The organism is Streptomyces sp. NPDC050161, from assembly GCF_044460025.1.
Taxonomy (GTDB): Bacteria; Actinomycetota; Actinomycetes; order Streptomycetales; family Streptomycetaceae; genus Streptomyces.
On the sequence record NZ_JBITJM010000017.1, the window covers coordinates 55882 to 168487 of the forward strand.

General features: G+C 71.0%; 120 protein-coding genes, 4 pseudogenes and 1 CRISPR repeat array (2 of these 125 running past the window's edge). Of the genes and pseudogenes, 58 read left to right on the forward strand and 66 right to left on the reverse strand.

What is annotated here, in order from left to right; genetic code table 11:
- The 3 genes from ACIBK8_RS25345 to ACIBK8_RS25355 all read left to right on the forward strand — a co-directional run.
- Window positions 1–970: the 3' portion of a nucleobase:cation symporter-2 family protein gene (locus tag ACIBK8_RS25345; RefSeq protein WP_399044152.1), read on the forward strand. Its footprint begins 428 nt before the window's first position; the window shows 970 of its 1398 coding nt (coding positions 429–1398); its start codon lies off the left edge, out of view; its stop codon occupies window positions 968–970.
- Window positions 971–1016: 46 nt separating this feature from the next.
- A complete protein-coding gene (locus ACIBK8_RS25350) occupies window positions 1017–2417 on the forward strand; it encodes an 8-oxoguanine deaminase (RefSeq protein WP_399044153.1) in 1401 nt (466 codons plus the stop codon).
- Between the two features lie 335 nt (window positions 2418–2752).
- Window positions 2753–4210 carry a nucleobase:cation symporter-2 family protein gene (locus tag ACIBK8_RS25355; protein WP_399044154.1) on the forward strand — a complete coding sequence of 486 codons (1458 nt, stop codon included), beginning with the start codon at window positions 2753–2755 and terminating at the stop codon, window positions 4208–4210.
- Window positions 4211–4282: 72 nt separating this feature from the next.
- On the opposite strand, the gene ACIBK8_RS25360 is transcribed toward ACIBK8_RS25355, so the two are convergent.
- The 5 genes from ACIBK8_RS25360 to ACIBK8_RS25380 form a co-directional block, all read right to left on the reverse strand.
- Window positions 4283–5164, reverse strand: a complete 882-nt coding sequence (locus tag ACIBK8_RS25360) for a chitosanase (RefSeq protein WP_399044155.1) — start codon at window positions 5162–5164, stop codon at window positions 4283–4285.
- Window positions 5165–5721: 557 nt separating this feature from the next.
- Window positions 5722–5985, reverse strand: coding sequence for an SCO5918 family protein (locus ACIBK8_RS25365; protein ID WP_399044156.1), 264 nt, complete (start codon window positions 5983–5985; stop codon window positions 5722–5724).
- A gap of 213 nt (window positions 5986–6198) precedes the next feature.
- Window positions 6199–7842: a malate synthase A gene (aceB, locus tag ACIBK8_RS25370; protein WP_399044157.1), complete on the reverse strand. Its 1644-nt coding sequence runs from the start codon at window positions 7840–7842 to the stop codon at window positions 6199–6201.
- A gap of 280 nt (window positions 7843–8122) precedes the next feature.
- Window positions 8123–8701, reverse strand: coding sequence for an NTP transferase domain-containing protein (locus tag ACIBK8_RS25375; RefSeq protein ID WP_399044269.1), 579 nt, complete (start codon window positions 8699–8701; stop codon window positions 8123–8125).
- A gap of 109 nt (window positions 8702–8810) precedes the next feature.
- Window positions 8811–9071: a hypothetical protein gene (locus tag ACIBK8_RS25380; RefSeq protein WP_399044158.1), complete on the reverse strand. Its 261-nt coding sequence runs from the start codon at window positions 9069–9071 to the stop codon at window positions 8811–8813.
- Window positions 9072–9430: 359 nt separating this feature from the next.
- Here ACIBK8_RS25380 and ACIBK8_RS25385 point away from each other — a divergent pair, with 359 nt between their 5' ends.
- Together ACIBK8_RS25385 and ACIBK8_RS25390 are read left to right on the forward strand one after the other, a co-directional pair.
- Window positions 9431–9748, forward strand: coding sequence for a DUF5955 family protein (locus ACIBK8_RS25385; RefSeq protein ID WP_399044159.1), 318 nt, complete (start codon window positions 9431–9433; stop codon window positions 9746–9748).
- Window positions 9749–9845: 97 nt separating this feature from the next.
- Window positions 9846–10358, forward strand: a complete 513-nt coding sequence (locus ACIBK8_RS25390; RefSeq protein ID WP_399044160.1) for a DinB family protein — start codon at window positions 9846–9848, stop codon at window positions 10356–10358.
- 63 nt (window positions 10359–10421) lie between these two features.
- On the opposite strand, the gene ACIBK8_RS25395 is transcribed toward ACIBK8_RS25390, so the two are convergent.
- Complete coding sequence (locus ACIBK8_RS25395) at window positions 10422–11225, reverse strand: IclR family transcriptional regulator (protein WP_399044161.1); 804 nt, start codon at window positions 11223–11225, stop codon at window positions 10422–10424.
- A 266-nt stretch (window positions 11226–11491) separates the two neighbouring features.
- Between ACIBK8_RS25395 and ACIBK8_RS25400 the strand changes: the two genes are divergently transcribed.
- The 3 genes from ACIBK8_RS25400 (at window position 11492) to allB (ending at window position 15361) form a co-directional block, all read left to right on the forward strand.
- The gene (locus ACIBK8_RS25400) at window positions 11492–12313 is read left to right on the forward strand and encodes an aspartate/glutamate racemase family protein (protein ID WP_399044162.1); all 822 of its coding nucleotides are present in this window, start codon (window positions 11492–11494) and stop codon (window positions 12311–12313) included.
- On the forward strand, window positions 12310–13857 hold the full coding sequence (locus ACIBK8_RS25405) for an NCS1 family nucleobase:cation symporter-1 (RefSeq protein ID WP_399044163.1): 1548 nt from the start codon (window positions 12310–12312) through the stop codon (window positions 13855–13857). Before ACIBK8_RS25400 ends, ACIBK8_RS25405 begins: the two co-directional genes overlap by 4 nt.
- Window positions 13858–14026: 169 nt before the next feature.
- A complete protein-coding gene (gene allB / locus ACIBK8_RS25410; RefSeq protein ID WP_399044164.1) occupies window positions 14027–15361 on the forward strand; it encodes an allantoinase AllB in 1335 nt (444 codons plus the stop codon).
- Here allB and ACIBK8_RS25415 read toward each other — a convergent pair.
- The 3 genes from ACIBK8_RS25415 to ACIBK8_RS25425 form a co-directional block, all read right to left on the reverse strand.
- Window positions 15348–16052 carry a transcriptional regulator gene (locus tag ACIBK8_RS25415; RefSeq protein ID WP_399044165.1) on the reverse strand — a complete coding sequence of 235 codons (705 nt, stop codon included), beginning with the start codon at window positions 16050–16052 and terminating at the stop codon, window positions 15348–15350. The two genes, allB and ACIBK8_RS25415, sit on opposite strands and share 14 nt — an antisense overlap.
- 208 nt (window positions 16053–16260) lie before the next feature.
- Window positions 16261–16473, reverse strand: a complete 213-nt coding sequence (locus ACIBK8_RS25420) for a DUF6126 family protein (RefSeq protein ID WP_399044166.1) — start codon at window positions 16471–16473, stop codon at window positions 16261–16263.
- 59 nt (window positions 16474–16532) lie between these two features.
- Complete coding sequence (locus ACIBK8_RS25425; RefSeq protein ID WP_399044167.1) at window positions 16533–17159, reverse strand: helix-turn-helix domain-containing protein; 627 nt, start codon at window positions 17157–17159, stop codon at window positions 16533–16535.
- A 218-nt stretch (window positions 17160–17377) separates the two neighbouring features.
- On the opposite strand from ACIBK8_RS25425, the gene ACIBK8_RS25430 reads away from it, so the two are divergent.
- The 10 genes and pseudogenes from ACIBK8_RS25430 to ACIBK8_RS25475 all read left to right on the forward strand — a co-directional run.
- The gene (locus ACIBK8_RS25430; protein ID WP_399044168.1) at window positions 17378–17824 is read left to right on the forward strand and encodes a ribonuclease domain-containing protein; all 447 of its coding nucleotides are present in this window, start codon (window positions 17378–17380) and stop codon (window positions 17822–17824) included.
- A gap of 458 nt (window positions 17825–18282) precedes the next feature.
- Window positions 18283–18951 carry a bifunctional 4-hydroxy-2-oxoglutarate aldolase/2-dehydro-3-deoxy-phosphogluconate aldolase gene (locus ACIBK8_RS25435; RefSeq protein WP_399044169.1) on the forward strand — a complete coding sequence of 223 codons (669 nt, stop codon included), beginning with the start codon at window positions 18283–18285 and terminating at the stop codon, window positions 18949–18951.
- A 316-nt stretch (window positions 18952–19267) separates the two neighbouring features.
- The gene (locus tag ACIBK8_RS25440) at window positions 19268–20131 is read left to right on the forward strand and encodes a transporter substrate-binding domain-containing protein (RefSeq protein WP_399044170.1); all 864 of its coding nucleotides are present in this window, start codon (window positions 19268–19270) and stop codon (window positions 20129–20131) included.
- A 148-nt stretch (window positions 20132–20279) separates the two neighbouring features.
- Window positions 20280–21053 (forward strand): GntR family transcriptional regulator, encoded by a 774-nt coding sequence (locus ACIBK8_RS25445; protein WP_399044171.1) that lies wholly within the window; start codon window positions 20280–20282, stop codon window positions 21051–21053.
- Between the two features lie 416 nt (window positions 21054–21469).
- Window positions 21470–22453 carry a sugar ABC transporter substrate-binding protein gene (locus tag ACIBK8_RS25450; protein WP_399044172.1) on the forward strand — a complete coding sequence of 328 codons (984 nt, stop codon included), beginning with the start codon at window positions 21470–21472 and terminating at the stop codon, window positions 22451–22453.
- Window positions 22450–23517, forward strand: a complete 1068-nt coding sequence (locus tag ACIBK8_RS25455; protein WP_399044173.1) for an ABC transporter permease — start codon at window positions 22450–22452, stop codon at window positions 23515–23517. The genes ACIBK8_RS25450 and ACIBK8_RS25455 overlap by 4 nt, the downstream gene beginning before the upstream one ends.
- A complete protein-coding gene (locus ACIBK8_RS25460; protein WP_393682044.1) occupies window positions 23514–24323 on the forward strand; it encodes an ATP-binding cassette domain-containing protein in 810 nt (269 codons plus the stop codon). Before ACIBK8_RS25455 ends, ACIBK8_RS25460 begins: the two co-directional genes overlap by 4 nt.
- A 191-nt stretch (window positions 24324–24514) precedes the next feature.
- Window positions 24515–25636, forward strand: a complete 1122-nt coding sequence (locus ACIBK8_RS25465) for an ROK family glucokinase (protein WP_399044174.1) — start codon at window positions 24515–24517, stop codon at window positions 25634–25636.
- Window positions 25633–26199, forward strand: a complete 567-nt coding sequence (locus tag ACIBK8_RS25470; protein ID WP_399044175.1) for a hypothetical protein — start codon at window positions 25633–25635, stop codon at window positions 26197–26199. Before ACIBK8_RS25465 ends, ACIBK8_RS25470 begins: the two co-directional genes overlap by 4 nt.
- A 64-nt stretch (window positions 26200–26263) precedes the next feature.
- A pseudogene (locus tag ACIBK8_RS25475) lies at window positions 26264–26353 on the forward strand (3-oxoadipate enol-lactone hydrolase); the annotation flags it as partial.
- Between the two features lie 171 nt (window positions 26354–26524).
- Here the strand turns inward: ACIBK8_RS25475 and ACIBK8_RS25480 are convergent.
- A complete protein-coding gene (locus tag ACIBK8_RS25480; protein WP_399044270.1) occupies window positions 26525–26746 on the reverse strand; it encodes a helix-turn-helix transcriptional regulator in 222 nt (73 codons plus the stop codon).
- 914 nt (window positions 26747–27660) lie between these two features.
- Here ACIBK8_RS25480 and ACIBK8_RS25485 point away from each other — a divergent pair.
- The 9 genes from ACIBK8_RS25485 (at window position 27661) to ACIBK8_RS25525 (ending at window position 40317) form a co-directional block, all read left to right on the forward strand.
- Entirely contained in the window at window positions 27661–29967 is a 2307-nt protein-coding gene (locus tag ACIBK8_RS25485; protein ID WP_399044176.1) for a CRISPR-associated endonuclease Cas3'', read from the forward strand.
- A 298-nt stretch (window positions 29968–30265) separates the two neighbouring features.
- Complete coding sequence (locus ACIBK8_RS25490; protein WP_399044177.1) at window positions 30266–30403, forward strand: hypothetical protein; 138 nt, start codon at window positions 30266–30268, stop codon at window positions 30401–30403.
- Window positions 30404–30588: 185 nt separating this feature from the next.
- Window positions 30589–31284 (forward strand): type I-C CRISPR-associated protein Cas5c, encoded by a 696-nt coding sequence (cas5c, locus tag ACIBK8_RS25495; protein WP_399044178.1) that lies wholly within the window; start codon window positions 30589–30591, stop codon window positions 31282–31284.
- A 7-nt stretch (window positions 31285–31291) separates the two neighbouring features.
- The gene (cas8c, locus tag ACIBK8_RS25500) at window positions 31292–33097 is read left to right on the forward strand and encodes a type I-C CRISPR-associated protein Cas8c/Csd1 (protein ID WP_399044179.1); all 1806 of its coding nucleotides are present in this window, start codon (window positions 31292–31294) and stop codon (window positions 33095–33097) included.
- 79 nt (window positions 33098–33176) lie between these two features.
- Window positions 33177–34049 carry a type I-C CRISPR-associated protein Cas7/Csd2 gene (cas7c, locus tag ACIBK8_RS25505; protein WP_399044180.1) on the forward strand — a complete coding sequence of 291 codons (873 nt, stop codon included), beginning with the start codon at window positions 33177–33179 and terminating at the stop codon, window positions 34047–34049.
- Window positions 34046–34711, forward strand: a complete 666-nt coding sequence (cas4, locus tag ACIBK8_RS25510; RefSeq protein ID WP_399044181.1) for a CRISPR-associated protein Cas4 — start codon at window positions 34046–34048, stop codon at window positions 34709–34711. The genes cas7c and cas4 overlap by 4 nt, the downstream gene beginning before the upstream one ends.
- Window positions 34708–35742 (forward strand): type I-C CRISPR-associated endonuclease Cas1c, encoded by a 1035-nt coding sequence (gene cas1c / locus ACIBK8_RS25515; RefSeq protein WP_399044182.1) that lies wholly within the window; start codon window positions 34708–34710, stop codon window positions 35740–35742. Before cas4 ends, cas1c begins: the two co-directional genes overlap by 4 nt.
- Window positions 35742–36032 carry a CRISPR-associated endonuclease Cas2 gene (gene cas2, locus ACIBK8_RS25520; protein WP_399044183.1) on the forward strand — a complete coding sequence of 97 codons (291 nt, stop codon included), beginning with the start codon at window positions 35742–35744 and terminating at the stop codon, window positions 36030–36032. The genes cas1c and cas2 overlap by 1 nt, the downstream gene beginning before the upstream one ends.
- 142 nt (window positions 36033–36174) lie before the next feature.
- Window positions 36175–39062: direct repeats of the CRISPR family, unit length 37 nt; unit sequence GTGGCGGTCGCCCTTCGGGACGACCGAGGATCGCAAC.
- 361 nt (window positions 39063–39423) lie between these two features.
- The gene (locus ACIBK8_RS25525; RefSeq protein WP_399044184.1) at window positions 39424–40317 is read left to right on the forward strand and encodes a transporter; all 894 of its coding nucleotides are present in this window, start codon (window positions 39424–39426) and stop codon (window positions 40315–40317) included.
- Between the two features lie 427 nt (window positions 40318–40744).
- Here the strand turns inward: ACIBK8_RS25525 and ACIBK8_RS25530 are convergent, their stop codons facing one another.
- Window positions 40745–41179, reverse strand: a complete 435-nt coding sequence (locus tag ACIBK8_RS25530; RefSeq protein WP_399044185.1) for a hypothetical protein — start codon at window positions 41177–41179, stop codon at window positions 40745–40747.
- A 59-nt stretch (window positions 41180–41238) separates the two neighbouring features.
- Window positions 41239–41646 carry a hypothetical protein gene (locus tag ACIBK8_RS25535; protein WP_399044186.1) on the reverse strand — a complete coding sequence of 136 codons (408 nt, stop codon included), beginning with the start codon at window positions 41644–41646 and terminating at the stop codon, window positions 41239–41241.
- A 244-nt stretch (window positions 41647–41890) separates the two neighbouring features.
- On the opposite strand from ACIBK8_RS25535, the gene ACIBK8_RS25540 reads away from it, so the two are divergent.
- The 3 genes from ACIBK8_RS25540 to ACIBK8_RS25550 all read left to right on the forward strand — a co-directional run bounded on the left by ACIBK8_RS25540 (window position 41891) and on the right by ACIBK8_RS25550 (window position 43999).
- Complete coding sequence (locus tag ACIBK8_RS25540; RefSeq protein WP_399044187.1) at window positions 41891–42208, forward strand: hypothetical protein; 318 nt, start codon at window positions 41891–41893, stop codon at window positions 42206–42208.
- Window positions 42209–42405: 197 nt separating this feature from the next.
- Window positions 42406–43224, forward strand: coding sequence for a hypothetical protein (locus tag ACIBK8_RS25545; RefSeq protein ID WP_399044188.1), 819 nt, complete (start codon window positions 42406–42408; stop codon window positions 43222–43224).
- A gap of 193 nt (window positions 43225–43417) precedes the next feature.
- Entirely contained in the window at window positions 43418–43999 is a 582-nt protein-coding gene (locus ACIBK8_RS25550) for a hypothetical protein (protein ID WP_399044189.1), read from the forward strand.
- Window positions 44000–44516: 517 nt separating this feature from the next.
- Here the strand turns inward: ACIBK8_RS25550 and ACIBK8_RS25555 are convergent.
- Window positions 44517–45740, reverse strand: coding sequence for a M20 family metallopeptidase (locus ACIBK8_RS25555; protein WP_399044190.1), 1224 nt, complete (start codon window positions 45738–45740; stop codon window positions 44517–44519).
- 367 nt (window positions 45741–46107) lie between these two features.
- Here ACIBK8_RS25555 and ACIBK8_RS25560 point away from each other — a divergent pair, with 367 nt between their 5' ends.
- Window positions 46108–47013: a hypothetical protein gene (locus ACIBK8_RS25560; protein ID WP_399044191.1), complete on the forward strand. Its 906-nt coding sequence runs from the start codon at window positions 46108–46110 to the stop codon at window positions 47011–47013.
- Between the two features lie 627 nt (window positions 47014–47640).
- Here ACIBK8_RS25560 and ACIBK8_RS25565 read toward each other — a convergent pair.
- The 44 genes and pseudogenes from ACIBK8_RS25565 to ACIBK8_RS25780 form a co-directional block, all read right to left on the reverse strand.
- Window positions 47641–48354, reverse strand: a complete 714-nt coding sequence (locus tag ACIBK8_RS25565) for a hypothetical protein (protein ID WP_399044192.1) — start codon at window positions 48352–48354, stop codon at window positions 47641–47643.
- Between the two features lie 117 nt (window positions 48355–48471).
- Window positions 48472–49845: a DUF317 domain-containing protein gene (locus tag ACIBK8_RS25570; protein ID WP_399044193.1), complete on the reverse strand. Its 1374-nt coding sequence runs from the start codon at window positions 49843–49845 to the stop codon at window positions 48472–48474.
- Window positions 49846–49847: 2 nt separating this feature from the next.
- The gene (locus ACIBK8_RS25575; RefSeq protein ID WP_399044194.1) at window positions 49848–50117 is read right to left on the reverse strand and encodes a hypothetical protein; all 270 of its coding nucleotides are present in this window, start codon (window positions 50115–50117) and stop codon (window positions 49848–49850) included.
- Between the two features lie 54 nt (window positions 50118–50171).
- Entirely contained in the window at window positions 50172–51254 is a 1083-nt protein-coding gene (locus ACIBK8_RS25580; protein WP_399044271.1) for a DnaB-like helicase N-terminal domain-containing protein, read from the reverse strand.
- 41 nt (window positions 51255–51295) lie between these two features.
- The gene (locus tag ACIBK8_RS25585) at window positions 51296–52447 is read right to left on the reverse strand and encodes a DNA cytosine methyltransferase (RefSeq protein WP_399044195.1); all 1152 of its coding nucleotides are present in this window, start codon (window positions 52445–52447) and stop codon (window positions 51296–51298) included.
- Window positions 52444–53268, reverse strand: coding sequence for a hypothetical protein (locus tag ACIBK8_RS25590; RefSeq protein WP_399044272.1), 825 nt, complete (start codon window positions 53266–53268; stop codon window positions 52444–52446). The genes ACIBK8_RS25585 and ACIBK8_RS25590 overlap by 4 nt, the downstream gene beginning before the upstream one ends.
- A gap of 672 nt (window positions 53269–53940) precedes the next feature.
- Window positions 53941–54540: a hypothetical protein gene (locus ACIBK8_RS25595; protein ID WP_399044196.1), complete on the reverse strand. Its 600-nt coding sequence runs from the start codon at window positions 54538–54540 to the stop codon at window positions 53941–53943.
- Window positions 54541–54554: 14 nt separating this feature from the next.
- Window positions 54555–55313, reverse strand: a complete 759-nt coding sequence (locus ACIBK8_RS25600; protein ID WP_399044197.1) for a hypothetical protein — start codon at window positions 55311–55313, stop codon at window positions 54555–54557.
- Complete coding sequence (locus ACIBK8_RS25605) at window positions 55310–55789, reverse strand: hypothetical protein (RefSeq protein ID WP_399044198.1); 480 nt, start codon at window positions 55787–55789, stop codon at window positions 55310–55312. Before ACIBK8_RS25605 ends, ACIBK8_RS25600 begins: the two co-directional genes overlap by 4 nt.
- Before the next feature lie 34 nt (window positions 55790–55823).
- A complete protein-coding gene (gene trpA, locus ACIBK8_RS25610) occupies window positions 55824–56636 on the reverse strand; it encodes a tryptophan synthase subunit alpha (RefSeq protein ID WP_399044199.1) in 813 nt (270 codons plus the stop codon).
- Window positions 56637–56687: 51 nt separating this feature from the next.
- On the reverse strand, window positions 56688–57626 hold the full coding sequence (locus ACIBK8_RS25615) for a hypothetical protein (protein WP_399044200.1): 939 nt from the start codon (window positions 57624–57626) through the stop codon (window positions 56688–56690).
- A gap of 112 nt (window positions 57627–57738) precedes the next feature.
- The gene (locus ACIBK8_RS25620; protein WP_399044201.1) at window positions 57739–58530 is read right to left on the reverse strand and encodes a hypothetical protein; all 792 of its coding nucleotides are present in this window, start codon (window positions 58528–58530) and stop codon (window positions 57739–57741) included.
- Window positions 58531–58847: 317 nt separating this feature from the next.
- Entirely contained in the window at window positions 58848–60638 is a 1791-nt protein-coding gene (locus ACIBK8_RS25625) for a type IV secretory system conjugative DNA transfer family protein (protein ID WP_399044202.1), read from the reverse strand.
- Between the two features lie 140 nt (window positions 60639–60778).
- On the reverse strand, window positions 60779–61570 hold the full coding sequence (locus tag ACIBK8_RS25630) for a DUF317 domain-containing protein (RefSeq protein ID WP_399044203.1): 792 nt from the start codon (window positions 61568–61570) through the stop codon (window positions 60779–60781).
- Between the two features lie 44 nt (window positions 61571–61614).
- Window positions 61615–62406 carry a DUF317 domain-containing protein gene (locus ACIBK8_RS25635; protein ID WP_399044204.1) on the reverse strand — a complete coding sequence of 264 codons (792 nt, stop codon included), beginning with the start codon at window positions 62404–62406 and terminating at the stop codon, window positions 61615–61617.
- Between the two features lie 240 nt (window positions 62407–62646).
- Window positions 62647–63033 carry a hypothetical protein gene (locus ACIBK8_RS25640; RefSeq protein ID WP_399044205.1) on the reverse strand — a complete coding sequence of 129 codons (387 nt, stop codon included), beginning with the start codon at window positions 63031–63033 and terminating at the stop codon, window positions 62647–62649.
- 46 nt (window positions 63034–63079) lie between these two features.
- Window positions 63080–63745 carry a hypothetical protein gene (locus ACIBK8_RS25645; RefSeq protein ID WP_399044206.1) on the reverse strand — a complete coding sequence of 222 codons (666 nt, stop codon included), beginning with the start codon at window positions 63743–63745 and terminating at the stop codon, window positions 63080–63082.
- A 197-nt stretch (window positions 63746–63942) separates the two neighbouring features.
- Window positions 63943–64263, reverse strand: a pseudogene (locus tag ACIBK8_RS25650) (DUF317 domain-containing protein); the annotation flags it as partial.
- A complete protein-coding gene (locus tag ACIBK8_RS25655; RefSeq protein ID WP_399044207.1) occupies window positions 64260–64835 on the reverse strand; it encodes a hypothetical protein in 576 nt (191 codons plus the stop codon). The pseudogene ACIBK8_RS25650 and the gene ACIBK8_RS25655, both read right to left, overlap by 4 nt.
- Window positions 64836–64853: 18 nt before the next feature.
- A complete protein-coding gene (locus tag ACIBK8_RS25660; protein ID WP_399044208.1) occupies window positions 64854–65684 on the reverse strand; it encodes a DUF317 domain-containing protein in 831 nt (276 codons plus the stop codon).
- Window positions 65685–65764: 80 nt separating this feature from the next.
- The gene (locus ACIBK8_RS25665; RefSeq protein ID WP_399044209.1) at window positions 65765–66595 is read right to left on the reverse strand and encodes a DUF317 domain-containing protein; all 831 of its coding nucleotides are present in this window, start codon (window positions 66593–66595) and stop codon (window positions 65765–65767) included.
- 122 nt (window positions 66596–66717) lie between these two features.
- Window positions 66718–67521, reverse strand: coding sequence for a DUF317 domain-containing protein (locus ACIBK8_RS25670; RefSeq protein ID WP_399044210.1), 804 nt, complete (start codon window positions 67519–67521; stop codon window positions 66718–66720).
- Window positions 67518–68318, reverse strand: coding sequence for a DUF317 domain-containing protein (locus ACIBK8_RS25675; RefSeq protein WP_399044211.1), 801 nt, complete (start codon window positions 68316–68318; stop codon window positions 67518–67520). Before ACIBK8_RS25675 ends, ACIBK8_RS25670 begins: the two co-directional genes overlap by 4 nt.
- Window positions 68315–68704 carry a hypothetical protein gene (locus tag ACIBK8_RS25680; RefSeq protein ID WP_399044212.1) on the reverse strand — a complete coding sequence of 130 codons (390 nt, stop codon included), beginning with the start codon at window positions 68702–68704 and terminating at the stop codon, window positions 68315–68317. Before ACIBK8_RS25680 ends, ACIBK8_RS25675 begins: the two co-directional genes overlap by 4 nt.
- Window positions 68705–68979: 275 nt before the next feature.
- A complete protein-coding gene (locus tag ACIBK8_RS25685; protein WP_399044213.1) occupies window positions 68980–69411 on the reverse strand; it encodes a hypothetical protein in 432 nt (143 codons plus the stop codon).
- A 24-nt stretch (window positions 69412–69435) separates the two neighbouring features.
- The gene (locus tag ACIBK8_RS25690; protein ID WP_399044214.1) at window positions 69436–70098 is read right to left on the reverse strand and encodes a hypothetical protein; all 663 of its coding nucleotides are present in this window, start codon (window positions 70096–70098) and stop codon (window positions 69436–69438) included.
- A complete protein-coding gene (locus tag ACIBK8_RS25695; RefSeq protein WP_399044215.1) occupies window positions 70095–70844 on the reverse strand; it encodes a hypothetical protein in 750 nt (249 codons plus the stop codon). The genes ACIBK8_RS25690 and ACIBK8_RS25695 overlap by 4 nt, the downstream gene beginning before the upstream one ends.
- A 25-nt stretch (window positions 70845–70869) precedes the next feature.
- Entirely contained in the window at window positions 70870–71565 is a 696-nt protein-coding gene (locus ACIBK8_RS25700; protein ID WP_399044216.1) for a hypothetical protein, read from the reverse strand.
- A 22-nt stretch (window positions 71566–71587) separates the two neighbouring features.
- Window positions 71588–72442 (reverse strand): relaxase/mobilization nuclease, encoded by an 855-nt coding sequence (locus ACIBK8_RS25705; protein WP_399044217.1) that lies wholly within the window; start codon window positions 72440–72442, stop codon window positions 71588–71590.
- An 8-nt stretch (window positions 72443–72450) separates the two neighbouring features.
- Window positions 72451–72597 (reverse strand): hypothetical protein, encoded by a 147-nt coding sequence (locus ACIBK8_RS25710; protein ID WP_399044218.1) that lies wholly within the window; start codon window positions 72595–72597, stop codon window positions 72451–72453.
- Window positions 72594–73013 (reverse strand): hypothetical protein, encoded by a 420-nt coding sequence (locus tag ACIBK8_RS25715; protein WP_399044219.1) that lies wholly within the window; start codon window positions 73011–73013, stop codon window positions 72594–72596. Before ACIBK8_RS25715 ends, ACIBK8_RS25710 begins: the two co-directional genes overlap by 4 nt.
- A 105-nt stretch (window positions 73014–73118) precedes the next feature.
- Window positions 73119–73619 carry a hypothetical protein gene (locus ACIBK8_RS25720; RefSeq protein ID WP_399044220.1) on the reverse strand — a complete coding sequence of 167 codons (501 nt, stop codon included), beginning with the start codon at window positions 73617–73619 and terminating at the stop codon, window positions 73119–73121.
- A 147-nt stretch (window positions 73620–73766) separates the two neighbouring features.
- Window positions 73767–74339 carry a hypothetical protein gene (locus tag ACIBK8_RS25725; protein ID WP_399044221.1) on the reverse strand — a complete coding sequence of 191 codons (573 nt, stop codon included), beginning with the start codon at window positions 74337–74339 and terminating at the stop codon, window positions 73767–73769.
- Between the two features lie 179 nt (window positions 74340–74518).
- Window positions 74519–75541, reverse strand: a complete 1023-nt coding sequence (locus ACIBK8_RS25730) for a hypothetical protein (protein ID WP_399044222.1) — start codon at window positions 75539–75541, stop codon at window positions 74519–74521.
- 52 nt (window positions 75542–75593) lie between these two features.
- Window positions 75594–76781, reverse strand: a complete 1188-nt coding sequence (locus ACIBK8_RS25735; protein ID WP_399044223.1) for a hypothetical protein — start codon at window positions 76779–76781, stop codon at window positions 75594–75596.
- Window positions 76781–77242 carry a hypothetical protein gene (locus tag ACIBK8_RS25740; RefSeq protein ID WP_399044224.1) on the reverse strand — a complete coding sequence of 154 codons (462 nt, stop codon included), beginning with the start codon at window positions 77240–77242 and terminating at the stop codon, window positions 76781–76783. The genes ACIBK8_RS25735 and ACIBK8_RS25740 overlap by 1 nt, the downstream gene beginning before the upstream one ends.
- A 30-nt stretch (window positions 77243–77272) precedes the next feature.
- Window positions 77273–78388, reverse strand: a complete 1116-nt coding sequence (locus tag ACIBK8_RS25745) for a hypothetical protein (RefSeq protein WP_399044225.1) — start codon at window positions 78386–78388, stop codon at window positions 77273–77275.
- A complete protein-coding gene (locus ACIBK8_RS25750) occupies window positions 78381–79121 on the reverse strand; it encodes a glycosyltransferase family 2 protein (protein WP_399044273.1) in 741 nt (246 codons plus the stop codon). Before ACIBK8_RS25750 ends, ACIBK8_RS25745 begins: the two co-directional genes overlap by 8 nt.
- Before the next feature lie 41 nt (window positions 79122–79162).
- The gene (locus ACIBK8_RS25755) at window positions 79163–79639 is read right to left on the reverse strand and encodes a hypothetical protein (protein ID WP_399044226.1); all 477 of its coding nucleotides are present in this window, start codon (window positions 79637–79639) and stop codon (window positions 79163–79165) included.
- A gap of 115 nt (window positions 79640–79754) precedes the next feature.
- Window positions 79755–80300 carry a hypothetical protein gene (locus ACIBK8_RS25760; protein ID WP_399044227.1) on the reverse strand — a complete coding sequence of 182 codons (546 nt, stop codon included), beginning with the start codon at window positions 80298–80300 and terminating at the stop codon, window positions 79755–79757.
- 150 nt (window positions 80301–80450) lie between these two features.
- Window positions 80451–80951, reverse strand: coding sequence for a hypothetical protein (locus tag ACIBK8_RS25765; protein WP_399044228.1), 501 nt, complete (start codon window positions 80949–80951; stop codon window positions 80451–80453).
- 280 nt (window positions 80952–81231) lie between these two features.
- Window positions 81232–81801 (reverse strand): hypothetical protein, encoded by a 570-nt coding sequence (locus tag ACIBK8_RS25770; RefSeq protein ID WP_399044229.1) that lies wholly within the window; start codon window positions 81799–81801, stop codon window positions 81232–81234.
- Window positions 81798–82334: a hypothetical protein gene (locus tag ACIBK8_RS25775; protein WP_399044230.1), complete on the reverse strand. Its 537-nt coding sequence runs from the start codon at window positions 82332–82334 to the stop codon at window positions 81798–81800. The genes ACIBK8_RS25770 and ACIBK8_RS25775 overlap by 4 nt, the downstream gene beginning before the upstream one ends.
- Before the next feature lie 192 nt (window positions 82335–82526).
- A complete protein-coding gene (locus ACIBK8_RS25780; RefSeq protein WP_399044231.1) occupies window positions 82527–83225 on the reverse strand; it encodes a DUF317 domain-containing protein in 699 nt (232 codons plus the stop codon).
- 302 nt (window positions 83226–83527) lie between these two features.
- Here ACIBK8_RS25780 and ACIBK8_RS25785 point away from each other — a divergent pair, with 302 nt between their 5' ends.
- Complete coding sequence (locus ACIBK8_RS25785; protein ID WP_399044232.1) at window positions 83528–84250, forward strand: SpoIIE family protein phosphatase; 723 nt, start codon at window positions 83528–83530, stop codon at window positions 84248–84250.
- Between the two features lie 224 nt (window positions 84251–84474).
- Here ACIBK8_RS25785 and ACIBK8_RS25790 read toward each other — a convergent pair whose 3' ends face one another.
- The 7 genes from ACIBK8_RS25790 to ACIBK8_RS25820 all read right to left on the reverse strand — a co-directional run bounded on the left by ACIBK8_RS25790 (window position 84475) and on the right by ACIBK8_RS25820 (window position 91747).
- On the reverse strand, window positions 84475–85989 hold the full coding sequence (locus ACIBK8_RS25790; RefSeq protein ID WP_399044233.1) for a VirB4 family type IV secretion system protein: 1515 nt from the start codon (window positions 85987–85989) through the stop codon (window positions 84475–84477).
- 28 nt (window positions 85990–86017) lie between these two features.
- Window positions 86018–86464, reverse strand: coding sequence for a DUF6238 family protein (locus ACIBK8_RS25795; protein WP_399044234.1), 447 nt, complete (start codon window positions 86462–86464; stop codon window positions 86018–86020).
- A 114-nt stretch (window positions 86465–86578) separates the two neighbouring features.
- Window positions 86579–88042 (reverse strand): SCO6880 family protein, encoded by a 1464-nt coding sequence (locus ACIBK8_RS25800; protein ID WP_399044235.1) that lies wholly within the window; start codon window positions 88040–88042, stop codon window positions 86579–86581.
- A gap of 84 nt (window positions 88043–88126) precedes the next feature.
- Window positions 88127–89485 (reverse strand): ATP-binding protein, encoded by a 1359-nt coding sequence (locus tag ACIBK8_RS25805; RefSeq protein ID WP_399044236.1) that lies wholly within the window; start codon window positions 89483–89485, stop codon window positions 88127–88129.
- A gap of 36 nt (window positions 89486–89521) precedes the next feature.
- Window positions 89522–90202 carry a hypothetical protein gene (locus ACIBK8_RS25810; RefSeq protein WP_399044237.1) on the reverse strand — a complete coding sequence of 227 codons (681 nt, stop codon included), beginning with the start codon at window positions 90200–90202 and terminating at the stop codon, window positions 89522–89524.
- Window positions 90203–90520, reverse strand: a complete 318-nt coding sequence (locus ACIBK8_RS25815) for a DUF6112 family protein (protein ID WP_399044274.1) — start codon at window positions 90518–90520, stop codon at window positions 90203–90205.
- Window positions 90521–90622: 102 nt separating this feature from the next.
- Window positions 90623–91747, reverse strand: coding sequence for a C40 family peptidase (locus ACIBK8_RS25820; RefSeq protein WP_399044238.1), 1125 nt, complete (start codon window positions 91745–91747; stop codon window positions 90623–90625).
- Window positions 91748–92241: 494 nt separating this feature from the next.
- On the opposite strand from ACIBK8_RS25820, the gene ACIBK8_RS25825 reads away from it, so the two are divergent.
- The 21 genes and pseudogenes from ACIBK8_RS25825 to ACIBK8_RS25925 all read left to right on the forward strand — a co-directional run bounded on the left by ACIBK8_RS25825 (window position 92242) and on the right by ACIBK8_RS25925 (window position 108394).
- Entirely contained in the window at window positions 92242–92997 is a 756-nt protein-coding gene (locus ACIBK8_RS25825; protein ID WP_399044239.1) for a DNA-methyltransferase, read from the forward strand.
- A 151-nt stretch (window positions 92998–93148) separates the two neighbouring features.
- Window positions 93149–93796, forward strand: a complete 648-nt coding sequence (locus tag ACIBK8_RS25830) for a DUF4913 domain-containing protein (protein WP_399044240.1) — start codon at window positions 93149–93151, stop codon at window positions 93794–93796.
- Complete coding sequence (locus ACIBK8_RS25835; RefSeq protein WP_399044241.1) at window positions 93796–94275, forward strand: hypothetical protein; 480 nt, start codon at window positions 93796–93798, stop codon at window positions 94273–94275. Before ACIBK8_RS25830 ends, ACIBK8_RS25835 begins: the two co-directional genes overlap by 1 nt.
- Complete coding sequence (locus tag ACIBK8_RS25840; protein WP_399044242.1) at window positions 94275–94883, forward strand: DUF3631 domain-containing protein; 609 nt, start codon at window positions 94275–94277, stop codon at window positions 94881–94883. The genes ACIBK8_RS25835 and ACIBK8_RS25840 overlap by 1 nt, the downstream gene beginning before the upstream one ends.
- Window positions 94884–94889: 6 nt before the next feature.
- Window positions 94890–95579: a hypothetical protein gene (locus tag ACIBK8_RS25845; RefSeq protein ID WP_399044243.1), complete on the forward strand. Its 690-nt coding sequence runs from the start codon at window positions 94890–94892 to the stop codon at window positions 95577–95579.
- 155 nt (window positions 95580–95734) lie between these two features.
- Window positions 95735–96328: a hypothetical protein gene (locus ACIBK8_RS25850; RefSeq protein WP_399044244.1), complete on the forward strand. Its 594-nt coding sequence runs from the start codon at window positions 95735–95737 to the stop codon at window positions 96326–96328.
- 246 nt (window positions 96329–96574) lie between these two features.
- On the forward strand, window positions 96575–96910 hold the full coding sequence (locus ACIBK8_RS25855; RefSeq protein ID WP_399044245.1) for an SH3 domain-containing protein: 336 nt from the start codon (window positions 96575–96577) through the stop codon (window positions 96908–96910).
- Between the two features lie 107 nt (window positions 96911–97017).
- Window positions 97018–97470, forward strand: coding sequence for a hypothetical protein (locus tag ACIBK8_RS25860; protein ID WP_399044275.1), 453 nt, complete (start codon window positions 97018–97020; stop codon window positions 97468–97470).
- A complete protein-coding gene (locus tag ACIBK8_RS25865) occupies window positions 97467–97910 on the forward strand; it encodes a hypothetical protein (protein WP_399044246.1) in 444 nt (147 codons plus the stop codon). The genes ACIBK8_RS25860 and ACIBK8_RS25865 overlap by 4 nt, the downstream gene beginning before the upstream one ends.
- A gap of 10 nt (window positions 97911–97920) precedes the next feature.
- A complete protein-coding gene (locus ACIBK8_RS25870; protein WP_399044247.1) occupies window positions 97921–98337 on the forward strand; it encodes a hypothetical protein in 417 nt (138 codons plus the stop codon).
- Between the two features lie 27 nt (window positions 98338–98364).
- Complete coding sequence (locus ACIBK8_RS25875; protein ID WP_399044248.1) at window positions 98365–99246, forward strand: winged helix-turn-helix transcriptional regulator; 882 nt, start codon at window positions 98365–98367, stop codon at window positions 99244–99246.
- Entirely contained in the window at window positions 99243–99845 is a 603-nt protein-coding gene (locus tag ACIBK8_RS25880) for a regulator (protein ID WP_399044249.1), read from the forward strand. The genes ACIBK8_RS25875 and ACIBK8_RS25880 overlap by 4 nt, the downstream gene beginning before the upstream one ends.
- The gene (locus tag ACIBK8_RS25885; protein ID WP_399044250.1) at window positions 99842–100297 is read left to right on the forward strand and encodes a hypothetical protein; all 456 of its coding nucleotides are present in this window, start codon (window positions 99842–99844) and stop codon (window positions 100295–100297) included. The genes ACIBK8_RS25880 and ACIBK8_RS25885 overlap by 4 nt, the downstream gene beginning before the upstream one ends.
- A gap of 27 nt (window positions 100298–100324) precedes the next feature.
- The gene (locus ACIBK8_RS25890) at window positions 100325–101578 is read left to right on the forward strand and encodes an MFS transporter (protein WP_399044251.1); all 1254 of its coding nucleotides are present in this window, start codon (window positions 100325–100327) and stop codon (window positions 101576–101578) included.
- Window positions 101579–101600: 22 nt separating this feature from the next.
- A complete protein-coding gene (locus ACIBK8_RS25895; RefSeq protein WP_399044252.1) occupies window positions 101601–102440 on the forward strand; it encodes a DUF317 domain-containing protein in 840 nt (279 codons plus the stop codon).
- Between the two features lie 30 nt (window positions 102441–102470).
- Window positions 102471–103694, forward strand: a complete 1224-nt coding sequence (locus ACIBK8_RS25900; protein WP_399044253.1) for an ATP-grasp domain-containing protein — start codon at window positions 102471–102473, stop codon at window positions 103692–103694.
- Between the two features lie 67 nt (window positions 103695–103761).
- On the forward strand, window positions 103762–104619 hold the full coding sequence (locus tag ACIBK8_RS25905) for a DUF317 domain-containing protein (protein WP_399044254.1): 858 nt from the start codon (window positions 103762–103764) through the stop codon (window positions 104617–104619).
- Between the two features lie 30 nt (window positions 104620–104649).
- A pseudogene (locus tag ACIBK8_RS25910) lies at window positions 104650–105137 on the forward strand (hypothetical protein).
- Between the two features lie 56 nt (window positions 105138–105193).
- A complete protein-coding gene (locus ACIBK8_RS25915; protein ID WP_399044255.1) occupies window positions 105194–105982 on the forward strand; it encodes a DUF317 domain-containing protein in 789 nt (262 codons plus the stop codon).
- A 37-nt stretch (window positions 105983–106019) separates the two neighbouring features.
- Entirely contained in the window at window positions 106020–107039 is a 1020-nt protein-coding gene (locus tag ACIBK8_RS25920) for a SpaA isopeptide-forming pilin-related protein (protein ID WP_399044256.1), read from the forward strand.
- Window positions 107040–107662: 623 nt separating this feature from the next.
- The gene (locus tag ACIBK8_RS25925) at window positions 107663–108394 is read left to right on the forward strand and encodes a hypothetical protein (RefSeq protein WP_399044257.1); all 732 of its coding nucleotides are present in this window, start codon (window positions 107663–107665) and stop codon (window positions 108392–108394) included.
- Window positions 108395–108520: 126 nt separating this feature from the next.
- Here the strand turns inward: ACIBK8_RS25925 and ACIBK8_RS25930 are convergent.
- Window positions 108521–108694: pseudogene (locus ACIBK8_RS25930) on the reverse strand (DUF3291 domain-containing protein); the annotation flags it as partial.
- 140 nt (window positions 108695–108834) lie between these two features.
- Here ACIBK8_RS25930 and ACIBK8_RS25935 point away from each other — a divergent pair.
- The 5 genes from ACIBK8_RS25935 (at window position 108835) to ACIBK8_RS25955 (ending at window position 112357) form a co-directional block, all read left to right on the forward strand.
- Entirely contained in the window at window positions 108835–109188 is a 354-nt protein-coding gene (locus tag ACIBK8_RS25935; RefSeq protein ID WP_399044258.1) for a DUF317 domain-containing protein, read from the forward strand.
- A 333-nt stretch (window positions 109189–109521) separates the two neighbouring features.
- Window positions 109522–109812 carry a hypothetical protein gene (locus tag ACIBK8_RS25940; RefSeq protein ID WP_399044259.1) on the forward strand — a complete coding sequence of 97 codons (291 nt, stop codon included), beginning with the start codon at window positions 109522–109524 and terminating at the stop codon, window positions 109810–109812.
- Window positions 109809–110624, forward strand: coding sequence for a DUF317 domain-containing protein (locus tag ACIBK8_RS25945; RefSeq protein ID WP_399044260.1), 816 nt, complete (start codon window positions 109809–109811; stop codon window positions 110622–110624). Before ACIBK8_RS25940 ends, ACIBK8_RS25945 begins: the two co-directional genes overlap by 4 nt.
- Window positions 110625–110735: 111 nt before the next feature.
- The gene (locus ACIBK8_RS25950) at window positions 110736–111617 is read left to right on the forward strand and encodes a hypothetical protein (RefSeq protein WP_399044261.1); all 882 of its coding nucleotides are present in this window, start codon (window positions 110736–110738) and stop codon (window positions 111615–111617) included.
- 392 nt (window positions 111618–112009) lie between these two features.
- Window positions 112010–112357, forward strand: coding sequence for a hypothetical protein (locus ACIBK8_RS25955; protein ID WP_399044262.1), 348 nt, complete (start codon window positions 112010–112012; stop codon window positions 112355–112357).
- Between the two features lie 175 nt (window positions 112358–112532).
- Here ACIBK8_RS25955 and ACIBK8_RS25960 read toward each other — a convergent pair whose 3' ends face one another.
- Window positions 112533–112606 carry the 3' portion of a hypothetical protein gene (locus tag ACIBK8_RS25960; protein ID WP_399044263.1) on the reverse strand. It continues 628 nt past the right edge of the window, so 74 of the gene's 702 nt are visible here — the last part of the coding sequence; the start codon falls outside the window, past its right edge — the gene reads right to left on this strand; its stop codon occupies window positions 112533–112535.

The following is a 112606-nucleotide window of genomic DNA, read 5'->3' on the forward strand; positions in this document are numbered from 1 at the left end:
CCCGCCGCTGGTCACCGGCGTGGTCATCACCCTCATCGGCGTCACCCTGATGCCGGTGCCGGTCAGTTGGGCCCAGGGCGGCGACAAGGGCGCCGCCGGCTTCGGCGACATGAAGAACCTCGCCCTGGCCGCCTTCACCCTCGCCGTCATCCTCCTCATCCAGCGCTTCGCGAGGGGCTTCGTCAAGCAGATCGCCCTGCTGCTCGGCCTGGTCATCGGCACCCTCGCCGCGACGCCCCTCGGCATGGCAGGACTCGACGGGCTGCGCTCGGCGCCGCTCGCCGCGCTCCCCACCCCCTTCGCCTCGGGACCGCCCGAGTTCCAGCCCGCCGCGATCATCTCGCTGTGCCTGGTGATGCTGGTCCTGATGACCGAGTCGGCGGCCGGGATGCTCGCACTCGGCGAGATCTGCGACCGCCGCTGCACCAGCGAAACCCTCACCCGCGGACTGCGCACCGACGGCATCGCCACCCTGCTGGGACCGGTCTTCGGCGGTTTCCCCACCAGCGCCTTCGCCCAGAACGTCGGCGTCGTCTCGCTCACCAGGGTCCGCAGCCGCTACGTCGTCGCGGTGGCCGGCGCCGCCCTGATCGTGCTGGGCGCCTTCCCCGTACTGGGCGCGGTCGTCTCGCTCGTCCCGATGCCGGTGCTCGGCGGCGCCGGGATCGTCCTCTTCGGCTCGATCGCGGTCAGCGGCATCCGCACGCTCGCCGAGGCCGGCCTCGACGACAGCTCCAACATCATCCTCGTCGCGGTGTCGCTCGGCGCCGGCATCATCCCGCTCGCCGCACCGACCTTCTACGCCGACTTCCCCGCCTGGGCACAGACGGTGCTCGGCTCGGGCATCAGCGCGGGCGCCCTGGTCGCCGTGCTCCTCAACCTGTTCTTCCATCACCTCGGCACCCGGAGCACCCCACGGGCAGCGGTTCTGTCAGCCGCATCGCCAGGCTCCGGCACTCAAATCCCCTAGGGCCATGCCGTGCCCGAACCGCCAGTAGGGAAAGTAGGAAAGCACCATGGCTGCATCGGCATCCCCTGACAGCTCGGTCGAGCGCACCGTCATCGAGAACTGCGCCATCGCGACGGTCGACCCCCACGACACCGAGTACGCCACCGGCCACGTCGTCGTCGCCGGGACGGTCATCGAGTCGGTGGGCGCCGGACGCGCCCCCGACGGCCTGGCGAACGTCGTCCGCCGGGTCGACGGAACGGGGCACCTGGTCACCCCCGGCCTGGTCAACACCCACCACCACTTCTACCAGTGGATCACCCGCGGCCTCGCCACCGACCACAACCTGTTCGACTGGCTGGTCGCCCTCTACCCGACCTGGGCCCGCATCGACGCGCCGATGCTGGCCGCCGCCACCCAGGGCTCGCTCGGCATGATGGTCAGGGGCGGCGTCACCACCGCATCCGACCACCACTACGTCTTCCCGCAGGGCTCCGGCGACCTCGTCGCCGCCGAACTGGACGCCGCCGCCGGCATCGGCGCCCGGATCACCCTGGCCCGCGGCTCCATGGACCGCAGCGAGAAGGACGGCGGGCTGCCCCCCGACTTCGCCGTCGAGACCACCGAAGGTGCCCTGCTCGCCACCGAAGAGGCCATCGACAAGCACCACGACGCCTCCTTCGGCTCGATGGTGCACATCGCCGCCGCGCCCTGCTCGCCGTTCTCCGTCTCCACCGAACTCATGCGCCAGGGCGCCGAGTTGGCCCGCCGCAAGGGCGTGCGGCTGCACACCCACGGCTCGGAGACCGTCGAGGAGGAGAAGTTCTGCCACGAGCTGTTCGGCATGGGCCCGACCGACTACTTCGCGTCCACCGGCTGGCTCGGCGACGACGTGTGGATGGCGCACTGCGTCCACATGAACGACTCCGACATCGCCGCCTTCGCCCGCACCGGCACGGGAGTCGCCCACTGCCCCTCGTCGAACGCCCGCCTCGCCGCAGGCATCGCCCGCGTCCCCGACATGCTGGCGGCCGGTGTCCCGGTCGGCCTCGGCGTGGACGGCACCGCGTCCAACGAGTCAGGTGAACTCCACACCGAGCTGCGCAACGCCCTGCTCGTCAACCGGCTCGGCACCCACAAGGAAGCCGCGCTGAGCGCCCGCAAGGCGCTGCGGCTCGGCACCCACGGCGGCGCGCAGGTCCTGGGCCGCACCGGCGAGATCGGCTCCCTGGAGACCGGCAAGCTCGCCGACCTGGTGCTGTGGAAGCTGGACGGCATCGGCCACTCCTCCATCGCCGACCCGGTCACCGCGCTGGTGTTCGGCGCGGCTGCCCCGGTCACGTTGTCCCTGGTGGGCGGCCGGCCGGTCGTCGAGGACGGCCACCTCACCCGCGTCGACGAGGACGCCGTCGCCCGCACCGCGCGCACCGAGGCCCGGCGACTGGCCCGCATCGCCGCCGAGAGCTGACCTGCCGCGCCGCGCCCCCGCGCGCGGCGCCCCTGAACTCGGCCGGGAGGGACGGCTCCTGGCCGGGCTTGTGGATCCGAGCGGTCCGCAAGCGCCTGACCCCGGGGGCGCGGAGTTCACCCCGCGTCCCCGGGCCGGCCGCCGGCACCGTCCCGGCCGGTCCCCACTGACGTCACGCGCCACAAGCGCCGCCTCTGCACCCCGCCGCTGACCCGCGCCCGTTCGCCCTGCGCCCACCCGCGCGACTTCTCGCACCACGCACCACCTCGCATGCCCTCCGTGACAGCCTCGTGCCGCCCTCCCGCGGCGGTGCAGAAATCGACAGGAGGCCCGCAGTGGCCGCAACCCCCGGGCAGAAGTCGGAGGGCGACCGGAAGCACCCGGTCGACGCCACCCTCCCGCCCTTCAAAATGTTCACCAGCGGCCTCCAGCACGTGGCCGCGAGCTACGCGGGGGTGGTCGCCCCGCCGATGATCGTGGGACCGGCCTGCGGGCTGACCGCCACCGAGACCGCGTTCCTGATGGGCGCCGCCCTCTTCACCGCCGGCATCGCCACCCTCCTCCAGACGCTGGGCTTCTGGAAGGTCGGCGCCAAGCTCCCCTTCGTCAACGGCGTCTCGTTCGCCGGTGTCACCCCGATGGTGGCGATCGCCAAGTCCCAGAGCCCCGCGCACGCGCTGCCGGTCATCTTCGGCGCGGTCATCGTCGCCGGAGTGCTGGGCTTCGCCCTGGCCCCCTACTTCTCCAAGCTCGTACGGTTCTTCCCGCCGGTGGTCACCGGCACCGTCATCACCCTGATCGGCGTCTCCCTGCTCCCGGTGGCCTTCAACTGGTCCCAGGGCGGCACCGAAGGGGCCCCGGACTACGGGTCGTTGACCAACATCGGGATGGCCGCGCTGACCCTCGTCATCGTGCTCGCGCTGCGCCGTGTACTGCGGGGCTTCCTCCAGCAGATCGCCATCCTGCTCGGCCTGATCGCCGGCACGCTGATCGCGATACCCGTCGGCATCACCGACTTCTCGGCGCTGGGCGACGCCGGCCTGATCGGCTTCCCGACGCCGTTCCACTTCGGCGCACCGCAGTTCAGCCTCGCGGCCATCGTGTCGATGTGCATCGTGATGCTGGTCTGCATGACCGAGTCGACGGCCGACATGCTCGCCCTCGGCAAGATCGTCGACCGCCCGGCCGACGAGCGGACCATCGCCGGCGGGCTGCGCGCCGACACCCTCGGTACCGCGCTCAGCCCGCTCTTCAACGGCTTCGCCAACAGCGCCTTCGCGCAGAACATCGGCCTGGTCGCGATGACCAAGGTGCGCAGCAGGTTCGTGGTCGCCACCAGCGGCGTGATCCTGATCGTGCTCGGCCTGTGCCCGGTGGCCGCCTCGGTGATCTCGCTGGTGCCGCTGCCGGTGCTGGGCGGCGCCGGCATCGTCCTGTTCGGTTCGGTGGCCGCCAGCGGCGTGCAGACGCTGGCATCCGCCGCGATGGAGAAGGGCGAGAACGCGCTGATCGTCGCCGCGGCCGTCGGCATCGGCCTGATCCCGATCGCGGCGCCGGACTTCTACCGCAACTTCCCCAAGGACCTGCTGGTCGTCCTGGACTCCGGCATCAGCACCGGCTGTCTGGTCGCCATCGTCCTCAACCTCGCCTTCAACCACTTCGGCAGGCGGGAGGCCGCCCCGGCAGCCGACGGGCACGGGGCCGACGCCCCGCCCGCCCCGACCGTCCCGCCGCAGCCCGACCGGGGCCGCGCCGACGACGCCGGCACCCCCGCGGCGACCCCGTTCCCCTGACGGCGGCGGGACACAACGGCCCGTGGAGGAACGTCGGTTGACGTCCCGTCACGGGCCGTCGGCCGGTCCTGCTCAGCCGATGTGGAAGTCCTCGCCGTAGACCTTCCAGTCGAGCGGCGTGTGCAGGTCGAGGTTGCCGTCCTTGAGGAAGACCCGCTGGGCGGTGTCGACCCGGCTGGTGTCGCTGTGTGCCTCCTCCTGCTCCATGGCCCACACCCGGGCGTCGAGGAAGGCATTGAGGTACTTCTTCTCGTCGCCTCCCTGCGACGGCGGCTTGGCCTTGTCCAGCGCGCGCTTGCGGATGCTGGAGAAGCTGGTGTCCTCGTCGCCGTCCCCGTGCATCACGATCGCGTCGTAGTACGCGAACTGGCCGAGCACGCCGACCCCGTCGGACTTGCCCTGCTTGACCGCGGGGTTGAAGTAGACCCGGTCGCGCTCGTCGTTCTGGGCCTTCTGGAAGGCGCTGTCCTGCGCGGCCTTCTTCCAGTCCTTGGTGTAGTTCGGGTCGAGCCCCTCGTGCGAGTCGCTGCCGTCCACCTTGCGCAGCGCGGGCAGGTACTTCGCGAGGATGTTGTCCGGCTTCCGCTTGGTGTACAGCTCGACGAGTTCGAGCATGTCGTGGGTGCCGGAGCAGAAGCCGATGATGCCGCCGGTGTAGCCGCGGCCGTCGCCGATGTCCTCGATGTAGCGGTACTGGTCCTTCCAGTCCAGCGAGGAGTTCTCCGCGCTGGAGACCAGCTGCATCGCGATCTCCTTCTTGGCCGGGTCGTCGAGCCCGGTCGCGGCGCGCGATGCGGGGGCGGAGTGCGTGGTGGAGTGGGGCGCGGCCGGGGTGCGGCTGCCCGAGGTGGCCGTCGCGGCGATGGCGGTTGCGGGGACGGTCAGCAGGGCGACGCCGAGGACGACGCGGGTGGCAATTCTGGTCACACGTGAGCTTATCGATCGGGAGCGCATGAGGTCCTCCGGTTCCGGAGTGGGCTGTGGGGGTTTCCCCAATCGTTAGGAAGCTTTCCTACCAGACTTGGTGAGTGACGTATACCCGTCAAGCATGGGTGTTCCGTACGGGGATGCAGCCGGCTTCGGAGGGTGTCCGACGGCGCGCGACGGCCCGCTTTGCTCAGGCGAACAGCGGCCAGGACAAGGGGAGTTGCGGCGGAAATCGCGAAGAAGACGCCAGGCGGTCCCGAGCGGCGCGGCGTGCGGATGCGAGGTGCGCGGGCGCACGACCGGCGATGCGTGGCGGGGGCGGCGCGGCCCCAGGAGCTGCTGCCGCAGGTCGCGGACGTCGGCCGGGGAGCGTTTCTGCCCCGGCGGCACACGGGCCGGGGGCCGATGGCTCCCGCGGTGCCGGGCGGAAGGCGCCGGGGCCGCCCCGCCACCGGTGATCCGGAGCGGCGGGGCCGGGGTGCCCGCGGCGGACGCGTCCTGCTGCACGGGCAAAGCGACGCGCGGCCCCGGGGTCGGGCCACGGACCCGATTCCCGGGCGGCCGGCGCGTCGGACGAACGGTGGTCAGAGGAACGAAGCAGGCTCCGGGGACGCCGGACGCGGCTTGCACGTGAAGCCCAACTGGCGCAGCGCCCGCACGATTTCACCGGTGCTGAAGTCCCGGGGGTCCTGCCCGGTGACGATCCGGCCGACCTGCTTGACGGGGTAGGCGGTGGTGCCGATGAGGACGGACTCGCCGTCGATCGGATCCGGCTCGACCGCGCTCATCTTCTGCTCCACCTCGCTCGCCTGGATGTAGAAGAAGACTCCGGCAATGGTGACGCGCATCATGCCTCAACAAGGGTGAGCAGGAATGGAACCCGAGCTGTCACCTTCTCATGGATCCGCCCGGACGAAAGGCTCCTGACGGTGCGGGCCGGGGCCCGGTGCGGCGGGTGACGGGGCGTGGGAACACGCCCGCGGGCGGGCCGCGCGGGGGCCCTGGACGCCCCCGCCCCGCGCCCGGAACACCGGACGCGGAGCGGGGACGGGCGGCATCGCTCAGCCGGTCAGCAGCGCGTAGCCGGGCAGCGTCAGGAAGTCGGCGTAGTCGGCGTCGAGGGAGACCTGGAGGAGCAGGTCGTGGGCCTGCTGCCACGTGCCGGCGGCGAAGGCGTCCTCGCCGACCTCGGCGCGGATGCCGGCCAGGGCCTCGGCGGCGATCGTACGGACCAGGTCCGCGGTGGCCTTCTCGCCCTCGTGGCCCTCGTCGTCGAAGACGACGCCGGCGTCGACCCACTGCCAGATCTGCGAGCGGGAGATCTCGGCGGTGGCCGCGTCCTCCATGAGGCCGAAGATGGCGACGGCGCCCAGGCCGCGCAGCCAGGCTTCGATGTAGCGGGTGCCGACCTGCACGGCGTCGACGAGGCCCTGGTAGGTCGGCTTCGCCTCCAGGGAGTCGATGGCGATGAGGTCGGCGGCCCGGACGTCGACGTCCTCGCGCAGCCGCTCCTTCTGGTTCGGCCGGTCGCCGAGCACCGCGTCGAAGGAGGCGCGGGCGATCGGGACCAGGTCGGGGTGGGCGACCCAGGAGCCGTCGAAACCGTCGCCCGCCTCGCGGTCCTTGTCGTTCTTGACCTTGGCCAGGGCCTGCTCGTTGGCCTCGGGGTCACGGCGGTTGGGGATGAAGGCGGCCATGCCGCCGATGGCGTGCGCGCCGCGCTTGTGGCAGGTGCGGACCAGGAGTTCGGTGTAGGCGCGCATGAACGGCGCGGTCATGGTCACCGCGTTGCGGTCCGGGAGGACGAACTTGGCGCCGCCGTCACGGAAGTTCTTGACGATGGAGAAGAGGTAGTCCCAGCGTCCCGCGTTCAGCCCCGAGGCGTGGTCGCGCAGCTCGTAGAGGATCTCCTCCATCTCGTACGCGGCGGTGATGGTCTCGATGAGGACCGTGGCGCGGATGGTGCCCTGGGGGATGCCGACGTAGTCCTGGGCGAAGACGAAGATCTCGTTCCAGAGGCGGGCCTCCAGGTGCGACTCGGTCTTGGGCAGGTAGAAGTACGGGCCCTTGCCGAGGTCGAGCAGCCGCTGCGCGTTGTGGAAGAAGTAGAGGCCGAAGTCGACCAGCGCGCCGGGCACCGGCTTGCCCTCGACCTGGAGGTGGCGCTCGTCGAGGTGCCAGCCGCGCGGTCGCACGACGACGGTGGCCAGCTCATCGGCCGGCTTGAGCGTGTACGACTTGCCCGACTGCGGGTCGGTGAAGTCGATCCTGCGCTCGTAGGCGTCGCTCAGGTTGAGCTGGCCGGTGATGACGTTCTCCCAGGTGGGAGCGGTTGCGTCCTCGAAGTCGGCGAGCCAGACCTTGGCGCCGGAGTTGAGCGCGTTGATGGTCATCTTGCGGTCGGTCGGGCCGGTGATCTCGACGCGGCGGTCGTTGAGCGCGGCCGGCGACGCGGCCACCCGCCAGCTGTCGTCCGCGCGGATCTGCGCGGTCTGCGGGAGGAAGTCCAGGGTGCTGGTGCGGGCGATCTCGGCGCGGCGCTCGGCACGGCGGGCGAGCAGTTCGTCGCGGCGCGGTGTGAACCGCCGGTGGAGTTCGGCGAGGAAGGCGAGCGCGGCGCCGGTGAGGACCTCGTCCTGCCGCGCGGGCACGTGAGCGGGGTCGACTTCGGCGATGGCCAGCGGGGACGGCGCTGGTGCGGACATGGGCGGTCACTCCATTCGGCGGCGGTGCCGTACGGCCGGCGGTGAGTCCGCACGGCACGGGGTGCCGCAGGCTCCGGAACGCGGTCGCGGGCGCCGTCTGGGTTCAGGGCGCTTCTGACCAGTGGAGAGTAGTTTCCTTATCGCGGAACTTCAATGGTTTGTTGACGTCGAGATTCTCCGGGTCGACAGAAACGGTGATCGAATGGCTCCGCGTGCCACTCCGGTGACTGTCGATGACCGCCGCACCCGCCTCCCGGCCGCCCGCCGTCCCGCCCCGCCCTCAGGACAGCCGCCGCAGATCCTCCGGGGTGTCGATGTCGTACGCGTCGGCGATGTCCCCGCACTCGACGAGGGTGAGCGCGGACGCATGCCGCCGCAGATAGGCCCGCGCGCCGCGGTCGCCCTCCGCGCTCGCCGCGATGTCCGCCCACCGGTCGGCGCCGAACAGCACCGGGTGCCCCCGCCGGCCCCCGTACGCCGCCGCCACCAGCGATCCGGCCCCCTCGTAGGCGGCCAGCACCCGCGCCACCGCGGCGCCCCCGATACCCGGCTGGTCCACCAGCGCCACCACCACCGCGTCCGCCCCCGAACCCGCCAGCCCCGCCAGCCCCACCCGCAGCGAAGACCCCATGCCCTGCGCCCAGTCCGGGTTGTCCCACGTCGTGTACCCGGACAGATCGGCGCGTGTGCGGACGGTCTCCGCAGCCGCGCCCAGCACGATGTGCACCGGGCGGCACCCGCCGTCCCGCAGCGCCCGCGCCGCGTGCTCCACCAGGGGGCGCCCCCGGTGTTCCAGCAGTGCCTTGGGCCGCCCGCCCAGCCGCCGGCCGCCACCGGCGGCCAGCAGCAGCCCCGCCACGCTCCCGCAAGTCGGGCCGTCCCCCGTGGTGTGCGCCGCGCCGTCCGGCCGTGGTGTCTGTCCCATGGGGAGTGCTTACCCCATCACGTCCGGGCGCGCCCACGGGAGGTCAGGCGGCGTCACCTGCCGCCCGTGGCCGGGGAATCCGTGGTCGCAGCCGGCCGCGGATGTGGTGGGTGTGCTCCTCGATGAGGCGGCGCTCGGTGACGTAGCGGTTTATGTGCTCCACGGTGATCTCCGAGACGTCCGAGAGGCCGTAGGCGCGGCAGATGAGTTGCACGACGCTGACGCGCCGGCCCTGACCCTCGCCGCCGGAGCCGTTGTCGGGGTGGTGATCAGGGCCGTTGCCGGGGCCGTTGGGGGATTCCATGCCACTCTCCGATCCAGTGATATGCCGGATATTTCCCGGAAGAGAGAATGCTCCACACCGCCCTGCCGCACGCATCCGACCGCCCATGCTCACGCCAAAGGGTGGCCAGGGGAACGAATGTCTTGGCGCATGGTCATGTCCGGTGCGGGCAGGCGGAGTGGCCGCCGGCGGCACGCCGGGCCGGTGCCGGAGTGGCGCGCCGCCGGGGGATCCGGGCGGGATTCCTGACGTACGGCCCGGCGCCCGAGAGGGCCCGCGGGCGGCGAATTTCGCTCTGCGTATGGCGCGGTGACCGCCCGTGGCGTTAACTGACCCGCATTGCGAAGCGGGTCGACGCCCTTGGGGAGGACGCCGTCGTTGTGGACCAGAGGCCGAGGTGCGTACGACCGGCCGGGGGCGAGGGCGACCCACGGGTGCGGGAACTGCGCGGTGCCGTGTCCCGGCTCCGCCGCCAACTGGCCGTGCTCCCCGCCGAATTGCCGGACCGCGCGGTGGCCGACGAGGAACTCGCCGCCCTGTACGCGATGGTGAGCGACGGGCTGCCCGAAGTCCCCAGGCTGCGCCGCTCGTTGCTGCTGATCGCCGGAGCCGTCGGCTCGGTCAGCGCGCTGTCACCCGCCCTGACCGAGGTCCGCGAGGGCATCGACCGCTTCGGCGGGCTGCCCCGCGGCAGGTGACCCGGGCGCGACGTACCCCGGGCACGCTCACCGGCCGCCCCGCCCCGGCCGTGCCGCCGCCCTCGCGTTGTCAGACCCCCGTGCCACGATGACGGACATGAGTACTACCGAACGCGCCATGCCCTCCCTGGACGCCGACGAGCGGGCCTCCCTGGAGAGCTGGCTCGACTTCTACCGCGCCACCCTCGCCCGGAAGTGTGAAGGGCTGGACGAAAGCCGCCTCCGCCAGGCGTCCGTGGCGCCCTCGCCGCTCACCCTGCTCGGCCTCGTACAGCACATGGCGGAGGTCGAACGGAACTGGTTCCGCAGGGTCCTGGCCCAGGAGGACGCCCCGCCGATCTTCACGCCCGACGCCGACCCGGAGGCCACCGACGGCGGCTTCGACCTCGCCGAAGGGGCCACCTACGCGGCGGCGCTGCCCATATGGCAGGCCGAGATCGGCCGTGCCCGGGAGAACTGCGCGGCCCGCGCGCTCGACGACACAAGTCCGTTCATGGGCGGGCAGGTCACCCTGCGGTGGATCTACACCCACATGATCGCCGAGTACGCCCGCCACTGCGGGCACGCCGACCTCATACGCGAGCGCATCGACGGCAGTACGGGCTTCTGAGCCGGTCACAGGGCGCCGCGCGTCCCGCCTTCCGCGCGGACGGCGGGACTTCGGCGACGGCCCCTACGCCGGCGTCTGGTTGGCCAGCGCCACCGACAGCTTGGCCGCGACGTCCTGGAGCACCGGCACGACCTTCTCCGTGGACGCCTCGGTCACCCGGCCGGTCGGACCGGAGATGGAAATCGCCGCGGAGGTGGGGGAGTTGGGGACCGGCACCGCGAAGCAGCGCACGCCGATCTCCTGCTCGTTGTCGTCCACCGCGTAGCCGAGCCTGCGGACCTCGGCGAGTGCGTCGAGGAAGGTGTCCGCGTCCGTGATCGTCTTCTCGGTCGCCGCCGGCATGCCGGTACGGCCCAGCAGCGCGCGGACCTCCTCCGGCGGATGGTTGGCCAGCAGGGCCTTGCCGACGCCGGTGGAGTGCGGCAGCACCCGCCGGCCGACCTCGGTGAACATCCGCACCGCGTGCCGGGACGGCACCTGCGCGACGTAGACGATCTCGTCGCCGTCGAGGAGCGCCATGTTGGCGGTCTCGCCGGTCTCCTCGACCAGGCGGGCGAGGAACGGCCGGGCCCAGGTGCCCAGCAGCCGGGATGCGCCCTCACCGAGCCGGATCAGGCGCGGGCCGAGCGCGTACCGACGGTTGGGCTGCTGGCGGACGTAGCCGCAGGCCACCAGGGTGCGCATCAGACGGTGGATGGTGGGCAGCGGGAGACCGCTGCTGCCGGAGAGCTCGCTGAGCCCCACCTCGCCGCCGGCGTCGGCCATCCGCTCCAACAGGTCGAAGGCGCGCTCAAGGGACTGGACGCCGCCGCTCGCGCCCGCGGGCTTGGCATCGGCGGCGGGGGTGCTGGCGCTGGACGGCGGCACGTCGCGTTCCTTTCGAGGCGGGTCAGGTCGGTCTCGGCTCGGGCGGGCGCCGGGCCCGACCGCGGAGCAGCCTACCGGTCCCGTTCCGTGGGCACACGGTGTATCGCACACTCGTTCCCGCCGGTCAGCGGCTCTTTGTCCGGACTTCGCCCCCGGCGGCGAGCTGGATAGCCGCGATCTCTTGACCGGGCCAGTGGCCGTAGCTACGTTCTGCTCCGCGAAACCTACTGTCCATTCCGTGGAATCCTCCAAATCGTTGGAGCGTCATGCGTCTTCTCGTCATGAACCCGAACACCACGGCTTCCATGACCGCCGCGATCCGCGCCACCGCCACCGCAGCCGCCGCCCCCGGCACCGAGATCATCGCCACCGAACCCCTGTGGGGACCGGAGTCGATCGAGGGCCACTTCGACGGATACCTCAGCGCGGCTGCCGTCCTGGACCGGCTCGCCACCCTGGACACCCCGTTCGACGCCCTGGTCATGGCCGGTTTCGGCGAACCCGGCCGGGAGGGCGCGCAGGAACTCCTGGACGTCCCGGTCCTGGACATCACCGAGAGCGCCGCCCAGATGGCGATGATGCTGGGCCACGCCTACGGCATCGTCACCACACTCGACCGCTCCGTACCGCAGATCAGGGACCGGCTGCTGACCGCGGGACTGCTCCAGCGCTGCGCCGCCGTACGCGGCAGCGGGCTCGGCGTCCTGGAACTGGAGCGGAACCCGGAGCGGACCGTCGAGGTGATCACCGAAGTGGCCCGCGAGGTGGTCGAGGCGGGCGCCGAAGTGATCTGCCTGGGGTGCGGCGGGATGGCCGGGCTCCAGGAGAGGGTCGCGGCGGAGCTGGGTGTCCCCGTGGTCGACGGCGTCGCCGCCGCGGTGAAGTTCGCCGAGGCGACCGTCGGGCTCGGCCTGTCCACCAGCGCGTCCCGCAGCTTCGCCGCGCCCCGGCCCAAGGCCATCGGCTCCTGGCCGCTGAGCGCCCACCTGTTCCCGGGGAGCACCACGCAAGGCGAAGACATCAGGCATCTGACAACTGGTACGCGATCACGTCCGAGCTCCACCCCACCTGCCTGGGAGGACCCGTGACCACCCCTTCGAAGCCCCCGCAGCCGGATCCGCGCCTCCACAACGAGGACCTCGCGCCGGCCCCCGAGCGCACCTGGGGCACGTACAGCATCTTCGCGCTGTGGATGTCCGACACGCATGCGATCAGCAACTACGCCTTCGCCGCCAGCCTGTTCGTGCTCGGTCTGCCCGCGTGGGAGGTCTTCCTCGCCCTGCTCGCCGGCATCTCGGTCGTCCACTGGCTGATGAACCGGATGGGCCACGCGGGCCACCGCACCGGCGTCCCGTATCCGGTGCTGGCCCGCGCCAGTTGGGGCGTCCGCGGCGCGAACATTCCGGCACTGCTGCGCGCGGTCATGGCGGTGGCCTGGTACGGCATCCAGACCTGGCTCGCCTCGACCGCCGTGGTCCTGCTGACGCTCCAGCTCGCGCCGGGACTCGACGCCTACCACCACAACTCGGTGCTCGGTCTGTCCACCCTCGGCTGGGTCGCGTTCCTGGTGATGTGGGGGCTCCAGGCGGTCCTGCTGACCCGCGGCATGGAATTCATCCGCAAGGTGCAGGACTTCGCGACCGGTCCCGTCGTCTGGCTCGTGGTGCTCGCCCTCGCGGTCTACCTGGTCGTGCGGTCGGGCGGCGACATCTCGCTCACCCGCAGCCTCACCGGTCTCAGCGGTGCCTCGCAGGTCCAGCAGAGCCTGATCGCGGCCAGCCTGACGGTCGCCACGTTCCTGACGCTGGTGCTCAACTACGCCGACTTCGCCCGTTTCACGCCGGACCACCGCTCCTACCGGCGCGGCAACCTCATCGGGCTGCCGGTCAACTTCACCGCCTTCGCGGTCGTCGCCGTGCTGGTCACCGCCGGCACCATCTCGGTGTTCGGCGAGGCGATCTACGACCCCGTGAAGGTCATCCAGCGGATCGACAATCCGGTGGTGACGGTGATCGGTTCGCTGGCCTTCATCCTCGCCACGATCGGCATCAACGTCGTCGCCAACTTCGTCTCGCCCGCCTACGACTTCGCCAACCTCGCGCCGAAATACCTGGACTTCAAGCGCGGCGGCCTGATCACGGCGGTGCTCGCCATCCTCGTCATGCCCTGGAAGCTGTACTCGTCGGCGCTGGTGATCCAGTACTTCCTGGGAGCGCTGGGGGCCTTCCTCGGGCCGCTGGTGGCGATCCTGCTCGTCGACTACCACCTGATCAGGCGCGGACGTATCGACGTGGACGCCCTCTTCTCCGCCGACAGGGACGGGGCGTATTTCTACCGCGGCGGCTACAACCCGAAGGCCGTGATCGCCTTCCTGCCGGCCGCCGCGGTGGCCGCCGTGCTCGCGCTGGTCCCGGCGTTCGACGCGCTCGCGCCGTTCTCCTGGATCTTCGGCATGGGGGTGTCCGGCGCCCTCTACGCGCTGGTGTCCCGCCGCGGCCGGGTGACTTGCGGTGCCGGGCCGCTGCCGCAGGACATCATCGCGTCGCAGGTCAGCCGGGCCGCCAGGGGCGAGGACGGTGCCGAGGGGCGGACCGCGCCGGCCGGTGAGCCGGTGGCGGCCGAAGGGTCTTGACGGGCCGCGGCCCGGAGTGAAGACTCCGTTCAACAGACTGTTGAATTCTGCTGCCCGGGGCGCCCGCCCCGGGCAGCCCCCCGACGGCCGGGCGACACGGAACACGGAACACCGAACACGGAACACGGATCACCGAACAACGATCACCGAACAACGAGGAGGGGACCGGGTGTCCGAAGTAGAGCTGGTGCTGCGCTCCACGCGCGTCGTCACCCCGCAGGGGACGCGCGCCGCGTCCGTCACCGTCGCGGACGGGAGGATCGCGGAGGTGCTGCCGCACGACGCGGCGGTGCCGGCCGGAGCGCGGGTCGATGACTTCGGCGACGACGTCCTGCTGCCCGGCCTGGTGGACACCCACGTACACGTCAACGACCCGGGCCGCACCGAGTGGGAAGGCTTCTGGACCGCCACCCGCGCGGCTGCCGCGGGCGGCATCACCACCCTGGTGGACATGCCGCTCAACAGCCTGCCGCCCACCACCACCGCCGGCCACCTCGGCACCAAGCGCGAGGTGGCCCGCAGCAAGGCACACATCGACGTCGGCTTCTGGGGCGGCGCCGTCCCCGGCAATGTCGCCGACCTGCGACCGCTGCACGACGCCGGGGTCTTCGGCTTCAAGTGCTTCCTGTCGCCCTCGGGCGTGGACGAGTTCCCCGAGCTCGACCAGGAGCAACTGGCCGCAGCACTCGGTGAGATCGCCGGATTCGGCGGCCTGCTGATCGTGCACGCGGAGGACCCGCACCACCTCGGCGCCGCCCCCCAGCCGCACGGCCCCAAGTACGCCGACTTCCTCGCCTCCCGCCCCCGGGCCTGTGAGGACGACGCCATCGCCGGCCTCGTCGCACTCGCCCAGCGGCTCGACGCCCGGGTGCACGTCCTGCATCTGTCGTCCAGCGGCGCGCTGCCGCTGATAGCCGCCGCCAAGGCCGAGGGTGTCCGGGTCACCGTCGAGTCCTGCCCGCACTTCCTGACCCTGACCGCCGAGGAGATCCCGGACGGCGCTACGGAGTTCAAGTGCTGCCCGCCGATCCGCGAGTCGGCCAATCAGGACGCCCTGTGGCAGGGCCTGGCGGACGGCACCATCGACTGCATCGTCTCCGACCACTCGCCCTCCACCGCCGACCTCAAGACCGCCGACTTCGGCGCGGCCTGGGGCGGCATCTCCTCCCTCCAACTGGGCCTGCCCGCCATCTGGACGGCGGCCCGCGCCCGCGGCCACTGCCTGGACGACGTGGTCCGCTGGATGGCCGCCGCCCCCGCCGCCCTGGTCGGGCTCGACCACAAGGGAGCCATCGCACCGGGCCGCGACGCGGACTTCGCCGTCCTGGACCCCGACGCGTCCTTCACCGTCGACCCGGCCACACTCCAGCACCGCAACAAGATCACCGCGTACGCGGGGAAGACCCTGTACGGCGTCGTACGGTCCACCTGGCTGCGCGGCCGGAAGATCAACGACGGCAGCACCCTCGCCGAACCCACCGGGACGCTTCTCACCCGCCCGTAGGGTCCGCCGGCCGGTCCGTCAGCGAGTTCCAGAACATCAGCTCGTACGCCTGGAGCAGCCGGCCCTGCCGCTGCGCCGCCACCGGCCGTGCCTGGCCGGTGTCCAGGCCGTGCTGCACGGCGGCCAGGGCCCGTTCGTCCAGCTCCGGCGCCGGTTTGGCGAAGAAGTCGAAGAAGCCGCAGGCCGCGTCGGGGAAGGCGTAGTGGGTGCGCATCGAGCGGGCCACCGCCGCGCAATAGTGGCCCCAGGCGGCGAAGTTGGCGGTCAGTGCGATCACCACGTCGACCGGCTCGGCCCCGAGCGCCAGCCGCGCCGCGTACGACGGGTACGCCTGGCAGCCCGCCCGCGGCTGGTAGCCGTCGAGATCCGACGAGGTCAGCCCGCAGGCGTCGGACAGCGCGGCCAGCCGTTCCAGCGCCAGCGTCTCGCCGTCCGCGAGCAGTTCGAAGAAGGCGGCGACGGGCGGATCGCCGTCCGCGCGGTGTGTCAGGTGCCGGAAGCTGAGCCGGTCGGACGCGATGACCTGGTGCTGCTCCAGCGCGAACGTCGCGAACACCGAGCGCGGCGCCTCACCCGTGGTGATCAGCGGGACGAGCCGGTTGGCGCCGGTGTCGGGGGTGAGGGCGCGCACCGCGGCGTCGAGCACGGCGTCCGCGGTCGGCCGGGGGGCTGCGTCGGCGGGTCGGACCATGGTGGCGGATCTCCTCCGGTGCGGGGGCGGGCGCGCGGGGACGCCGTGCCCGGTGCCGTATCCGACGGGGCCGGCCCGGCTCCGTGCGCCGGGCAGCGGCCTTCTCGGACCGATGGACTCAGGTTAGGACGCCGAGGAGCGACGCGCCGGGGAGAGCGGCGGCCGGCGTACGCCCGTCGTCCGGGCGTACGGGGGCAGTTGCCCGTGGTCAGCGGGTCTTGGCGATGATCACCAACAGGCTCATGAACGCCAGCAGCACATGCGTGGCGACGACGTAGATGAAGACCCGCACATACAGCCCGCGCGGTGGCTTGTTCTCGACGTAGACGCGGGCGGGCGCCGCGGGATCGGGAACGGCGTCCGGCGCGGCGCCGGCTCCGGGTTCGGGGAGCGCGGGCGGGGGAGTGGAGTGGTCGGGCACGGCGTACGTTCCTTCCCTTGCGAAACGGTGCGGCACGCGGGCGCTCCGCGTCACCGGCGTCACAGGCCGCGGCGCGGCGCGGCGTCGCCCAGGCACAGCTCGGCTGCGCCGCTCTGGAGCAGGGTGTGCACGAACAGCAGATCCGCACCGCCCTGCGAGGCCGCGGCGATACGGTGCGGGGTCAGCGAGTCAAAGTGCGCCGCGTCACCCGGGCCGAGCAGGTGGACGGCTTCGCCGAGCGTCAGGCGCAGCTGCCCGGCGAGGACGTAGAGCCACTCCTCGCCCGGATGCACCCGCACCAGGTCGCCCTGCGCGCGCTGCGGCACGTGCAGCCGCAGGGCCTGCATCGCCCGCCCGGCGCCGCCGAGCGTCCAGTACGTCCAGCCGCCGGCTTCGGACGGCTCGGTACGTCCGGCCCGCACGATGGGATCCCGCTCGGGAGCGGTCTCGCCGAGCAGGTCGGATACCGTGGTTCCGTACGTACGGGCCAGTGCCAGCAGCATCGGGAGCGAGGGCTGGCGGCGGTTGGTCTCCAGCCGGGACAGGTGCGCGGGCGAGAGCCCGACCCGCCGGGCGGCGGCCTCCAGCGTAAGACCGCTGCGTCGCCGCAGGTCACGCAGGCGTGGCGCGACGGTGGGCAGCTCCGCTGCGGCGGCTTCGGAGGTCTCCTCCGGGTGGTCGGTCATGTATCCGGTATAGCCAGCCTTAACCCCAGAGGCAAAAGATTTGCCCGAGAGGCAAAGACTGACGGTGTTCCGGAAGTACGGGCCGGTGGCGGCTGCCGGGGACGCCGGACGAGCGGGACGGCCGCCCGTGGCGCCTACGGCCGCACGTGTGAACTCGCGGGAAACTTCCGGTCCTTGGGATTGACAGGCCCATGTCTACGCGCGTCATCCTTGTCGGCATGAGAATCCCCCCACGGATCACCAGGATCGGCGCCGCGGGCGCCCTCGCATCGGCCCTTCTCCTCGGCGGGACCGCGGTCGCGGCCACCCCGTCGGCCGCCACGGCCCGCCCCGCCGCCACCGCCGCGTCGCTGCACGCCGCGCAGGCCGGGGTGCAGGACGTCGGCAAGATCTGCACCTCCAAGCTGCCCGACGAGGCCCACGAGACCCTTGACCTGATCAACAAGGGCGGCCCCTACCCGTACCCGCAGGACAACACGGTCTTCTCCAACCGCGAGGGCATCCTTCCGAAGCAGGGTTCCGGCTACTACCACGAGTACACCGTCGTCACTCCCGGCTCGCCGGACCGCGGTGCGCGCCGCATCGTGACCGGCGAGAAGGACAAGGAGGACTACTACACCTCCGACCACTACAAGTCGTTCGACCTCGTCGACTTCGGCTGCTGAGCCGGAGCCCGACAGGTCCCGGCTCGCCCGGCGGCCGGGGCGCCAGAAGTCATGGCGCCCCGGCCGCCGTCCTGTTGCCAGGAAACCGCCGCGGCGCCGATCCGTCGCCCGCCGCGTCACCCGTCCCTCCCACGCACCTTCGGTTCCACGCCTTTCCGTCCTCAAGTCCCTCCCCTTCCACGCCACTTCGGCGTCCCGGCTGTACGGTTCCACGGCTCCACGGCCCTGATGTGTCGCCCGGATCTCGCCGGTCGGGGGACGTGGGGCCGACCCCCGCGGGAGAATTGTCAGTGGCTGCCGGTAGCGTTTCGGTCGAAACGAGGAAGGGGCGGGCATCGGCGGCAAAGAGACCATCTGGTGGTCGGCCGTCGCGGCACGCACAGACACGTGCCGGTCACGCCGCGGTCGCGGGGCGGGCGGCGCGGAGCGTCGGAGACAAGGAAGGACGGCGAACTGCCGTGTATCGCTGGGAAATCACCCGGGCCGCACTGGCGCAGCGCGTTTTCGCCATCGTCCGCAGCACGTCCTACGACGAGGCGAGCGCCACCGCCGACACCCTGCTGTCGGCCGGTATCACCAGCCTGGAAATATCGCTGACCACCCCCTTCGCCCTGGAGGCCGTCACCACCCTCACCCGCGAGCTGGGGGATGACGCGGTCATCGGCGCGGGCACGATCCTTGACGCCGTGTCGGCCCGGATGGCCGTCGACGCCGGCGCCCGCTTCCTCGTCTCGCCGAACCTGGACCCCGAGGTCATCCGTACGGGACACCGCTACGGCGTCCCCGTATTCGCCGGCGTCGCGACCCCGACCGAGATGGTCCGCGCGCTGGAGTGCGGCGCGGACGCCCTCAAGGTCTTCCCCGTCTCCGGGCACGACCCCTCCTGGCTCAAGGACGTCCGCGCCGCCCTGCCGCAGGCCCCGCTCCTGCCGACCGGCGGGGTGACGGTCGAGAGCGCGCCGGAGTGGATCGCGGCGGGCGCCGTGGCCGTCGGCATGGGCTCGGCGCTCTCCGGCGGCGACCGCGACACCGTCGCCAAGCGCGCCGCCGAACTCCTGATCCGGCTCGCCGACACGACCCCCGACCACCGGACGACCATCGGCACGGCGGACCTCTACGACGACTGAACGGGCGGGCGGCGGATACGACGACTGAACGGGCGGACGGGCGCGGGGGGGTTCAGGGCCGGTCAGTGAGAGGGAGTTCGCGGCCCGGTGGCCGTCCGCACCGGATGGCACGGGGCCGTCCCACAGGGCGGTCACGGCCTTCACCCGGGCCGTGGGCTCTGCCACGCTGAGCGCTGCGATCGCAAGATCACGCCGTCGTCCGCCGGGCCGCACGGGCCGCCGGCGGCGTACCGGCCGACCGAGCCGATCGCGGAACGCGCCTGCCGCGTTCCCGTCCCGCCGCCACCGCCCGCCGCGTACAGGAGTCACGATCACCATGAAGCGCGCCGTCACGCTGTCCGCCCTCGCCGTGCTGCTCGCCGTCACGGCCGCCGCTCCCTCCTCCTCGGCAACTCCCGCCCCGGCGCCTGGAGCCCCGCCCACCGCAGCCGGAACGGCGGCGGCCACCGCCACCGCGCAGCGGGCGCATCCCGGCACCCTCCTGGACGCCGTCCCGCGCCGCGGCGTGCTCCGGGTCTGCACGACCGGCGACTACCGCCCGTTCACCTACCTCGACCCGAAGACCGGGAAGTACCGGGGCGTGGACATCGAGATGGCCAGGGATCTCGCCGCAAGCCTGGACGCCAAGCCCCGGTACGTCGCCACGACGTGGGCGAAGCTCGTCGGCGACCTGACCGCGGGCCGCTGCGACATCGGCATGGGCGGCGTCTCGATCACCCTGCCGCGGGCCCGCGCCGCCTACTTCAGCGAACCCACCCGCGAGGACGGCAAGACCCCCATCGTCCGCTGCGAGGACAAGGACAGGTACCGGACCCTCCAGCAGATCGACCGGCCCGGCACGACCGTCGTCGTCAACCCCGGTGGCACGAACGAGGAGTTCGCCCGCGCGCACATCAAGCGGGCGACGATCACGGTGCACCCCGACAACACCACGATCTTCGACGAGATCGTCGCGGGCCGTGCCGACGTGATGATGACCGACGCGTCGGAGACCCGCTACCAGGCCAAGGTGCACCCCGGACTCTGCGCCGTCCACCCCGACAAGCCGTTCTCCTTCTCCGAGAAGGCCTACGCCCTGCCGCGCGGCGACGACGCGTTCAAGGCGTACGTCGACCAGTGGGTGCACCTGGCGAAGAACGACGGCACCTACCGGAAGTACGAGGACGCCTGGATGAAGTAGCCGCGGCGCACAGGGACGGCTGATCCGGGGGAGCGCACCGCACGGGAGCCGCTGGTCCCGTGCGGTACACCACACGACCCCGGTCAATGTCCGGACAATGTGACCTCCGGACTTCCCGTCATCATTTCCTGCCGTTACGCTCGCGACCGTGGGGAAACGCGATACAGAAGCCATCGGAGCCGAGAGCCCCGTTCAGTTCAGCGTGGACCGGAGCAGTCCCGTCCCGCTGTATTTCCAGCTCGCCCAGCAGTTGGAGTCCGCGATCGAGAACGGCAGGCTCGCGCCCGGCAGCCTGCTCGGCAACGAGATCGAGCTGGCCGGGCGGCTCGGCCTGTCCCGGCCCACTGTGCGGCAGGCGATCCAGTCGCTGGTCGACAAGGGGCTGCTGGTGCGCAGGCGCGGCATCGGCACCCAGGTCGTGCACAGCCAGGTCCGCCGCCCGCTGGAGCTGAGCAGCCTCTACGACGACCTGGAGGCGGCAGGCCAGAAGCCCGCGACCCGGGTCCTGCGCCACACCACCACGCCCGCCGACGCCGAGGTCGCCGCCGCACTCGGGGTCGCCGAGGGCGCCGAGGTCGTGCTCGTCGAACGGCTGCGGCTCACCCACGGCGAGCCGGTCGCCCACCTGTGCAACCACCTCCCGGCCGGACTGCTGCGGCTGGAGACCGCCGCTCTGGAGGAGACCGGCCTCTACCGCCTGATGCGGTCGGCGGGCATCACCCTGCACAGCGCGCGGCAGGCCGTCGGCGCCAAGTCCGCCACCGCTGAGGAGGGCGAGCGGCTCGGCGAGGCGGAGGGCGCCCCGCTCCTCACGATGCAGCGCACCACCTTCGACGACACCGGCCGGGCCGTCGAGTTCGGTACCCACGTCTACCGCGCCTCCCGGTACGCCTTCGAATTCCAGCTGCTGGTCCGTCCCTGAACCCTCACGCGCCGCAGCCCTCACACGCCGGAGTCCGAGCCGGGTTCCTTGCGCCGCCCCGGGTCGATCCCGTACACAGGACCGCGCTTCCGTGGGCGCACCGCCGCACCGCTCCCGTCAGAATGTTCTGACAAAGCATTGACGCGGCTCCGCGCCCCCGCTAGAACTCCTCCAGCCACCACCGGGCGGCCGGTGAGGGCGGCACTCCGCTCCAGCCGGTCCACCGGCCGTGGCGCTCAGTGACCACCGGCGGAAGAGCGGACCCGATGAACCGGTACAGATCGCCGGTAACGGATACTTGGTCGGTTGGGGCCGGGCATCCGGTGCCGGTGCGCGGAACGACGTGCACCACACAGCGTGACAATCAGCGGGAAGGGCAAGTCCTCGTGGCAAGGGTTCGAAGAGGCGTACGCGTCATGAGTGCCGTGCTGGTGGCGGTGCTCGGCGCCTCGCTCGCGGGGTGCAGCAGTACCGGAGGCAAGCGCGCCGAGGACGCGCGCGCCGCACAGGCCGCCGGCGGCAAGGCCGCCGTGAACACTCCCAGGTGGACCTTTGCGATGGTCACCCACTCGGGCGACGGCGACACCTTCTGGGACATCGTGCAGAACGGCGCCGAACAGGCCGCGGCCAAGGACAACATCAAGTTCGTCTACGGCCACGACAAGGAAGCCCAGCGGCAGAGCCAGCTGGTGCAGTCCTACATCGACCAGAAGGTCGACGGACTGATCGTCACCCTCGCCAAGCCGGACGCCATGAAGGACGTGGTCGCCAAGGCCGAGAAGGCCGGCATCCCCGTGGTCACGGTCAACTCCGGCGCCGAGGAATCCAAGGCGTACGGCGCGCTCAGCCACATCGGCCAGGACGAGACGGTGGCCGGCGAAGCCGTCGGCGACGAACTCAACAGGCGCGGCCGGAAGAAGGCCCTGTGCGTCCTGCACGAACAGGGCAACGTCGGCCACGAGCAGCGCTGCGCAGGCACCGCGAAGACCTTCAAGGGCGACCTCCAGAAGCTCTACGTCGAGGGCACCAACATGCCCGACGTGCAGTCCTCCATCGAGTCCAAGCTCCAGGCCGACCCGTCCATCGACTCCGTCGTCACCCTCGGCGCGCCGTTCGCCCCCACCGCCGTCAAGGCCAAGGAGCAGGCCGGCAGCAAGGCCGAGATCGACACCTTCGACCTCAACGCCCAGGTCGCCGGCGGCCTCAAGGACGGCTCCCTCGGCTTCGCCGTCGACCAGCAGCCCTACCTCCAGGGCTACGAAGCCGTCGACCTGCTGTGGCTGTACAAGTACAACTCCGACATGCTCGGCGGCGGCAAGCCGGTGCTCACCGGACCCCAGGTGATCACCAAGAAGGACGCGCCGGCGCTCCAGGAGTACACGAAGCGGGGCACCCGATGAGCCCCGCCGACGCCCCGCCACGGCAGCCCGCAGGACCGGCAGGCAGCAGCGACGAACGGCTGCTGCACCGCTCCCTGGTCCACCGGCTGATGGGCCGCCCCGAACTCGGCTCGGTGGTCGGCGCCGCCGCCGTCTTCCTCTTCTTCACCTTCGCCGCCGAACCCTTCCTGCGCGCCTCCAGCCTCTCCACCGTCCTCTACGCGTCCTCCACGATCGGCATCATGGCCGTACCGGTGGCGCTGCTGATGATCGGCGGCGAGTTCGACCTCTCGGCCGGTGTGATGGTGGTCAGCTCGGCGCTGATCTCCTCGATGTTCAGCTACCAGATGACCGCCAACACCTGGGTGGGTGTCGGCGTATCCCTGCTGGTCACCCTCGCCATCGGCTTCTTCAACGGCTTCCTGCTGACCCGCACCAAACTCCCCAGCTTCATCATCACGCTCGGCACGTTCTTCATGCTGACCGGCCTCAACCTCGGCTTCACCAAGCTGATCAGCGGCACCGTCTCCACGAAGACCATCGCCGACATGGAGGGCTTCGCCTCCGCCCGCGCCGTCTTCGCCTCGCACCTGACGCTGGGCAGCGTCGACATCCAGATCACCATCCTGTGGTGGATCGCGCTGGTCGCCGTGGCCACCTGGGTCCTGCTGCGCACCCGCGTCGGCAACTGGATCTTCGCGGCGGGCGGCGGCTCGGACGCCGCCCGCGCGGTCGGCGTCCCGGTCACCAAGACCAAGATCGCCCTCTACATGGGCGTCGCCTTCGCCGCCTGGATCTCCGGCCAGCACCTGCTGTTCTCGTACGACGCGATCCAGTCGGGCGACGGCGTCGGCAACGAATTCCTCTACATCATCGCCGCGGTCGTCGGCGGCTGTCTGATGACCGGCGGCTACGGCTCGGCGATCGGCTCCGCCGTCGGCGCGTTCATCTTCGGCATGACCAGCAAGGGCATCGTCTACGCCCAGTGGAACCCGGACTGGTTCAAGTTCTTCCTCGGGGCGATGCTGCTGCTCGCCACACTCCTGAACGCATGGGTACGCAAGCGCGCGGAGGAGAAGGCATGACGGCCCTGGTCGAGCTGGCCGACGTCAGCAAGTTCTACGGCAACATCAAGGCCCTGGAAAACGTCTCGCTCGAAGTGCACGCCGGGGAGATCTCCTGCGTGCTCGGCGACAACGGCGCCGGGAAATCCACCCTCATCAAGATCATCGCCGGGCTGCACCAGCACGACGCGGGCACCTTCACCATCGAGGGCGAGGAGACCCGCCTCGCCTCCCCCCGCGACGCCCTGGACCGCGGCATCGCCACCGTCTACCAGGACCTCGCCGTGGTCCCGCTGATGCCGGTGTGGCGCAACTTCTTCCTCGGCTCCGAACCGACGAAGGGCAAGGGCCCCTTCCGGCGCCTGGACGTCCGCACGATGCGCGAGACCACCCGCAGCGAACTGCTGCGGATGGGCATCGACCTGCGCGACGTCGACCAGCCCATCGGCACCCTCTCCGGCGGCGAACGCCAATGCGTGGCCATCGCCCGCGCCGTCTACTTCGGCGCCAAGGTCCTCGTCCTGGACGAGCCCACCGCGGCGCTCGGCGTCAAGCAGTCAGGCGTCGTCCTCAAGTACGTCGCCGCCGCCAGGGACGCCGGACTCGGCGTGGTGTTGATCACCCACAACCCGCACCACGCCTACCTCGTCGGCGACCGCTTCGTCCTCCTCAAGCGCGGCACGATGGCCGGCAGCCACGCCAAGTCGGAGATCGCCCTGGACGAGCTGACCCGCCAAATGGCAGGCGGCAGCGAGCTGGAACAGCTCAGCCACGAACTGGCCCGCGCGGCGACCCCGGAATTCCCCGGCGGCCACCGCCCGGACTGAGCCCCGGCCCGGCCCCGGTCCTTCACCTCACGCCGCGGTGCGCCGGACACCGCACGTGATGCACAATCGCACCGAAACCATGCACACCGAGGCCGACCCGGCCTCCTGAGACCCGCAGGGACGAGACGACTCTTGCGAGCACGCAGCCGACCGGGCCAACGCCGCAGCCGCAACGGCGAAGAGGTGGGTCGATGAGCACGTACCGGGAACGGGTCCACCGGGGGTCGGCCAGAGCGACGGTGCTGCGTACCGTCGGCACCCGCGAGCGGCGGTCGCACCTGACCGCGCCCCGCGTGCCGACCGTCGGCATCGACATCGGCGGCACCAAGGTGATGGCGGGTGTCGTCGACGCAGACGGCACCATCCTGGAACAGGTCCGCACCGAGACGCCGGACAAGTCCAAGAGCCCCAAGGTCGTCGAGGACACCATCACCGAGCTGGTCCTCGACCTCTCCGACCGGCACGACGTGCACGCCGTCGGCATCGGCGCGGCCGGCTGGGTCGACGCGGACCGCTCCAAGGTCCTCTTCGCCCCGCACCTGAACTGGCGCAACGAACCCCTGCGCGACCGTCTCGCGGGCCGCCTGGCCGTCCCCGTCATGGTCGACAACGACGCCAACACCGCCGCCTGGGCGGAATGGCGGTTCGGCGCGGGTCGCGGCGAGGACCACCTCGTCATGATCACGCTCGGCACCGGCATCGGCGGCGCCATCCTGGAGGACGGCGCGGTCAAGCGCGGCAAGTACGGCGTGGCCGGCGAATTCGGCCACATGCAGGTCGTGCCCGGCGGCCACCGCTGCCCGTGCGGCAACCGTGGTTGCTGGGAGCAGTACAGCTCGGGCAACGCCCTGGTGCGCGAGGCACGCGAGCTGGCCGCCGCCGACTCCCCGGTGGCGTACAACATCATCGAGCGGGTCAAGGGCAACGTCCCCGACATCACAGGGCCGCTCATCACCGAGCTGGCCCGGGAGGGCGACGCCATGTGCGTCGAACTCCTCCAGGACATCGGCCAGTGGCTCGGCGTCGGCATCGCCAACCTCGCCGCCGCCCTCGACCCCTCCTGCTTCGTCATCGGCGGCGGCGTCAGCGCGGCCGACGACCTGCTGATCGGCCCCGCCAGGGACGCCTTCCGGCGCACCCTGACCGGCCGCGGCTACCGCCCCGAAGCCAGGATCGCCAAGGCCCAGCTGGGCCCCGAGGCCGGCATGGTCGGGGCCGCCGACCTCGCCCGCCTGGTCGCCCGCCGCTTCCGCCGCGCCAACCGCCGCCGCGTGGAGCGCTACGAACGCTACGAACGGGCCGGCCGCCGATGACCGAAACCGACGTCCTGCACGACGCACCGCAGCCCGCCGACGCTCCGCGCGTCAAACGCCGCAGGCCCTGGCTCAGCGCGCTGGTGATCTTCCTGCTGATCGCGATCCCGGCGGGCTACATCGTCATCTCCGCCAAACAGAGCCGCGACAGCGGCGTGGTCAAGGAAGCCGAAGCGGCGGCCACCGGCCTGATCAACTCCTTCCCCTCCCAGGTCCAGCAGCGGATCTACGACGTCCCGGTGCCGCTCGGCTCCACCCCGGTCTACTACTACGAGACCAACTCCTGGCAGACCAGCTCCCTGTTCGTGCAGTTCAGGACCAACGAGGTGGGCCTGAACCGCTACCTGGACGACATCGGCGCCGACGCGGACGACCTGAAGAAGGGCGCGATCACCATCACGCCCCAGCAGGCCGCCCAGGTCGGCTGGGACTTCACGGGCGACGGCAAGTTCGCCGGCCTGCGGCAGCACGGGAAGAAGCCGCACCCCACGCAGCAGATCACGGTCAGCTTCGACGAGCCAGGCCACCCGGTCGTGCACACCGTCTCGACCATCACGTTCTGACCCAAGGCGGCTTCTTCCTGACCCGGGTGTCAGGATCGCGTCACGGAGTGGGTAGCGTGGCCGGGTGAGCGAGAAGACCTTGCAGCACCGGATAGACGGCCCCGACGACGCCCCCGTACTCGTACTGGGCGCCTCGCTCGGGACCACCTGGCACAGGTCGTATAGACCGTCCAGGGGCGTCCGGCAGGTCCAGGACGGGCCCTTTAGTAGCAGGTCAGGGCCTCGTGCCTGGAGGGAGTCCGCACAGTCGGTGACATCCCTGTGAGAGCCGTGACACGACGAAGCCCTGCCGGATCGTTCCGGCAGGGCTTCTGTGCGTGGCGGGTTACGACGGCGTGCAGTCGGCTCGGGCACCGTTGTACTCAGGCTCGCCGCTTTCGAGCACGCGGAGCAAGGACGCGGTGACGACGCGAGTGCTACGGCCGATGCGGAGCACACGGCACGGGAACTCCCCACGACGAACCAGGTCGTATCCCTTCGACCGCGAGAATCCCAACGCCCGGGAAGCGTCATCCACGTTCCCCGTTCCGTCCCAGGTGGCGCGGATGCTGGGAGGGCTGTACAGGGTGCCCGGCGCCTGGTTGGTCTGTTCGTGCATGTCGGATTCTCCGGTTCTGGGGCGGTGTTGCATTTGCGCTGTCGATACGGATTGAAACCGCCAAATTGTGCGGCTCGCATCGCGCGCTGCGGTCGATTCGATGCGCAGGCCGACTAATTCAGGTCGACCTCGTTCTCGGGTTCACCTGGGATGTGACGGGGTGCGGTCACCAAGGCACGGGCGGCCTGGTGCTGCAATTTCGCGCGGAATGCGACATGGAGCGTGTCCAGGAGCGCTTCCGTATCAGTCACGCCGTGACGTAGAGATAGCGGATCCGGTGCGGCCGGCGTCGGGTGGCGGGTGAAGTTGTGGGATGTGGTTGTTCGCTGCCTTTCGGTGAAGGGGCAGGGGTGGCGGTGGAGTACTAAGGGTCCGGCGGATCCCCGGTTTCGCTAACCGGGGATCCACTGCTATATGGGCATGGTCCATGTGGCCTCCGATTCGTGGACGAGGCCGAGTTCGGCGTCCGGGTGCAGTGTGTGCTGGTTGCGGCGGAAATTCTTCGGCTGTATCCATCAGGGCATCGAAGCGGCCCGCGCCGGCTGGGTGATGGGCTCCCGCTTCGGCGCCGTTCACGGCTACGACGGAACACGCCTGCCGCCCCCGAACTCCCAGCGGTGACACTGAAGGCGCGGGGGCAGGTGTGCTGACCGCGTGCCGCCGATCCTCGGCTCGGGAGATGGGGCGAGGTGCGGTTGTCGGCGTTTGCGACCAGGTCTAGTCAGACATTTGCTGCCCCTTTGCTGACTCTGCTGACGCCTAATCAAGTGCTTTGTGGTTGCCCACGTGCCTGTCTCGCGGGCTTTTTCTGGTGGGGTCCTGTTGTCAGTCGTGGCGCGTAGGTTGGCGATCTGTGGTCGTTCATGGAAGTGGCTTTGTGTCGTGGGGGATTGGATATGTCGGTGCCTGGAGGGCAGTTGTACGCGCACAGTCGTAACGCGTCGGGGAAGCGACATTCGCTGGAGGAGCATCTGCGGGGCTCGGCGGCGCTGGCGAGGCGGTTCGGTGAGGTGTTCGGTGCGGGTGAGCTGGCTGCGTATCTCGCGTTGATCCACGATGTGGGAAAGGGCAGTTGTGCCTGGCAGGGCGGCCTCCGTGGGGCGGAGCGACGTGGTGGTGGTCGGGTCGGCCTGCCGCACAAGCATGCGGGGACGGTGCTTGCTGAGCGGTACACGCAGTTGGCGTTCGGTGCGGTGGTCTTCGGCCATCATGGGGGGCTGCCGGATATGGACAAGCTGCGGACCGAGTTGGTGAAGGCGCGGCCCGGAGGGGAGCATGCCCAGCTCGTGGAGGAAGCGATCCGCTCGGTGGAAGGGGTGGTTCCGGGGATTCATCCGGAGAAGCGCCCCGCGGTGCCGGCGTGGTTGCGGGGGCTGCCCAGGTCGGAGGGGCGGCTGGGGCTGGATCTGTTGCTGCGGATGCTGTTCAGCTGTGTGGTGGACGCGGACTTCTTGGACACGTCCGCGCACTTCGAGGACTCTGCGGTGCGCCTGCGTGAGCCGGCGGACATGGGTTCGCTGGTGGAGCGGTACGAGCTGCGGCGGGCGAAGATGCTGGCCGGGCGGGAGCCGTCTTCGGTGGATGCGGTGCGGCAGTCGGTGTATGAGCAGGCGTGTGCCGCGGCGTCGGGGGAGCCGGGCGTGTACGTGCTGCACGTGCCCACGGGCGGGGCGAAGACGCTGGCTGCCGGGGGGTTCGCTCTGCGGCATGCGGCGGCGCACGGGATGCGTCGTGTGGTTCTTGCCGTGCCGTACGTCTCCATCACGGAGCAGAATGCCGCGGTCTACCGGCAGTTGCTGGACCCCGATCCCGGCTCGGGGGAGGAGGCTGTGGTGCTGGAGCACCACAGCGGGGTGGATCTCGATGCGAAGGCGCCGCTCGACGGGGTGTCCGACCAGCAGCGGGAGGAGTGGGAGCGGCGTATGCATGCCGCCCGGCTGGCGGCTGAGAACTGGGACGCGCCGTTCGTCGTCACCACCACGGTGCGTTTGTTCGAGTCGCTGTTCTCTCGCAGGCCGGCGCAGATGCGCCGCCTGCACAACCTGGCAGGCTCCGTGATCGTGCTGGACGAGGTCCAGGCTCTGCCGGACCGCCTGCTCACTCCGATCCTGAGCGTGCTGCGCGGGCTGGCCGAGCAGTACGGCGTCACGGTCTTGCTGGCGTCGGCCACCCAGCCATCGTTTTGGGAACTGCCCCGCTGGCAGGGCCTGGAGCGGCGGGCCATCGTGGAGGATCCCTCCGTCCTGTTCACCGAGCTGCGCCGGGTCGACTACGAGTGGCGCACGGGTGAGGACGTCACCTTGGAGAGCATCGCCGCCGAGGCGGCGCGGCACCGGCAGACGCTGATCGTGGCGGGCACCACCAAGGACGCGGCCCGCCTCCACCGCCACGTCGAACAGCGCACGGAGCTGGGAGAGGTGTGGCACCTGTCGACGAGGATGACGGGCGCGCACCGCCGTGAAGTCATCGGCCGGGTAAAGGAGTTGCTCGCCGGCGGCATGCCGGTGCAGCTGGTGTCGACGAGCCTGATCGAAGCTGGTGTGGATCTCGACTTCCCGCGCGTGTACCGGGCGTGGGCGCCGGCGGAGTCGATGCAGCAGGCGGCCGGCCGCTGCAACCGCGACGGGCGTCTGGGCAGCGGCACGGTGGTCATCTTCCGCGCCGCAGACGGTGGTCAGCCCCGCGGTACCGAGTACCGGGCGGCCATGCAGGCCAGCGACTCCGAGTTCGGCCCGGACCTCGCCCGGCCCGACGACCTTGAGGCACTGGACCGGTACTACCCGGTCCGCTTCGCCCTGCAGAACGAACTGGGGGAGGAAATCGAGGCGCTGCGCAGGCGCCTGGACTTCCCCGCGGTCGACGATGCCTTCCAGATGATCGAAGACGGCCACAGCGTCCCCGCGGTCGTCATCCGACGGGAAGACGACCGGGACGCCATCGAGGCGGCCATCGCCAAGCTGCGTGACCCGGTCCGTCCGTGCGGGCCTGAGGTCCTGCGCGGCTTGCAGCAGCACACCGCCTCCCTGCCGCGTGGGGAGGCGGAGGCGGCCTTGCGGTCCGGCCTCGCCCAGCCGGTCACCGGGGACCTCATCTGGTGGCAGGGGGCTTACCACGAACAGCGCGGCCTGGACCCGGACGCCCCGGAGGACCGCGGCGCTTTCAACCTCTAGGACCGTCACGCCGTCCCGCCGGCCCCTGGGCGTGCCACCATGGTCCGGCGGCCTTTCAGGCCACGTGGCGGCCCGCCGGGCGGACGGTGCGCGGTAGGGCCGGGAATCGCAACATGAATCTGTTCTGGCTGTGCTTGATCAGATCGAAGCGGGGCCCAGGAGCATGCGCTCCTGGGCCCCGCTCTTTGCCGTCTGCCCTCTACTGCGATGTGCGTAAGTCCAGCTCGTCCAGGGCGATTCCAGTAGCGGCTACCCCCATGTCGCCAGACACCATCGGTGCGTTAGCCATTACAGGTTCATGAAGAAGGCGGTGGTGCGGATGTATATCGATCCCGAAGCTATGGCGGCGCCCGGGACGACGGCGGGAGTGGTGCTCGTCATCGTCGTCATCCTGGTGCGCTGCGGGCTGCTGCGGATTCGCCTGATCGTGGGGTAACTCGCAGGTCAGCAGCGTTTGTCAGTGGGTGCACCTAGTGTGTGCACCCACTGGCATCGCTGCATGGGTCAGCAACGCAGCAGTATCTGGGGTCAGTTGGGGAGACGAGGAAGGGGTTGTGCGGATTGGCATCGCGAAAGTCCGTTCTCCAGAGGAAAGTTGAGCGGCGGGGGAACGACGGATGGGTGTTTCCGGACCTGGTGGTGGAGGTGGCCGGTCCGCTGGCCTGCTTCACTCGGCCGGAGCTGAAGGTGGAACGGGTCTCGTATCCGGTGATGAGCCCCTCCGCGGCGACCGGGGTCTTGGAAGCCATCTTCTGGAAGCCGGAGTTCCAGTACGTGGTGCGGGCGATCGAGGTCCTGGCACCGATCGAGTGGACTTCGATCCGGCGCAACGAAGTCAAGTCCGTGATCACGGCCGGCGAGGTCGCGGCCCTGCGCAAGAATCCCGGCCGCCGGTACGACGTCGAGACGGACCGGGACCAGCGCAACAGCATGCTGCTGCGTGATGTGCACTACCGCATCCGCGCCCAGATCGTCCTGACCGAACGCGGCCAGGGCCAGCGCGAGGAGAAGTACCGGGAGCAGCTACGCCGCCGCGTGGACAAGGGCGCCTGCTTCGCCCAGCCGTTCCTCGGCTGCCGCGAGTTCAGCGCCTCCTTCGGCCCGCAGACCGACGCCACACCCATCTCCCGGGACGAGGACCTGGGCGTGATGCTGCACTCCATCGCCTACCCGGCCTCCGGGGGCGAGCAGTACCGCTGGTTCCACGCCCAGTTGGACCAAGGGGTCCTGAAAGTGCCGAAGCGGCCCCTGGGCGCGAGCGAGGTGGCCATGCCTGCCGGCTCCGGCTGGCGCGCCGACGGGGACCAGGCGGGGTGAGGCGCCGATGCTGCTCCAACGCCTGACCGAAGTTGCCGGACGGGCCGAGGCCGACGGTGAACTCCCGCCCGCTTACTACCGTCCCAAGAAGATCCAGTGGGTGCTGCGGATCAGCGCCGACGGAACGACCGCGCGCCTCGACGACCGCCGCCCCGCCAAGGGGACGAAGGACAAGCCGCTGCAGCGGGAGGCGCCCTACGCCTACCGCTCCGGCAAGAGGCCGCCGCCGAACCTGATGGTCGACACCGCCCAGTACGTTCTGGCAGTCGCGAAGACCGGCTCGGACGGGACCGCGAGCGAGGCGGCCACGCAGGAAGCCCTGCGCCGCCAGGCCGACTACACCGACCTGCTGCTGTCCTGGGCCCACAGCGCCCCGGACGATCCCTACGCCACGAGCGTGCGCGCCTTCGTCACCGGCGGCGGCCTGGACCGTGTGCCCGTTCCTGAGGGCATCACCGCCGCCGACACGGTCGCTCTGATGGCCCACGACGGAACCTGGCTCCACGAACTGCCCACCGCGCACACCGCCTGGGCAGCCACAGTGCGCGCCCGCAAGTCCGGCAGCGGCATCAGCGGACTGTGCCTGGTGTGCGGGGAGCACGGGGACCTGCTGGACACGATCCCCGAGAGCATCAAGTCCGGAGCCATCCCCACCAGCGGCCTGGGCCGCGACTCCCAACTGATCAGCATCAACGCCGCAGCACAAGGACGCGGCGGCTCCCTGCAACTGGTGAACACCCCCGTCTGCGAGCGCTGCGGCAGCCGCGCCATGGCCGCCCTCAACCTGCTCCTCGCCACCAACACCCACCGCCGCCGCGGCAGCGACGCGGTGACCGTGTGGTGGACCAAGGAACCCGCCGACGGCCTCTTCGAGTCGCTGGACACCCCGACCGAGGAACACGTCGCCAAGCTGCTCGACGCCCTGCACACATGCCCTGACCCGGTCGCCGCCGAACGCCTGGACCCCACCGCCTACTACGCGCTCACGCTCGGACTGAACAACGCCCGTGCAGTGGTGTCGGACTGGCTCGACATCCCCCTCGGCCGCCTGCGCAACCACCTCGGCGCCTGGTTCGCACACCACCAGGTCTACGACGGCTGGGAGGACACGTACCGCCACCTGCCCCTATGGCACCTGGCACTCGCAACCGGCCGCTGGGACGCCAAGGCCGGCCGGTACGTCGCCCGCAGCGCCCCCAAGGGCCTGGAGGCCGAGCTACTGCACGCCGCCCTCACCCGCGGCCCCGCACCCGCCCGCCTCCTGCCCCACCTGCTGCAGCGCATCCGCGCCGACCGACGCGTCGACCACCCCCGCACCGCCCTGCTCCGCCTCGCCCTCCACCCGAACCGGAAGGACCACCAGGTGACCGGCCCCGCACCCCAACTCGACGGCCAGAACAACGAACCCGGCTACCTGTGCGGACGCGCCTTCGCCGTCCTCGAAGCGATCCAGCGCGCCGCGCTGCCCGACATCAACACCACCATCGGCGACAAGTACTTCGGCACCGCGATGACCGCGCCCGCCTCCGTGCTGACCAACCTCCACGCCGGCGCCAAAGGCCACCTCAAGCGGCTGCGCCGCGACAAACGCGGCACCCACTTCGCCCTGGACGCCCGCCTCTCCGACGCATTCGCCGCCATCGCCGAGCTCGACAAGGGCATCCCGACGCTGCTCACCACCGACCAGAAGGCATGGTTCGTCCTCGGCTACGAACAACAGCGCGCCGCCGACAACGCAGCCCGCGCCGCCCACAAAAAGGCCCAGGAAGGCGACGACGACACGCCGGACGAGCCCGAGGACCCGGCCGCCTGAGCCACCGCACCACCCCGCCCGCAGGCGTCAGCCTGAGCGGGATGAAACAGACCACGACCGTAATGAGGAGAACCATTCCGTGAGCGCGCCGCACCTCGACCCCACCCGCAAGATCGACTTCGTCTACCTGATCGAGGCACGCGACAGCAACCCCAACGGAGACCCCGACGCAGGCGGCATGCCCCGCACCGACCCCGTCTCCGGCCAGGGCCTGATCACCGACGTCGCCCTCAAGCGCAAGCTCCGCGACACCGTCTCCCTCCTCAACGAGGAGGAAAACAAGCCCGGTTACGACATCTACGTCGAGGCCGGCATCGCCCTCAACGCCCAGCACGAGCGCGCCTACGCACCCGACGCCCTCGGCGACAAGGCCAGCCAGCTCGACGCCCAGCAGTGGATGTGCCAGACCTTCTTCGACATCCGCATGTTCGGCGCCGTGATGACCACCGGCAAGAAGGACCGCCAGGCAGGCCGCGTCCGCGGACCCGTCCAGCTCACCTTCTCCCGCTCCATCGACCCCGTCACCCCCCTCGAATACGGCATCACCCGCGTCACCCCCACCAAGCAGGAAGACGTCGACACCGGCAAAGCCACCGAGATGGGCACCAAGCACATCGTCCCCTACGGCCTCTACCGCGGCGAAGGACACTTCAGCGCCCCCCTGGCCTCCCGCACCGGCGTCACCAGCGACGACCTCGCCATGTTCTGGCGAGCCTTCACCCTCATGTTCGACCACGACCGCGCAGCCGCCCGCGGGGAACTCAACCTCCGCGGCCTCTACGTCTTCACCCACAACGACAAATACGGCAACACACCCGCCCGCCAGCTCCTGGACCGCATCACCGTCAAGGGCCCCGGCGACGCCACCGCCCGCGCGTTCAGCGACTACCAGGTAGACGTCAACGAAGCCGCCCTGCCGGAAGGCATCACCCTCACCACCCTCATCGGATGACCCACCCCACCACGCAGAGCGGAGAGAGCGACCTCATCCAGGTCCCCCTCTCCGCTCTGGAGCACTACGCCTACTGCCCGCGGCAATGCGGCCTCATCCTCCTCGAAGACGCCTTCACCGATGACGCCGCCACCGTGCGAGGAACCCTCCTCCACCAACGCGTCGACACCCCCGGCAACCGAGGGCGCGGCAACGTACGCACACTCCACGCACTGCCCGTCTGGCACGACGGATACGGCCTGACCGGAATCTGCGACACGGTCGAACTCCACAGCGACGGCCGCATCCTGCCCGTGGAACACAAATCCGGCCGCTACCACCCAGGCGGCCCGGCCGACGTGCAGGCCGCGGCCCAGGCAATCTGCCTGGAGGAAATGTTCCACCGCCCGGTCCCCGAAGCCGCGATCTACTCCGCAGCCGACCGGCGACGCCACCCCCTGGCCATCACCGACACACTCCGGACCCAAGTCCTCGAACTGGCAGACGCGGTACGCAACCTGCACACCACCCACCAGCTCCCTCCGCCCGCCGCGGACAGCCGCTGCCGACGCTGCTCGATGGCCACCGGATGCATGCCACGACTCCTCGCCGGCACCCGCCGCTACCGCCAAGCCCTCACCGACCTCTACCACCTCGACGACCTCCAGGACACCGACGCGTGACCACCGAACTCCTCAACACGCTCTACATCCAGACACAAGGCGCCGACCTACGTCTGGAGCACGACACCCTCCGCATCCACCTTCCCGAAACCCAAGGACGACGCATCCTGCCCCTGCGCCGCATCGACGGCATCGTCGTCTACGGACACGTCAACCTCTCCACCGAACTGATCACCCGCTGCGCCCAGGACAACCGCCCCATCACCTGGATGACCAGAGGAGGCCGGTACATGGCCCGCCTCGACGGATCCGTCCAGGGCAACGTCCTCCTCCGCCACGCCCAGCACCAAATCCACGACGACACGACAGCAAGACTCGCCATCGCCCAAAACCTCGTCGCCGGAAAGATCCGCAACAGCCGGTGGATCTTGCTCCGCGCCGCCCGCGACGCCCCGCCCGCGACACGGCAACGCATCCGCGACACCACCGACGACCTCGCCCAGGCCCTGACGGCAACCAGCACCTCCGACTCCCTCGACAACGTCATGGGCATCGAGGGCAACGCCGCCCGAAACTACTTCTCCGCCCTGCCGCACGCACTGCGGCCCAGCCCCGGCATCCCCACCTTCACCCACCGCAACCGCCGACCGCCGACCGACCCCGTCAACGCCCTGCTGTCGTTCACATACGGGCTCCTGCGCAGCCTCGTCCACGGCGCCGCAGAACAAGTGGGCCTCGACCCCTACATCGGCTTCCTGCACGGCCTGCGCCCGGGAAAGCCGGCTCTCGCCCTAGACCTCATGGAGGAGTTCCGCCCCGTTCTCGCCGACCGCTTCGCCCTCACCCTGCTCAACCGCCACCAACTTCGGGCCGAGCACTTCGAAAACATCCCCGGAGGCGCCGTCCGCCTCACCGAAGAAGGCCGCAAGACCCTTTTGAGCGCCTGGCAGGAATGGAAGACACGACCCTGGGAGCACCCCATCGCCGGACGCACCGTTCCCGCCGGCCTCCTCCCCGTCGTCCAAGCCCGCCTCTTGGCCCGCCACCTCCGCGGCGAACTGCCCGGCTACCTACCCTGGACAGCAGCCTGATGGACCTCCTGCTCACCTACGACGTCGACACCACCGACCCAGCAGGACGCCGCCGACTACGCAAAGTCGCCAAACTCTGCGAGGGGCACGGTCTCCGCGTCCAGAAATCCGTCTTCGAAATCGTCACCGACGACGCAAGCCTCCTGCAGCTCCTCGACCAGCTCAGCAACACCATCGATCCCGACAGCGACAGCATCCGCCTATACCGGCTTCCCCGAAACGGCTTCGACAACGTTCAGACGCTCGGCATCGCCCAAGTGCAGTCCCACCGCGAAGACCTCGTCCTGTGACTTCTGGCACGGCTTCGGAACCCCAAGTGCACACGCAACACGCAGACCGCACCGAAGATAAATGCCTGATTACGCACCTTTCACGCTAGATCACTGCTCCTCAGAGAGCGGCCGACTCCGGTAACCTCCCTGCTCAGATGCGGTGGCGGTCGCCCTTCGGGACGACCGAGGATCGCAACCCACGACGGGGCGCACCAGGCGGGTCGTCTTGCCGGGTGGCGGTCGCCCTTCGGGACGACCGAGGATCGCAACACGCCGTCCGGCCGCAGTTCGACAAGAAGGTGCCCGGGTGGCGGTCGCCCTTCGGGACGACCGAGGATCGCAACATTCCGGGCCGGAGCCCAGAACCGGCCGTACCCGTGTGGCGGTCGCCCTTCGGGACGACCGAGGATCGCAACAGTGCGTGGGACCTCCTGCTGACCTTCCGCCGGATGGTGGCGGTCGCCCTTCGGGACGACCGAGGATCGCAACCCGACGTCCGCTTCGCGGGAGGGCAGGACGCCGTCCGTGGCGGTCGCCCTTCGGGACGACCGAGGATCGCAACAATGACCCGGCCCCCCGCGCGATCCTCGACCACCAGTGGCGGTCGCCCTTCGGGACGACCGAGGATCGCAACGCCCACCGCTGGCCGTCCGCGGCCTGTGTGTCGAGCGTGGCGGTCGCCCTTCGGGACGACCGAGGATCGCAACCCGTGGCCATGTGGCCAGCGGCCCGCAGGGGCTGGTGGCGGTCGCCCTTCGGGACGACCGAGGATCGCAACCTTGGCGGCGCCCTCGTAGATGTAGTTGAGGTTGGTGTGGCGGTCGCCCTTCGGGACGACCGAGGATCGCAACGGCGTCTACCAGGTGCGCAAGCACTACCGGACGCAGAGTGGCGGTCGCCCTTCGGGACGACCGAGGATCGCAACGGGATCGTTCTCATCCCGCCCATATGCCGCCGGTGGTGGCGGTCGCCCTTCGGGACGACCGAGGATCGCAACGCTTTTGCAGGGCGGAGCGAGTCGACTCAGATGGCCGGTGGCGGTCGCCCTTCGGGACGACCGAGGATCGCAACTTCTGAGCGCGCTCGCCGTCGGTTCGGCCGCCGACGAGTGGCGGTCGCCCTTCGGGACGACCGAGGATCGCAACTACAACCTGCTCGGCAGTTGGGGCACCGGCCTGCTGTGGCGGTCGCCCTTCGGGACGACCGAGGATCGCAACTGCGTGGCCGTGGCCCGCGAGGCCCGCGAGGGGGCCGGTGGCGGTCGCCCTTCGGGACGACCGAGGATCGCAACGGCCCGCGCGCGGCAGCAGGTGCTCCCCGCCCGAGTGGCGGTCGCCCTTCGGGACGACCGAGGATCGCAACCGCGCTCGGTGCGGACCATGCCCAGGGCGGCCAGCGTGGCGGTCGCCCTTCGGGACGACCGAGGATCGCAACACGGCTTGGTGGACCTGGACGGCACCCGGCCGCGCCGTGGCGGTCGCCCTTCGGGACGACCGAGGATCGCAACTCGACGGGCAGGTACGCGCCCACCGACGTCAGCGCGTGGCGGTCGCCCTTCGGGACGACCGAGGATCGCAACGAGGCGCAGCTCGCCGAGCTCAGTCTCGACGACCCGGTGGCGGTCGCCCTTCGGGACGACCGAGGATCGCAACGGCCTCGATGCGAAGAGGGCCACGGCCGCGCTCACGTGGCGGTCGCCCTTCGGGACGACCGAGGATCGCAACCTCGCAACCGCGGTGTGTCCCCGAAAGTGTCCGCTGTGGCGGTCGCCCTTCGGGACGACCGAGGATCGCAACCATCCAGACACCAGCTTTCAGGCCGTCACGGCCGCAGTGGCGGTCGCCCTTCGGGACGACCGAGGATCGCAACTTGCCAGCCTCCGCCTTGACGTGAGCGCGCAGCGCGAGTGGCGGTCGCCCTTCGGGACGACCGAGGATCGCAACTTGGCGGTTGGACGACCGGTCCGGGCCCCCATCTCGCGTGGCGGTCGCCCTTCGGGACGACCGAGGATCGCAACGCGGAGGCGATCTACCCAACCCTGGATCACAACCGGGTGGCGGTCGCCCTTCGGGACGACCGAGGATCGCAACGCGGTGGTCGTCTTCTTGCGCCACTCGGCGACCTGGGGTGGCGGTCGCCCTTCGGGACGACCGAGGATCGCAACGCGTAGGTGTCGGTGGTGTTGTCCGGGGTGATCTCGTGGCGGTCGCCCTTCGGGACGACCGAGGATCGCAACTTTGGTTTCCGAGGCGGCCCGCCGTCGGGGTCGGGGCCGGGTGGCGGTCGCCCTTCGGGACGACCGAGGATCGCAACGGCTACTCACGCCGCCGGTGCGACAGAAGGCCATCGGTGGCGGTCGCCCTTCGGGACGACCGAGGATCGCAACCACGATCCTGACGCTGATCCGCGTCTGTCGTCTGGCGCTCTCGTGGCGGTCGCCCTTCGGGACGACCGAGGATCGCAACGGTGCCTTCGTGCTTGACCATGCCGGGCGAGGCACCGGTGGCGGTCGCCCTTCGGGACGACCGAGGATCGCAACCACACGGCCTGCCCCGGGGCGAGATTCGGGATCTGGTGGCGGTCGCCCTTCGGGACGACCGAGGATCGCAACGCCTGGCTGCCCGCGGACTACGTGGCAGCCGGGGGGGGGTGGCGGTCGCCCTTCGGGACGACCGAGGATCGCAACTCGACATGGCGGATGCATGTCTCGCAGGCGTGCAGTGTGGCGGTCGCCCTTCGGGACGACCGAGGATCGCAACGACGGCGGCCGGGTCGGGACGCACACCGCGGACTAGTGGTGGTCGTCCTTCGGGACGACCGAGGATCGCAACGACGGCGGCCGGGTCGGGACGCACACCGCGGACTAGTGGTGGTCGCCCTTCGGGACGACCGAGGATCGCAACATGACGGACATGGACATGAGCGACCACCGCGGCGGCGTGGCGGTCGTCCTTCGGGGCGACCGAGGATCGCAACTGCCCGCCGAACGCGCAGAGCGCGCCGCACGTCGTGTGGTGGTTGTCCTGCGGGGTGGCCGAGGATTGCAACCGCGTGCACCAAGCCGAGGACCGCAGCGGAGACACCAGCATCGGCTGATCCAGATACGTTCGTGTGGCGGTTGCCCCCGGGGCGGCGGTGAGCAGCTCAAACTCTTGAATATGGTGCTTAGAAGAACCCTTGCCTGTCACTACCCAGCGCCCCCTGACCTGCTGCTTTACCTAGAAATGACGCCACGTCATCTATTTCGTGGGACGTATGTGGGATGAAGCGGGTCTCTAAGGTCCGTGGGACAGGCGCGTCCCTGGTAGTCAGTCCGCGGGGCCTTGCGTGTTTTCCGTGAGCGCGAAGGCTTTGCGGAAATAATCAGACCCTTCCTCGGCGTTCCCGATCTTCGAGCCGAGGAGAGAAGGTGTCGGGCCTGAAACTGTTCCACGAGACGACAAGCGGCGTGAGCGAGGTCGTGCCGCGGCTTGCTGAGGTCGAGGCGGATGTGCAGGGCTTCGTCGAGGCGCACATGGAGATGCTGCTGGGGGTGCGGTTCCTGGCGAGCGAGTACAGCACCGGACCGGTCCACGGCGGTCGAATCGATTCGCTCGGGCTCGACGAGAACGGTGCCCCGGTCATCGTCGAATACAAGCGAGGTACAGATGCCGGCGTCATCAACCAGGGGCTGTTCTACCTCTCCTGGCTGATGGATCACCGCGCGGAGTTCGAGCACCTGGTCCGCGACCGGCTCGGAACCACGGCCGCATCCCAGGTGCTGTGGAGCGCCCCGCGGGTGATCTGTGTGGCCGGCGACTTCACCCGCTACGACGTGCACGCCGTGCGCGAGTACCGGCGCAGCATCGACCTGGTCCGCTACCGCCTCTTCGGCACCGAGCACATCGGACTGGAGACCGTCGCCTCCGTCACCGGAGGGGCAAAGGGCTTCGCGCTGGCGAGCCGTCGTCGCGTAGCTGGGGCGCCGCGCCACCGCAGGCAGGACGGGACGATGGCGGAGCTGGCCGCGGCGGTCGACGAGGCGCTGCTCGGCCTCGGGGGCGGCATCACCCGCATCCAGCGCAAGCAATACCGCGCCTACCAGCGGCTGCGGAACTTCGCCTGCCTCTGTCCGCCGCAGCAGACCAAACTCCTCATCTACCTCAAGGCCGACCCGAAGAGCGTCGACCTCGTACCCGGATTCACCCGGGACGTAACAGGGCTCGGCCACCACGGCACCGGCGACCTGGAACTCCAACTACGCACCCACCGCGACCTGGAGCGCGCCCAGGAGTACTTCCGCCTCAGCTACGCAGCGGCGTAGAGACGGCGGGGCAGGCGCGGCCGGTGTCGGGCAGAGGATGAAGTTGTGGGATGTGGTTGTGCGCTGCCTTTCGACGGAGTTGCTCGGAGCGGCGGTGGACTACTAAGGGTCCGGTGGATTCCCGGTTTCGCTAACCGGGAATCCACTGCTATATGGGCTGCTCCATGCGGCCGGGCACCGGGGGACTCGTCGGGTGGCTGCCGATGACCTGGGCTGCGAGCGACTCAGCTGCCTTGGTGCGTCCGGTTCGCGGACGAGCCCGAGTTCGGTGTCCAGGCGCGGCGTCTGCTATCGGACTTTTGGGCAGGCCAGGGTGCCGCGGGCGACTCAGGTATGTGAGGCAAGGCGTTTGAGACCCGCCCCGGGCCACGGCGCCGCCCTGTCGATGCCCTGACCGTCGCGTGGGCGGGGTCTTCGTGAGCGCGGATCAGGAGTCTGTGGCGGCCTGATCGGTTAGGTCCGCGACTTGGCGCAGTAGCGGGAGGACGCGATCAGCAACTTCGACCGCTCGGTACAGGGTGACCCAGCGCAGGTCCTCCAGGCCAGGGTCGCCAGCCGGGGCGGTGATGCTCACCGGGGGGAGGGAAATCCAGGGCTCCAGGCTGGTCGCAGGTCCCGCTTGCCCGGCACGAACGTCTTGGGCGGTCGGCGGAGGGCCGGCGATGTCCGGGACCTTGATCCGGGCCTGGGCGATGATCTCGACGCGGTCCTCGCCCGCGCCGTCGTTGAAGGGGCGCTCAGTGAGGCGCACCGTGTAGTGGTGGTGTGCGAACTCCGCTGGCTCGGTCGTGCTGCGGCGGATCGGCGGGCGCTCACCCTCGGAAGGGCCGCCGCTGAAGGTTGAGGGTTTGACCTGGTGCATGTCCCTGAGTCGTCGGGGCGGGCGGTAGCTGAGTGAGTTCGGGGAGTCGATGATGAGCCTCAATTCTCGGTGAACCGGTGGTCTTCCAGGAGGTACTTCCAGTCGTCGGGGCGGAGCATGTCCGGGGTCAGGTCGTGGCGGCCCTGTTGGAACAGCTCCGTCAGGATTCCCTCCACGTGGTACTCGCCCTCGGCCTCGCTGGTGACTCGGACGACATGGTCACGCAGGAGCGCACGCCTGTGCGCTTCTGCTTCCGCCGACGCTACGAATCCGTGCCATCCCGAGTAGGGGCCCTGCGCGAAGCGTTGCTGTACGTAAGCCACCGCGACCTGGTCCGTTACGTGCTCGGCCTCAATGCCTGAGGTGAAGATCGTGTAGGAGCGCGCCGCGTCGATCTGTTCCCTCGTCGCGGTGCGCAGGGTGCGGGCGACGAACTCTTCGTCTGCTGCCGAATGGGCATCGTTCATGCGTGTCTTCCTCCCCAGAGGTCTATCCGGACGAACATGCCTGAACCTTCAGATGCTCGTGAGGCAAGTTCCGAAAGGGTTACTTGTCTCACACCTGAAGGCTTTCCGGCACCCCGGATAACTGTCGGGGTGTGCTCTCACTCGCGGGGCAGCGCGGCCTGCTCGTCGTTTTCGGGGAGGCAGGAGGCCGGGGCCGGCAGGGGCAGGCGCACCAGGGCGGCCACGGTGTCGCGGATCAAGGCGCTTGCTGCCAGGAGGGTTCCTCGGCCTCTACCGCGAAGACGAGGACGCGGTGCAGGACCGGCCACTGCCCGGCCCTCCGGCGGAGCCGGACGGCGTGAGGCTGTACTGGATCGTGGAGGGCGGCGGCATCGACGGCGGCTGGCGCCGGCCCCGGTTCTCGACGCAAGGGGAAAGCCCGGACGGGCACAAGGACACGAACCTGCGGCACCACTGGGCGACGGACGGCGATGACGGTGAGTGGCTCAGGGTCATCGGGCCGGACGCCGACAGCGCCATCGCCGCCTACCACCGGCTGTGGGAAGAGCGGTTCCGCAACTGATCCACCCGGCAATAAGGAGACTGATGGCCCGCCACCTGACAGGTGGTGGGCACACCGCCGGCGGCGCCGCAGGGACCGGGTGCCGCCTGGATGCCTCCCCGGGCAGCCCGTGGCGCTACGTTCGTCGACTTCGAAACGTAGCGAATCCGTGCTACGTCTTCGCCAGTCAAAAGGTAGCGTTCCGCGAGAGAGGTTCCGTGTCCGCCATCCCCGTTTTTGATGCCGCTGACCGCAGCCGTCCGCCCCGGCCGCAGGCGCCGGGCCTGCATCTGGTCCTCACCCCATACGACGAGATCCACACACCGTCGGGAATGTCCCGGTGGACCGTGGACTTCGGCAGCCGCGTCTACCTGCTCGACGGCGGCGACGCGGTCGCGGTCGCCGAACTGGTCGACGACCGTGATGCGCAGCCCCGCCGGCAGGCGGCGGCCATCGCAGAGATCACCCCGTGGGCGCGGAGCGTGGCGCACCTCGCGCACGCCTGGCGCCTCGACGACCGACGCAACGCGCTGGAGGAGCTGCGGGCGCATGAGGGGTATGTCACCGTCTACCGCGAGGAGTCCGGCACGGTGGCCTCCGGCTACGACCGGGCCGCATGGGAGCGCAGGCTCCGCGCGTTCGCTGCGCCCGAGGACCCTGAGGGCCTGGAGGGCTACGACCTCGGCGTGGCGATCGCGCAGCGTCTCGTCCGGGAACACCGCGTCGCGGCGGACGCCGCCCGCGACGCCCTGCCCGCAGCCGGCCAGCCCCTGCCGCCGCTCTCCGCCCGGTGGACGGTGGCCTGGAACTCCCGCGGCCCGCTTCCCCCTTGGGCGGAGTTCCTGCTGCCGCTCCTGGGGCAGCGCTGGCAGGACGCCCCCGGCACCGAGGCCCGTGACCACCTCATCCACTGGGCCGCCCGGAGCGGCAGCAGCAAGGCGGATCTGCACCGCGCCACCGGTGTGGCCCGCACCACCATCAACCGGGTACTCGGCGGGCAGGACCCGGACGAGGACACCGCACCGCAGGGAAGCTGACGCGGGACCGGCGGGCACCGGCACGACACAGTGCGGTCCGCCGGTTTCCGCTGGAGGGGCCGCGCCGCGTGTGCGGAGGCGTCACCCGTTCGGGGGTTCCTCGGCCAGCGGTCCGTCGTTTCCGCCAGGCTGGAACCGTGGACTTCGCCGAACGGTACGGCGCCACTGGGCACTTCAGGGAGATGGACGGCGTATGGGTTGGCAGGCCGAGGAGTTCGGGACGTCGCACGAGGGAGACGTGGGGGCGGTTCTGGCGGACGGCAGCGAGCCGGGGCCGATCTACCTGGATGCCGGAGGCGGCGGCAACTTCCATGCCACCACGCGGTGGTGGGTGTACAACGGCAGCAGGCCCGGCGTTCCGCGGGCGTCGGACCTGCGGGGCGCGTGCGCCTGCGGGTGGCGCGGAGCGCGGCACTATCCGATCGACTGGACACAGGCGGGTGACGGGCACCCCGATGACGTCGACACCTCGGGTCCGTACGACGACTGGGAAGCACACATCGCCGACGTCGAAGCCCTGTCGGTACCGCTTCCCTCGGAACTGCAAGTGCTGCTGGAGTGGATGGACGAGCACCTGACCGCTCTGGCGGACGAGGCGCCGCTGGCCGCCCTGAAGGGCGTCGCGGCTCTGGAGCGTACGACCGGTCGTATCGGCCGCCAGGCCGCCTTCGGTGCTCGCGGCGACGAGGAGTCGTGGGAGGAGATCGGCACCGGTCTCGGACTGACCGCGAAGGACGCCCGCTCCCTCATTACTCGCTACAGCCTTCGGCTCTGATGACCGGGAGCTGCGTGCGGGGCGCCGGGCGCATGTCTCTTCCGTGCGGCCGTGGGGCTGCTGGGGAGCAAGTCTGGACGGCGGGCACCGTCACCGGCGGACGGTCGGGCGGCTGCTGCGAGGTGCAAGGCCCGGCGAACGGCGACCGCAGGCCCGGGTGTCTGATGGCCTTGGCCGGCTTGTTCGGCGGACCGAGCCGCTCCGTCTGTGCTGCTGACGAGCGGTGAACCCAGCGTCAAGTGCCCCTCAGTCAAAGGCCAGGTTCTCAACGATTCTCCGGTACTGCCACTGCGCGAGGCGATCAGCGGAGAGGACGGGCCCCGGCTGCTTCCGCGCCACCATCTCCTTCATGGACAAGGCCCCGCAGCAAGGACCGGACCCGCCGCGCCGACGACGGAACCAACGGACGTCCCTCCGGGGCAGCTTGAGCTGTTCCGCGAGCGGATCGCTCCACGCGTCACCATCGACTACGTCCAGTCCGGTGGCGGCCCGGCGCCTGGTGAGGGCTTTGGTCTCCTCAGCGCCCGCGCTGCCCGGTCCGTGCCGTGAGAAGGCTGAGGACGGCGTGGTGGTAGGCGGCTTGGACCGCGGGGAGAGCGGAGAGGGCGACGTGTTCATCGGTGCCGTGCAGGCCGGTGTATGGCAGTCCGAAGCCAGCTGTGGTCCGGATCTGCCGGGTTGCGAGTAGGTTCCCGATGTTCGAGGGGCCGGCGACCTTGGGGCGGGCAGGGATGCCCGCTGCTTCGGCCCCGGCAAGGAGGGCCGCAGCGGGCTGGTCGGTGGGCGCCAACTGGTAGGGCGGCCAGGCGAGCACGGCCTCGATCTCGGTCGCGCGGGGCGCGGGGAAGTCGGCGTCCAGCTGGACGGCTGCCTTGCGGATCAGTTCTTCGGCGGCCTTCGCGTCCAGGCCGTCGGTGAGGCGGACGTCGACGCCGACGACGGCATGGTCCGGGACAGCGGTGAACCCCTCGCCGCTGTGGATCTCGGTGACGGTGAGCTTGGGCGGCAGCGGGAATCCGCCGGTCACCGGGGCGGGCAAGGGCATGTCTTCCAGGGTTGTGACCAGGCGGGCTGCCCGGCTGACCGCGTTGGCGGTGTTCGGTTTGGAAGACCCCGAGTGGCCAGAGGTGCCGTGGACGTGCAGACGGGCCCGGAAGACGCCTCGGCCGCCGATGACGACCTCGTCGTGGCCGGGGTAGCCGATCATGGCCCCGGCGATGGTCGCGGGGTCGATGGCCTCCATGAGGGCCTTGGCGCCGCCGAAGTTGCCGGTGTGTTCGTCAACATCGAGCAACACCGCGAGAGTGCCGGCGAGTTGGCCGGTTCGACGGCTGAGGGCGGCGGCGATGTGGCAGAACATGGCGGCGCCGGTCTTGGAATCGGCGGCTCCGCGGCCACGCAGGAGCCCGTTGGAGATGTCGCCGGCGGTGGGCGGGAACGACCAGGCGGACTCATCGCCGAACGGGGCGGTGTCCAGGCACGCGTCCAGCACCCAGACGGGGCCGGGGCGGTCACCGGTGACCTCGATCAGGAGGGCGACGGCCTTGCCGTCCGGGCAGTGCAGCCGCCGGTGCCGGAGGGCCCGAGGCGTCAGCCAGTCCTCGATCGCTGCGAGGACCGGTTCGTAGTCGTCGATTCCGCCGCGCGAAGGCAGGCGGATCAGGTCAGCCGCGAGGGCCGTGACCGAAGGGGCGTCCGCGCGGGCTTGCTGCAGAAGTTCATGGATCAGGGGCTTGTCCACTCGTTGGCTCCCTCGGGCGCTGCGTGTCAGTTCTCGTTGCGGAACACGCGGCGGAGGCCGGCTCGGGCGGCGGTCAGGACCTCCTCGGCCTGCTCCAGTCCGCGGGCTGGCCCGTCGCGTCCGGTGCGGGCTTGTGGGAGTGAATGCCCAAAGCCTGCTTCTTGGATGTGAGTTCTTGGACGCGGCCTGAAGAGCGAAGGCGTCGACACGTTCGCGATGCCGCCCGAGCTGCCGCTGCACGATCATCTTCAGCTGGTAGGACTCAGGCGGCGCCGGTGGTCACCGCGCGGATGCCTCTTCCGTGCGGCGGTGAGGCTGCCGTCGAACAATCCTGGACGGCGGCACCGTCACGCGGTGGGATGGCGTCATGACTATTCAGGGAGCCGGTGGGGACGGCGCGGTGCGTCTGAGGATGGTCCGTCCGACGGAGGTCAGCCCCGGGCGGTTGCTCACGTGCCCGACGTGCGGGGCGACCGGGGGGATCGCGCTCATCGCTGTCGGCCGTCAGGCCGAGGCGGCCTGTCTGCAGGACCACATCTGGCAGGACCGAGATCTTTGCGCCTCGGCTGTCCGCCAGCTCCTGCACCTGACGTGGTACCCGCCGGATGACGGCTGCATCCTCTACCCCTACCCCAGCGACGCTGTCTGCGAGCAGCTGCTGCCGGACCTGGTGGAGGACCGCAGCCTGACGCCAGGCGGCCCGGCCGCCCGCGACGATATTTCGTGGGAGGCGCATGCGAGTACTGCCACCACCAGTAGCAGTTCGGCGATGATGTTCTGCCTGATGTACGCGCGGTGCATGGGCGCCCTGGCCGTACCCGCCGACGGATCGCTGTATGCCCGGCTCTACCCCAAGGTGGGCGGGGACGCCGTGTGCGCCCACATGGCCTGCCTCCTCGTGGCCCTGGCCCTCTACGACACCGGCCGCCGCAGCCGCCTGGTCAAGTTGAGTCGGCTGCCGCTGCGCGCCGTGAGGGCGGCGCTTCAGCCTGCCCGCGCCGACGAGCTGCGGTCGCTGCGTCCTATTTCACGCCGCCCGGAGGTCTGGCTGCTGCGGGCAACGGACGCCGACCGCCTCCAGCACGCCGACGCCGAGACGTGGGAGCGATGGAGGCAGGCGGCTGCCGACATCGTGGACGATGTCCTGGAGGACTACGCGCGACCGGGGCGCGAGAACCCGCAGCTCTTCCATCTGGACGCTCGGCCGCGGCGGTTCCCGGACGAGGCCACGTGGTATACCGACGCCGAGCGCAAGTGGCAGGGCACTTGGTGAGCGCGGCTGGCCGGCCATGCCACCGGTTCCCGGAACGGACGTGCCGCCGCCTTGCGGCGGGCACGCCAACCGGCAGGGCCAGAAGGCGAGTTCATCCGCTGTGGTGGAACTCGGATGGCCTCTGTGTGCTACCGTCGCCACGTTCCCGGTTTGCGGGGGTGATCCGTTTTTGCGTCTGCCGGATGCAGCGGATGATCCGTAGGCCCCGCATGCGCGGGGGTGATCCGCTTTTGCGTCTGCCGGACGCAGTGGATGATCCATTGGCCCCGCATGGCGGGGATGATTCGGCCCCGATGAGCCGAGTCGCGGCAAAGCCGGCGTTGGCCCTGCATATGCGGGGTTGCTCCTGCTCTTAGGAGACTGCTGACATCGGCCCCGCACGGCGGGGATGATCCGGTTCCGATGAGCCGGGTCGCGGCAAAGCCGGCGTTGGCCCCGCATGCGCGGGGTTGCTCCTGCTCTTATGAGACGGCTGGCATCGGCCCCGCATGGCGGGGATGGAGTGCCCTGCCTCAGGGCACTCCTTTCTCCTGCCGTCATGTCCACGCCTCAGGCATGTTCCGGCTCTTCGGCGATTTCGGGGGGCTGAGCCGGTCTGCCGTCCCGCAGCCCGGTGGTGGAACCGTGTCACCTGAACGGGAGTTGAAGCTGCCGGGATCGGCTCCGGGGTGCTGCCCGCAGCTGACTGGCCGGGTGCTGGGCCGGAGCGGGGCGGATGCGAGCGGGCGGAGGAGGCAGCTGCGGGGCGGTGCGGGTGAACCAGTAGCGGTTCACCCAGCGGATGGCGTCCCCGTGGTCGGTGAAGGCGCCCTGGCGCATCGTGTGGTGATCGCCGGCACCTTCTCGGACCAGCACGCGGAAGGGTGCCGGAGCGGTGTCGTCGGGGTCCTCCAGCATCACGGCGATGGACGAGGCGTCCTCGGAGGTGTAGCTGTGCACGAGCCTGTAGCGGTGGCCCACGCGGACGAGGTGGTCTTCGAGGTCCCGGGTCGCGTCGTCTGCCGGTTCCGTTCCGAGGCCGGGGCGCAGGCGGATGGCGTCGCGGGGGCACCGGCGGGCGATCAGCCAGGACTGGGCCAGGGCCGGCAGCGGGGGCCGTTGAAGGTCGTACTGGAACGTGCGGAACGCGGGATCGCGGATGATGTGGAGGGCGGCGAACTGGGGTTCGCCGGGGACGCCGTAGATCGCCGTCCGGTCGAACAGGACGAAGTAGCTGGCGCACTCGGTGTGGTGGTCTGCCATGACGACGAATTTGCGCCTATCGATACGCAGCCAGTTGTCGAGCGTGTGCGCGTCAGCTGCTGTGTAGCCCTTGAGGCGGAAGTCCGGTGCGGAGGGCATTGAGGTTCCCTGAGGTGCTGGGGCGCGGGGCGAGGTCGTCGAGGTGCCGGTCGAGGGTGTCAGGCGCCGCGAGGTTGTGGTCACCGGGCTGGCCCAGGCGGCGTGGGGGCGGCCGGGTCAGCGGGCGCGGCCGGCCTTGGGGCCGGCCGGTGGTGCGGGGAGTGCCGCTGGCGTGGGGCTCACACCGGGGCGGCGTGCGCGTTCGGCGGTTGTGGTCTGGCGGGTGCCGGTGTCGTTGGCGAGGGTTTCGGCGAGGTCGGCCAGCAGGGCGCTGGGGGTATGCCGGGAGCCGGCGATGCTCCAGGTGGGCTGGTTGGTGTCCGGGCCGGCCCACAGGGTCCACGCGGCGAGGGGACTGCTGCTTCGTTGGGCGGTGTAGGTGTCGAACTGGACGACGGCGTTGTCGGCGGGGCTGGTCCAGCGCATCCAGCGCCCGTAGACCGAGTGTTTCCACCCGGCGTCAACGAGGGGTTGGGTGGCGGCGGTGACGGTCTCCTCGTCGACGGGCTCGTCCCTACCTGTGTTGCGCCACCCGTCGCCGTACGCGAGGTGGTTGAGGAGGCTGCGCATGACGGGTTCGGGTGTGGCGCCGGATGTGGTGAGGTGCCATATGCGGTCGGAGACGGGGGTCTCGTAGGCGGCTACGGTCCATGCGGCGTTGCCGTCGGGTCGGGCTTGGTGGATGCGCTCGATGCGCAGGGTCTGGTTGTCGTGGATGGCGTGGGTGGTCTCGTCGGACCAGGTGGTCCAGCGCTGCCAGTCGGCGTGTTCGTCGAGGAAGGCGTCGAGCAGGGCGTCGTGGTCGCCGGCGTCGGCGGTGTAGGCGGGCACGGTCTGCGGTTCCGGGCCGGGAGGTTCGGGCATGGTGGCCGGTGTGCTGAGTGAGGTGCGGGCTTCGTCGGCGGCGCGTTCGGTGTCGGTCCTCGGGGCGGGGCCCGGACGCATGGTGTCGCCGTGGAACTTCTCGAAGGAGGCCAGGGCCTGGGCGGGCGAGTCGGAGGTGTCGGTGATCTGCCGCAGGTGGTTCTCGCCGTGGAGGTGGACGCTGGTGCCGCTGTCGAGGTAGGTCCCGACCGCGACGGTGGTGTGGCCGTCATGGGCGTGGGCGTGGACGAGGAGCCGGCCGTGACGGATGTCGTCGTAGATCTTCTGTGCCTCGTCGGAGACTTCGCGGATCTCGGTGCGGGTGCACCAGGGCATCGGGTAGTCGGCCCAGGTCCATTCCTCGTCGATCGCTTCGCGGAGGCGGGGAGTGATCTCGACGGTGATCCCGTCCGCGGCCAGCTGCTGGGCGGCCTTCTCGGCCCAGTAGGGCTCTTCGTGATCGATGCGGGCCAGGACCAGTGTGTTCTTGGCCGCGACGTGCCAGCCGGCGGCCTCCAGGCCGACGTGGGGGATGTGGGCCTGGGCGCCGGTGAGGGTGGCGGTCACGGCGCTCGGGTGCGTGGGGTGGGCATCGAGGCGGACGTGCGCGTCAACGGAGGTGGTCATGGTCAGCGGCTCTTTCTACGGGGTCGGGCGGGGTCGGGGGCTGCGGGTGCCGGTGGCGTCGCGGTGGTGGTGTCGAGGGCGTCGGCTTCGAGGTGGTGTTCCCACGCGGTCTGGTCGAGGCAGTCCGCCGCGACGTTGACGTGTCTGCGCAGCTGCCCGCGGGCGTTGTCGCGGAGGGCTTCGCGCTGTGCGGGGGTGCGGTGGGCCTGGGCCACTGCGCCGGCCAGGCTGCTGGTCATCCGGCGGCTGTCCGGCGTGGCGGGGGTGGTCAAGAGGTCTCCTCAGGGGGCTGGTGCCGTGTAGCAGGGCGGCCGGAGGGTGAGGGGTCAGCGGACAGCGCGAGCTGCGGGAGAAGGCGGGGTGGGGCGACCGGGGCCGGCGCGCGCGGCGCCCGGCGTCCGCGCATCGCGGCGTCCGGCCGGCTGTGCGGGGCCGGGGGCAGTGCGCTGCCAGCGGGCGCGGACGGCGTTCAGGTCGGCGAGCGCGCGACGCGCGCCGGTGATGAGCTGGTGCGCCGTGTTGGCGGGGTCGTCGGTGAACGCGCGGATGTGCAGTGCGACGGCGTGAGCCCGGGAGAGCAGCGCGCGCGTGAGGATCCGCTCGCCCCAGTACTCGCTCGTCCCGGCCGGAGCCGAGACGAGCGCGAGCAGGTCGCCCGGGACGATGCCCTGGGTGAGCAGGCCGCGGTGCTGCGCCTCCCACAGCACGGTGACGGGATCGACGGCATCCCCGCGGTGCGCCAGCGCGGTCAGGCACTGGAACAGGGCGCCGTGCAGGGGCAGGGCGAAGTCGTCGGGGTGCAGCCACCGCATCGCGGGCAGTTCGGAGGGGTGCGCTGTGGCGGTTGCCAGCAGGAGTCGCTCTTCCTCCAGGGCGTCCTCGTCCGCGGCGGGCTGCGGGGGCTGGGGGGCTGGGGTGCGCGGGAGGGAGCCGGGATGCGGCGCGAACTGCCGGGCCAGTTGTTCCAGGTGCCGGGCGGTGGCGTCGACCTGGGCGAGGGTCGCGGCGGCCGGGTTCGGGCCGGCGGTGTCGGTCGCGCGCTGGGCGAGGCGGTCGGCGTGCTCGCGCAGGGTGCGGCGGGCGTGGTCGGCGCGGATCATCTGCGCGTACGCCGCCGCGTGGCCGGGCCGGGGACAGAACTGGATGAGGGTATGCAGGTAGGAGGCGGTCAGGCCGGGTGCTTCGGGACGGGCCCGGTCCAGTACGGCGTCGAGCCAGGTCGTGCTCGTGCGGTGCTGGTCGGGGTCGGGGAGCGGAAGTGTGCGGATGGCGGCGAACAGGGCACCGTGCGCGTGGTTGTCGAAGCTGTCGGGCTCCAGCGGGCCGAGGGTGGTGCGGTGGCGGGGGTCGAGCAGGAGCGCGCCGAGGAGGGCCTGCTCGGCGTAGTGCACCGGCTGCGGGACCGGCACGAAGTCCAAGTCCTCTTCCCCGGCTGGGTTCGTGGGGGGCATCAGGCCGCCAGGGTGAAGTCGTCGGGCGTGAGTTGCTTGCCGAGGTGCGGGGCCAGCAGATGCGCGGCGAGAAGGGGTGGCACGGCGTTGCCGATCTGCGAGAACTGCTGGCTCTTGTTCCCGCTCCACGGGTAATCAGCGGGGAAGGTCTGCAACAGGCCGGCTTCCCGGGCGGTGATCCGGATCGGCTCCGGAGAGGGGAGCGCCTGCCCGGGGCCGTCGGTGGCGGGTTCGGCGATCCACTGGCACTCATTGGCGCGGTGGCCGAAGAAGAGCGTCCCGGCAGGTTCCTGAACCGAGCGGATGGTGGCGTTGGCCTGGTTGTTGCTGCGCAGGGACCACGACCACCCCGCCCGGGGTGTCCAGGCGCCTCGGTCGCGGGCATCGGAGAGGGTCTTGCGCGAGCCGCTGGGGAACGGTTCCGGCCCTCCGCCGGGCCCGCCGCCGGCGCACACGGTCGGCACGGGACGGTCGGTGGCGCCCCAGCCCAGCGCTGTAGCCATGGACACCCACCGCTCGCGTCCCGGCCCGAACAGGCTCTCCGGTTCGGCGTTTTGGGCGTGGGTGGGCGGCGGCGGCCCGGCGGTGCGGGTGCGGGAGGCGATCAGGATCGCCCGCCGACGGGTCTGCGGCACTCCGTAGTCGGCGGCGTTCAAGATCCCTGTCCACACGCTGTAGCCCCAGGTGCGAAGGACGGCGGCGTACTGGTGCCACAGCGGCAGCACGTCGGGCACCTCCTCCATGACGACCCAGCCGGGCTCGCCAACGGAGTTGAGAGCGTGCAGGTACCGCATCGGCTCGGCCGCGAGGAGTGAACGCTCGTCGCGGCAGTAGGCGAGCAGCTGCGCGCGGGTGTCGCGGCCCTGGGAGAGGGCGGCGACGGCTTGGTGGACGAGCGGCTGGTCGAGGAGCCCGAGCCGTTTGCCGGCTCTGCTCCACGCCTGGCACGGAGGGCTAGCAATCAGCCCTTCCACCCAGCCGAGGAATGGCCACAGCGGGTAGCGCGCGACATCGGTACGAATGGTCACCAGTCCTGCTGCGGCACGCGTTTTGCAGGCCCACTCATCCCATTCCAGACCCACATCGTGCCCACCGAGAACCGTCAGAGCATGGCTCCAGCCACCCGGACCCGCGAATAGATCAAGAATCAAGCTGACAACCCGAATTCGCCTTGCGAGCGTTCTGTGTCCGACCCGCGGCAGGCCCAGGGCGAGCAGCCGTCAACTACGCCCTGCTCCCACTCCTCCGCGCCCGCCGCGTTCTCGAACTTCTCCTGACGGGCGGCCCATTCCGCGGCGGTCACATGGTCGATCGGGGCCTCGGACAGCGGCACGCGGGAGCGGTGGAGATACGCCTGGCCCAGGAGCTTGTTTCCGGTCGCACTGGCGCGCGCGTTCCCCTGGCGGATGGCGGCGTCGAAGCGAACGACGTCATCCCATTCAGCGGGAGGGGTGTCGGCCAGCCCCAGCGACGTCAGGTAGCGCACGCAGTCGGCCCGGGACCAGTCCATGTCGACGATCAGCGGATGCCGGTTGCGCATGTACCTGACGTCGGCGTCCTTGGCCCGGTGGAATTCATCCGTCGAGATCCCGACCCACTGCTCGACAAAAGCACCCTTCGGAATCCGCGCCGGATACGGATATCCGAGGAGCTCTCGGACCTTCTTCTTGATTGGCTTAATTTTAAATTCGCCCGTGCATTGCCGCCGGGTCATTCCGGGCTTGCCGTCCTTGTTGAGGATGTAGAGCGGCATGGAGGCGAACCGGTGATCCGGATCCAGGGCGTCATTGCGGATGTTGCCGGTGGAGACCCGGTGGACGGGTATTCCTGCAGGTTCGGCTATCTCCTTCTCCAGGCGGTCGAGGTGGTCGTAGACGGCCTGCGGCTCCCATCCGGTGTCCGCGAAAATGGCGTGGTCAACCTTGGGGAGAATTCCTTGCGCGGACAGAGCCAGGAGGGTGCTGGACTGAATTCCGGCGCCGAGTGAAAGAATTCGGAGGTGGGGTGTAGAAATGTCAGTTCCTGATTCGGTGAGGGGTGGGTCAGCGCCGGGAAGGCCCGGCGGCCGGCGGCGCAGGGCGCGGGGCGGGCCCGCCGGCGGCCACAGGAGAGGTGCGCGGGGCGGGCCGGGCGAGGTCGCGGCATGCCGGGGCGAGGCCGGCGGCCAGCTGGCGGGTGGAGGCCGCGGCGTCCGCGAGCAGCCGGGCGGTGCGCTCGGGGGTGTCGGGACTCCGCTGCGCCCACAGTGCTGCGCGGTCCAGGAGGGCGCCGAGGTCGGGGAGTTGGGCGAGGGCGGCTTCGAGGACGGCTTGCCGCTCGTCCCCGTCGAGCGCCTCGTAGGACCTGTCGGCGAGTTCTCGCAGGGTCGCGGGGGCGGGCTGGGGAGCGAGGGGCAGGCCGTAGAGGTCGGCGTGGACCCAGGAAGCGATCCGGTGCAGGGGAGCGCCGGAGGACCGGTACCCGTGCTCGGCTGCGGATGAGGGGCGGACGTTGAGTGTGACGGTGATGTCGCGGATGGGGATGCCGCCGGAGATACCGCCGGAGATGCGGTTGGCGAGGGCGCGTGCGACGTCGTCGACGGTGGGCTGGCCCGCCGTAGGGGGCTGGGGGTGATCAGTGGTCAGAGGGGCCTTCTTCGGTTCGGCTAACGGCTGCGGCCCTGGGGCTGCGGCGCGCCGGGCGGCAGTGGGGCGGGCGCGGGCGTCGATCGCGGCGCGGGTGGGATGGCGTCAGGCGTGGCGATGCCAAGGGAGAAGGTGCTCCGGAGTTGGCCGCGGTACCACAGGCGGCTTTCGGCGCGGAGGACGGAATCCAGGTCGTCCCGCTCACTGCTGGATGCGGGCAGTTCATAACCGGTGGGCGTCGTCGGACGGAAGCCGCTGCGTTCGAGCTCCTCCCGTGCCAGTGCCGTGGAAGCGCTGGCCGTGAAGCGCCGGCCGGAGAGGTCGAAGCGGGCGCCGACCGGCGCGAAGCGTGACCGTCCCCGGGCGAGGGCGCGGAAGTCGACGACGTCCGGTGTCTCTGCCTGCAGCCAGTGGAGCGCCGACTCGGAGCGGGAGGGCGGCCATGACGGCGGCGGTGGTGAAGGCAGGAGGTATACCGTGCGGCCCTGCTGCTCGCGGGCGGTGAACCCGCCCTTCACCAGGAGCGAGTGAGCACTCGCTATCCGGGCGTTGACGACGACAAAGGTGTGCATGCCTTCGGTCGAGCCGATGACCACGTCGTGATGGTCGATGACAGCCATGGTCCAATCCAGGGTCAGCGGCTTCGGGCGGCTGCGGGTGCTGCGGCGGGCAGGGGCCGGGGCGTGGTTGAGGGTGCGGTACCCGAGGCCGGAGGTAGGGCGATGGTGGTGGCGAGGGCGGTGGTGCCGGCCGGTGTGAGACGGACACGGTCTTGGAGCGGTCCGCCCGTGGAGGCGGCGGGCGCGGACTTCGGGGTGCGTGCGACGAGGTCTTTGGCTTCCAGGGACCGCAGCGTGCTGATCAGCACGCGGGCGTCGCGGTAGTGGACGTAGTGCCGTCCCTGGGAGCTGGTGGCCACGATGTGGCCGCGGGCGATCTCCTGCAGGGCGGTGTGCTCCGTGGCGGTCAGCTGCTCGTCCGGCACGCCGGCGGTTGTCCGGCGTCGGCGCCGGAGTTCTCCGGCGATGCGAGCGGCGCAGTCCACGGTGGCCTCGGGGGCCAGTGCGGTCAGATCACGGGCCATCTGGGGGTGGTGGTCCGTGGAGGCGGCGCTCAGGTAGCCGAGCTGCTTGAGGCGGGCGACGGTGTCCGTCAACTCGCCGCTCTCGTAGAGCCGCTGGTCGGCTATCGCCTTGATGACGGTGCGGGTTTCGGCTGCGAGTCGTCTGGCGGAGGCAACGTGGGCGTCGGGGCCGGGCGCGCCGGTGCTGAGGAGGACGTCGAGGGCGTCGTTGTGCTGCGTGTAATGGTCCGCGAGGAGCAGCAGTCTCTCGACGGGGGTCGGTGGGGCGGGAACCTCGAACAGCGGGGCCTCGGTGGGCGGTGTTGTCATGTATGACGGCGTGTGGTCGGGGCGGTGGCGGGCGCGGGGTTCGCCACACCCGGTGTGTCCGATGCGGGCGCCTGCTGGGGCTGGGTGGCGGTGAGCCAGGTGACGGTGTCTGCGCATGCGGCGGGGATGCGGCTCAGCAGTTCAGCGGCGGCGTGGGCGGACTGCCGCGGCGAGGGGCCGACCTTGACGACGGGGCCGGCGGTGGCCGTTGCGGCTCGGAGCTGGTTCTCGGTGCCGCGGGCGATGGCCCCTGTCAGCTCTGCGGTGACGTCCTGGGCGGCCTTCGAGATCGTGGCGAGGTTCGCGCTCACGTGGAGCCCGTCGGTGGTGTGCGCCGCCGGTTGCATCGTGGCGTGCAGGTACAGGGAGAGGGCCTGCTGGCTGATGTCCTGCGCCGTGGCGATCTGCACGATCTCCGTGTGCGGGGAGTTGCTGGCCTTCGTGAGAAGGGAACGGCGCAGATCAACGGCTCGCACAGACAGTTCTTTGACGTATTCGGCGGTGTCGGTGTCAGACGTGGTGTGCTCCTGCGTTGGAGGTATGGAGGGCGTCGGCGAACTCAGCTACCAGGGACGGGACTTGGGCCGGTGTGGCGGTGAGGGCGCGGACGATGGGGGTGCCGATGACGACGGCGTCCACGTGCGGTGCGACGACGGCGGCGAGGCGGGGGCTGGAGATGCCGACGCCCGAGACGACCGGCAGCGCGCTCGCGGCGCGCAGGCGCCGCGTGAACTCGGCCAGCGAGGGGGTGTCGAGGGGGCCCCGGTATCCGGTACGTGCGGTGGCGGCGGGTGCGTAGAGCCAGCCGGACGCCTGGCCGGCCAGGCGTCGCAGGTGCGTGTCGGGGAGGTCGCGGGGCACGAGGCGGGGTGTGGTGAGGCCGGCTGCCGCTGCGGTGCGGTGCCAGGCGTCAGCGTCTTCGGCAGGCAGGTCCACGACCATGATCCCGCTGGCTCCGGCCGCTGCGCACGCCGCAGCCAGGGCCTCGGGGCCGTGCTGTTGGACCGTCGACCAGTAGCTCATGACGACCACCGGTGCCCGCAGGGCGGCGTGCTCGACGACCTGCGTCACGTCGGCCATGGTCGTCCCTCGGCGAAGGGCTTGGCGGTAGGCGGCGGTGATGACGGGACCGTCGAGCGCCGGCGCGGCGTGCGGGATGCCGATTTCGAGCAGGTCGGCTCCGTGGTCGGCGAGGGCGTCGAGGATGCGGCGTTGCGCCGAGAGGCCGTGGAGGCCGGCGGGCACGAACACCCCGAGGGCGGGCCTCGGTTGGGTGAGCAGATCGTCGAGCGCCAGGGCGGCGGCGGGAGCAGGCTGGGACATAGGGGCTTTCAGGCGAGTTGGTGCGGTGCTGTCGGCGCTGGACGTTTCGTGTCAGCGGCGGCGTGAGGCTGGCGGTGTGGCGAGAGCGGGCCGTGCGGCGGCCTTCGTGCTGAGGGGAGCCAGCGGAGGCCGGCTGACGGCCGCTGCTGCCAGCGCCCGGTGGCCGGCAGGGGAGAGGTGGAGCCGATATCGGCCCGGGGCATCGGGGCGCTGCCTCGACCACAGGAGATTTCTCGATGCGAGGGCATGGATGGTGGCGATGGGCGCACGGCCTTCCCGGCTGTTGGCGTACTTCTTGCCGGCCTCGTCGAAGACGTAGATCTCCCCCCGGGCGATGGCCCTCAGCGCGGCGTGCTGGGCAGGCGGCAGAGCAGGACGGTGCTGCGAGGTAGCGGTGGCATGGCCCTGGCGGTGCAGCTCTGCTGCGAGGGACTCGGCGGTCTCCGCGCATGCCCTGGGGGCGAGCGCGGTCAGGTCACGTGCTGTCCGGAGTTGGTTGCCCGCGTCCGTAAGAACATCCTGGTAGGAGCCGTGCGCGGCGTCGTCGCCGGTGGCTTCGGCGCGGGCGGCGCTGATGGTGTCCATGGCATCGATGAGGTGGTCGGCGGCAGCTACCGCCAGGGACGCGATCTGGATGAGGCGCATCTCCGCATCGCGTACACCGGTGCTGCGGTGGAGCCCCTGTTCCCTGACGGCGTCGAGGGCATCGAGGGCGTCGAGGGTGTTGCTGGCAAGGAGTTGGGTGAAGGGAATGTGGTCCAACAGGCGCTTCGTCGGCTTCGGACCGCTGAGGGGCAAAGCGGCGAGGGCGTCGTTGTGGCGGGTGAACGCACTTGCGAGGACGAACAGGCGCTCGGGCAGGGAGGGAAGGAGGTCGTCGGGCATCAGAGGCGGCTTTCGGCGGGACAGGCAGAGGCGGCGGCCCGGGGCGGCGTTGCCGAGCTGCGCGAAGGCGTAGTGGGCGTGTGGGCTGGCGGCGGCGCCGTGCACGGAGTGATCGGCGCGTCGTCGAGTGACGCGCGATGTGGTGCCCGCCGGTCGAGGCCGGCCGTGGCGAGGTGGCGCGGGGAGACCAGCACACGATCGGTCGGTGCGAAGTCCGCTACTTCCGCCGCCTGTTGGTGGCCCCGTTCGCCGGGGTGGGCGGCGGCGGAGGGGCTGCCGGGCCCGTACGCGACGTGTGGTGGGCGAGGGCGCGGTGGCCTTCGGCGGTGATGGTGATCTGCTGGCCGTGGTGGAGCATGGTGCTGGTGTCCTGATGGACCAGGCCGAGCTCGGCGAGAGCTTCGATGGTCTCGACCGTGACGCGGGTGTCGCCCTGGGTGGTGATCCGGACGTCGCGCCCGCGGTGGGTGAGGTGCATCTCCGCCCCCGCGGCCAGGGCCTGCAGGGCGGCGTACTGCTCGGCGGTCAGGCGCGGCGGGGCTGCGGGCGCGAATATGGCGAGGTGCAGGTCGATCTTGTCGGCGAGGCGGGAGCACTCGGCAGCACCGCGGTCGAGCCGGCCGCCGGCAAGGCGGAGAATCTGCATGAGTTCGGCGTGCGCGGCCTGGTGGTCGACGTCCCTGTCGTGGGCCGCGTCGTAGGCGTTGGCATGCAGCGCGCGCCCGAGGTTGGTGCCGGCGGCGGAGGCGGAGACGACGACGGAGGCCAGCGCCTCCAGGTCGCCGCGGCTGCCCGGCACGGTCGTGTACGGGGTCTCGGTGAGCGCTGCGAGCTGGGTAACGGCCTGCGAGGCCAGGTACTGGGTCTGCAGGATCAGGGCACCGATCTGGTGCAGGGCGTCGGTGCCGGGCGTGTAGCGCAGGTCGCGGACCTGGGCGCGTACACCCGTGAACTCCTCGGCGAGGTGGCGAAGTTGCGCGGCCTGGTGGGGCAGGGTGAATTCGGGCATGGGGGATGGGGCTCCGGAAGGGGGGAGGTTGGGGCGGCAAGCGGTCAGCGGCGCATGCCGGCTCTGCTGGTCTGGGCGGGGTGCCGGGGTGGTGCGGCCGGAGGCAATGCGCTGCTCCTGGTCTTCTCGCTCCGGGAGCATGGCGACGTTCACCGACCAGTTGCCGGGCGGCTGCGGCGGCGACCTCACCGAGGGGATGCCCGGGGCGCGGGAGAGGCGGCGGAAGCCGGGGACGCGGGTGAAGCCGTCCTGGTGTTGCAGGCGGGAGGGGGAGCGGTGGCCGGCCAGGCGGTATCAGGGGACGCTTACGGTTCTTGTCACGCGGCCTTGGTGAAGTCGGACTTCTTCGGCGCGCTCTTGGCCACGGCGCGCTCGGTGATGCCCTGGGAGGCACGGTGGGAGGCGGCGGACAGTTCGTCGGCGCCGGGCTCCAGGTACCAGGGGCGCAGGTCGAGCATCGCGGCGCGCAAGCCGGTGGCGAGGCACAAGGCGGTGCCCTTGGGCAGGGCGCGGATGGCGTCGGCGGCCAGGATCCGCTCCTGCCGCATCGACACGCTCGTGGACTTCCCGGAGTCGGAGTGTGAGGTGGAGGTGGTCTCCACGTCGTGGTCACCGATGAGCCGGCTGAGTTTGTCGGCGAAGTCCGGGTCGTCGATGCCGGATCCGATGACCTTGATGGTGGAGGCGGACCACAGGGAGTCCATGCCGGCGTCACCCCACACTCGCTGCCCCTGGCGGTAGGACTGCAGGATCGTGATGGGGATGATGCCGCGCGAGCCGAGGTGCGAGTAGAGGTCCGGCAGATCACTGATCTTGCAGACGTTGGCGGCTTCGTCCAGGATCGCGAGCATCGGCGGGTCGAGGCGCCCGCCGGCGCGTTCGGCCTGGGCGGTCGCGGCGCGCATCACGGAGTCCGCGCACGCCGCGATCAGCGCGGAGGCGCCGCCTCCGCCGTCCTTCGACAGCAGGTACAGCGTGTCCTTGCTGGTGACGAACTCTCCCGGCCGGAACTCGGACACGCCTTCTTGCGGGGTGACCCAGGCGGCGATTTCGGAGTTGAGGAGGGCGGCGGCGTACTGGCGGGCGGTTTCGTAGATGCCGTCCCTGGTTTCCGGGGGGCCTTCGACGGTGCCCTTGAGCTGGGCGGCGACGGCGGCGAAACCGTGGTCGCGGAGGATGTCGAGGGGGGCGCGGTCGGCGGGGAAGGCCAGCCAGGCCATGACGTCGGTGATGGGCCGCTCGGCCAGGGCAGCGGCCAGGAACAACTGGCTGAGGATGTTGGATCCGGCCTTGGACCAGAAGTCGCCCTGCTGCGAGGCGTCCACGGACGCGGCGAGGAAGTGCCCGGCCAGGCGGTTGGCTCCGTCCAGGGTTTTGGCGGTGGCGAGCGGGTTCCACCACATCTCCCGGGCGGCGTGGGCGATCTGCTGCGGGTCCATCGACCACGTCCGCCCCACCGCCGCGCGCGCGTCGATGCTGGTGGTGTAGGCGTCGCCCGCCGCCTTATTACTGGTGAGTAGGACGGGTCCGGGGGCGCTGAGGATGGAGGGGATCGCCAGCGAGGTGGTTTTGCCGGACCGGGGGGCCATGATCGCGACGGCCACGTCCTCGTATCCCATCCGGGCCTCGTGACGGGTGCCCTGCAGGTTGCCGAGGAGCACGCCGGTGTCCTTGGCGTCGAGGGACTTGGCGTCCTTCAGGCTCGGCCGCAGGCTGCGGGCCTTTGCGGCGGTGGCCTTGGCGAGCAGCGGCTCGACGTCCTTGTGTTTCGCCATCCCGGCGACCCGCTTCTTGTGGCCGCCGGTGTTCTTGCGCCGCGACCAGAGCAGCGCGGCGCCGAGGGCGAGGGCGGTCAGCACGGCGATCGGGACGATGCGCGCACCGATCAGCAGGGACGTTTCCGTGGCGTTGGGCCAGAGCCGTTCGGGGTGGAGCAGGGCGCCGGCGGGCTGGTAGGGGGCGGCGGGGCCGGTGCCGGTGAGCCAGGCGGCCGTGTTCCCGCCGAGCCAGGCGAGGTTGGACAGCGGGACGAAGACGATCAGGGCGCCGAGCAGGACGCGGAAGGCTATGTCGTAGCCGTCGGTGGATTTCGGGGAGGAGTCGGGCAAGAGGGCGGTTCCAGGGATGTCGGGGTCAGCGTGTGCGACGCGGCGGGGAGGCGGGGAGCGTGCGCGGCGGTGGCGCCGGAGTGACCGGGCGTCGCGAGGCGAGGGCTCGGACGCGGTCTTCCAGGCCGCGGGCCATGCGGTCAGCGGGTGCGCCGCGGCGGCGGCACGTTCGGCGACCGCGGAGCGGGGGCCGGACGGCTGCTCCGGTCGGCGAGGGCCTTGACGCGGCGCTCCAGCGCGAACGCCACTTCGTCGGGCGGAAGTTGGCGGTAGCTGAGCTGGATGTTGCGCCTGCCGTAGGCGGAGACGCGCAGGGGGTGGGGATCCCGGGACAGCGGGGTCTGGTCGGACAGTGCCCGGGTGAACGCGGCCACCAGATGAGGAGGTGTCTCACCGCTGAAGTACGCCCGCCAGATCTGCCCCTCGGGGTCCTCGCTGATCGCGGCCTTGACGAACCAGCAGTCGGTCGCGCCGTGGACGAAGTGCTCGACGTGGGCGATGCCGTCCGGGGAGGCGAGCCCTCCGTCATCGCGGCCCTCGCCCCAGCCGGCCTGCCGGAGCGGCTCATACGGGTCGGGTGCGGGTGCCGTTGCGGGGGCTGGGTCGGTGAGCGCGTCGGTGACGGCAGCGATGATCTCCACCGGCGTGCGGGCGCCGAAACTCGCCGACCAGGCCCGCTGGCCGCCGACGGGAGCGTGCTGGAGGACCCACCACGGCCCGTCGGGTGTGGGGTCCAGGCGCAGCACAGCCTTCTGGTCGGGGCTGGAGAGGATCACGCGGGGCATCAGCGGATCATGGCCGTGGCTCCAGCCGCAGGCGCGGTGCAGGGGGACGGTGACCCACGCGGGGTCGCCGCCGCCGGCCAGGTGGCGCGGCGTGACCAGCACCTGCTGGATGGAGTCGTTGTCGGGTGTGGAGGGGGAGTTGGGCACGGATACGGTTCCGGAAGTCGTCGGCGGGTGTGGACGGCGGCCGGTCAGCGGGCGCGGCGGGGTGGGGATGTCCGGGGCGGCTGGGGCGCGGCGGGTGGCTGCTGGGAGCTGCGGCGGGCGCGGCGCGCGGTGTTGCGTGCGGCGGCGACGCGGGCCTCGATCCGGCGGTCGGCGCGCTCCCAGGCACTGTCGGTGGTCACGAGTCCTTCGCAGCCGAAGGGCAGATCGCTCAGTTCGCGGGCCACGGGCGCCGGGTCGGCTGCCGCGGTGGTCAGTGCGTGGATCAGGTGGGGCGGCGTCCGGTTGCCGATGTACGCCTGCCACAGGCGGCGCCCGCCGAACGCGGGGATGACCGTCTCCACCCACCAGTCGTCAGCGATGTCGTCCGCATGGTGTTGCACCTGGCAGGTGCCGTCCGGCGACGTCGCGGTGGGATGCGGGTCCTCGGTCAGGGACCACCCGGCCTGGGCCAGTGGTGAGAAGGGGTCGGATGCCGGCTCGTGGTCCGGGGCGGGGGCGGCGAGGGCGTCTGCGTAGGCGGCGATGATCTCCACCGGGGTGTGACCGTCGAACGCGGCCTGCCAGGACGGCCCGGTCGTGGGGCGGCCGTAGAGCTTCCACCACCTGTGGCGCGGGTGGGGGGCGAGGCTGAGTTCTGCCGTCCGGTCGGGACTGGTGAGCTGGACGCGGGGCACCAGCGGGTCGGCGCTGCTCTTCCAGCCCAGTCCGCGCCGCAGCGGGGCGGTGACGTAGCGGGGGTCGCCGCCGCCGGCGAGATGACGCGGCGCGATCAGGACGCGCTGGACGTAGTCGTCCGGCCCGTGGCGGTCGGTCATCGTGCGCCCACCCGGGGGGTGCGGTGCGCGGTAGGGGCCGGGGCGCCGTCCTTTTGACGCGGGTGGCCGGCGAACTGCTGGTTGGCCACCGGCGTACGGATCCGAACGAGCGGAAGGTGATGGTGCGGGTGCATAACGCCCTTTGAACGGTGAGGAGTTACTGGAGCGCCGCTCGCGGATACTCAGGGCGGGGCGCAGGGCGCCTGCGGCGCCCCGGTTCAGTCAGCCGCTGCTGCTTCGTCACCTGCGTTGCCTGGTGACGAGGCCGGAGGCGGCCGGCTTGATCGCCGGAGCGTTCGCGGCGGCCGGGGTCCGGGCACGGCGATGCAGGCCGTCGGCATGCTCGTCCAGGTCGAGGGCGATGTCGTGCAGGCCGTTGGCGGCGCGTCCCAGGGCGAGGGGGATCTCCCGTGGGAGCGTGCCGTCCTCGGCGTGACGTCTGGCGCTGTACGAGCTGGTGGCCATGAGGGTGGTGATCTCGCCGAGGATGCCTTCCTCGGCGTCGATGACCCGGTTGATGATCTTGGTGCTCTCGGCAGGTGCTGCCTGGATGAGATGTTCGTTGAGCTGGGAGATCAGGCGGGCGATTTCGGCGGCGAGGCGTACGGGGTAGGTCGAGTCCGTCATGGGCGGCGTGGTCCTGTGAAGGATGGAGTGGGTCATCAGGGGCGGGTCACCGTCTCCGTGGAGCGGGCGAAGCGGTGGAGGGTGCGGCTGCGGGGGCCTGGCTCGGTGTGGCCTTCGGTGCCGGAGACGTGGTGGCCGCCAGGTCGCGGATGCGCTGGATCCGCCAGAATTGGCTCTCGACGGTGCGGGTGGCGTCCTGCAGCCGCTCGGCGGCCGAGGGGCTCAGGCCGGCGGCCTCCAGACGCTGCGTCCAGGGCACCCAGGTGGCGATGAGAACCCGCACCGTCTTATGGAGCAGGCCGTCATGGGTGGCTGCGATCTCGGTCAGCACCGCCGCGACCTCGCGTTCGTCGGCTGCTGCGCCGGCGCGTTCGGCGAGCTGGTCGAGGTAGCGGAGAGCTGCTTCGCGGTCGCCGCCGGGCGCGTGGAGCGTGTTCAGCGAGGGGTCGAGGTGCACGCTGAATCCGGCGACGGTCAGGGCGTGGGCGGCGGCGGTGGCGCCCTGGCGCTGCTGGTCGACGGGCAGGTTGTGCGGCTGGCGGTGGTAGGGGCCGCGCAGCCCCGAGTCCGGGACGAAGTGGCCGGTGGTCTGCAAGATCCCGGCTGCCTGGCCGGTGCCGCCGATGGCCACGACGAGCTGGGTGCGCGGATCCCGGCTGATGGTGACGTAGTCCAGCTGGTTGAAGGCCGGTTCCTCGTCGATGCGGGTCATCGCGTACGTCCCTGGGGTGCGGTGGTCACGGCCGTTCGTGGCGCGGGCGTGGTGTCTTTGGCGGCGCCGAGGAGGGCGGCGGCGCGGTGAGCGGCTTGGATGCGGTACTCCAGTTGGGTTTGGGGTTGCAGGTCGTTGGTGGTGGTGTGCATGAGGTGGCGGGAGTGCACCGGGAGGGCGGCCGGGTGTCGCAGGAGGGGGGCTGGGTCGGTGAGCGCGTCGGTGACGGCAGCGATGATCTCCACCGGCGTGCGGGCGCCGAAACTCGCCGACCAGGCCCGCTGGTCGCTGACGGGAGCGTGCTGGAGGATCCACCACGGCCCGTCGGGTGTGGGGTCCAGGCGCAGCACAGCCTTCTGGTCGGGGCTGGAGAGGATCACGCGGGGCATCAGCGGATCATGGCCGTGGCTCCAGCCGCAGGCGCGGTGCAGGGGGACGGTGACCTACGCGGGGTCGCCGCCGCCGGCCAGGTAGCGGGGGGCGACCAGTGCCACGTCGATGTCGTGGGTCACGGTCACCTCCGTACCGGGGCAGGCGGCTGCACGGCGACGGGCGTCGGCGGCCGGGTCGTCAGAGGGGAGGGGGCCAGGTGGGCTGCCCGGTTGATCTCTGCGATGGCGTCGCCCGCCGACGCCCACGTCGACAGGTGCTGCCAGGCTGAGGCGTTGCGCTCCGCGCGTGCCGCGTCGTAGGCCGGGGTGCCCGGCCGCGCCGACGGCGCGAGCTCGTCACGGGTGGCCGTCCATTCCTCCTGCAGTGCGTCGAGCTGGTCGAGGGCATGGGAGAGGTCGCCGACCTGCCAGACCCACCGCGACTGGACACCTCGGGAGGGGAGTTGCTGTATCTGTGCATCAGCGGTCGCCAGGAGGCCGGCGGCAGCGCGGCGCACACGGTTGAAAGCGCGCCAGGAGTCGGCGTTTCGCTTGTCGGCGCGCAGGTTGTAGGCGTGTTCGTCGTGGGGGAGGTCGTCCAGGTCGGCGTGCTCGTCGTGGTAGGCGTCCCAGTCGGCGTCGATCCGGTGGTGCTCCTGGATGAAGGCGGCGAGCTGTGCCAGCTGCTGCTGGTGGATTTCGGTGGGGGAGGAGGGCATGGAGGTCTTTCGGGTGGACTACCGGCTGCGCGTGGCGACCGTGTGGGGGGATGCGGGGGCGGGCGCCGGGGATGCTCGGGTACGGCGGCGTGCGGCGAGGGCCTGGCTGCGGATCGTGTGCAGGCGGGTGGTGTGGGCCTCGACGACCTGCTCCGGCGTGAGGTCGCTGCGTTCCTGGGTGACGGTGTGGTGGCCGGTGTGGTCGTCCAGGGCGCGCTGGACGGGCTCGGTGGTGGCCAGGGCGGCGGCGAAGCCGGCGACGAGAGCGGCAGGCGTGCTGTCCATGATCCAGGCGTGCCAGACCGGCGGGCCCTCGCGCGGTGTGCCGGAAGCTTCCACGCGCCAGACGAAATAGTCGAAGTACCCAGCATCGAGAGGCTGTTGGAAGACGCGCACCAGCTGGTCGGGCGAATGCGCCTGGCGGGTTCCGTCGTCGCGCTGTGTCCACGTCCAGCCTGCGCCGGCCAGGACGGTCTGCAGGCCGGGAGCCTCCTCGGCGGTCGGTGCGGCGAGGGCGTCGGTCATCCCCGCCAGGATTTCTGCGGGGATCATCCGGCCGAACTCGGCGTGCCAGGAGGGCGTTTTGCCGCCGGGCGGGTTACCGATCAGCTGCCATGACGCCCCTTTGGACTGCGGGTCGATGGCCAGGGTGTGCTGCCGGCCAGGGCCGGCAAGGAGGACTTCCGTGCTCAGGGGGTCGGACAGGGCGGTCCAGTCGGCTGCGGCCAGGGCGTGGGTGACGTGGCGGGCATCGCCCGGACCGGCCAGGCAGCGCGGCGAGGTGTCGAACGGGATCGTCATTGCGTGGCGTTCGGCGTACGCGGCGAGCTGCTGCCCGGTTACCGGCATGCGGCGCCGTCCGAGCGGAACACGAGGGTGGGGTGGTGCACGACATCCTTCGAACGGTGGGGATCACTGGCCGGCGGGCGTCACCGGGCCCGTGCGGAGTCCGGGGAGCGGGCCGGTACGGCGGGGGTCGGCGCGGGGGTGGTGGCGAGCGTGCGGCGGCGTGCGGCGCGGGCCTTGCTGCGGATGGATTTCAGGCGGGCGACGTGGGCCTCGACGACCTGCTCGGGCACGAACGGGCTGCTCTCCTGGGTCACGTAAGCGCCGGTGCGGTCGAACTTGCCGCGCAGGACGGGCCCCGGGTCGATCAGCGCGGTCACGAAGGCGGCGACCGCGGGCGCGGGGGCGGTGTCTTCCAGCCAGGCGTCCCAGAGCAGTCCCCGCCCGTGAGGCCCGTCGAAGGCATCAACTCGCCAGACGGCCCTGCTGCCGTCGGCGCAGTGGCGCTGAGTTACGAGCAGCAGGTCGTCGGGGGAGACGGCTTGCCCGGTGCCGTCATCGTGGTGACTGCATGTCCACCCGGTTCCGGCGAGCTGCTCCCACACGCCGGGCGGCGCGTCCTTCGGCGGCAGGGCGATGAGAGCGTCGGTGAAGCCGGCGAGAATCTCGGCGGGGACCATTTCCCCGAACGCGGCGTACCAGTAGCCGCTCTCGGGAGAAGTCCCGCGCAGCCGCCACCATGCCGAGGTGCTGGTTTGCGGGTCGTACCAGAGGGAGAGGCGCCGGTCGGGGCTGATCATCCGGATTTGGGGGTCCAGGGGATCGGAGGGGGAGGTCCATCCGGCTTCGGCCAGGGCGTGGGTGACGTGGCGGGCATCGCCCGGACCGGCCAGGTAGCGCGGGCTGGTGTTGAGCGGGGTCGTCGTTGCGTGGCGTTCGGCGTATGCGGCGAGCTGCCGCTCACGTACCGGCACGGCGGGCCTCCTTCCCCGGCGGCACGGTGTTGACGGTGCGAACCGCTGGGAGGGGCGCGGGGGTTGGTGCGGTCATGAGGTCCTTGCGGGGCGGAGGTGAGGTGGTTCGCGCCGTGCTGCGGTCAGCGCCTCTTGCGGGCGGGTGTCGGCGCCGGCGCGGGGCGGTTGGCCGGGGCGGACGGTGAAGCGGTGCGGCGGGCGGAGTCGATGCGCTTCTGCCGCTGGCGTTCCTGCTCGGGCCGGTGGCTGCTGCGGGTGAGGGTGAGGTGGCCGACGGCGCGGAAGGGCAGACGGTTGTCGTAGCGGTGCAGCGGCGCTGGGTCGGTGAGTGCGGTGATGAATCCGCGCAGGGCGGCGTCGGGCGCGTTGCCGTCGATCGAGGCCCCCCACAGCCAGTGGCGGCGGCCGTCCGCGAGCGGCAGCTGGACGTCGGTCTGCCACCGCCAGGTGGGGGTGTCGGACAGGACACTGGCGCGGACCCGCGCGAGCACGGTGGTTTCGTCGGGGGAGAGCATGAACCGGTCCTGGTTGTGGAGCATCTGGGGCCAGCCGCGATCGACGGCCAGCTGCCACAGGTCACTGGTCTGCGACTCACCGGTGGGTGCCGGCGCCGTGCTGGTGAGGGCATCGGTGAATCCGGCGATGATCTCGACGGGGGTGTGGCCCCCGAAGTGGGCGGACCATCCCTGGGCGGTCTGGATGTGCCACCAGTCGGTGTGCGGGTCGGGGGACGCAGGGTCCAGGGTCAGGTAGAGCTGTCCGTTCGGGCTCTGCAGCAGGACAAACGGGGCGCTGGCGGCCGAGCGGTTGCTCCAGCCGGCGGCGAGCAGGTACTCGGTCACATGCCGTGGATCTCCGCCGCCTGCCAGCGGGCGCGGGGACACCTCGCACAGGTGCGGGGCGCGGGGGGTGGGTTCGTGGTTCACCGGGTCCGGCCTCCCTGCGCGGCGTAGGGCCGGCCGGCGGGGGCGGTTCGGGACCGGCTGGTGGCCCACGTGGTGCGGGCCCAGGCAGCGGCGCGGGCGGCACTGACGCGGCCCTGCTGCCAGGCGCGCAGTTGGGAGGGCCGCACGGACACGGACCGGGTGCGGATGCGCTGGCTGGGCGGGACGTGCCCGCGCGGGCGCATCACCGGTTCCGGGTCGGCCAGGGCAGCGGTGAACGCCTCGACGAGGTGCATCGGAGTGGTCTGGCTGAAGGTGGCGTTCCAGCCCTGGCCGTGTTCGTTGAGGGCGCCGGCCCACCAGTACGCCTGGCCGGGGCCGGTCTGATGGAACTGCAGCCAGGCGCCGCTTTCGGGACTGGTCGCGGTGAAGTGCTCTCCGTGGTGGGGGTGCCAGCGCTGTTCGCGCAGCGGCGCCCACGGGTTGGGGGCGTGGGCGGTGCGGGGCTGGGTGAGGGCGTCGGTGAGTCCGGCGACGATCTCCACCGGAGCCTGCCGTCCCAGGGAAGCCACCCAGGTCTCCTGCTGCGCGGTTGCTTCGCCGCGGATCGTCCAGCCGCCCGGCTGGGTGTAGGGGTCGTAGGAGACGCGCACGGAGCTGTCCGGGCTCGCGAAGGCTAGCGGACCGCCGGGCATCGACTGGTCCTTCCAGCCCGAGGCGCGCAGGAATTCGCTGACGTGCCGCAGGTCGCCGCCTCCGGCCAGGTGCCGCGGTTCGATCAGATAGTGCTGCTCAGCCTGGTCATTCGGGCTCGGGTCGGCCCATTGCTTCTTCTTCACCGGCGCCGCCTTGCGACCATGTCGCAGGCGGCCGGTTTGACCGCCGGGGCGCTCGTGGCGTCCGGGGGCCGGGCAAGGCGTTCGAGGTCTCCGGCGTGCTCGTCCAGGTCCAGGCTGATGTCGTGCAATTCGTTGGCGGCACGTCCCAGCGCGAGGCAGACCTCGGGCGGGAGGGCGCCGGCCTCGGCCTGGCGTTTCGCGAAGTGGGAGCCGGTGATCATCAGCTGGGTGACCTTGCCGAGAATGCCGTCCTCGGCGTCGAGGGCCCGGCCGAGGATCTCGGCGCTCTGGTCAGGTGCGGCCCGGTAGAGGTGCTCGTTGAGCTCGGCGGTGAGGCGGGCGATGTCATCGGCGAGGCGTAGGGGGTAGTGCGAGTAGTCCGTCATGATCCTTTGGATGGCGTGGGTGCGGCGCTGCGGCGGTGGCCGAGCCGACGGGATTCGTCGAGGACCGCATCGGGCCGGCCGGCGGCGAGCGGGAGGGCACGTTCGCTGCTGCCGACAGCGCAGGCACGCAGATAGCGGCGCAGGACGAAGACCGCCAGGCGGGGCTTGCGGGTGCGGGTGATCGGGGGCGGGACGTCGTGAGGTGCGGGGGCTACAAAAACTCCAGGAATGTGTGGATGGTGCGCCTGACCCGGCCGCGGGCCGGGCCAGTTGGTTCACAGGGCGCGACGTGGTGCTGAGGGGGCGGTGGAACCCGGAGTGGCGGGGGCGGGCTTCACCCCGGAGCGCGTCCCGGGGGCGGGCCCCAGCTCCCGTACCTGGCGCACTACCTGGTCCATCGCTTCTCGGTAGGCCGCGGCGTCGAACACATCGGGGGTGATGCCGGCGTCGAACCCGGCGAGGAACAGCGCGGGAACGGCACGGGAGGCCAGTTCCTTTTGCCCGCCCTCGTCGAGGTGGGCGGGGGCCTCGTGCCAGGTGTAGGCCGGCCCGGCGGTCTTCACCGTCCGGCGCTCCAGGCCGAGTTGGTCCAGCAGGGCGAGGAGTTCTTCCGGTGCGCCGGTGCGGGTGTCGGCGTGGACCGTGTTGCTGAGGGCTTTGTGGTAGATCTCGACGTCGGTGCCGGCGGCGTCGGCGCGGTTTCCCATAAGGGCTCCTTGCGGGTCGGGAGTTCATCGCCTCCGAGGCGGTGGCGGGGCGGCGGGGCCGGGCACAGCCGCTGCGGGCGCCTGCTCGGGCGCGGTCTTCGCCGCCGGGCGGGGCGGGGCGGCCTGGTCGCGGATGCCCCGGATCAGCTGGGAGGTTGCGGCCAGGGCCTGGGCGGTGTGCCTCAGCCGGTCCGGGAGCTCGCCGTCTCGACCGGCATTCTTCATGCGCTGGGCCCACGCGCTCTGGGTGACGACCAGGGTCGAGGTCAGGTTCGCCAGCGGCCCGCCGAGGGGGGTGGTGATCTCCGTCAGCAGTGCTGCAACCTCACGGTCATCGGCCGCCTGCTCGCCGCGTGCGGAGAGCCGATGGAAGTGACGTTGGGCGGCTAGGCGGTCGCCGTCCGGAACGAGGTCGTCGTCGAGGTGGACGCTGAACCCGGCGTGGCGGAGCGCCTCGGCAGCGTCGATGGCGCTCCAGCGTTGCTGGTTGGCGGGCAGGGAGTGCGGTAGGCGGTGGTAGAGGCCGTGCGGGCCGGGGGCCGGGATGAAGTCCCCGGCGCTCTGCAGAATTGCTGCTGCACGCTCGCCTCCGCCGATGGCGACGACGAGCTGGGTGTGCTGGTCCCGTGTGATGGTGATGTAGTTCTGAACGAAGAACTCAGGCTCTGCCTGGCCGGCTGCGGTCATCGGGTGCGCGAGGCAGACTGGGCGGCGCGTGGCGCGGGCGCGGCAGCCGTGGTCTCCAAGGCGGACCTGGGCGGCGAGCTGCGCACTGTCACGTCGGTGTTGAGATAGGCCAACCGCGCCTGGGCCTTTCGCACACACCGTGCTTGCTGTCCGGGATCGTCACCGGGCACGACGAACGCCATCTTGTGCGGATCCCACGTGAATCCGGCGCCGCGCAGGGCACGGTCCGTCTCCTGGCCGGTGCTCTGGGCGGCGAGCACCCCGTCGGCGAGGTACGTCATGACGACACGCTCGGCCTGCTCTGGGAGGTCGGCGTTGCGCTGGACCTTCGCCACGGCCTTGTCGTAGCGGGGAAGCAGGTCGACCGTGATGTCGTCGGCGGCGCGGAAGGGATCGTCGGGCACCAGGATGCCGTCCGGCTCGCGTACGCCCCGGAACGCTTCGGGGGTGAATCCGGCCGGGGCCATGGCGGCGACGAGGAACTCCTCTTCGGCGCCACGGCGGTTGGGGCGGCTGATGACGTAGAGGCGGGCGCCGTCCTCGCGGATCAGGAAGGCATCCTGGACGAGGACGTGTTCGGCGAGGGCTGCTGAGACGAGGTTCATGTCCCAGACGTCCTGGGCCGAGGCGAACAGGTCTTCAGGCGCGGAGTGTTGGTGGTGTTCGCAGGTCCACCGGCCGGGCAGTTCGTCGGCGAGGGTGGCGGCGAATGCCGCGAGATCGCGGGTGTCTTGGGGGTCGGGCATGGTTCCTCGGTGCAGGGGATGGAGTTCAGCGCCGGCGAGCGGACGCCGCCAGGGGCGGGCCGACGGGCTGGCGCGGTGGGGGCGGCGGACAGGCGCAGACGGCGGACTTTTCCCGTTCGTTGTCCGGGGTTTCGCCGCTGCACACGCTGCGCCGGGGGTGGGCTTCGTGCCGGTCGGCGAGAGCGTTGCGGGTATGACGCAGGTCGGAGGCGATGCTGCCGAGCCGCTCTTCCGCCAGGAACCGCAGGCGCTGGGCGGTGTGCGGGTCGGCGCCGTCTCCGAGGTCCTGGTGGAAGTCGGCTGCCGCATCGAGGACCACGGCGAGGGCGGCGAGGACGCCGTCGTGCGCGGCGGTCAGCTCGGTCAGGACGGCGGCGACGTCCTCCGTGGTCGTCGCCTCACGGATACGCTCGGCGAGGTGGGCGACCCTGGCGCCCAGCGGGAGGTAGTGCGCTTCGCGGCTGCTGGTCTCGAACTCGGCGGAGCAGTCGACCTGGTGGTTGATGGCGCGCAGGCGGGCGACCGCGAGGGTGGCCAGGCGGGTCTCCTCGGCCTCGTCGAGGCCGGTGGGCAGACGGTGGAAGTGCTCATGCACGCGGACGACGGGGACGAAGCCGGTGCGTTCCAGGATGCTGTGGGCCTGCGGATCGCCTCCGCGGGCGAGGACTTCGCCGGAGTGCTCGTCGCGCCTCAGGGTCAGTATGTGGTCGGCAGCTGCCAAGGAGAATCCTTTCTGCGGTTCGTCATCGGAAGCGGCGGGTGGCCGGCGCGGGAACCGGCGCAGGAGCAGGAGCTGGAGGTGTGCTCGGGCGGCCCTGTTCGAGCAGGGCGGTTGCGGTGGAATCGAGGTCTTGCTGGATGCCGTGGAGGCGACGTGCCGCCCATTGCAGGCGGTGCCCGGCATCGGGACCGTAGGGCTGGGAGAGACCTGCGAGCCGTTGCGCCGCGTGTTCGACGAAGCCGCGCGCGGTTGCGAGCGGTCCGCCATGCTCGTCCGCGAGCTGAACCAGCAGCTGGGCGACCTGCTGGGTGGCGTCGGGGAGGTGCGGCGCGCTGTGGGGCGGGGCCGGCGCCTGCGTGAGGTGCGGCTGGTGGGTGTGCAGATGGAAGTCGCCCTCGATGCGGCGCACTTCGTCCGCCAAGTGCCGGATCGGATCGGTGCGTAGGCTTTGCCAGGTGCCGTCCTCGCGGACGAGGCTGGCCAGCAGGTCGAGCTGGGCGGGCTGTCCCTGGACGGCGATCCAGCGGCACCCCTGATCGTCGCCGGGACGGGTGATGCCGGCGGCACGGGTGAGCCGGTGCGCGATTTCGGACCACTCGGGCCCGGTAAGAGCCCGGTCGGCGGGATCCAGGCGGACGCTGGCGTGCCAGAGGGGAGGCCGGTCACCGGGCGGACTGCCGACGGGGGAACGGAGGTGGTGCAGGTGTGCGGCCCATTGGGCCGACGTCCAGTTCACTTCCTCGTCGTCGAGGAGGAACTGGTCGCGTCCGGTCCAGTACGCCCTCACCGTCGCCTTGTTGAGGAACTCGTGGATGCTGACGGGGCGGCCGAGAATCCCGGCCAGGACCTCGGCGGAAGAGGCCGCCTGTCCGTGCACGTGCGGAATCACCGGCGCCTCGCACTGGGGGCGTTCGGCAGCTGCCGCATCTCGCGGGCAGCGGTGGTCAGGCAGCGCTCGCGCACGAAGCCGGCGTGCCCGTCCCCCGTGCGGGGCGCCGGCAGCTCCAGGGCATCGTCGGTACGCGGAATCATCGGCGACCTTGGTCGGTGATGTGCACGAGCTGGTTGAGGGCGGTCAGCGTGTACCAGCCGCAGTCGGCGGGGGTGGTGGTGGGGGAGAGCTTGGGCAGCAGGTAGTCCTCCAGGGCGCGCAGGTGGATGAGGCAGTCCGGGCAGTGCCGGGAGAGGTGGACGAGGTAGCGCGGGTGGGCGGTGAGGTAGGTGCGGTCGCCGCCGCTGGGGTTGCGCAGCCGCCAGCCGTCCTCGTCGGTGGGCGTGTGCCACGAGGGGGTGACCACCGACATGGCGTCGCCCCACAGGTCCCGGCCGGCCACGCCCTTGATGATCACGACCTGATCGCCGGGCCGGAAATGGGCGTGGGTGATGTCCCGGTCGGGGGTGAGGATGTCGGCGGGGACATACGGCGGGCGGTAGGCGGCATCGGGCACGTGAACGTCCTTCCCAAACGGTGCGGTGTGGCGGTGGGGAGGATTCAATAGTCCGAGCGATCCCCGGTTTCGCTAACCGGGGATCGTCGGGTATACGGGCACGGGCTACCGGTACGGGTTCTCCGTCCCGAGATCCGACTCACCGGCTGCGTCGAGGAGTTCGGGCAGGTCAGAGTCGTCCGCGTCCCTCTGGTCGATCCACCACCCGGCACGGGTGACGGCACGGATCTTTTCCTCCAGCACCGCCCAGTCCGCGTCGTCCCACGTGCCCTCGGCAACGAGCGCGGTGTGCGCGGCGGTCACCAGCTGGTGGCGGCAGCGCTCGCCCCAGGGAAGGGCCTTTTCCGGTCCTTCGAGGGGCGGCATGTCGAACTGCGCCGACCACTCGGCGGCAGCCCGCTGTTCCTCGGCGTGCTTGGCGGCGAGCCATTCCTCCTTGCTGGCGGCGTCGCCGTCGCGCGCGGCTTTCCAGCAGTCGGTGCAGGCACGCTCCGAGAGCCAGCGGGCGAAGCCGGCACGCCGGTCGGCGGCACGGCCGGAGAGGTCGTGTTCGACGCGGTGACCGCACGGGTGGTGGTCAATCGTCCAAAGAGTGGGGACAGGCATGGAGAACTCCGTAAATTTTTCTGCCGGGCATGGCGACTCGAAGGCGCGGTGCGGACCAGCACCCGGCTGTGAGGGCAAGTGGCAGGGGGCGGAAGGCCGGTGAGCCGGACGGGAAGGGGAGGGATCGGTCTTCGTCAGACGGCGGTTTCACCGGCTCTTGGGGGCGGGTGACGGGGTGGCGTCCAGTGGCCGGGCGACGGTGAGGCCGGCAGGTTGCGGGGGCGTCGAGGCGTGGGCGACCGTCACCGAGGCCCCCAGGCGGCCCAGGTGTGCGGCAGCCCGGACCGCGCACTGCACGGCGGCGTCGTGTGCGGTGCCGTCGGGGAGACGGAAGTCGCCGCTGTGGGGCCGGTAGTGGAACCAGTGCCGTTGGAGGACGACGGCGCCGAGGGGATGATTGGTGATGGCGGTGGGCGGGCCGTCGGGCTGCCACAGCAGCGACACGTCGACTTTCTCCGCAGCATCAGGGGAGGCCAGGGCGGTGTCGACCGCAGCGTGGACGGTGGCGAGGGCGTCGTTGATCGCGGGCATCAGCCGCCGTTCGACCGTGGCGGCGGCCCGCACCGGATCGCGTGGCACGGCGATCCCTTTGGGGGGTTCCGTCAACTTGCCTGCGTCGAAGCCTAGATGGTCCGGTTCCAGCGCGGAGACGAGTATCTGGCGCCGGTGCAGGGAGTGGTGCATGACGTACAGGCGCAGGTGGTCGGCGCGGGTCAGCACGGCACTGGCGTGGACGGTGTGTACGGCGGAGGTGCGCCGGACGTTGGCTTCCCACAGCCTGACGCCGTGCGCGTGATGGTCGAATGTGGTGACGGTCCAGGTGCCGGACAGGCGGCGGGCGAGCTGGTCGGCGAACGCGGCGGTGTCGGTCTGAGGTATGAGGGTCTCCTGGGCACGGGTCAGCGGCTGTGGCCTGCGGCGCCCGGGATGCCGGGCGGGGGCTGGGCGGCGCGTGGGGCGGGGGTGAAGGCGAGCTGGGCGGGGCGGGCGCGCGACGCCGGTTCGGGTGGGGCGAGTGTGCGGTCCAGGCGTTCCAGGGCCTGCTGCAGTGCGAGGCCGACCAGGAAGGTCTGGGTGCGGGCGGCGTCGAGCTGCTGGGTGACACGGTCCAGTCGGCGCGAGGAGGCGGCGGCCGTGGTGGGCTCCGTGCCGTGGTGCAGGTACGTCAGCTGTGCGGCGGCCTGGCTGAGGTGCATGGTGGCGAGCGCGGCGGGCTCGGCGGCGTCGGCGATGGCCTGGTCGACCTGGGCGCGCACCGTACCGGCCCGGGGAGCTTCCGGTGGCAGGCCGATCTGGCGGGTGGGGATGTCGGCGAGTTTGTGCGCCATGCCGGCCGCCGCGGCGCAGAGCTCGATGATCTCCCCCGGTTCGGGGAGTTCGCCCTGGAGGCTGGGGACCGGGATCAGCCGGGGCAGGTACCCGAAGTACTCCAACTGGCCCCGCAGGGAGTCCTTCAGCGTCAGCAGCACCTCGCGGTCGGCGGTGCTCAACGGGGGACGGGCAGGGAGGAGGCCGAGGGTGTCGAGCCGGCCGGAGACCACGTTGAGCAGCGGCCCTGGACGGCCCCCGGCTGCAGCCTGCAGGTGGTGGGTCGGCTCGTCGGGGTCGGAGCTGTAGATCAGTTCGTACACGTCGCGGGAGTCGTGCTGGCGGTAGGCGACCCAGTACGAGGGGCCGCGCACACCGATCTCCCAGCCCTCCTCGGGCGGCTCCTGCGGGGGCGCGATCACCACGTACGAGCCGTCGGAGAGGTGGACACGGACGTGGTAGTCGGACAGCCCGAAGTCGATCTCGCAGTACAGGCCGAGGTCCCGCAGCGGGGTGGTGATCGGAGCGAACCGCTCCCACAGCCGCTCGGAGAACTCATTGTGGTCCCAGCCGGGCGGCAGAGGTGCCCGATGGGCGGGGCGATGCGGCGGCATGGAGTGGTCGGGGGGAGTGTCGGGGATGGTGAGAAGTCCTGTCGTCAGGCCGTTAGGGGTGGCGCGCGGGCGTCGTGGTGCGCTGCGGCGGCGCGGGCGGAGGTGTGGTCTCCAGGGCGGGGCGCGGGGGGACGCGCGGAGGTTTCGGGGTGCGGTGCGGTGGCAGGACGGCGACGGTGGCGCCGAGGTCCTCTGCCGCGTCGTGGACCTCGCTGACGAGGAAGCCGAGTTGCCGTCCGAGTGCGTCGAGCCGGGCGCCGATCTGCCGGCCCTGCACGGTGTCGAGGGCGTGCGAGAACCGGGCGGCGGCGGTGAGGAGGTGCTGCAGGCGGACCATCGGGCCGGCGTCGTAACCCTGTTGTGTGGCGCTGAGCAGGGCCTCGGAGGCGTCGCCGGCGGCGCGGGCTTCGACGACCTCCTGGACCAGTTCCTGCAGCGGCCTTTCGGGGGCGGGCTCCGGGCGGTTGAACCGGGAGGCGGCCTCGGGTCGCAGGACTCCGGGCGGGACCGCCGACGGCAGTGCCTGCCTGGCGGCGTCCTCGTCGGCGTAGTGCCCGATGACTTCCCAGCCCGGCGCGTCCGGGTCTCCGGCGAGCGCGACGACCACCGTGGAGTCGTCGTCCTCGACGAGGTGGGCGAGCGTGATGCGGCGGCCATCGGCCACGTACCACGACTCGATCAGGTCCAGCTCGCCTCGCCGTCGCGCAACCTGGGCCCTCTCGGTCCACCTCTGCCGCTCCTCGTCGGCCAACCCGGGTTCGGGCTGGTGGTGCTGTCCGGCGAGGGCTACGGCGATGGAGCTGTGATCTGCCCAGATAGCGAGGTGGGGCCACACCGCGGTGTGCTGCTCGCGCTCGGCGGCCGAGCCGGGGGCGGCGGGATGGCCGAGGACGCGGACGATCTCCGTGTGGGAGGCGGCCAGCGAGTCGAGCAGGTCGCACCACGCGCGCGTGTGCGCGGCGGGCGGCAGCGTGTCGACGGCACTGCGGCCCGCGTCCAGCAAGGGGCCTGCGTGCGAGGCCAGATACGTCGCGTACGTCTCGACGGCTGCGCGGTTCCGGCGCGCGCGGACAGCTGCGGCCTGGTGGCCGCGAACACCTTCGAGCGCGGTCTCGGCCTCGCGGTCGATGACGGCTATGCGCCTGTGGAAGTCACGTGCCCGGGAGGCGAGTTCGGCGATGCGGGCCGCGTGAGTGTCAGGGATCTGTTGCTCCTGGTGGTCGGGCTCGGCGCCGGGCATCACCGCGACCGGCCGGCGGGGGAGCCCGACAGGCGCACGGTGGACGGGCCACTGGGCATCGGCGGGACCGGCTGCACGGCGGGCACCGGCGTGGGGGGCGTCGAACGCCGCGGAGATGAACGGCCGGCGGCCTGCGCGATCCGGCTGCGCTGCTCCGGCGAGCCGTCGGGCCGGACGGCGCGCGGCGGGGCGGGGGAGGTGACAGGGGCCAGGGCAACGTCGGCGTCGACGTGCGCAATGTAGCCAAGATGACGCAGATCTCGTGCGGCCTGCAGGGCGCGGCGTGGACCGTCACGCTCGGGCTCGGTCAGCCGGAAGAGATGCGGACGGTCGGGCACGGGCTCGAACTGCTCCCGCACGAGGAACCAGTCGGCCAGGTGCGGGGGCATGTGGGATGTGAAGGACGCGACGAAGCCGTGCTGGGGATGGGTGCCGAAGACGAAGTGGGTGCCGGGGTCCAAAGAGAGATGCTCCTGACGTGGTGGCCGCAGTCAGCGGCGGGGTGCGGGCCGGCCCGGTGGGAGAGCGAGGGGCGGCGCCGAGACCTTCAGAGCGGGCTGCGGGTGCGGGGTGGCGGATCGCGCCTGCCGGAGGAACGATGCGCCGTGGGCGAGCCAGTTCTCGATGGCCGGCCACGTGCGTGCGCTGCGCTGCGGGCGGGTGAGCGGAGTACCGCAGGACAGGTCCTCGCGCACCGCTGCGGCATCAGCGACGGCGTCGGCGAGCTGCGCGAGCGCCTCGGCGTCCTGGGGCCACGGGGTGGCGGCGGGGCGGCACCGGTCGAGCAGGACGGGGGCGTGGTCCACGACGGTGAGGAACTCGCGCCAGGCGGTGTCCAGGAACTGTGCGGTGTCGGCGCCGAGCGCGTCGATGCCGAGGGGGGTGGCGTCGCTGTAGCGGCCGGAGGCGACCATCGCGGTCCAGGCATCGTGCTCGGTGCGGATGCGGTCCAGGGCGTCGGAGACGGCCGCGGTCCTGCGGGCGTGGACGGCCCGGTCGAAGGCGGGCAGATACCGCTCCGTGATGGCCCGCGCCGCCCGGCCGGGAAAGGGCGACAGGACGATGCTGGCCGGGGCGTGCGGATCGCCGTACCCCTCCTCGCTGAACGCCCTCGGGGCGAAAGCGCCTACCAGGTAGTCGAGTTGGTGACCGGGGCGCTCCACCAGCATCAGGGTGATCCCGGACGCCCGGTCGGTGAGCAGGGCGGCGTACGGGATCCGCTGGCTCTGGACAGCGCGGCCGAGTTCACCGCTGTCCCACAGCCAGGGCACGAGGTCCTCCTGCCACACGGGATGCGAGTAAACCTCGACCTGCGCGTCCCACCGGCCGGGTAGGAGGCGGGCGAGGTCCTCGGCGGCGTCGCCGAGGAAGCGCCGGCTGCTGGTCGTCACCGTGGCGCCGTGCTCCTCGGCGCAGCGGACCAGGCCGGCCATAGTGGTGCGCGAGACGTCCGGGTCCTCGGCCGGCAGCCGGTACACCCCGGCGTCGCCCCGCTGGAAACCGGATTCGGCCAGCGCCTCGTGGGCGGACGCGTACTCTTCGCCGGACGCCAGGGCGACGATGCCCGCGCCCCGGCTGTAGGCGAGGATGATCTGCGCGTCAGCCATGGACGGGAACCTCACGGCGGACGGCGGCGCGCAGGCTGCGCCCGTACTGCCAGGCGTGCTCTCGGGCTGCCGCCTCCAGCTGGTTGTACGACGGGCCCTGTGTCATCTGACCTGCGTGTTTGCGGTAGCGGTAGACCGGCAGGCGCAGCAGGATTCCGGGGGCGAGGCAGGTGACGCCGACGGCCGCGCAGTAGTCCTCCCCTTGGACGAGACCGCCCATCGGGGCCGCGCGCACCAGCTCGGTGCGGGCGAGGAGGGTGGTCGGCCCGATCGGGATGGTGTCGGCCGGTGACTTCCAGTACGTCCACACGTCGCCGGCCTCGTGCCGGCCGGGCGGCGCCGGACATCGCCACAGGGTGGTCGAGCCGTCGGGATGGAGGTCCTCGCTCCACCCGGCGCACCAGCCCACCCCGGTCGACTGCAGGGTGTCGAGCCGCGCGGCCATCGCGTGGTCGGGGAACTCATCGTCGTCGTCGGCCCAGTTCACGAACGGGGTGCGGACCTGGGCGAGAGCGAGGTTGCGGGCGCAGGCGGCGCCGACCGGGCGGGGCAGAGCGAGGGTGCGCACCCGGGGGTCGGCCGCGAGCGGCGCAGGCAGGCGTTCCGGGTCGGCGCCGTCGAGGGCGATCACCGCCTCCCAGGAGGCGGTTTGCCTGGTGAGGCTTGCGTGCATGGCGGTCAGGTAGCCGAGGCGGTCCTCGCGCAGGCGGGTGGCGATGACGACCGTGATCAGGGGCGTGGGCAGGGAAGTCTCCGGGAGCGTGGACAGGCAGGTCAGCGGCGGGCGGGCGTGCGGGGCTCTCCGGGCGCTGTCGTGTGAGCGGTCCGGGGCGGCTGTGCGGCGCGGGCCGGCGTGGTGGCGGGGGCGGGCCAGTGGCCCGGGTGGTTGCTGAATCCCGCGCGCGGATCGGTGTCCCAGCCGACGACGGGGCCGACTCGGCCGTAGGGAACGGAGAGCACTTCAATGCCGTGCGGGCGAAGGACGTAGCCCCAGGCCAAGTCCTGGGCTGCGGCGGTCTGTTCGGTGACCGTCATGCGGACCGGCGGCGAGCCGTCAGGGGTGATCAGGTGATCCAGGGTTTTGCTGGGCCACTGCTCTCCGCCGGTCAGGGCTTCGACGATCTCGGGCGGTGTGCCGGAGAGGAGGTCGGTGCCCAGCTCGTCCCAGCCGACGGCGACGTCGTCCACGAGATGCTGCGTCATGACCTCGACGTCCCGCCCGAACTTGTGCTGGAAGGCGGCGAGGAGCACCGGAAGCTTCTCGCTCGGCTCCCCGTCGAAGTGGACGTAAACGCCCTCGTAGCCCGTCTCGGTGGGCCGGGCGATGAAGGAGTGGGTTGACAGGAGGGCCTCCAGGAGTTTCGGGTTATCGGCCGGGCGCGGAGCCGGCGGGCGGGGCGCCCGGCGAAGCCGGGGGAAGACCGGACGATGCCCTCTTTGGGCCCGGCGCGGGGGAGTTCGAAGCCGGAGCAGGGTCGTACGCGGCGCGCAGAGCCGCCAGGTCGGCGTGGTCGGCGAGGGCCAGCACGGACAGGCTGGTGCCGGCCGCGTCCATCAGCAGCTTGGGCGGTGACCCCTTCGCGGCTCCGCGGTTTTGGCCGCGCCACTGGGCGGCGGCCAGGAGGTAGTCGCTCACGGCGCGCAGGGCGGGTTCGGCGGCGTCCAGGAGGCGCTGGGTGACGGCACTGGCTTCAGCGGGTGTCTCGGCCGCGGCGAGCGCGGCGAGATACGGCGCCAGGTCCGGGCACGGCAGGGGCTCGTCCGGCAGCGGGTGCTCGGACAGGAAAGGCTCGGCGTCCCGCTTCGCCCACCGGAGCAGGTCGTTGCGGGTGGCGGTGCCGTGGCGGGCGGCGGCGATCTGATCGGCGTCGCGGCCTACGTTGTCGTACAGGTCGAAGTCGGGGTCTTTCATGGGCGGTTCCTGGACGGGCCTGCTGGGACGGCGACTAGGTGCTGGTCCAGGTGCCGGGCAGGCGGGCGGCCAGGCCAGTGGCGAAGTCGGACAGGTCGGTGCGTGGACTGGGCATGGGGTCCTGGGGCGGCGGGGCGGGGACGGGCGGCGTCAGCGGGTGTGCGGCGGGCGAGCTGGAGGACGGGCCGGCAGGGGAAGCCGCGGCGTGTGGGCCGCGGGCGCTGAGGGACGCAGTGGCTGCGGGGGCGAGGTGAGGGCTCGCATCCGGTCCTCGGCCACGTGCAGCACTTCCCCGAGGTTTCGGATCTCGGCAGCCGCGTCGGCGAGGTCGTAGGACAGGTCGAAGCCGTCGTCGTGCCCGGCTTCCTTGGCCTTCTCACCGGCGGCTTCGAAGAAGTCGCCGAGCCGCTCCAGCAGGCCGCTGGTCGGCTCCAGGATCTGGTGCAGCATGGCGGCGGCGTCCGTATACGACGCGGTTCCGTTGAGCCGGTCGGTGAGATGGAGGAGGGCGTCGCCGTAGACATAGGCGGAGGCGCGGTCCGCGTTGCCGGAGAGGTCCGGGGGCTCTGGTGCGCGGGGCGGGGCGTCGAGGGGATCGCGGCGGGCGTCAGCGGGGAAGGTGCCCGGTGCGTCCTTGTCGTCAGTGGCCACGGCGTCTCCTGCGCGAGGCGGGTCCGCGGTGCGATGGCGGCAATCGGCGTGCGGTGTGGGGCTGTTGCTCCGGCTGGATGGTGACGTCGGGCTCGTACGCGTCGCAGGTGCCGATCAGGTCGTCTTCCCTCTGGGCGGCGACCTGGTGCATGAGTTCGCGATCGTTGTCGTGCTCGGCCTGGCACTGCTGGTACTCGGCCCAGTCGGCGTCGCTGTAATGGGCGGGGCGGTTCAGGGGACTCCTTGGAATGTGATGCCGGCTCGGGTGGTTCGGTGCGGGCTAGCGGTGGCGTCCGCTCGGGCCGGGCGGCGGAGGCGCCGGGGTCTCTTGCCGGGAAGGCGTCGGGAAGAAGCGGTGGAATTCGAGGTGGGAGTGGAGTTCCCTGACCGCGTCGCGGAGCGATTCCGAGGTGCGCCGCAGATAGGCGCGCGCCGTGCCGTGGTTGAGGACCATGCGGTTTTCCAGATACTGCCTGTCGATCGGGCCGGAGGCCCGGGGCAGGGCAAGGGCGGACTCGGCTGTCTCGGCGAAGTACGGTGCGGCGAAGCCCGACATGGTGACAGCCGTCGCGAGGTGGGCGAGTACGGCACTGCCGTCTCGGTTTGTGCTGTGAGCGGTCCGGGCGAATTCGGCGGTCAGTTGGACGATGTCGCCACAGAGAGCCTGCGCGTCGGCGGCATGCTGGATCAGCTCGGCGTATGCCGGTGAAGACGGCACATGACCGGCGTCGTCCAGCAACTGCCACTGCCCGGCGGCATCGACGAATTTGGCCTTCATTCCGTCGAGCGCCTCGATGAGGCGGAGAGTGTCGCCGCGAGGTATCAGCTCGCGCTGGATATCAGGATTCATGAGCCTCCTGCTTTGCCTGTATTGCCGTCAGTCCGGCGTGAACGCGCTGGCGATGGGCGGCTACCTAGCAGCGAAGCGTTGGTCTTGAATTGGTTCGCGGTGGCGTAGATCGCGTTGCGAGCGTGATCGATGTCCTGCTGCAAGAGGTGGAGCAGATCTTTCGGGGCTTCGATCTGCGCGTCCGTGGGAGGCGCAAAGAAATGGTGGTGGGAGCTGATGTGGTCCATGGCCCTGGCCAGGTGGTGGTGGGCGAGCCCCAGGGGTGCTGCACACTGGCGAATGGCCATCGCGTGCATGTCGCGGTCGCTGCCCTTGCCGTTGAAACTGGTGACCAGGCCATCGGCGATGCAGATCAATTCCCAGGTGATCTGCGCGAGCGCCGCATCGATCGCGCTACTGATGGCCTCGCCCTGTCCTCCGGCGACGGACTGCGGGAGTCGGTCTGCGAACCTTTCGAGGCTCCGCGCCGCTGCCCGGAGGCAGGCGGGGTTGGTGATACGGATGTCATAGGGGTAAGTGGAGGTGTCGTACATCCCTGTCCTGTGTGTATCCCTGAGCCGCTCGGAATCGTCAAATGGGCGTAAACTGTCATATTTTGTCTCTACTCCCGAGGGTTCGATCCCGGCGGGCACGTCGTGATGACCTGCAGGACCAGGTCGGCGGGGGTTCGTAGGGCGGGATGAGATTCCGTCGTTTCGTCGGGATTCCTGAAGCCTTGGCAATGCTCAGCGCCTTCGTGCAGGTGGCGGAGCCGCAGCCATGCGGGGAGCGACTGTGCTGCGCTGTGTGTGCGGGCCGTTCTGGCTGCCTGCGGGGGTGCCGGAGAGGCGCGACGCGGTCGGGTCGGTAAGGGTGAGGTGTGGAAGTAGCAGGGGATCGAGTTCGTGCCTCTGGCGGGCCAATGGCGCTGGGTCGGTGAACGCGCGGTGGAACGCCTCCACGAGAACGGGTGGCGCGGCCGGGCTGAACCGGGCTTGCCAGGCGCGTTCTCGCGGACCGACGCGGAACTCCCACGGGAGGGCGGCGGGCTGGTTGTCGTCTGTGGTGAACAGGGTGTGGGGGGACTCGGCGAGTGAGCGTGCCAGCGTGGTGATGACGGCCGTCAGGAACTCGGTGGGCGCGTGGTCGTCCAGGGAGATGTGCCACAGAGGCGATTTCAGCGGATGTGTGCTGGCGGTGATCTGGATCGGCGCTTCTGCGTGGACTTCGGGGAGCCAGCCGACCCGGATGCGCAGGCACGGGCTGGTGAAGAGCGTGATGTCGTGTCCGTCATCGGTATGGGTCCAGCCGTGGTGGAACAGCGCGGCGGTGAAGATTTCGAAGGCGTCGTCGCGGGGGCCGGCCAGGTAGCGCGGGCTCACGAACACCTCGGTGCCGTCATGGGCGGGACCGGAGTCGGAGGGTGGGTGAATAGGTGTCTCCACAGGTGGGTGTTCTTGTCGAAGGGGTAGTCGCCCGTGGTGGCTTCGTTGGTCTCTAGGAACAGCGTTTGTCGACTGGTTCCGGAGGCAGTTGGTGATCACCCCGGTCACGGATGTCGATGACAAATGACGCCACCGTCGTGTCCTGAGATCCAGCCAGGGCCGAAGGTGCTTGCGGACTCCGGCTCACATGTCACACCGGTCACAGATTTGGTAAGGCTCGTGGTTCCCGCCACAGCGTTCGTGGCAGTGCCTATAGAGGGCGTGAGTCCGGTAGGGCTCAAAGGGGCCAAGGAGGGATTCAGATGACAGAGATGGTCGAGAGCGCGACGGGCAGCGAGATGGTGACGGTGGGGGTCGCGCAGCGGCCGGGAACCGAACCGCCGTGCGCGGACGGCGCCCACGTTCACCGTCGGGGCGACCGGGTGTGTGCGGCCGTCGTGGACGGGGCCGGCCACCACGAGGAAGTCGTCAACTTCGCCCGGCACGCGCCATCCGCGATCACCCTCATGGGCATGTCGATGGGAGGGCTCGTCGGCCTGACCACCGCCGGGCGAATGGCTGCCGCGTACGACCGTCCGCCGCACATGTCTGCCGTCTACGCCTCAATGGAGCCTGGCCGCCCCACAAGCATCCACTGGATCGGCGACTGCCGGGCGTACGGGTGGGATGGCACCGCACTCACTCAGTGGTCTGTGGATCAGACGATGGGAGAGTGGCTCCGCTGGAATGGCGGCGTTCCGATCGAGATCGCGAAGACCCAGGACAACTGGGCGAGGCTCGGCCTCGCGCAGGCGACCGAGATGACCTGCCGCCAACTGGAGATCCCCGAAGACGTCCCTCTGGTGCTACTGGTCTCGGACGGAATTTCGGACCAGGTGGATCAGGAGACTGCGGAGGGGCTGTGCCGCAAGCACGCTTCCGATCCGCAGGCCCTGGCGGATGCGCTGGTCTCCGCCGCCGAGGCAGATGACGACGGCTACCGGGACGATGTCACAGCCGTGGTCCTGGGGCGGCACACCGATTGACGAATCCCCGATCCCGGAGCCTGGCCGTACCTCGGGGGTTTCGCCATGAGCATCCCGATGCTGCCCTGGCAAGACCCGTAGTGCCTCCCAAACGCAGCAATATCGACCATCCGTGGAACAGGGCGCCTCCCAGACCCATCGACAAGTGACTTCACGAGTGCTCGATAAAGCCACCCGTGGGCTCTGGGAATGCAGGCGTCAATTGCCCGGAACTGGCGGGGGATTCAATGCATGCGGGCATCGGTGTCGAATAGCGTCAATTCGCTTGGGTGGAGGAGGTGTTGGACGATGAATGACCGTCCGGCGACCCTCCATAGTCCACGGCCGCGGTTGAGGTGGGAGATGGCGTCTGTCTCCACCGAGGTCAGACCCAACAGGGATGCGGCGGCATGGAGTTGGTCGGTTTCCTGGCGGTAGATGATGCGGGTGGAGCAGTCGGCGAGCAGACCTTCGGCGAGGGCGCGTCCTTGGGATCCGGCATCGCCGGCGGTGAGCAGGTCGGACAGCCGGTGGATGACCATGAGATTGGCGATGCCCAGGCCGCGGCTCAGCTTCCACTGGGACTGCATGCGCTGCAGGAGGCCCGGGTGGCGCATCAGTCTCCACGCCTCGTCGTACACGATCCACCGCCGGCCGCCCCGCGGGTCGGTGAGGGCGGACTCCATCCAGGCGGAGGCGCAGGTCATCGCCAGGACCAGGGCCGTGTCGTCGCCGGAGCCGCCGAGCCGGGACAGGTCGATCGTGAGCATCGGAGAGGTGGGGTCGAACGCGACGGTGGAGGGCGCGTCGAACATGCCGGCGAGGTCACCGTGGATCAGTCGCCGCATGGCGTGGGCGAGGTCGCGGGCGGCTTCTCCGAGCCGTCCGGACATCATCCCGGCGGCCTCGTCGAGCCGTTCGGGGTTGTTGAGGGCGGCGGTGACGTCGCCGAGGAGAGGGGTGCGGCCGGTGTCGGCGGCGCGGGTGACGACAGCGTCGAGGGCGACGTCCAGGGCGGTGTGCTCCATGGGCATCAGGTCCCGGCCGAGGACGGTCCGGGCCAGGGAGCCGAGCAGGAGCAGGCGCCTCTTGCGGATCTCGCTGACCCAGTCGGCCTCGGAGATGCTCTCCGGTCGGGGCGCGGCGTCCAGGGGGTTCAGCTTGCCGGGAAGCCCGGGGCCGAGGGCAACGGACGTGCCGCCCAAGGCCGTTGCGACGGGTGTCCACTCGCCCTTGGGGTCGCACGGGACGTAGATGCGGTAGCCGAAGGCGATGGAGCGCAGGGCGAAGGACTTCGCGAGTGCGGACTTGCCCTGTCCGATGACGCCGGCGAGCAGCACGTTCGGGTTGGTGAATCCTTCGACCTTGCCGTACAGGGCGAACGGGTCGAACACGAAGCTGGCTTCGGCGTGGACGTCGCGTCCGATGTAGATGCCTTCGGCGCCGAGGCCGCCCTCGGCCAGGAACGGGTAGGCCCCGGAGGCCGTTGCGGTGGTCATGCGGTGGGCGGGGAGCCTGAGGTGGTTTCCGCGGGCGGAGCCGGGTCCGGGGCGTCCGCCGGGCGGGTAGAGGGGTGCGGGTGTTTCGTGTTCGGCTGGTGCGGTGCCCGCCGGGTGGGCGGTTGCTTCGGCTCGGGCCTTCGCGGTGGCTTCGGCGAGCTGGCGGCGGGCGGCTTTGCGGCTGGCCCGGTCGGTGCCGTGCGGGGTGAACAGGGGGGAGGCGGAGGCGCGGCGTGCGCGGCGTGCGGGCCGGTGGTTCATCGCGGGCCCTCGTTTCGGCGGGTGGTGCTCATCGCGCGCATGCGGTGGTGTGCGGCGGGCTGTTGAGGTCGGTGGGGGTGGTCTTGCGGCGGACGGTGTGGCCGGCGGCGAGGTGGCGCTGGCAGATGGTGAGGACCGGCGGGCCCTCGGGGAGCTGCTCAGGGTGGCACTCGGCGGAGGCGGCCGAGTCCGACGGCAGGAGGTGGAAGGCCGCGTGGATCTCGGCGGTGGCCTGCCACAGCCGGGTGTGCGCGGTGGCGAGATGGCGCCCGGCCGCGGGGTGCGGGGGCCGGGTGGCTTCGGCGAGCTGGTCGGCGAGCTGGTGCAGCGCGGTCAGGTGGGCGTGCACCACGTCGAGGTGAGCGCGGTCGGCGGCGGGCCGGTCCCGGGCGGGCCGGCTGCGGGCGTGGTGACGGATGCCGGCGGTGGCGGCGCGGAGATAGGGGTGCGCGTCGGGCGCAGTGTGTGAGTTCAAGACGGTCCTTGCTGGACGGTTCAGCGGCGGCGAGGGCCGGCGGCGGGCGGGACGGCAGGGTGGCCGGCGTCTGCCTGGCGCGGGGGCGAGAGGTGCCCATGAAGGACTCCTTCGCTACAGGGCGGTGCGGGCCAGGGGGAGGGCGCCGAGGGTGAAGGCGTCGGGCTGCTGGAAGTAGAGGCGGCGCAGGTCGACCTGGGCGCTGAAGGCGGCGGTTTTGATCTGCGCGCATGCGGCGTCGAGCAGGGCGTCCGTCTCGGCGCTGATGGTGATCAGTCCGGTGAGGGCGACGTCGGAGTGGCCCGCGATGAGCTGACGCTCGCGGTGTTTGACGTCGGCATACTCGACGGCATCGGCCTCGGAGTCGACCTGCCCGCGGCGTGCCCGCTCGTTGGCGTCGGAGACGATGGCGGCCTTGCGCCGCTGGACATCGCGCAGCGCGGACTCCAGCGCTTGCGGCGCGTAGACGAGGGACAGGCTGCGCCGGATCCCGGCGCTGAACATCAGCCCGTGCAGGAATCCGCTGGAGGTCTCGGTGCGGGGCCAGTCCTCGACCCAGAAGGTGGCGTGCCGGGCGGAGTCGGTGGTGAGGCGGTCGTATTCCTCGACCTGGACGACCGGTCCGGCGGCGGCCGGTTCGGCTTCGGCGCGGCCGGTTGAGGACCACTGCTGCAGGCCGGCCAGGGCCTGGGGGTCGTAGGCGGTGCGGATGACGGCGGCGATCTCGCGAGCGGTGAGCCAGCCGGTGACCGTCAGCCCGGCACTGCGGACGGCCTGCGCGATCGAGGCCGTGGTCTGCGCCATCACCGTGAACGCACCGGGGAGCCCTCCGCCGGCCTGGCTGATCAGGCGCCGGGCGGCCTTCATGTCGAGGGAGATGGCCAGGTACGTCTCGTGGGGCGCGGCGGCGGGCCCGGCGGAGGCCATGAGGTCGGTGTAGACCTGGCCGGCGACCGGGGTTTCGGGGCGGCCGTTTTGGGCCCAGTGGCGGGCGAGGGTGTCGCCGGAGTCGGGCACGGTGCGCTCCAGGACCTGGACCGTGGCGACGTGCCCGGTGCGGGCGATGCCCGCGAGCGCGCGGCCCCACCCGGACACGTTGTGGTTCTGCGTGGCCGGATCCAGGAGGGCGAAGGCGCGGGAGGAGACCCGGGCGACGGCGGTCAGGGTCTGGTGATGCGGGTCGTGCACGGCGGCGCCCTGGGTGGCGGAGTCGCCGGGGGTGACGACCCGCAGTGAGGCGGCGCTGCCGGGGAGATGGAGTACGCCGTCCTGCCGGGGGCGGGAGGCCGGCCGGGCCAGCCACATGGTCTGCCCGGTGCGCCGTCGGTGGGCGTAGCGGATGACGATCGGCGCCCAGTCGATCAGGGACCGGCCACTGCGGCGGATCGCGACCAGCGCGGCGACCGCGGCCCACAGGGGAGTGAGCGCGATGGCTCCCGCCAGGCCGGTGCTGACGACGGTGACCAGCAGCAGGGCCAGGGCGGTTGATACGAGGAGGAGTTGGGGGAGGGAGAGGCCGAGCAGGATGCCGCGGCGGGATCGGTGCGGGAATTTGACCGTGAGGGGGATGTCAGACAAAGGGCGTTTCCGAATGGCGCGGGCGGGCCGGGGCAGAAGGTGCCGCAAGGCGGCCGGTTCCTCCTGCCCCGGGGGGAGGACGGGTCAGGGGCCGGTGGCCGGCGGCGGGGCGGAAGCCGGTCCGCTCGCGCCGGCGGCGCCCGCGGTGGGGGCGGAGGGCCCGCCCTGGGGCGGGGGCATCGAGGCGCCCGGCGCAGAGGCCATCCAGTTGGGGCCTTGGCCTGCGGAGGGTCCGCCCTGGCCGCCGCCTCCACCGGCTTGGCCGCTGGTGTCCTGGCGCGCGCTGGTCGGTGGGGGCTGCACGGCCTTCTCCAGGCCGGACTTGAGGGCATCGCCGCCCGGGGAAACGCCGGATCCGCCGCCCGCTTGCTTGTCCGTGCCGCCGGTGGCGTTCGCGGCGATGTCGCCGGGGAATCCGCCGCCGGATGCGGAGTCGGGGCCCTGCGGGGCGGCACCGGCACCGGCCGCCGCGCCGCCGGTTCCCGCGGTCGCCGCCATTGACGTGGCCTTTCGGCCGGCCTTTTCGGCGTGCTGCCGGGCGATCTGCGCGCCGGCGCCGCCGGCCCGGTGCAGGGTCTCACCGTCCGAGCCTTCGGCCGCCCAGTGCACGAACTTGAACGTCGCGTACGGGCACAACAACACCAAGATCATGATGACGATTCCGGACATGACGTCTGCGAGTGCGGCGACGCCGTCCTTCGCCTCGGTCTTGCCCAGCGCCGCCACGCCGAGCACGAAGATGATCGTCATCAACAGCTTGCTGACGACCAGCGTGGCGGTGGCTTCGATCCAGCCCTTGCGCCACCGGCGCGCGGCTTCCCATCCGCCGCCCGAGGCGGCGAAGATCGCCAGGGTCACGAGGACGAGGATGCCGACCTTGCGGACCATCATCACGCACCAGTACAGGAAGGCGCCGAGGGCGGTCCCCAGCCCGGCGGCGACGGCGACCAGCCACCCCAGGCCGCTCACCGCGGCGAGCGGGCCGATCTTGACGATGCGGCGGACCGCCGATTCGATCGACAGGTTCGAGGCTTTGAGCAGCCCGGCCGACAGCGCGTCGACCACTTCGACGGCGAGGGTCGTCAGGGCGATGGCGCTGAAGGCGAAGATCGCTCCGGACAGGGTTCCGGTGACCGCTTGGGTCAGGGCCTGCCCGTCGCGTCGGACAGCTGCCCGGATGAGCTGGGCGCAGAAGGTGGCGACGAGGATGATCAGTCCGATCGGCAGCAGCAGCGCGTAGTTGTCGCGGAACCATCCGGCGTTCAGGTCGACGCGGGTGGTGGTGTCGACGGCCTTGGCCGCCAGGTCGGCTGCCGCGGCGGCCAGTTCACCGGCCGACTTCGTCATCCAGTCACCGACGGCCTTGCCGGGATTGGTCGCGAAGTCCACCGCGTCACCGACGGCACACAGTTTGTCCGCCAGCGGTATGTCACAGAAACCCAAGGGGAGTTGTGCCTCCTTTCTTGATCGGGGCGAGGGTCAGGGCGCGACACGGGGAGCGAGGGAGGCCAGGGAGCAGTCGTGGGAGGGCCGGCACTGCACGGCGAGGGTCACGGAGCGGTCCTCGGCACCGCCGCCGTCCTTCTTCCACGCGATCTTCTGCTTGCCGGTGACGGTGACCGCGTAGATGTATGCCTTCGTGATCGCGGACGGTTCCTCGGCGAGGGCCTCCTTGAAGGCGGCGGGGAAATGGCCCTCCGTGATCTTCGCGGTGGCGTGCTGCCGGTTGTCGGCCATACGCGACCACAGCAGTGGATCGGGGACCTGCGCGGAGACGGCCGGCCAGTCGGCGTACGTGCCGTCCTGCGTCATCCACGCCCGCATCCCGGCCAGTTGCTGGTCGCGGCTGGTGTCGCGGGTGTCGTAGGACCACAGCATCGCGGCGGCGGCCTTGGCGTAGGTGACGGGGTCGGAGATCTGCGGCGGCTCGGGAACCGAACCCTCGTGGGAAGGGGAAGGGACCGGCGCGGGCTTGGCCGGGGCGCTGCCGGTGGCCGCAGGTGTGGTGGGGCGGTCGTGCTGGTCGCCGCGCCCGGCGAACCAGGCGACGCCGGCGGCGATGGCGAGCAGGGCGGTGAGGGTGATCGCGACGATCGCGATGCGGCGGTTGGCCGACCAGCCGGCCCCGTAGTCCGCCAGGGACGGGAGTCGCATGCGCATCTAGTGGACCTGCGACCCCAGCTCGGAGAAGAAGGCCACCGCGCCGTTGGCGGCGCCCAGCCCGAGGGCGGCGCCGGCGGCGACGGTGGCGCCCTTCTTGCCGTTCGATTCGGCTTGGTGGCCGCCCGTGTGGTGGCCCCAGGCCCACACGCCGAGCGAGATGGCAAGAGCACCGACCACGGCGATGATCCCGAACAAGTTGATGCTGCTCACGACGCTCTTCAAGACGGAAAGGCCGGGCAGGCCACCGCCCTTGGGGCTGATGCCGGGGTCGTAGGCGAGGTAGACGACGGCGCGGTCTGCGAGGGACATGGGTATGGTGAAACTCCTTGCGGGCACGGGGAGAAGAGAAGGCGCGGCGCCCGGGGCGCCGGGAGGCCGGCTGGCCCGTGCGGCGCGAAGTCCGGGCAGGCAGCGGCGTTACAGCACGCGGCGTGCGGCCAGGACCGTCCAGTCCTTGAGCGGTGTGATCCGGACCGGCTTCGATGTGCGCGGTGCTTCGACGACGAGGCCGGCGCCGATGTACATGCCGACGTGCTCGGGGCGGGCGGCGCTGCCGCGGGCGAAGAGCAGGTCACCGGGCTGGAGCGCCTTCGTCGAGACGGACTTGCCTTCGCTGACCTGCGTGTACGTGGTGCGGGTGAGGGTGATGCCGGCGTGGGCGTACGCCTGCTGCATCAGCGAGCTGCAGTCGCAGCGGCCCATCGGGTCCGGGCCGTGCGCGTTGGTGCAGGTGCCGCCCCACTGGTAGGGCGTGCCGAGCTGGCGCAGGGCCCATGTGATGGCCGCGCGCGCCTTGGGAGCGGCGTTCTTGGGGATCGTGTACCCCTTCGGCACGCGGCCTTCGGGGATCTTCCCGTAAGCGGAGCCGTCCTGTGCCGGACCGCAGCCGGACGTCCCCGTCCCCGTCCCGGTGCCGGATTCCTTGCCGGGCTTGTTCCTGCCCGCGTTCGGCAGGGTGGCGGTGACGCCCTTCTGCAGCGCCTTCGCCAGGTGTTCCCACTGCGCGTACGCGTCCGGGTAGCCGGAATTCTGGACGGCCTGGGCGGCCTGGGTGACGGTCATCTGCTGCCAGCCGTGCACCTTCAGCAGACGCTTGTAGAACTGCTCGCTGGCGTAGACCGGGTCGTGGATCTGCTGGGCGGTTCCCCATCCCTGGGAGGGGCGCTGCTGGAACAGGCCCAGCGAATCGCGGTCTCCGGCCGCGAGGTTGCGCAGGCGGGATTCCTGCATCGCGGTGGCGAGCGCGACGATCTGGCCGCGTGGGGGGACATCGAGGCTGACCCCGGTGGCCACGATCGTCTGGGCGTTGGGGATCTGTTCCTTGGGCAGGGTGAGGCCCTTGATGTGCACGTCTTTGCCGGACGCGCCGTCGAGGACGGCGGTCACCCGCTTGGTGACGGCGTCGGTGCTGATGCCGTCCAGGCAGTCGACGGACCCCGTGGCCTGGGCGGCTTCGCTGGAGGACGCCATCACCAGGGCGGTGCCGGCGAAGGGGATCGGGGCGAGGAAGACGAGGCCGATGGCGGCGGCAAGCCACTTCAACCCGGCCTGCCCTCCGGCGGGGTGAAGCGGACGGCCGCCGGCCGGTCATCGGGCAGGCGGGGGCGGGGAGATGGCATAGCGGGTCCTTCAACGTGAGGCTGCGAATCGCCGGGCAGGCGTGATGCGGCCCGCGGCACGGCCACGGTGCGGCGGCCGGTGGCGGAGCGGGGCCTGGTGGTGGGGTGGCTGCCGCTCGCACGGGTGGCGGCGGGCCGGTCTGCCGGGAGACGGCTCGTGGGCACAGGAATGGCGGGAGGCCATCGTGTTCTCCGGCAGTTCCAAAACAGTAGGCCACGATCCCCGGTTGAAGAAATCACCGGGCGAAATGCTTCCCATCCGGGGCGACGACACTGCCCAACCGGGGATCGTGGCTTACGGTTTTGGTTCTCCCTCGCCCCGCTTCGCGGACCCCGGCTTCGTCATGCCCGGATCCGGTCCGCCGGCATACACGCGAGCGGAACTCTCCCTTACCCGCACCGAACTGAGGTACCGCTTTGCCTTTTTCCCTCCACCAGGGCGACGCGCTCTCTGTCCTTTCCGGCCTGCCGGATGACTGCGTCGACTCCGTCATCACCGATCCGCCCTACAACTCCGGCGGCCGGACGGCGCGGGAGCGCACCACGCGAAGCGCCCGCCAGAAATACACGTCTGCGGATGCCGGGCATGCGCTGCCGGATTTCACGGGCGAGAACATGGACCAGCGCTCCTACGGTTTCTGGCTGACCCAGATCATGACCGAGGCGCACCGGCTGACGAAGGCCGGCGGGACCGCGCTGCTGTTCACGGACTGGCGCCAGCTGCCGGTCACCACGGACGCGATCCAGGCGGCCGGATGGCTGTGGCGCGGTGTGCTGGCCTGGCACAAGCCCCAGGCCAGGCCCCAGAAGGGCCGGTTCACGCAGAACTGCGAGTTCATCGTCTGGGCGAGCAACGGCGCCATCGACGGATCCCGTAACCCGGTCTACCTGCCGGGGCTTTACTCGGCCTCGCAGCCGTCCGGCAAGGACCGCCATCACATCACGCAAAAGCCCGTAGAGGTGATGCGTGAGATGACCAAGATCTGCCCGGAGAAGGGCACCGTGCTGGACTTTTGCGCGGGCTCCGGATCGACGGGGGTGGCTGCCCTGCTGGAAGGCAGGGACTTCATCGGCGTCGAGAAGACGAAGCACTACGCGGAAATCGCCGCCGACCGCCTCACCCAAACCGTGCAGCAGACCCTGTCCCAGGCGGATTTCACTCTGACCGCCTGACCTCTCCCGTCGTACGGGCAGGCTTCCGCATTTGCCTGCCCGTACCCGGCAGGGGCTATATAGCAGCAGATCCACTGTTAGGGAAACCGGGGATTCTCAGGATCGTTGTAGCTGCCTTTCCGAGACGTGCCGCAGCTGCAAGGAGACCTTCATGCCCGAATCCACAGAGTCCCCCAACGAGGGGGAGCTGGAGCCCGTCCGGCTGCCGGACTCCGGCCTCGAAGCCGTTGAGGCCAGCGTCCGCCGCCGCCTCATGGACCGGAGCGCCGACTCCGACCGGCAGCCCGACCCGTTCTCCTCTGCGCCGGGACCGTCCCCGTTCGCGGCCTTCGGGATGCCAGGGCCGGGGGGCCTGCCGCGCCAGCCCGCCCCGCCCGAGCCGCGCCCCATCCTGGAGCTGGAGGGCCAGGAGTACGAGGACGAGCTCGACAGCCTGACCGACTGGGTCGACGACTGCCTCATGGAGATCTACGGCGCGGAGGTCACCACCGCGGCACCCTGGTGCGCGCAGTGGCAGGAGCACGACGACGTCGTGGCCTGGCTGCATGCCCTGTGGATGGCCTACCAGCAGCACAAGGAACCCGACGCCGGCCTCGCCGGGATGTTCGTGTGGCACCGGGACTTCCTCACCCACGCCATGGCCGTCGTCCGGGCCCCGGGTGGTCCGCTGTCGGCCTGCATGACCTCCCCGGACCGGCCCGCGCACCGCGTGCTGCCCGGACCGAAGCCCTCGGTTCGCTCCGCCACCGGCTCCGGCGAAACGGATGAGCCCGACCCGGAGACAGGCGGGGCCGCATAGTGAGCGCCGGCAAGCCGGTGTTCGGCCTCAGCTTCGACCCGCGGGCGCTGGGCGACCTCCTGGCCGCCCCCGGCGATATCCGGGACCTGGCACTCGCCCAGCTCCAGGACATCGTCACCGCGCAGAGCTCCGGCACCAAGCTGACCGGCGACCTGTCGGGCTACCGCAAACTGCTCGTCGACGCCCGCCGGGAGTGGCGCATCGTCTACGCGCAGCGGCCGGCCCCGGCAACGTCCCGGCACGCCACGGAGATCCACGTGATAGCCGTGCGCTCCCGCGCCCGCAATGACGTCTACGACACCGTCGCGCAAAGACTGGGAATGGACCGCCGGCCGTTGAGCGCCCGTACCCACGCCGCCAGATCCCGCTCCCCGCAGCTGATCCCGCAGCGCCCCCTGCCCCACCCCGGACCGGCGTCCCACGTCGCGTCCGGCCCCGCCCAACCTGCACCGACACCTTCGAAGGGCCGAACCCGTTGATGTACCCCTCCCTGCTTGACGCCCTCTCCGCCACCTTGCTCGACGGCGAGCCGCAGACCGAAAACCCCCGCCACCGCGCACTGCTGGACACCTACACCGACGTGCAGGCCCTCGACCGGCAGCTCGCCGAGTGGACGGAGCGTGCTCCCAGCGACGACGACGCCGACGAACTGGACCAGATCGTCGACCTCCTGGTGGAGCGCATGGCCGCGGGAGCTGTGCTGCGGCGGCTGCTGTCCGCCGGGTGCTGCTGTGCGGACACCCGGGATGGCGCATGCCGCGAGGACCCGGACGCTTCGTCCTGCCCCGGCAACGAAGCGGACCCGCAGTCCATCGTGCAGGCGGCTTTGTATGTCTTCGGGTGCGTCGGCAGCCCGGAGGCCCTGCCCTCCGTCGACCTGGTCAGCTGCCTGCGCGAAATACCCGGGAAGCCGGAAGGCCGCTGGAACTACGCCGAGTTGACCCCGGTCCGCCTTGCCCGGCTCATGTCCCCGCACGGCATCGCGCCCCGCAACGTCACCTATAGGGACGGGGGCCGCTTCAAGTCCTACCGGATGGCGGACCTGCTGGCCGCGGAGGCCGGCCGTCAGAACACCCAGGGATCCTGACCGCGTATGCCCTCCCCGTCCGCTCCGCCGAAGAAGGTGCTGACGGCGCTCGACCACCGCATCGAAGCGGCCGTGGACCACAGCATCGACACGCTGTGGGAACACCACGACCGGAAGGTCCTCGACGAGCCGCGCAGCCGCCTGGCGGAAGCACACCGCTTGCTCGTGCAGGCGGAAAGATCGGTGACCTTCTACCGCACCCTCCTCCATCGCCTGGCCTCGGGGGAGTTCCCGGTCGATGAGGCCCTGTTCGCACGCATCGACCGCACCGTCGACCAGCTGGAGGAGGCCGCCAAGGCCCGGGACGAGCAGCAGGAGAAGGCCGTGGCCGTCCTGGAGCCGGTCGAAGCAGCCGCGAAGACCGTGAGAGCGGGGGAGGGCATCGAACTGTCCGCCCCGGACATCACCGCTCTGCTGGCCATCACCCAGGGCGCCAAACTGCACGAACATCTCCTGACCGAGGTCCTGTCCGTCAGCACCGCCTCGGGGACGCGCATCGCCTACGACCGGTTCCAGCGCTTCGAAGAGGCCGGCCTCGTTCAGCGCGACACCTCCCACCCGGTTCACGCCGGGCAGCCCGTCACCCTGTCCGAGTCCGGGCGTGCCGCGCTGAGCGCATCGCGCCGCACCCGGCCCGCCGCGTCCCCGCCCCCACAGCCCGGAGCCTGGCCCGCGCCCGCCCGGCCCCGGCACTGAACACCACACCACACCGCACCGCACCGGCCTGACCGGCCCGAAGGGACGCTACGACGTCAACTGAAACTGAACTGGACTTCCGGCTCGACGGCTACGAGGTAGAGGAGGGCCTCGATGCGGCATACGTATGGTCGGTCCTGGTCGAGGACGACTATGTGCTGCTGGCCGAACACCACACTGAGGACGACGCAAGCTTCTACGTCCTGTTCGACAGGGCCGCGACCTACGGTCACCCGGGCGAAGCGCAGGTCGTCGCGCTTCATCTCCAACGCGACCTTGAGCAGCGCACGTTCACTCTGGATCGCTGTCCGCTGCCGCTGGCGTCCATGGCGCAGTCCTGGCTGATCTCCCGAGGCTGCCCCCGCGAGGGCATCGGCCTGCTGCCCGGCCGAGGCACCGTCGCGGCCGACGAGACCACCGTGGCTCTCGAAGCGAGGCTGGCGGGCGACGGCGATCACTACGCGCTCCTGTGCAGCTATACCGACGACCTCTCCGATACCCCTGAGACGACGGTGCTCCTGCGCGCCGTCGACGAACGGGATCCGCAGCCGTTCAGGGGGCTGGTGGAGGCAGTCGACCTCGCTGCCGGAACGCACACCCTGCGCGAGAGCAGGTTCACCCGGCCCGAGGAGGCCACCCGGTGGTGGGACCGGCACTGGTCCCGCCCCCGCACCGGGGTGCCGACAGCGCCGCCGCCGGCCCCAAGTCCTGCCCCCGATCCGCCGTTCACGCCCAGCCGAAGCCGCTGACACACGGTCGCGCGAGCGCGCCCCGCACAGATGCAGGAGACGCCGGCCGCCACCGGCCGCGCTCACGCCCGCCTCAACAGCCTCGCGCCACTAGCGACTTCGCGCACCCTCGGTGGAATTCCGCCGGAATATAGCAGCACATTCCCGGTTAGCGAAACCGGGGATTCTCCGGACTCTTGAATCACCCCGCACGGCATCTGCCCGGGGCCATTCCGCATTCCCTCACACACCTGGAAGTACATTCCCATGCGCATATCCCGCATTGCCGCCACCGCAGCCGTGACCGCAGCCGTTGCCCTGCCCATCGCCATCGCTCCGGCCGCAAGCGCCGCCGCTCCGCAGACCGTCGCTGCTGCCTCGTGCCACAAGACCGGTCCGTGGAAGATGCACACCACGGCGGTCCGCCTCCACAACCGTGCCTCCGCCAAGTCCACCGTCGTCGGCATTCTCTACAAGTCGCACAAGTGGACCCACGGAAAGATCAGTAACGGCTGGGTGTATGTCCACGACCAGACCAGCGGCGTCAGCGGCTGGGCCTCCATGTCGTATGTCTATCCCACCGTCTACACCTGCCTGCACTGACCTGCCGCCCCGGGCGGAGCCGATTTCCGCACCGCACCGCACTGCGCCTCGCGTCAACGTCCCCTGAATGAAAGGAATTCGCTGTGCCTGTCGGCGACGACGACGTCATGGATGGCGACGTCATGGGCGTGATCACCGCGCATATCGAGAACCGCTTCGGCATGACGCTCACGGAATTGCAGCAGGCCGTGGCGGATGCCCCGCACGCTCACCGCGAGGCCGCGAACGTCGTGCACTGGCACGGACTTCTGCGCGAGTCCCAGAGCGCGCTGGAGAAGGCCGAGGACGACCTCGTCGCCGCACTCGATACGCAGACCGGCGAACTCGACGACCCGGCAATGGGGCTTGCCCACCGCGTGAACGCGGCCGTGGCCGCACGCGATGGACGGGCCCTGGTCGTCACCTATCTCCTCGACCCGGACGCCCCCGGCAAGCAGGGCCCCGGCGCCCGGCGCGGTGCCGCCCCGGCAGCCCGCCGGGGCCCGGCCCTGCAGACCAGCCAGCCCGCCCGGCCCGCATCCCCACCGGCTTCCACCCCGGTCCGGGGGGTGACACGGTGAGCGGGATCGACATGCCCTCCACGATGGACGGCCGGATCGAAGAAGCCTTCAGCGCTCCCCTCGGCCAGCTGTACGAGGCCGCCCAAGAGCCCGAGGCGCCAGTGGCGTTGACCAGAGCGCTGGAGCTGCGCTCCTTCCTGGCCGTGGTCGAGGCACACGTCGCCCGGGTCCGCGACCGGGTCCACCAGGCCACCGCCGCCGACGGCGACATGGACGCACTGTCCGCCGACGACCTGCGGATGGACGCCCAGTGGATGGCCGCCGCCCTCAGCGCCCGCACCGACCAGCGCACCGCCCTCAACGAACTGCTGCGCACCATGCCGGGCATGGCCGCCCGACGCCGGCCCGTGCGGTTCACCCAGTACAAGATCCCCACCACCCTGCCCCCGGCCGCCCAGGCATCCCCGCGTGCCGGGGCGGCGCCGGACCATCGCCCCTGAAGGCCGCCGTTTGCCCCACACCACCTCCCAGACGATCACCGAACGCATCGAGGAGCTGTACGGAGCGCCGCTCGCCGACCTCCAGGCCCACGCCGATGCTCACCCGGGCGCCAGCATGCTGACCGCCCTCCTCGACAGTCGCACCGCACTCGAACTCGCCGAGCACAACGTCGACTTCCAGGTCGAGCGGCTACGGCAACTGGCTGATCCGGAACGCGAGATCGGGCCGTTCGACGCCGGGCACATCCTCGACTGCGCCCGCCGGATCACCGAATCGGTCGCTGCCCGCGACGCCCACACCACGACCACGAGCGCGGTGCTGCAGAGCCTGCGCCGTACTCCCGCCCCCGAGGCCCAACCGCCCACGGCGACTGCACCCCCCGCGCCCGCACCCGCGCCTACGCCGTCCGCCGTCCGTACGCGCTGACATGCCCGCCCTTTCAGGAGTTCCCCCTTGGCCACCACCGGTCTGTCCCCTGCCGCCGATGCCGATCTCGCGCGCACTGCCGAGTCGTTGAACATGCTGGCCCCGCGCTGGAGCGTGTGGGTGCTGATGACGCTGTCCGCCGGGACGATGCGCTACGCGGAGATCAAGCCCCGCCTGCCGTGGCTGCTGGACGGCCAGCTCTCCCCGCGGCTCGGCACGCTCACCGAGGCCGGACTGGTGCGGCGCACCGAATACAACCGGCGCCACGTCACCTACGGCCTGACCGACCGCGGCACCCAGGCCCTGCCCGTTCTGAAGACGATCGCCGCCTGGGGCGACACGTATCTGGATGACTACCTCGTCCGCAACAAGGCGACGGGGAAGCTGGAGCCCGCGAAGCCCGCCCCCGCGCAGAACATCGAGGGCGCCCTCGCGCTGCTCACCCCCCGAAACGCCCTGACGATCTTGTGGATTCTCCGGGAACGCGGGACGTCCAGCGCGCAGTCCCTGGCCCGCGTCGCCCTGCCCGGTGCGAACGGCGCCGACGTCTACCCACGGCTGCGCCAGCTCGTCGACGACGGCCTCGTCGACAGGGCCGGCACGGCGGAGGACATGCCGCTCTACCAGCTGTCCGCATCGGGCCAGGCACTGGCACCGGTCCTGCGGTCCGTGTCGGCGTGGGCAGCCGGACGTCCCTCGGCCGAGGCGGACGACCACCCTGTGTGGGGGCCGGATCCGGCGCCGTCACTGTCCGCGCCGGGGACCTGGCTCACCCACCAGCCCCGCACCAGCGCCCCGCCGCCTGCCGCCCCGCCGGCGCCGGCCGCCTGGAAGGGCAGCGACCTCTTCTCGCACCCGATCCCCTCCCGGCCCCTGACCGCCACCCCGGCCGGAGGACAGCGCCGATGACGTCCGCCGCCACCCCCACCCGCCGAAAGCGCGGGCCGGCCGCCACCGCGCTCTCGCGCCCCGCCCTGATCCGGCTGGTCAGCGAGATCGACGACAACGGACCGGTCCAAGACCGACGGATCAGCGGCACGGTCGCCGACCTCCCCCGCCACCAGGTCCGCCAGGCCCTGGCCGAGGGCCAGGACCTCGGCGTGCTGCGCATCGCGAAGCGCGCCGGGAACCCCCACTACCTGCTCACACCTGCCGGAGCCGAACTGGCCGACATCTACGACGCGATGGCCCGCTGGGCGCGCACACACCACTTCCCGGACCCCCGCAGCGACTTCCTCACCCGCACCCGGGCCTGCTGCGCACTCCTGAGCAGGCCGCACGTGTCCGATGTCCTGCTCCAGGACACGACGGCGCCCACAACGGGGACGGGTCCGGAAGCCGAGGGGTGGGCCGCCCTGGCCGAGGCCGGCCTGGCCGAGCAGGCGGACGACGGCTGCTGGCACCTCAACGGTGCCGGACAGCACGCGCGGGAGCCGCTCGCCGCACTCGCGAGCTGGGTGCGGCGGCACGCACCGCTCTCGACACGGACAAGAGGCGGCAGGCGGTGAGCCGGGCGAGCCCGACAGCGCTGGGCACCGCCCTGGTGGCCCACACCCTGGGATCTGGCCGCCATGACCTGCGCGGCCACCCCGCCGACTCGCCGCTTGGCCAACTGGCTTCTCTCATCGGCGAGATGGCCGACCGGGTCGACTCCCTCCAGGAACAACTCGTCGCCAAGGCCACCTACGCGGCCGAGCAGCTGGAGCGCGTCGCCACCGGCGCCGACCGGGTCCGTCCCGGTTCGACCGACGGAATCCTGCAGTACCAGGGCGTGCAGATCGACATGCTCGCCGCCCGGCGCTCAGACGCCATCCAGCACCTCAAGGCGCTGCTGGCGTCCTACCAGCACCTGACCGACGACAGGTCCGAGACCCCGGCGCCGGCCCGTACGGCGGCGCCCGTCCCGGCGTCGGCGCGCCGGGGCCACGGGCCTTCGGGCGGCTCCCCGCGCAGCCGCTGACCGACTACCAGGAAGCGAACGCGAACGATGCCCCGCCACACAGCCGTTGCGCACCGCGGCGCACGGCACCGCAAGCGGAGCGTCGTGCGCGGCCTCTACCTGGCCCGCAGCGCGGATGCCGCCGCCGGCAGCGTGGCCACGTACGGGATCCCGATGCTCGTGCTGGCCACCACCGACTCCCTCTCGCTGACCGGGGCCGCCTTCGCGCTGGAGTGGATACCGCGCCTGGCCGCCTTCGCGGCGGTCGGATCCGTGGTCGACCGCCATGGCGCCGCCACGGTGTTCCGCCTCGCGGCCCTCGCGCGGATGCTGGTGGCCCTCGCCGCCGCCGTGGCGCTGCCCGCGCTCGGCGGCGGCCTCGGCACCACGGTCACCGTGATGGCGCTGGCAGCCGCCCTCGGCATGCTCACCCAGTGCTCCTACATCGCGGCCGAAACCCAGGGAGCGGACGCCGCCCGCGCGGCGGGCGACCGTGGCCACCGCGTCCAATCGGTCCTGCTGTCGATCGACCAGGTCGCCCTCCTGGCCGGCCCGGCGCTCGGCGGCCTGCTCCTTCAACGGGCCGGTGCCGCCGGCATGCTCACCGTCCTTGCCGCCTTCTCCCTGCTCGGCGCGCTCCTGACACCCCGCCGCACCCCGTCGCCGAAGTTGGTTCCCGTACGGGTGCGGGCCGGGTTGCGCGTGGGCTGGTCCACCCTGCGGTCCCTGCCCGCACTGGCCTGGCTGGTCGCCGGACTGGCGCTGTCCAACGTCACCATCGGCGTACTCCAGGCCGCCGCCCCCGTCATCGTCGTCGCACGCCTCGGACACTCCAACGCCTCGCTCGGGCTGGTCTGGTCGGTGGCCGCGGGCGTGACCCTGGTGGCGGTGGCGGTCTGCCGCAGGGCGATCGACCGCGTCGGCCTGTGGCCCGTCGGCGCCCTGTGCGCCACGACCGCCGCCTGCGCCTGCCTCGCTGTGGCCACCGCACACACCTACGGCACCTACCTGGTGCTCACCGCCGTCCTCATGGCCGGCGAAGGCGGACTGACCGTCGTCCTGCGCACCGTGCGCTCCCACCTCATCCCCGCCCCCGTCTACGCCAGCACCCTCGCCGTGACCGTCCTGCTGCTCCTGGCGCCCTACCCCCTGGCCGGCGCACTGGTCGCCCTCACCCCGCCCGACGCCCTGGGACACGCGATCACCGCCTGCGCCTGCCTCCAGACCGCCGGACTCGCCGTCGCCTTCGCCCGGCTGCGCACCCGCAGCCTCATCCCCCCGGGCCCGACCACCGTCAACTGACCGGAATCCAACGGATGTACCCGTGACCGACCCCACCCAGATCGACGGCGACGTCTACGTCTCGCCGCGCTACCTCGCCGGACTGTCCGGCCACGCCGACTGCAGTTTCGACCCTGTCGCGCACTGGCCGCACTACCACCTGGACGCCGGCCCCTGCCAGCTCGTCATCGCGTCACCGGACCACCGCATCAAGATCGGCTGGTTCGGCGATGACTACGACATCTGGCAGGTCAGCGCCGCCGCGGACGCCGTATCCCAAGCCTGGTGGACAGCGCGCATCAACCAGAACACACCACCCGAGATCGTCCACGGCCTCACCAGCGCTCTGGCCACCGAGTGGGACGAGAACAGCGTCAGCTTCCTCAGAACCCCGTCCCCGTCCTGGGCCGACGCGATACGGCCCCTGCTCGACGCAGGCTGGGAACGCAAGCCCCTCACGAGGGGCGTGCTGGAGATCGTCTCCCCGGACGGGTTGGCAGGCGCGAGCATCGACATCGTCAGCTCCGGCCCGCACGCCGAGCCGGTGACCCTGTGGGCCGGGCCGCCCGGCTGGGGCACCCGAACCGAGGTCATCTTCAGCGCCCGCACCCCGAAGCACCTGATCGCGGCCACGGCCGCCGCCTTCGCCGACCCCACCCCCGTCGCCCGCTACCGGGACGACCTGGATCCCCAGCTGGCGAAGCTCGCCCACCTCACCCCCGTCCAGCCGCCGAGACCCGCCACGCCCACTCCACTCGACCTGCACCGCGCGACCGCCGCACGCCCCGCGCCGGCCCTCGGCACCCGCAGCGCTTCCCGCGGGAGCACGACTACACTCCCGCCCGCTCCTGCCGGGCCCCCACCTCCCGCACGCCACCGCTGAACTCGCCCTCCACCCCCTTGGAGCTGTTCTTTGCCCGCTCGTCCCGTCGTGCTCGTCGTCATCGCCGATACGGATCCGGAGGCATACCGCGGCTACTGCCTGGAGCAGGTCGCCGCCGTCTATGACGTCGTCCTGATCACCGGCTCCGAACCGACCTGGCAGCGCCCGCACCTCATCGACTACGAGGTTGCCGACCCCGGTGACCAGGCGGCGTTGTCCGCCGCCGGCCGGGCCCTTGCCGCACGCCACCTGCTGGCCGGGGTGATGACGTGGACGGAGTGGTACCTCGTCCCCGTCGCCCGCCTCGCCCGCCAGCTCGGCCTGCCGACCACCGCACCCGAGGCCATGCAGGGCTGCCGCAACAAGGCCGCCTCCCGCACCCTGTTCGCCCGGCACGGCGTCCCCTCCGCCGCCTCCGCCAGCGCGGCCACTGTGGCCGAAGCGGCTGCCGCGGCCGAGCGGATCGGCTATCCGGTCGTCCTCAAACCGGCCTCCCACGCGGCCAGCATCGGCGTCATCCGTGTCGACCACCGCGCCGCCCTCGACGACGCGTTCGCCTTCGCCTCCCGCGCCGCCGAGCGCAGTACCGAGAACCCCCGGGTGCTGGTCGAGGGATACCTGGACGGACCGGAAGTGTCGGTGGAGTGCGTCAGCTACCGGGGTGTCACGGCCGCGGTCGCCGTCACCCGCAAGACGCTCAGCCCACCCCCGCTCTTCGAGGAGGTCGCGCACTCGGTCGACGCCGCCGATCCGCTGCTCACCACCGTGGCGCCCGCCGCGACGGCGGCAGTTCAGGCTCTGGGCATCACCGACGGGGTCAGCCATGTCGAGGTGCGGCTGGTCGACGGCCGTCCGCGGCTGATCGAGGTGAACGGGCGGATCGCCGGCGACATGATCGGCCATCTCGTCCATCTCGCCACCGGTATCGACCTGCCGCGCGCCGCCGCCGACATCGCCTGCGGACGCGCCCCCAACCTCGCCCCCACCCGCACCTCGGCGGCGGCGATCCGACTCCTGTATCCCGACACCTCGGGAACCGTGGCCGAGCTGCACCTGGACGACGCCTGGCCGTGGCTGGAGCGCACCGTCTTCCAGCGCCGGCCCGGCGAGAAGGTGCTGCTGTCGCAGGACGGCGGCGACGCGTTCACCGCCCGCCTCGGCTACCTGATCACCACCGGCCCCACCGGCACCCTCGCCCAGGCGCGAGCACAGGCCGCCCAGCAGCACCTCGTCACCGACATCGTCCCCAACTGATCACCCCCGCACGTCTGTTGCCCGCCGCGTGCGGGCGATCCTTCCGCCTGCCTCTACCGGATACGTCATGCCCGAACCTGAACCGACCGACGGGGACGTCTACGTCTCCCCGCGCCACCTCGCCGCCACCACCGCGACCGGCGACCCCGCCCTCACCCCGCTCCTCAACCAGGGCTGGGACCTCCGGTACGACGACCTCGCCAACGTCTACGTGACCGCACCCGACCGCAAGGTCCGCCTCGGCTACCTGCCCGAAGGCGAAGACGACGGCCTGTGGCGCATCAACGCCTACAAGGACGCTTTCGGGCCGCCGACGTGGGGCGTCTGCTTCAACGACCGCTGTCCCACCGAGTTCGTCACGGCGTTCACCACCGCACTCGTCGCGGCATACGAACAGGGCCCGGACGCCTACCTCGCGGCCCCGGACCCCCGAAGCGGCGACCACGACCCCTTCCTCGCCGTCGCCCCGCTCATCAAGCGCGGCTGGCAGATCGAACGCCCACGGCAGGGCGTCTTCGCAGTCCAGGCACCCGACAGGCGCGCCGGGCTGGAGTTCACCACCGGCCACCTGGACCCCGAAGACGAACTGACCACCCGCGACGCCCGGTGGCAGCTGTGGGCCGGCACCTCCAATGACCGGCCTGCCTGGTACGCCACCGCCAGCACCGACACCCCCGTCGCCCTGCTCACAGCCGTCACCGAGAGCGTCAGCGACCCGGCCCCGCTGCCCCGATGGCGACAGGCCACCTACACCTACATCGAGGGCATGGCCCAGCTCACCCCCATCCTCGCGCCGAACCCGCCGGCCCCCACCCCACGCGATATCCAACGGGCCACCACCCGCCGCCCGGCCGCGCTCCCTGCTGTCAGCGTCCCGCGCTGGAGTACCGCCAGCCGACCGGCCCTGCCCGGCCCACGCCGCTAACGCCGGCGCAACCCGGACCGGAGACCCTTCTTGTCCCTGCAGGCCCCCGAGTTTTTTGCCGAGCTGTGCCTCCCTTTCCACGACCACACTGCCGTGGGCGACACCTACTTCGCAGCCTCGTCCCCGGCGAACCGCTGCGGCTGTGGATCGATTTCACCGGCACCATCCACGCTGACACCTATGGCGGGCTGCGGGGAGCGGTCGTCCATTCGGAACGTGGTGAGATCGACGCGGTGGCGCTCAGCTTCGTGGATCACGGAACTGTCCACCGCCGCGACGAAGCCGCCAACACCCGGCCGAACACCAAGCAGTACGGCGCCTTCGACAAGTACCACCGCCCAGGGCGGCCACCCTGGGAAGGAGCCGTCACCACCGGGTTGCGCGACGCCATCGAGCAGTACACCGCCGTCTGGTTCCCCGGCGTCTGGACCGCTTCCGCGCCGAGCCGCGCCAAGGGACGGACCGCGTACACGGCTCCCGCCGTGCCGGTCGCCCACAGCGGCGCCCGCGCCCGCTGAGCCGCGCCCACACGGCCAGCCCCGGCGTTCCGCACTCTTCAGCAGGAGCCCTGCCCGTGACGACCCACCCCTTTGAGAACCTAGACCCGGCCCAGACCGTGCAGGTCCTTCCCCGCCACCTCGCCGGGCCCGGCACCGTCGACCCCCGCACAGCATGGGCCTTCCCCTTCGACGAGGGCTGGCCGTTCGCCCAGACCGACGAAGGCCCGGCCGCGGCTTTCAGCCCTTGCCTGCGACTGCAGACCACCTACGACCCCCAGCCCGACACGCCCGGCAAGGGCACGTGGACCATCAACGCGCACCGGGCCCCGTTCACCCCGCCGAACTGGCGGATCACCTTCGACGCCACCACCCCCGTCGAGCTGCTCCACGAAGTCCACACCGAGTTGCTCGACCTCTACCTCGAAGACCGCTACAGCGACCAAGACCGACTGTTCCACGACGAGACGGCACCGCACGAGGCATACGTGCCGCTGCTCACTAGCGGTTGGAGCCACGACGTCAAGACCGACGGCACACAAACCTTCCTCACCCCGGAAGGACTCGGCGGCGTACGCCACCGATACGCCATCAGCGGCACCAGCGGGCCGGCCTGGCGGTTCTGGGGCGGATACCCCAGTGAGCCGCACTGGAGGGCACGCTTCTCGGTCGGCACGCCCACCATGCTCGTCGCGGCCTTCGCCGTCTCGCTGATCTCCACCGAGCCACTGCGCCGCACCGTCCAGGACGTCCCCGTCCACACCCGTCGCGCCCTCTACATCGCCACCACGACAGCCAAGCAGTCGCACGGCAACACACCTGTCGCCCCGCCGCCTCCCGCCCCGGTCTCTGGCCGGACCCACTGACCTTCCCCGCCCCCTTAACCATGGAGTTCTCCTCCTCGTGCACGCACGATTCGTCCGATCCGCCGCCGTCGCCCTCGCGGTGACCGGCACCCTCACCTGGGCGCCGGCCGCGAGCGCCCAGCCCTCCGAACCGGCCCCCTCGGCCTCCGCCGCCCCCTCCGAGACGTCGGCGCCGGACGCGGGCAGCGTCGAGATCACCACCAAGGACACGGCCGGGGACGCGCTTCCCGGCGCCACGTTCCTGCTGCTCGACTCCGAAGGCGATGAAGCTGGACGAGGGAAGACCGATGCACAGGGGAAGCTGACCTTCCCCGACCTCGCACCGGGCGTCTACCGGCTCAAGGAGACGTCCAGCGGAAGCTCGCTTCACGACGTCGTCGCCGATCAGGACGTCATCGTCGCCCCCGGCGCCACCGCCCACCTGACGATCACCGACACGTTCAAGGCCGCGCAGGTCATTTTGCAGGTCAAGGACGACAAGACGGGCAAGGTCTTGCCCGGCTCCACCGTGAACATCGGGACCGGCCAGACGGTCTTGCTCACCCTCACGACCGGCCCCCAGGGCACGGCGTCCGGCGAACTCCCGGTATCCAGCCGGAAGACCCAGTTCTGGGCCAAGCAGATCAAGGCCCCCGAGGGCTACGAGCTTTCCAAACCGTCGAAGGCGTTCACCGCCGGCCCCGGCGCCCCGGTCACCGTGACCGTCACCAACGCCAAGACCGCGACCACCCCCAAGCCCGACCCGTCGGAGACACCGACGGACAAGCCCACCGACACCCCCTCCACACCCGGAGACAAGCCGAGCGAGGCAGGCTCCGGCGGGTCGAAGCCCGCCCCGACGGGCACCAGCACGCCGGACGCCGGCTCCCCGCCCGTCCCGGCGGCCGACCCGGGCGACGACGCGACGCCGAAGACTCCGGACGGCTCCCTCGCCCACACCGGCACCGACGCCACACCATGGCTGCTCGGCGGCACCGCGCTGCTCCTCGTCGCCGGCAGCGGCTCAGTCATCGCGGCCCGCCGACGCCACGACAACACCGAGACCGACGAAAGCTGACAGCCTCCGGCACCCAACAGGCCCCCGGGAACTACTGGTTCCCGGGGGCCTTCGCACGTGGTCAGGCCCCAACTCGTTCCGCCTTGGCCCGATGCGTTGCCCTCGGCAGCCGTGCTGGGGCGGAAACCATGGACTTCGGGTTCCGCCCGAATTCGCGGGCGAGCGGGTGGTCGATCACGTGCTCGTCCGTGAAGCCGGCCCCGGAGCGGAAGACCGCTCGCCCGTACGCTGACCTGTACCGAACTGGTGGTGCGATCCCGCAGGATCCATGGGAACCGGGGAGCCCCGTCCATCGGGCAGACGGCGTAAGCGTGGTGAACCGGCGAACCGCTGTAGGCGGGCCCGTGTGCATCACGTCCGGCAGATTGCAGCGTCATCCGTACCCGTGTGTGAATTCATTCGCTCGCCTCTGCCCTCACCAGGATCACGTGAGAGATTTTCAAGACGCTGGAGCGGTGACTGCATTTCGGGATCTCGGCGTCACCGAGGCAATGTTTTGACGCCTCCGGCGGCAAGCGTGTCACCACGAACGGGAGGGACAGTTCGCCGTCCGCGGCCCTCGTGTATGCAGTGCGGTTGCCCGACCGCGAAGCCAGGTACGGGTGCCCCGCTAGGCTGCCGCAGTGATCGAGCCCTCCTCATTGCCCGGCGATCCTTCCGAGCTGCACCTGCGCATCTCCCACGACGACGAACTCCGGGATACCCCGCAGGCCGACACGCTAGAGCGATGGAACGTGGCTGTCCTCCATCGCCGGCGTACGCACGGCGGAGGGCAGAGGTCAGCGGCTCCCAGTAGCTGCAGCACCTCCGACTGCCCCTCGTGCACCGTCGAGGACACCACCGTCGGGTCAATGACGTTCTACCGCGTGCACCTCGACCGAGGCCGGAACGCGTTCTGGGCCATGGAAGAGGAGTCCGAGGAACTGTACGAGATCGCTCAGGTTCTCCTTGATCCCGAGACCGGCTCCTTCACTAGCGAAGTCAGCGAGCGGCTGGAGTACGTTGGCTCAGCGCTGCTCGTCATGGACCGAGTGACCCTGGATCCCCCGTGGCGTGGGCACGGCTTGGCGGCTGTACTTGGCTGCGAGGCGATCCACCGGCTCATGGCTGGCTGTCGGGCCATCGCCTGCTCACCCGGTATCACCGACCTCAGCAGCCAACGCCTGACGGACAGGGCCGAGTGGGACCGCGTGAACGCCAAGATCACCCAGGGGTGGGAGAGTCTGGGGTTCCGCCTCCACTGCGACAACGTCTATCTCCTGTCGCCCGCTTCGCAGGACCTGGAGGAGCAGCGCGACGCACTTCGGCGGCGCCTTGCGGAACTCGGTGCGTCCTGGCGGATCGGCACATCATGACCGGCTTCGCCGCCGCGAGAGACGGGTACTCCAGAAAACCCGTGAACCCGGCAGCGGGCCGGCTACAGCTGCTTTGTCATCCAATCGAGGTGCTTGACAGCGAATCCAGTCGTTCAGGCTTCCTCGTCAGTGAACCTTGTCGCTCTTTGGCCCGATGCCTTTGATCCTGGTCGGAGTTCCGTCCGGGGCGAACGAGTGGTGGAAGGTGAAGGCGTACGGCGCGGCGCCGTGGTCGTGGAGGTGCTCCAGCCGGGAAACCCCGTCCTGCCAGGTGGGTATCACGCCGTCGGAGACCCACCAGAGCGACTGGGTTCGCCGTCAAAGGACAGCAGTTCGCCTGGGGCAGACAGGAAAGATCCCGAAAGGACTGGCCAACGATTGCAGGGGCATGTCAACGTAGACGTCTTCCCCTGAAACACCAGGTCAGAGAGGTGATGCCTATGACCGTGGAGGTTTCGACTCCCGGCTTCTCCACGACCGTCGAGGCCCTGCGGCTGCACTCCTGGAAGCTGGGCCCCGGCCAGCCGACGCTGGTCACCGACCAGTTCACGGCGACCGACTTCAAGCTGGTCGTCGACGACCGGGCCGATGTCCACATCAACTCCCGTGACGGCCGCTTCTACCTCGGCTGGTTCCCGTCGGGCAGGCCCGGCACCGACGGCGAGGGATGGAAGCTCGCGGTCACCGGCACCGCGGACACCCCCGGCTACAGCGCCGCGTTCGACACCGAAACCCCGGCCGAGATCGTCGCCGCCGCCGTCGCCCGCGTTCTGGCGACCGCCCGCCCCCTGTGAGCGCTCCGCGTCCTCCCCTTCCGTATCGCCCTGACCGGCCTGTCGGCGAACACGCGAACACCGCCCGCCAGACCGGAGAGCGCACAGCGTGGACGGATGCTCGGCGTCCCGCCTCGACACCAGGGCCTGCAGGCCACGACCCTCGGCACGCTGGACGAGGCGAACGCCCAACGCAGCTGCCCAGCTGCCGGTCGGATGTCGGCTTCGGGCATCGGCCCGCTCTCGCATTCCTGCGATTCTCAGCCGCCTTCTACGCCCTCCGATGCGAACGGTCCGCACCCGGCCCGCACGCGTGCCACTCGGAACACCGCCGTCTACGTCAAGGAGAATGCCTTGGAACCGGAAGTGACCGTCGGCGAGTTCATCGACCGGCTCTCCCGCTGCGACCGCGACGCCGTGCTGCGCCTGGCGATCAACCCGTTCTTTCCCATGGCGCACCGCCTGGGTGATGTCCTCGTCGGGACGGACGAGTGCGGCGATTCGGTGGTGTACATCGGGGAGAGCAAGGAGGCCGAGCAGTTCGGGCCGCTTCCGCCCGAGGTCGCCGTCGCCCTCACCTGGCACGAGCCGGTCGACGCACCCCCGCGCATGCGGCGCTCAGCACGCCGCAGCCACACCCCGTGATCCCCGTATCCCTTCATCGCCAGGAGGCGCCCCTGCACCCGCACCACCCCCTCGACCCGTCCACCCCTCAGCCTTCCGGTGCTTACTGGGTCACGCCACGTCATCTCGCAGGTGATGACGGTCTGCTGGCCGACCAGGTCAGTGCCACCCTGTCCACGCTGGGCTGGGCGGACCTGACCATCGTCCGCGGACGCCGGGAGGCCGACGAGCCGGAGGACGCCCGGCAGGTCCTGCGCAGCACCGTCCTCCACCTGCGCCCCGATACGCTGGCCTGGGCCCAGTGGGTCCTGGCGGACGAGCCGTTCCACCTGGGCGAGCTGCCGGTGGCCTGGCAGGTCTCCGCCCGCCCGCACGTCCGCGGCCCCGCGCAGTGGAATGCGTACTTCACCGGCGGCGTGCCGCACGAAGCCCTCTCGGATTTCCTTCTCGCGCTCGACGCGCGGCCCGATCCCGCCTCCGGTTTCGACGGGCCCGACACGGTCCTGGCCGCGCTGGCGGACCAGGGCTGGATACGCGACATCGACACCCCGGACACCGCCGCCGACGATCCGGGTTTCACCTCCGCCTTCACGCTGTGCTGGCTGCCGACGCACATCCAGGACAGCGAGCCGGCCCTCGAACCGGTGGGCTGGCAGACGTGGGCACAACCGGCGCTGGGCGCCCCCTACCTGTGGTGCGCGACCTTCAGCGCCAGCGTCCCCCACGACCTGGTCGCCGCCTTCGCCTCCTCGCTCGCCTCACCAGTGCCGGTCCTGCGCCGTGTGCTGCCCGAGAGCACCGAAGGCCGCCTCACCCTCACCCCGGCACCCTGACGCCGGCACCACACGCACCCACCCGCACTACCTCCACCGCCCCGCCCCGCCTGGCCTGGTGGCGGCTTCACCAGCGCACACCGTGCGTATCCCCGATCACCTGGAGGTCCTTTGCCCCTGCCCCTGCCCCTGATCCGGTTGTCCATCGGCCTGACGAACGGCACCGCCCACTGGGGTGCCGTCAAGGACGGCGTGCCGTTCACCCTCTGCGCGACGCACTCGCCGGACCTGGTGCCGATCGCGCCAAACACGGCGCACCAGATGTGCCAGAGCTGCCGCCGCGGCCGGCTGGCGCTCTCCAGCACACCGCATCCGGGCACCGGGGAACCGGACGCCCGGCCCGCGGCCGGGACAGGCAAGGGGGCGGTCGGGCACCGGCCGATCCCCGGCCACCTGCTCGGCTACTGCGGCAAACCCCTTGACGCACGCCGCAGTTCGAGCCGCAAGGTGTGCGCCAACTGCCTGCGCCTCAGCGACTCCCTCGCGGCGTTCCAGCGGCGGGTGGGCCCGCTGCTCCTGCCTCCCGACGAACCGTGCCACGGCGGCCCCGACCTGCTGTGGGCGCCTCGGGGCCGCGCGAACCTGGTCACGGGGCACCGCCGCGATGCGGCGACCGGCAGGGCGCTGTGCGGACAGCACCTCGCCGGGCCCAACCCGGGCGCCCAGGAGTGCGCCCCGTGCCGACGACGCCGGGAGGAGAACGAGACCGCCCGCCAGATGTCCACCCTGCCCGCGATGCGGAAGGCCGCGAGCGGATGGGACCAGCGCCCGCTCGACGTCTACGAGGACCGGGCCGGCGCGCTGCGCCCCGGCGATGCCTACACCCGGCCCGACTGTGCCGACAGGCACCATGTCGCCACCGTCGCCGAGCGAGGCCGGGGCAGCCACACCGACCTCCTCGTCTACCTCCCCGGCGAAGACCGCCTGACCGAGGTCCGCATCCGACGCGACCGTCTGGTCACCGTCCAACGCCCCCTCACCACAACCGAATAGCCCCGCGACCCAGGTGAGCGTTCACCGGAGGGTGTCGTAACTGCCGTGCCCGGCAGGCCGATTCGGCCTGCCGGGCACGGGCGCGTTACGGCTCCTGCTGGCGGGCGGTGGCTGGGGTGCGACGTGGGCGGCTGCGGCCGGTCGGCCAGGGTGCCGGCGTCTCCGCGGTGCATAGCAACGAGCCTCCGCCAACTTGAAGCCGAAGGCCAAAAGGCTGGCGGGACGGCTTTCCGAGGGGACTTCGCAGCGCCGCCCATAACGGGTGTGAGCATCCCGGAAGACCGTGACATCAGCGTGCGAGTAATGCGCGCCAAACGGATCACACAACTGATCGGAATTCCGCGACCAGCAGTTCCCACATACTCCACTGAAGCTCTGGAAAGAGTGCGCCCATGCCTATTATCGGCCCCGGCCCCGACGACCCCGAGTACGACGACTACGACCCGGCCTGGAAGACCCAGGACACTCCGTTCCGGCGATGGCTGGTCGAGAAACTCACGGAAGCCGGCTTCATCGGTCCCGAGTGGGTGGCCTCCCTTTACGCCCCCGTCAACCGCTACCACGGTCTGAGCCGCGAAGACCTGGACCTCCTCGCCATCGCTACCCGCACCACCATCGATGCGGTGCAGGCCGCTCACAAAGCCGACCTCGGCCAATGGGCGCGCGAGCAGGAGCTTCGCGATCATCCGGACCTGGCTGTCCTCGACGCAGACCTCGACCGGATCAGGCATCGCTCCTGACCCGGGAAGAGCGATGGCCGCTCCGTCGGACGATCTGCTCCGCAGACTGCCGCCCACAACCAGCGTGAGCACCCGAGCACCGGTCACACCAGCTCTTGGACCTGCGGCTTCACGTTGTCCGAGACGCAAAGCGGTGCCCCTGCCCGAAGGGCAGGGGCACCGGCGCATGGGCGGATCAGCGTGCGCCGCGGGCCTTGGTGAGCGCCTTGTCCAGGTGGGTGTCCACGAGGCCGGGGGATCCGGCGACCA

Coding starts and splice junctions, on each gene's coding strand:
- ACIBK8_RS25365 (WP_399044156.1), bottom strand. CDS start 5,985: ATGCGCGTCACCATTGCCGGAGTCTTCTTCTACATCCAGGCGAGCGAG.
- ACIBK8_RS25535 (WP_399044186.1), bottom strand. CDS start 41,646: ATGAACGATGCCCATTCGGCAGCAGACGAAGAGTTCGTCGCCCGCACC.
- ACIBK8_RS25560 (WP_399044191.1), top strand. CDS start 46,108: ATGACTATTCAGGGAGCCGGTGGGGACGGCGCGGTGCGTCTGAGGATG.
- trpA (WP_399044199.1), bottom strand. CDS start 56,636: ATGTCCCAGCCTGCTCCCGCCGCCGCCCTGGCGCTCGACGATCTGCTC.
- ACIBK8_RS25550 (WP_399044189.1), top strand. CDS start 43,418: ATGGGTTGGCAGGCCGAGGAGTTCGGGACGTCGCACGAGGGAGACGTG.
- ACIBK8_RS25655 (WP_399044207.1), bottom strand. CDS start 64,835: ATGCCCTCCTCCCCCACCGAAATCCACCAGCAGCAGCTGGCACAGCTC.
- ACIBK8_RS25390 (WP_399044160.1), top strand. CDS start 9,846: ATGAGTACTACCGAACGCGCCATGCCCTCCCTGGACGCCGACGAGCGG.
- ACIBK8_RS25620 (WP_399044201.1), bottom strand. CDS start 58,530: ATGCCCGAATTCACCCTGCCCCACCAGGCCGCGCAACTTCGCCACCTC.
- ACIBK8_RS25890 (WP_399044251.1), top strand. CDS start 100,325: ATGCCCCGCCACACAGCCGTTGCGCACCGCGGCGCACGGCACCGCAAG.
- ACIBK8_RS25485 (WP_399044176.1), top strand. CDS start 27,661: ATGGAAGTGGCTTTGTGTCGTGGGGGATTGGATATGTCGGTGCCTGGA.
- ACIBK8_RS25880 (WP_399044249.1), top strand. CDS start 99,243: ATGACGTCCGCCGCCACCCCCACCCGCCGAAAGCGCGGGCCGGCCGCC.
- ACIBK8_RS25465 (WP_399044174.1), top strand. CDS start 24,515: ATGAGCACGTACCGGGAACGGGTCCACCGGGGGTCGGCCAGAGCGACG.
- ACIBK8_RS25565 (WP_399044192.1), bottom strand. CDS start 48,354: ATGCCCTCCGCACCGGACTTCCGCCTCAAGGGCTACACAGCAGCTGAC.
- ACIBK8_RS25955 (WP_399044262.1), top strand. CDS start 112,010: ATGCCTATTATCGGCCCCGGCCCCGACGACCCCGAGTACGACGACTAC.
- ACIBK8_RS25830 (WP_399044240.1), top strand. CDS start 93,149: ATGCCCGAATCCACAGAGTCCCCCAACGAGGGGGAGCTGGAGCCCGTC.
- cas8c (WP_399044179.1), top strand. CDS start 31,292: ATGCTGCTCCAACGCCTGACCGAAGTTGCCGGACGGGCCGAGGCCGAC.
- ACIBK8_RS25680 (WP_399044212.1), bottom strand. CDS start 68,704: ATGACGGACTACTCGCACTACCCCCTACGCCTCGCCGATGACATCGCC.
- ACIBK8_RS25695 (WP_399044215.1), bottom strand. CDS start 70,844: ATGCCCGACCCCCAAGACACCCGCGATCTCGCGGCATTCGCCGCCACC.
- ACIBK8_RS25840 (WP_399044242.1), top strand. CDS start 94,275: ATGTACCCCTCCCTGCTTGACGCCCTCTCCGCCACCTTGCTCGACGGC.
- ACIBK8_RS25570 (WP_399044193.1), bottom strand. CDS start 49,845: ATGACCACCTCCGTTGACGCGCACGTCCGCCTCGATGCCCACCCCACG.
- ACIBK8_RS25440 (WP_399044170.1), top strand. CDS start 19,268: ATGAAGCGCGCCGTCACGCTGTCCGCCCTCGCCGTGCTGCTCGCCGTC.
- cas2 (WP_399044183.1), top strand. CDS start 35,742: ATGGACCTCCTGCTCACCTACGACGTCGACACCACCGACCCAGCAGGA.
- ACIBK8_RS25935 (WP_399044258.1), top strand. CDS start 108,835: ATGACCGTGGAGGTTTCGACTCCCGGCTTCTCCACGACCGTCGAGGCC.
- ACIBK8_RS25490 (WP_399044177.1), top strand. CDS start 30,266: ATGAAGAAGGCGGTGGTGCGGATGTATATCGATCCCGAAGCTATGGCG.
- ACIBK8_RS25710 (WP_399044218.1), bottom strand. CDS start 72,597: ATGATTCCGCGTACCGACGATGCCCTGGAGCTGCCGGCGCCCCGCACG.
- ACIBK8_RS25455 (WP_399044173.1), top strand. CDS start 22,450: ATGAGCCCCGCCGACGCCCCGCCACGGCAGCCCGCAGGACCGGCAGGC.
- ACIBK8_RS25600 (WP_399044197.1), bottom strand. CDS start 55,313: ATGACAACACCGCCCACCGAGGCCCCGCTGTTCGAGGTTCCCGCCCCA.
- ACIBK8_RS25415 (WP_399044165.1), bottom strand. CDS start 16,052: ATGGTCCGACCCGCCGACGCAGCCCCCCGGCCGACCGCGGACGCCGTG.
- ACIBK8_RS25735 (WP_399044223.1), bottom strand. CDS start 76,781: ATGCCCGGCGCCGAGCCCGACCACCAGGAGCAACAGATCCCTGACACT.
- ACIBK8_RS25745 (WP_399044225.1), bottom strand. CDS start 78,388: ATGGCTGACGCGCAGATCATCCTCGCCTACAGCCGGGGCGCGGGCATC.
- ACIBK8_RS25660 (WP_399044208.1), bottom strand. CDS start 65,684: ATGCCGGTAACCGGGCAGCAGCTCGCCGCGTACGCCGAACGCCACGCA.
- ACIBK8_RS25845 (WP_399044243.1), top strand. CDS start 94,890: ATGCCCTCCCCGTCCGCTCCGCCGAAGAAGGTGCTGACGGCGCTCGAC.
- ACIBK8_RS25855 (WP_399044245.1), top strand. CDS start 96,575: ATGCGCATATCCCGCATTGCCGCCACCGCAGCCGTGACCGCAGCCGTT.
- cas4 (WP_399044181.1), top strand. CDS start 34,046: ATGACCCACCCCACCACGCAGAGCGGAGAGAGCGACCTCATCCAGGTC.
- ACIBK8_RS25350 (WP_399044153.1), top strand. CDS start 1,017: ATGGCTGCATCGGCATCCCCTGACAGCTCGGTCGAGCGCACCGTCATC.
- ACIBK8_RS25595 (WP_399044196.1), bottom strand. CDS start 54,540: ATGGCTGTCATCGACCATCACGACGTGGTCATCGGCTCGACCGAAGGC.
- ACIBK8_RS25775 (WP_399044230.1), bottom strand. CDS start 82,334: ATGTACGACACCTCCACTTACCCCTATGACATCCGTATCACCAACCCC.
- ACIBK8_RS25810 (WP_399044237.1), bottom strand. CDS start 90,202: ATGCGCATGCGACTCCCGTCCCTGGCGGACTACGGGGCCGGCTGGTCG.
- ACIBK8_RS25470 (WP_399044175.1), top strand. CDS start 25,633: ATGACCGAAACCGACGTCCTGCACGACGCACCGCAGCCCGCCGACGCT.
- ACIBK8_RS25635 (WP_399044204.1), bottom strand. CDS start 62,406: ATGACCGACCGCCACGGGCCGGACGACTACGTCCAGCGCGTCCTGATC.
- ACIBK8_RS25690 (WP_399044214.1), bottom strand. CDS start 70,098: ATGACCGCAGCCGGCCAGGCAGAGCCTGAGTTCTTCGTTCAGAACTAC.
- ACIBK8_RS25380 (WP_399044158.1), bottom strand. CDS start 9,071: ATGGAATCCCCCAACGGCCCCGGCAACGGCCCTGATCACCACCCCGAC.
- ACIBK8_RS25785 (WP_399044232.1), top strand. CDS start 83,528: ATGACAGAGATGGTCGAGAGCGCGACGGGCAGCGAGATGGTGACGGTG.
- ACIBK8_RS25905 (WP_399044254.1), top strand. CDS start 103,762: ATGCCCGAACCTGAACCGACCGACGGGGACGTCTACGTCTCCCCGCGC.
- ACIBK8_RS25770 (WP_399044229.1), bottom strand. CDS start 81,801: ATGAATCCTGATATCCAGCGCGAGCTGATACCTCGCGGCGACACTCTC.
- aceB (WP_399044157.1), bottom strand. CDS start 7,842: ATGTCCGCACCAGCGCCGTCCCCGCTGGCCATCGCCGAAGTCGACCCC.
- ACIBK8_RS25860 (WP_399044275.1), top strand. CDS start 97,018: ATGGATGGCGACGTCATGGGCGTGATCACCGCGCATATCGAGAACCGC.
- ACIBK8_RS25645 (WP_399044206.1), bottom strand. CDS start 63,745: ATGACCCGCATCGACGAGGAACCGGCCTTCAACCAGCTGGACTACGTC.
- ACIBK8_RS25760 (WP_399044227.1), bottom strand. CDS start 80,300: ATGAAAGACCCCGACTTCGACCTGTACGACAACGTAGGCCGCGACGCC.
- ACIBK8_RS25400 (WP_399044162.1), top strand. CDS start 11,492: ATGCGTCTTCTCGTCATGAACCCGAACACCACGGCTTCCATGACCGCC.
- ACIBK8_RS25450 (WP_399044172.1), top strand. CDS start 21,470: ATGAGTGCCGTGCTGGTGGCGGTGCTCGGCGCCTCGCTCGCGGGGTGC.
- ACIBK8_RS25730 (WP_399044222.1), bottom strand. CDS start 75,541: ATGCCGCCGCATCGCCCCGCCCATCGGGCACCTCTGCCGCCCGGCTGG.
- ACIBK8_RS25360 (WP_399044155.1), bottom strand. CDS start 5,164: ATGCGCTCCCGATCGATAAGCTCACGTGTGACCAGAATTGCCACCCGC.
- ACIBK8_RS25530 (WP_399044185.1), bottom strand. CDS start 41,179: ATGCACCAGGTCAAACCCTCAACCTTCAGCGGCGGCCCTTCCGAGGGT.
- ACIBK8_RS25720 (WP_399044220.1), bottom strand. CDS start 73,619: ATGCCTGTCCCCACTCTTTGGACGATTGACCACCACCCGTGCGGTCAC.
- ACIBK8_RS25640 (WP_399044205.1), bottom strand. CDS start 63,033: ATGACGGACTCGACCTACCCCGTACGCCTCGCCGCCGAAATCGCCCGC.
- ACIBK8_RS25460 (WP_393682044.1), top strand. CDS start 23,514: ATGACGGCCCTGGTCGAGCTGGCCGACGTCAGCAAGTTCTACGGCAAC.
- ACIBK8_RS25430 (WP_399044168.1), top strand. CDS start 17,378: ATGAGAATCCCCCCACGGATCACCAGGATCGGCGCCGCGGGCGCCCTC.
- ACIBK8_RS25425 (WP_399044167.1), bottom strand. CDS start 17,159: ATGACCGACCACCCGGAGGAGACCTCCGAAGCCGCCGCAGCGGAGCTG.
- ACIBK8_RS25790 (WP_399044233.1), bottom strand. CDS start 85,989: ATGAACCACCGGCCCGCACGCCGCGCACGCCGCGCCTCCGCCTCCCCC.
- ACIBK8_RS25685 (WP_399044213.1), bottom strand. CDS start 69,411: ATGGGAAACCGCGCCGACGCCGCCGGCACCGACGTCGAGATCTACCAC.